At 66.1% G+C, this 112,964-nt stretch carries 102 protein-coding genes and 7 tRNA genes (1 of these 109 running past the window's edge); 70 read left to right on the top strand and 39 right to left on the bottom strand.

The window, feature by feature from the left end; all coding sequences use genetic code 11:
* Both AB4Y44_RS08335 and AB4Y44_RS08330 read right to left on the bottom strand, forming a co-directional pair.
* Positions 1-1,455, bottom strand: the 5' portion of a protein-coding gene (locus AB4Y44_RS08335) for a DUF6600 domain-containing protein (RefSeq protein WP_368699206.1). 1,119 nt of this gene lie to the left of the window's left edge; the window shows 1,455 of its 2,574 coding nt (coding positions 1-1,455); the start codon lies at positions 1,453-1,455; its stop codon lies beyond the left edge, outside the window.
* Between the two features lie 228 nt (positions 1,456-1,683).
* Complete coding sequence (locus AB4Y44_RS08330; protein ID WP_342921822.1) at positions 1,684-2,406, bottom strand: helix-turn-helix transcriptional regulator; 723 nt, start codon at positions 2,404-2,406, stop codon at positions 1,684-1,686.
* A gap of 217 nt (positions 2,407-2,623) precedes the next feature.
* Here AB4Y44_RS08330 and AB4Y44_RS08325 point away from each other — a divergent pair, with 217 nt between their 5' ends.
* The 3 genes from AB4Y44_RS08325 (at position 2,624) to AB4Y44_RS08315 (ending at position 4,543) form a co-directional block, all read left to right on the top strand.
* Positions 2,624-2,773: a hypothetical protein gene (locus AB4Y44_RS08325; RefSeq protein ID WP_342921823.1), complete on the top strand. Its 150-nt coding sequence runs from the start codon at positions 2,624-2,626 to the stop codon at positions 2,771-2,773.
* Positions 2,774-2,875: 102 nt separating this feature from the next.
* Complete coding sequence (locus AB4Y44_RS08320; RefSeq protein WP_342921824.1) at positions 2,876-3,913, top strand: helix-turn-helix domain-containing protein; 1,038 nt, start codon at positions 2,876-2,878, stop codon at positions 3,911-3,913.
* Between the two features lie 126 nt (positions 3,914-4,039).
* Positions 4,040-4,543: an acyl-CoA thioesterase gene (locus AB4Y44_RS08315; RefSeq protein WP_069262939.1), complete on the top strand. Its 504-nt coding sequence runs from the start codon at positions 4,040-4,042 to the stop codon at positions 4,541-4,543.
* A gap of 96 nt (positions 4,544-4,639) precedes the next feature.
* On the opposite strand, the gene fumC is transcribed toward AB4Y44_RS08315, so the two are convergent.
* From fumC to AB4Y44_RS08290, 5 genes are all read right to left on the bottom strand, one after another.
* Entirely contained in the window at positions 4,640-6,055 is a 1,416-nt protein-coding gene (fumC, locus tag AB4Y44_RS08310) for a class II fumarate hydratase (protein ID WP_368699205.1), read from the bottom strand.
* A gap of 239 nt (positions 6,056-6,294) precedes the next feature.
* Positions 6,295-7,908 carry a phospholipase D family protein gene (locus AB4Y44_RS08305; RefSeq protein ID WP_342921826.1) on the bottom strand — a complete coding sequence of 538 codons (1,614 nt, stop codon included), beginning with the start codon at positions 7,906-7,908 and terminating at the stop codon, positions 6,295-6,297.
* 234 nt (positions 7,909-8,142) lie between these two features.
* The gene (locus AB4Y44_RS08300; RefSeq protein WP_342921827.1) at positions 8,143-9,105 is read right to left on the bottom strand and encodes a bile acid:sodium symporter family protein; all 963 of its coding nucleotides are present in this window, start codon (positions 9,103-9,105) and stop codon (positions 8,143-8,145) included.
* Between the two features lie 216 nt (positions 9,106-9,321).
* Entirely contained in the window at positions 9,322-10,731 is a 1,410-nt protein-coding gene (locus AB4Y44_RS08295) for an MATE family efflux transporter (RefSeq protein ID WP_368699204.1), read from the bottom strand.
* 145 nt (positions 10,732-10,876) lie between these two features.
* On the bottom strand, positions 10,877-11,098 hold the full coding sequence (locus AB4Y44_RS08290; RefSeq protein ID WP_028206712.1) for an RNA-binding S4 domain-containing protein: 222 nt from the start codon (positions 11,096-11,098) through the stop codon (positions 10,877-10,879).
* Between the two features lie 296 nt (positions 11,099-11,394).
* Between AB4Y44_RS08290 and AB4Y44_RS08285 the strand changes: the two genes are divergently transcribed.
* Together AB4Y44_RS08285 and AB4Y44_RS08280 are read left to right on the top strand one after the other, a co-directional pair.
* Complete coding sequence (locus tag AB4Y44_RS08285) at positions 11,395-11,907, top strand: hypothetical protein (RefSeq protein WP_342921829.1); 513 nt, start codon at positions 11,395-11,397, stop codon at positions 11,905-11,907.
* A 167-nt stretch (positions 11,908-12,074) separates the two neighbouring features.
* Positions 12,075-14,333: an ATP-dependent helicase gene (locus AB4Y44_RS08280; protein WP_368699203.1), complete on the top strand. Its 2,259-nt coding sequence runs from the start codon at positions 12,075-12,077 to the stop codon at positions 14,331-14,333.
* A gap of 45 nt (positions 14,334-14,378) precedes the next feature.
* Here AB4Y44_RS08280 and AB4Y44_RS08275 read toward each other — a convergent pair whose 3' ends face one another.
* The 8 genes from AB4Y44_RS08275 to fdxA all read right to left on the bottom strand — a co-directional run bounded on the left by AB4Y44_RS08275 (position 14,379) and on the right by fdxA (position 18,731).
* Positions 14,379-15,140, bottom strand: a complete 762-nt coding sequence (locus AB4Y44_RS08275; RefSeq protein ID WP_342921831.1) for a DUF4088 family protein — start codon at positions 15,138-15,140, stop codon at positions 14,379-14,381.
* Between the two features lie 134 nt (positions 15,141-15,274).
* Positions 15,275-15,598 (bottom strand): AzlD domain-containing protein, encoded by a 324-nt coding sequence (locus AB4Y44_RS08270; protein ID WP_158758285.1) that lies wholly within the window; start codon positions 15,596-15,598, stop codon positions 15,275-15,277.
* Positions 15,595-16,314 carry an AzlC family ABC transporter permease gene (locus tag AB4Y44_RS08265; RefSeq protein ID WP_368699251.1) on the bottom strand — a complete coding sequence of 240 codons (720 nt, stop codon included), beginning with the start codon at positions 16,312-16,314 and terminating at the stop codon, positions 15,595-15,597. The genes AB4Y44_RS08270 and AB4Y44_RS08265 overlap by 4 nt, the downstream gene beginning before the upstream one ends.
* A 147-nt stretch (positions 16,315-16,461) precedes the next feature.
* A complete protein-coding gene (locus AB4Y44_RS08260; protein WP_368699202.1) occupies positions 16,462-17,409 on the bottom strand; it encodes an AraC family transcriptional regulator in 948 nt (315 codons plus the stop codon).
* Between the two features lie 28 nt (positions 17,410-17,437).
* The gene (locus AB4Y44_RS08255) at positions 17,438-17,929 is read right to left on the bottom strand and encodes a CreA family protein (protein ID WP_368699201.1); all 492 of its coding nucleotides are present in this window, start codon (positions 17,927-17,929) and stop codon (positions 17,438-17,440) included.
* Positions 17,930-18,037: 108 nt separating this feature from the next.
* A tRNA-Asn gene (locus AB4Y44_RS08250) sits at positions 18,038-18,113 on the bottom strand.
* A 79-nt stretch (positions 18,114-18,192) separates the two neighbouring features.
* Positions 18,193-18,268, bottom strand: a tRNA-Asn gene (locus AB4Y44_RS08245).
* A gap of 139 nt (positions 18,269-18,407) precedes the next feature.
* Positions 18,408-18,731: a ferredoxin FdxA gene (gene fdxA, locus AB4Y44_RS08240; RefSeq protein WP_028206706.1), complete on the bottom strand. Its 324-nt coding sequence runs from the start codon at positions 18,729-18,731 to the stop codon at positions 18,408-18,410.
* 326 nt (positions 18,732-19,057) lie between these two features.
* Here fdxA and pncB point away from each other — a divergent pair, with 326 nt between their 5' ends.
* From pncB to AB4Y44_RS08215, 5 genes are all read left to right on the top strand, one after another.
* Positions 19,058-20,269, top strand: coding sequence for a nicotinate phosphoribosyltransferase (gene pncB / locus AB4Y44_RS08235; protein ID WP_342921835.1), 1,212 nt, complete (start codon positions 19,058-19,060; stop codon positions 20,267-20,269).
* A gap of 85 nt (positions 20,270-20,354) precedes the next feature.
* Positions 20,355-21,017: a lactate utilization protein C gene (locus AB4Y44_RS08230; protein ID WP_368699200.1), complete on the top strand. Its 663-nt coding sequence runs from the start codon at positions 20,355-20,357 to the stop codon at positions 21,015-21,017.
* Positions 21,007-22,443: a sodium:proton antiporter gene (locus AB4Y44_RS08225; RefSeq protein ID WP_368699199.1), complete on the top strand. Its 1,437-nt coding sequence runs from the start codon at positions 21,007-21,009 to the stop codon at positions 22,441-22,443. The genes AB4Y44_RS08230 and AB4Y44_RS08225 overlap by 11 nt, the downstream gene beginning before the upstream one ends.
* Positions 22,444-22,548: 105 nt before the next feature.
* On the top strand, positions 22,549-23,538 hold the full coding sequence (locus tag AB4Y44_RS08220; RefSeq protein WP_368699198.1) for a 2-hydroxyacid dehydrogenase: 990 nt from the start codon (positions 22,549-22,551) through the stop codon (positions 23,536-23,538).
* Positions 23,535-25,073 carry a DNA recombination protein RmuC gene (locus AB4Y44_RS08215; protein WP_368699197.1) on the top strand — a complete coding sequence of 513 codons (1,539 nt, stop codon included), beginning with the start codon at positions 23,535-23,537 and terminating at the stop codon, positions 25,071-25,073. The genes AB4Y44_RS08220 and AB4Y44_RS08215 overlap by 4 nt, the downstream gene beginning before the upstream one ends.
* A 79-nt stretch (positions 25,074-25,152) precedes the next feature.
* Here AB4Y44_RS08215 and AB4Y44_RS08210 read toward each other — a convergent pair whose 3' ends face one another.
* The 6 genes from AB4Y44_RS08210 to AB4Y44_RS08185 form a co-directional block, all read right to left on the bottom strand.
* A complete protein-coding gene (locus tag AB4Y44_RS08210; protein WP_342921840.1) occupies positions 25,153-25,650 on the bottom strand; it encodes a GNAT family N-acetyltransferase in 498 nt (165 codons plus the stop codon).
* Complete coding sequence (locus AB4Y44_RS08205) at positions 25,650-25,925, bottom strand: hypothetical protein (RefSeq protein WP_028212919.1); 276 nt, start codon at positions 25,923-25,925, stop codon at positions 25,650-25,652. The genes AB4Y44_RS08210 and AB4Y44_RS08205 overlap by 1 nt, the downstream gene beginning before the upstream one ends.
* Positions 25,926-25,992: 67 nt before the next feature.
* Entirely contained in the window at positions 25,993-27,297 is a 1,305-nt protein-coding gene (glp, locus tag AB4Y44_RS08200; RefSeq protein ID WP_368699196.1) for a gephyrin-like molybdotransferase Glp, read from the bottom strand.
* Between the two features lie 107 nt (positions 27,298-27,404).
* Positions 27,405-28,028 carry a molybdenum cofactor guanylyltransferase MobA gene (gene mobA, locus AB4Y44_RS08195; protein WP_368699250.1) on the bottom strand — a complete coding sequence of 208 codons (624 nt, stop codon included), beginning with the start codon at positions 28,026-28,028 and terminating at the stop codon, positions 27,405-27,407.
* Between the two features lie 16 nt (positions 28,029-28,044).
* On the bottom strand, positions 28,045-29,166 hold the full coding sequence (gene moaA, locus AB4Y44_RS08190; RefSeq protein ID WP_368699195.1) for a GTP 3',8-cyclase MoaA: 1,122 nt from the start codon (positions 29,164-29,166) through the stop codon (positions 28,045-28,047).
* Positions 29,167-29,327: 161 nt separating this feature from the next.
* Positions 29,328-32,561 (bottom strand): Rne/Rng family ribonuclease, encoded by a 3,234-nt coding sequence (locus AB4Y44_RS08185; protein ID WP_368699194.1) that lies wholly within the window; start codon positions 32,559-32,561, stop codon positions 29,328-29,330.
* Between the two features lie 882 nt (positions 32,562-33,443).
* Between AB4Y44_RS08185 and AB4Y44_RS08180 the strand changes: the two genes are divergently transcribed.
* From AB4Y44_RS08180 to AB4Y44_RS08165, 4 genes are read left to right on the top strand one after another with little or no spacing between them, the layout of a single operon-like run.
* Positions 33,444-34,502 carry an RluA family pseudouridine synthase gene (locus AB4Y44_RS08180; RefSeq protein WP_368699193.1) on the top strand — a complete coding sequence of 353 codons (1,059 nt, stop codon included), beginning with the start codon at positions 33,444-33,446 and terminating at the stop codon, positions 34,500-34,502.
* Positions 34,503-34,535: 33 nt separating this feature from the next.
* Positions 34,536-35,195, top strand: a complete 660-nt coding sequence (locus AB4Y44_RS08175; protein ID WP_368699192.1) for an HAD-IA family hydrolase — start codon at positions 34,536-34,538, stop codon at positions 35,193-35,195.
* Positions 35,192-35,596, top strand: a complete 405-nt coding sequence (locus AB4Y44_RS08170; RefSeq protein ID WP_342921846.1) for a Rieske 2Fe-2S domain-containing protein — start codon at positions 35,192-35,194, stop codon at positions 35,594-35,596. The genes AB4Y44_RS08175 and AB4Y44_RS08170 overlap by 4 nt, the downstream gene beginning before the upstream one ends.
* A gap of 40 nt (positions 35,597-35,636) precedes the next feature.
* Positions 35,637-36,641, top strand: coding sequence for a S49 family peptidase (locus AB4Y44_RS08165; RefSeq protein WP_342921847.1), 1,005 nt, complete (start codon positions 35,637-35,639; stop codon positions 36,639-36,641).
* Between the two features lie 97 nt (positions 36,642-36,738).
* On the opposite strand, the gene AB4Y44_RS08160 is transcribed toward AB4Y44_RS08165, so the two are convergent.
* Entirely contained in the window at positions 36,739-37,461 is a 723-nt protein-coding gene (locus tag AB4Y44_RS08160) for an SAM-dependent methyltransferase (protein WP_342921848.1), read from the bottom strand.
* A complete protein-coding gene (locus tag AB4Y44_RS08155; RefSeq protein WP_368699191.1) occupies positions 37,458-38,096 on the bottom strand; it encodes a Maf-like protein in 639 nt (212 codons plus the stop codon). Before AB4Y44_RS08155 ends, AB4Y44_RS08160 begins: the two co-directional genes overlap by 4 nt.
* A gap of 418 nt (positions 38,097-38,514) precedes the next feature.
* Here AB4Y44_RS08155 and AB4Y44_RS08150 point away from each other — a divergent pair, with 418 nt between their 5' ends.
* From AB4Y44_RS08150 to nagZ, 22 genes are all read left to right on the top strand, one after another.
* Positions 38,515-39,156, top strand: coding sequence for a DUF177 domain-containing protein (locus AB4Y44_RS08150; RefSeq protein WP_342921850.1), 642 nt, complete (start codon positions 38,515-38,517; stop codon positions 39,154-39,156).
* A gap of 134 nt (positions 39,157-39,290) precedes the next feature.
* Entirely contained in the window at positions 39,291-39,470 is a 180-nt protein-coding gene (rpmF, locus tag AB4Y44_RS08145; RefSeq protein ID WP_018441573.1) for a 50S ribosomal protein L32, read from the top strand.
* A 135-nt stretch (positions 39,471-39,605) separates the two neighbouring features.
* The gene (gene plsX / locus AB4Y44_RS08140; RefSeq protein ID WP_069262574.1) at positions 39,606-40,745 is read left to right on the top strand and encodes a phosphate acyltransferase PlsX; all 1,140 of its coding nucleotides are present in this window, start codon (positions 39,606-39,608) and stop codon (positions 40,743-40,745) included.
* Positions 40,745-41,734 (top strand): beta-ketoacyl-ACP synthase III, encoded by a 990-nt coding sequence (locus AB4Y44_RS08135; protein WP_368699190.1) that lies wholly within the window; start codon positions 40,745-40,747, stop codon positions 41,732-41,734. Before plsX ends, AB4Y44_RS08135 begins: the two co-directional genes overlap by 1 nt.
* 124 nt (positions 41,735-41,858) lie before the next feature.
* Entirely contained in the window at positions 41,859-42,797 is a 939-nt protein-coding gene (gene fabD, locus AB4Y44_RS08130) for an ACP S-malonyltransferase (RefSeq protein WP_368699189.1), read from the top strand.
* Between the two features lie 34 nt (positions 42,798-42,831).
* Complete coding sequence (fabG, locus tag AB4Y44_RS08125) at positions 42,832-43,581, top strand: 3-oxoacyl-ACP reductase FabG (RefSeq protein WP_342945447.1); 750 nt, start codon at positions 42,832-42,834, stop codon at positions 43,579-43,581.
* Between the two features lie 167 nt (positions 43,582-43,748).
* Positions 43,749-43,988 (top strand): acyl carrier protein, encoded by a 240-nt coding sequence (gene acpP / locus AB4Y44_RS08120; RefSeq protein ID WP_004197638.1) that lies wholly within the window; start codon positions 43,749-43,751, stop codon positions 43,986-43,988.
* A 191-nt stretch (positions 43,989-44,179) separates the two neighbouring features.
* Entirely contained in the window at positions 44,180-45,421 is a 1,242-nt protein-coding gene (fabF, locus tag AB4Y44_RS08115; protein ID WP_368699188.1) for a beta-ketoacyl-ACP synthase II, read from the top strand.
* Positions 45,418-45,915 (top strand): protein YgfX, encoded by a 498-nt coding sequence (locus AB4Y44_RS08110; protein WP_368699187.1) that lies wholly within the window; start codon positions 45,418-45,420, stop codon positions 45,913-45,915. Before fabF ends, AB4Y44_RS08110 begins: the two co-directional genes overlap by 4 nt.
* Before the next feature lie 113 nt (positions 45,916-46,028).
* A complete protein-coding gene (gene rpoE, locus AB4Y44_RS08105; protein WP_027795258.1) occupies positions 46,029-46,628 on the top strand; it encodes an RNA polymerase sigma factor RpoE in 600 nt (199 codons plus the stop codon).
* Between the two features lie 90 nt (positions 46,629-46,718).
* Positions 46,719-47,360 carry a sigma-E factor negative regulatory protein gene (locus AB4Y44_RS08100; protein ID WP_368694582.1) on the top strand — a complete coding sequence of 214 codons (642 nt, stop codon included), beginning with the start codon at positions 46,719-46,721 and terminating at the stop codon, positions 47,358-47,360.
* Between the two features lie 5 nt (positions 47,361-47,365).
* Positions 47,366-48,427, top strand: a complete 1,062-nt coding sequence (locus tag AB4Y44_RS08095; protein WP_368699249.1) for a MucB/RseB C-terminal domain-containing protein — start codon at positions 47,366-47,368, stop codon at positions 48,425-48,427.
* 24 nt (positions 48,428-48,451) lie between these two features.
* The gene (locus AB4Y44_RS08090) at positions 48,452-49,969 is read left to right on the top strand and encodes a DegQ family serine endoprotease (RefSeq protein ID WP_342921857.1); all 1,518 of its coding nucleotides are present in this window, start codon (positions 48,452-48,454) and stop codon (positions 49,967-49,969) included.
* Positions 49,970-49,974: 5 nt separating this feature from the next.
* Positions 49,975-50,310 (top strand): glutaredoxin family protein, encoded by a 336-nt coding sequence (locus AB4Y44_RS08085; RefSeq protein ID WP_368699186.1) that lies wholly within the window; start codon positions 49,975-49,977, stop codon positions 50,308-50,310.
* 175 nt (positions 50,311-50,485) lie between these two features.
* Positions 50,486-52,279 carry a translation elongation factor 4 gene (lepA, locus tag AB4Y44_RS08080; protein ID WP_342921859.1) on the top strand — a complete coding sequence of 598 codons (1,794 nt, stop codon included), beginning with the start codon at positions 50,486-50,488 and terminating at the stop codon, positions 52,277-52,279.
* A 33-nt stretch (positions 52,280-52,312) separates the two neighbouring features.
* Positions 52,313-53,209: a signal peptidase I gene (gene lepB, locus AB4Y44_RS08075; protein WP_342921860.1), complete on the top strand. Its 897-nt coding sequence runs from the start codon at positions 52,313-52,315 to the stop codon at positions 53,207-53,209.
* 219 nt (positions 53,210-53,428) lie between these two features.
* Positions 53,429-54,598, top strand: coding sequence for a ribonuclease III (rnc, locus tag AB4Y44_RS08070; protein ID WP_368699185.1), 1,170 nt, complete (start codon positions 53,429-53,431; stop codon positions 54,596-54,598).
* A 54-nt stretch (positions 54,599-54,652) separates the two neighbouring features.
* On the top strand, positions 54,653-55,558 hold the full coding sequence (gene era / locus AB4Y44_RS08065; RefSeq protein ID WP_342921862.1) for a GTPase Era: 906 nt from the start codon (positions 54,653-54,655) through the stop codon (positions 55,556-55,558).
* Between the two features lie 18 nt (positions 55,559-55,576).
* Positions 55,577-56,587, top strand: coding sequence for a DNA repair protein RecO (gene recO / locus AB4Y44_RS08060; RefSeq protein WP_368699184.1), 1,011 nt, complete (start codon positions 55,577-55,579; stop codon positions 56,585-56,587).
* Positions 56,584-57,348 (top strand): pyridoxine 5'-phosphate synthase, encoded by a 765-nt coding sequence (gene pdxJ, locus AB4Y44_RS08055; RefSeq protein ID WP_321927033.1) that lies wholly within the window; start codon positions 56,584-56,586, stop codon positions 57,346-57,348. The genes recO and pdxJ overlap by 4 nt, the downstream gene beginning before the upstream one ends.
* A 55-nt stretch (positions 57,349-57,403) precedes the next feature.
* Positions 57,404-57,802 (top strand): holo-ACP synthase, encoded by a 399-nt coding sequence (gene acpS / locus AB4Y44_RS08050; protein WP_368699183.1) that lies wholly within the window; start codon positions 57,404-57,406, stop codon positions 57,800-57,802.
* Between the two features lie 44 nt (positions 57,803-57,846).
* Positions 57,847-58,887: a beta-N-acetylhexosaminidase gene (nagZ, locus tag AB4Y44_RS08045; RefSeq protein ID WP_368699182.1), complete on the top strand. Its 1,041-nt coding sequence runs from the start codon at positions 57,847-57,849 to the stop codon at positions 58,885-58,887.
* An 89-nt stretch (positions 58,888-58,976) separates the two neighbouring features.
* On the opposite strand, the gene AB4Y44_RS08040 is transcribed toward nagZ, so the two are convergent.
* The 4 genes from AB4Y44_RS08040 to earP all read right to left on the bottom strand — a co-directional run bounded on the left by AB4Y44_RS08040 (position 58,977) and on the right by earP (position 63,122).
* On the bottom strand, positions 58,977-60,362 hold the full coding sequence (locus AB4Y44_RS08040) for a sigma-54-dependent transcriptional regulator (RefSeq protein WP_368699181.1): 1,386 nt from the start codon (positions 60,360-60,362) through the stop codon (positions 58,977-58,979).
* Positions 60,363-60,692: 330 nt separating this feature from the next.
* Positions 60,693-60,902, bottom strand: a complete 210-nt coding sequence (locus AB4Y44_RS08035; RefSeq protein WP_028206671.1) for a CsbD family protein — start codon at positions 60,900-60,902, stop codon at positions 60,693-60,695.
* Between the two features lie 306 nt (positions 60,903-61,208).
* Complete coding sequence (efp, locus tag AB4Y44_RS08030) at positions 61,209-61,766, bottom strand: elongation factor P (RefSeq protein WP_069262560.1); 558 nt, start codon at positions 61,764-61,766, stop codon at positions 61,209-61,211.
* Positions 61,767-61,937: 171 nt separating this feature from the next.
* Positions 61,938-63,122: an elongation factor P maturation arginine rhamnosyltransferase EarP gene (earP, locus tag AB4Y44_RS08025; protein WP_368699180.1), complete on the bottom strand. Its 1,185-nt coding sequence runs from the start codon at positions 63,120-63,122 to the stop codon at positions 61,938-61,940.
* Positions 63,123-63,322: 200 nt separating this feature from the next.
* On the opposite strand from earP, the gene uvrC reads away from it, so the two are divergent.
* From uvrC to AB4Y44_RS07990, 7 genes are all read left to right on the top strand, one after another.
* Positions 63,323-65,533, top strand: coding sequence for an excinuclease ABC subunit UvrC (gene uvrC / locus AB4Y44_RS08020; protein WP_368699179.1), 2,211 nt, complete (start codon positions 63,323-63,325; stop codon positions 65,531-65,533).
* Positions 65,534-65,655: 122 nt separating this feature from the next.
* Complete coding sequence (gene pgsA, locus AB4Y44_RS08015; protein ID WP_042261239.1) at positions 65,656-66,246, top strand: CDP-diacylglycerol--glycerol-3-phosphate 3-phosphatidyltransferase; 591 nt, start codon at positions 65,656-65,658, stop codon at positions 66,244-66,246.
* A 174-nt stretch (positions 66,247-66,420) separates the two neighbouring features.
* Positions 66,421-66,496 (top strand) — tRNA-Gly (locus AB4Y44_RS08010).
* A 79-nt stretch (positions 66,497-66,575) separates the two neighbouring features.
* Positions 66,576-66,651: transfer RNA gene (locus AB4Y44_RS08005), tRNA-Gly, on the top strand.
* A 128-nt stretch (positions 66,652-66,779) separates the two neighbouring features.
* Positions 66,780-66,853 (top strand) — tRNA-Cys (locus AB4Y44_RS08000).
* Positions 66,854-66,977: 124 nt separating this feature from the next.
* Positions 66,978-67,250, top strand: a complete 273-nt coding sequence (locus tag AB4Y44_RS07995) for a DUF2164 domain-containing protein (RefSeq protein ID WP_368699178.1) — start codon at positions 66,978-66,980, stop codon at positions 67,248-67,250.
* An 86-nt stretch (positions 67,251-67,336) separates the two neighbouring features.
* On the top strand, positions 67,337-67,825 hold the full coding sequence (locus tag AB4Y44_RS07990) for a GNAT family N-acetyltransferase (protein ID WP_368699177.1): 489 nt from the start codon (positions 67,337-67,339) through the stop codon (positions 67,823-67,825).
* A gap of 39 nt (positions 67,826-67,864) precedes the next feature.
* Here the strand turns inward: AB4Y44_RS07990 and AB4Y44_RS07985 are convergent, their stop codons facing one another.
* The 3 genes from AB4Y44_RS07985 to AB4Y44_RS07975 form a co-directional block, all read right to left on the bottom strand.
* Positions 67,865-68,749, bottom strand: a complete 885-nt coding sequence (locus AB4Y44_RS07985) for a cytochrome c oxidase assembly protein (RefSeq protein WP_368699248.1) — start codon at positions 68,747-68,749, stop codon at positions 67,865-67,867.
* A 95-nt stretch (positions 68,750-68,844) separates the two neighbouring features.
* Positions 68,845-69,312, bottom strand: a complete 468-nt coding sequence (locus AB4Y44_RS07980) for a copper chaperone PCu(A)C (RefSeq protein ID WP_368699176.1) — start codon at positions 69,310-69,312, stop codon at positions 68,845-68,847.
* A 66-nt stretch (positions 69,313-69,378) separates the two neighbouring features.
* The gene (locus AB4Y44_RS07975; RefSeq protein ID WP_368699247.1) at positions 69,379-69,972 is read right to left on the bottom strand and encodes an SCO family protein; all 594 of its coding nucleotides are present in this window, start codon (positions 69,970-69,972) and stop codon (positions 69,379-69,381) included.
* Between the two features lie 360 nt (positions 69,973-70,332).
* Between AB4Y44_RS07975 and otsB the strand changes: the two genes are divergently transcribed.
* The gene (gene otsB / locus AB4Y44_RS07970; protein WP_368699175.1) at positions 70,333-71,085 is read left to right on the top strand and encodes a trehalose-phosphatase; all 753 of its coding nucleotides are present in this window, start codon (positions 70,333-70,335) and stop codon (positions 71,083-71,085) included.
* A gap of 112 nt (positions 71,086-71,197) precedes the next feature.
* Positions 71,198-72,628: an alpha,alpha-trehalose-phosphate synthase (UDP-forming) gene (gene otsA / locus AB4Y44_RS07965; RefSeq protein WP_368699174.1), complete on the top strand. Its 1,431-nt coding sequence runs from the start codon at positions 71,198-71,200 to the stop codon at positions 72,626-72,628.
* A gap of 134 nt (positions 72,629-72,762) precedes the next feature.
* On the opposite strand, the gene AB4Y44_RS07960 is transcribed toward otsA, so the two are convergent.
* The gene (locus tag AB4Y44_RS07960; RefSeq protein WP_342921872.1) at positions 72,763-74,598 is read right to left on the bottom strand and encodes an ABC transporter ATP-binding protein; all 1,836 of its coding nucleotides are present in this window, start codon (positions 74,596-74,598) and stop codon (positions 72,763-72,765) included.
* A 779-nt stretch (positions 74,599-75,377) separates the two neighbouring features.
* Here AB4Y44_RS07960 and AB4Y44_RS07955 point away from each other — a divergent pair.
* The 3 genes from AB4Y44_RS07955 (at position 75,378) to AB4Y44_RS07945 (ending at position 78,303) form a co-directional block, all read left to right on the top strand.
* Positions 75,378-76,442, top strand: coding sequence for a glycosyltransferase family 4 protein (locus tag AB4Y44_RS07955; RefSeq protein ID WP_342921873.1), 1,065 nt, complete (start codon positions 75,378-75,380; stop codon positions 76,440-76,442).
* Positions 76,443-76,775: 333 nt separating this feature from the next.
* The gene (locus AB4Y44_RS07950) at positions 76,776-77,747 is read left to right on the top strand and encodes a hypothetical protein (RefSeq protein ID WP_368699173.1); all 972 of its coding nucleotides are present in this window, start codon (positions 76,776-76,778) and stop codon (positions 77,745-77,747) included.
* A 91-nt stretch (positions 77,748-77,838) separates the two neighbouring features.
* A complete protein-coding gene (locus tag AB4Y44_RS07945; RefSeq protein WP_342921875.1) occupies positions 77,839-78,303 on the top strand; it encodes a DUF2214 family protein in 465 nt (154 codons plus the stop codon).
* A 173-nt stretch (positions 78,304-78,476) separates the two neighbouring features.
* Here AB4Y44_RS07945 and AB4Y44_RS07940 read toward each other — a convergent pair.
* The 4 genes from AB4Y44_RS07940 to AB4Y44_RS07925 all read right to left on the bottom strand — a co-directional run bounded on the left by AB4Y44_RS07940 (position 78,477) and on the right by AB4Y44_RS07925 (position 80,746).
* Positions 78,477-78,551 (bottom strand) — tRNA-Val (locus AB4Y44_RS07940).
* Positions 78,552-78,599: 48 nt separating this feature from the next.
* A complete protein-coding gene (gene dnaQ, locus AB4Y44_RS07935) occupies positions 78,600-79,346 on the bottom strand; it encodes a DNA polymerase III subunit epsilon (RefSeq protein ID WP_368699172.1) in 747 nt (248 codons plus the stop codon).
* 60 nt (positions 79,347-79,406) lie between these two features.
* Positions 79,407-79,856, bottom strand: a complete 450-nt coding sequence (rnhA, locus tag AB4Y44_RS07930) for a ribonuclease HI (RefSeq protein ID WP_069262548.1) — start codon at positions 79,854-79,856, stop codon at positions 79,407-79,409.
* Complete coding sequence (locus AB4Y44_RS07925; protein WP_342921877.1) at positions 79,853-80,746, bottom strand: class I SAM-dependent methyltransferase; 894 nt, start codon at positions 80,744-80,746, stop codon at positions 79,853-79,855. Before AB4Y44_RS07925 ends, rnhA begins: the two co-directional genes overlap by 4 nt.
* A 20-nt stretch (positions 80,747-80,766) precedes the next feature.
* On the opposite strand from AB4Y44_RS07925, the gene gloB reads away from it, so the two are divergent.
* From gloB to AB4Y44_RS07895, 6 genes are all read left to right on the top strand, one after another.
* Positions 80,767-81,603 (top strand): hydroxyacylglutathione hydrolase, encoded by an 837-nt coding sequence (gene gloB, locus AB4Y44_RS07920; protein ID WP_342921878.1) that lies wholly within the window; start codon positions 80,767-80,769, stop codon positions 81,601-81,603.
* A gap of 154 nt (positions 81,604-81,757) precedes the next feature.
* On the top strand, positions 81,758-83,401 hold the full coding sequence (locus tag AB4Y44_RS07915) for a transglycosylase SLT domain-containing protein (protein WP_324160201.1): 1,644 nt from the start codon (positions 81,758-81,760) through the stop codon (positions 83,399-83,401).
* A 616-nt stretch (positions 83,402-84,017) separates the two neighbouring features.
* Entirely contained in the window at positions 84,018-85,157 is a 1,140-nt protein-coding gene (gene carA / locus AB4Y44_RS07910) for a glutamine-hydrolyzing carbamoyl-phosphate synthase small subunit (RefSeq protein WP_368699171.1), read from the top strand.
* Positions 85,158-85,298: 141 nt separating this feature from the next.
* The gene (gene carB / locus AB4Y44_RS07905; RefSeq protein ID WP_368699170.1) at positions 85,299-88,553 is read left to right on the top strand and encodes a carbamoyl-phosphate synthase large subunit; all 3,255 of its coding nucleotides are present in this window, start codon (positions 85,299-85,301) and stop codon (positions 88,551-88,553) included.
* A gap of 218 nt (positions 88,554-88,771) precedes the next feature.
* Complete coding sequence (greA, locus tag AB4Y44_RS07900) at positions 88,772-89,248, top strand: transcription elongation factor GreA (protein ID WP_042261359.1); 477 nt, start codon at positions 88,772-88,774, stop codon at positions 89,246-89,248.
* Between the two features lie 87 nt (positions 89,249-89,335).
* Complete coding sequence (locus AB4Y44_RS07895) at positions 89,336-89,797, top strand: DUF4149 domain-containing protein (protein WP_342921962.1); 462 nt, start codon at positions 89,336-89,338, stop codon at positions 89,795-89,797.
* 57 nt (positions 89,798-89,854) lie between these two features.
* On the opposite strand, the gene AB4Y44_RS07890 is transcribed toward AB4Y44_RS07895, so the two are convergent.
* Positions 89,855-90,400, bottom strand: coding sequence for a YhbY family RNA-binding protein (locus tag AB4Y44_RS07890; protein ID WP_368699169.1), 546 nt, complete (start codon positions 90,398-90,400; stop codon positions 89,855-89,857).
* 273 nt (positions 90,401-90,673) lie between these two features.
* On the opposite strand from AB4Y44_RS07890, the gene AB4Y44_RS07885 reads away from it, so the two are divergent.
* The 11 genes from AB4Y44_RS07885 to phoR all read left to right on the top strand — a co-directional run bounded on the left by AB4Y44_RS07885 (position 90,674) and on the right by phoR (position 103,240).
* Positions 90,674-91,336: an RlmE family RNA methyltransferase gene (locus AB4Y44_RS07885; protein ID WP_342921882.1), complete on the top strand. Its 663-nt coding sequence runs from the start codon at positions 90,674-90,676 to the stop codon at positions 91,334-91,336.
* A 198-nt stretch (positions 91,337-91,534) separates the two neighbouring features.
* On the top strand, positions 91,535-93,421 hold the full coding sequence (gene ftsH / locus AB4Y44_RS07880) for an ATP-dependent zinc metalloprotease FtsH (protein WP_342921883.1): 1,887 nt from the start codon (positions 91,535-91,537) through the stop codon (positions 93,419-93,421).
* Between the two features lie 119 nt (positions 93,422-93,540).
* The gene (gene folP, locus AB4Y44_RS07875) at positions 93,541-94,446 is read left to right on the top strand and encodes a dihydropteroate synthase (RefSeq protein WP_342921963.1); all 906 of its coding nucleotides are present in this window, start codon (positions 93,541-93,543) and stop codon (positions 94,444-94,446) included.
* Between the two features lie 99 nt (positions 94,447-94,545).
* Positions 94,546-95,898, top strand: coding sequence for a phosphoglucosamine mutase (glmM, locus tag AB4Y44_RS07870; RefSeq protein WP_342921884.1), 1,353 nt, complete (start codon positions 94,546-94,548; stop codon positions 95,896-95,898).
* A 437-nt stretch (positions 95,899-96,335) separates the two neighbouring features.
* A complete protein-coding gene (gene pstS / locus AB4Y44_RS07865) occupies positions 96,336-97,367 on the top strand; it encodes a phosphate ABC transporter substrate-binding protein PstS (RefSeq protein ID WP_368699168.1) in 1,032 nt (343 codons plus the stop codon).
* A gap of 207 nt (positions 97,368-97,574) precedes the next feature.
* On the top strand, positions 97,575-98,561 hold the full coding sequence (gene pstC / locus AB4Y44_RS07860) for a phosphate ABC transporter permease PstC (RefSeq protein ID WP_342921887.1): 987 nt from the start codon (positions 97,575-97,577) through the stop codon (positions 98,559-98,561).
* Positions 98,558-99,454: a phosphate ABC transporter permease PstA gene (gene pstA / locus AB4Y44_RS07855; RefSeq protein ID WP_342921888.1), complete on the top strand. Its 897-nt coding sequence runs from the start codon at positions 98,558-98,560 to the stop codon at positions 99,452-99,454. The genes pstC and pstA overlap by 4 nt, the downstream gene beginning before the upstream one ends.
* Before the next feature lie 18 nt (positions 99,455-99,472).
* Positions 99,473-100,333: a phosphate ABC transporter ATP-binding protein PstB gene (gene pstB, locus AB4Y44_RS07850; RefSeq protein ID WP_342921889.1), complete on the top strand. Its 861-nt coding sequence runs from the start codon at positions 99,473-99,475 to the stop codon at positions 100,331-100,333.
* Positions 100,334-100,352: 19 nt separating this feature from the next.
* Positions 100,353-101,057 (top strand): phosphate signaling complex protein PhoU, encoded by a 705-nt coding sequence (gene phoU / locus AB4Y44_RS07845; protein WP_342921890.1) that lies wholly within the window; start codon positions 100,353-100,355, stop codon positions 101,055-101,057.
* A gap of 35 nt (positions 101,058-101,092) precedes the next feature.
* Positions 101,093-101,794: a phosphate regulon transcriptional regulator PhoB gene (phoB, locus tag AB4Y44_RS07840; protein WP_042261377.1), complete on the top strand. Its 702-nt coding sequence runs from the start codon at positions 101,093-101,095 to the stop codon at positions 101,792-101,794.
* Positions 101,795-101,926: 132 nt separating this feature from the next.
* The gene (gene phoR / locus AB4Y44_RS07835; RefSeq protein ID WP_342921891.1) at positions 101,927-103,240 is read left to right on the top strand and encodes a phosphate regulon sensor histidine kinase PhoR; all 1,314 of its coding nucleotides are present in this window, start codon (positions 101,927-101,929) and stop codon (positions 103,238-103,240) included.
* Between the two features lie 73 nt (positions 103,241-103,313).
* On the opposite strand, the gene ppk1 is transcribed toward phoR, so the two are convergent.
* On the bottom strand, positions 103,314-105,377 hold the full coding sequence (gene ppk1 / locus AB4Y44_RS07830) for a polyphosphate kinase 1 (RefSeq protein WP_342921892.1): 2,064 nt from the start codon (positions 105,375-105,377) through the stop codon (positions 103,314-103,316).
* A gap of 193 nt (positions 105,378-105,570) precedes the next feature.
* On the opposite strand from ppk1, the gene ppx reads away from it, so the two are divergent.
* Positions 105,571-107,190, top strand: coding sequence for an exopolyphosphatase (gene ppx / locus AB4Y44_RS07825; RefSeq protein ID WP_368699246.1), 1,620 nt, complete (start codon positions 105,571-105,573; stop codon positions 107,188-107,190).
* A gap of 135 nt (positions 107,191-107,325) precedes the next feature.
* On the opposite strand, the gene AB4Y44_RS07820 is transcribed toward ppx, so the two are convergent.
* Together AB4Y44_RS07820 and sixA are read right to left on the bottom strand one after the other, a co-directional pair.
* Positions 107,326-108,144, bottom strand: coding sequence for a GNAT family N-acyltransferase (locus AB4Y44_RS07820; protein WP_342921893.1), 819 nt, complete (start codon positions 108,142-108,144; stop codon positions 107,326-107,328).
* Positions 108,145-108,374: 230 nt separating this feature from the next.
* Positions 108,375-108,839 carry a phosphohistidine phosphatase SixA gene (gene sixA, locus AB4Y44_RS07815; protein WP_342921894.1) on the bottom strand — a complete coding sequence of 155 codons (465 nt, stop codon included), beginning with the start codon at positions 108,837-108,839 and terminating at the stop codon, positions 108,375-108,377.
* 163 nt (positions 108,840-109,002) lie between these two features.
* On the opposite strand from sixA, the gene AB4Y44_RS07810 reads away from it, so the two are divergent.
* The 4 genes from AB4Y44_RS07810 to AB4Y44_RS07795 form a co-directional block, all read left to right on the top strand.
* Positions 109,003-109,079: transfer RNA gene (locus AB4Y44_RS07810), tRNA-Pro, on the top strand.
* A 172-nt stretch (positions 109,080-109,251) separates the two neighbouring features.
* Positions 109,252-110,874, top strand: coding sequence for an NAD(P)/FAD-dependent oxidoreductase (locus AB4Y44_RS07805; protein WP_368699167.1), 1,623 nt, complete (start codon positions 109,252-109,254; stop codon positions 110,872-110,874).
* A 291-nt stretch (positions 110,875-111,165) separates the two neighbouring features.
* The gene (gene imuA, locus AB4Y44_RS07800; RefSeq protein WP_368699166.1) at positions 111,166-112,035 is read left to right on the top strand and encodes a translesion DNA synthesis-associated protein ImuA; all 870 of its coding nucleotides are present in this window, start codon (positions 111,166-111,168) and stop codon (positions 112,033-112,035) included.
* A partial coding sequence (locus AB4Y44_RS07795; RefSeq protein WP_368699165.1) for a DNA polymerase Y family protein occupies positions 111,944-112,964 on the top strand: 1,021 nt, incomplete at its 3' end. The genes imuA and AB4Y44_RS07795, both read left to right, overlap by 92 nt.

The raw sequence follows: 112,964 nt of genomic DNA, 5'->3' as shown, positions 1-112,964 counted from the left end.
GGGCGGCCGGTAATCGGCGCGGCGCATATTGGGCCCGAAGCTGCCCTTCACAGGCGCGATGCCGGGCGTGCCCGGGTCGATGCGCGCATTGCGCCATTGCCGCGGATCGACACGCTGCGCGAACCGCGAGACCGGCTGACCGTGGACGAACGCCGTGGCCGGCACCGCCGTCACTGCACCCGGCGCGCGATAGTTCACGTAGGTGTTGTGAACGTTGATATTCGTGATGTTGACGTCGCGCCGGTAGTTGTTGACGACGACGGTCTGGTTCACGCGCTCGTAGTAGTGCGGGCTCCAGCCGCCCCAGTGCGGATGCCACGGCTCGCCCGGCCCGAGCGCGAACCACGCGACGCCCGCGGCCGCGACGCCGCCTACCGCGAGGTTGACACCCCAGTCCGTGCCGCCGTCTCCGCCGCCCACGAACGCGACCAGCGCCGGCGCATAGACGGGCGGCGCGCTCTCGACGATCGGCCCCGGCACCCATGCCCACGAGTCGTCGACGTAAGCCCAGCGTCCATAGTGGTACGGCGCGAAGCCCCAGGGCGCGTCATCGACCCAGGTCCAGCCCCACGGCGCCTGCCAGACCCAGTGGCCGTCGTGATACGGCGCCCAGCCCGTGGGCACCGAGTTCGGCGTCCAGACTTCGCCGTACTGCGGATCGTTGCGCCACGTGCCGTTGTTGTCGAGGTCCTGGTAGCCCGGGACGTCGCGCGAGACGTAGCGCGCCGAGACCGAGCGGTCCTCGGCGGCGTCGCGCGCGAGCCCCCACTGGTCGAAGGCGTCCGGCGGCGGCGTCTGGTCGCTCGCCACCTGCTGCAGGTCGGTGCCGGCGAAGCGGATCTGCTGGCCGGCCGTCATCGGCGTCTGACCGTTTTCGCCGTACACGGTCACGCTCCCGTTACGCACGGTGACGGTCGTGCTGCTGCCGTCGGGTGCCACATCCACGCGATAGTCGCCGGGGCTCGTCACGCCGAGTGCGAGGTTCGGCGTGTCGATTTCATACGAACTGCCGGGCGGCACTTCGCGCACACGCGTCGAGAGCGTGCCCTGCGCGATCTTGAGCTGCGCGGTTTGATCGTCGAGATTGAGGACGTCGAGGCTCGTTTGCGCGCCGAGGCGCACCGCCGTCGAGCCGATGTGCAGTTCCGAGCGCCCATTGGCGTCGTTCCAGAGCTGGTCGCCGGTCGTGAGCGGGCGGTTCAGCTGCGCGTACGACCAGTCGCTGGCGCCGGCCGGCTCGGTGGTCACGGCGCCGGCCATGTAGTCCAGACGCGCGACGCGGCTCGGCGGATCGCCGCCCGTGGCAGCGGGAGCGGTCGCGGCGTCGGGCGGCGCCGCCTGCGCGAACACCGCGGGCGCGGCGGCGAGGTTCAGCGCCGCGAGCGCGGCGAGCGCAAACAGCGTGCGGCGCGAGGTGCGCCGAAACTGGGTGATCGTAGGTGTGCGCGTCGTCATCGTTGTTCTCCTGTCGCTGGGATTTGGCGCTTTGATACCGCAGCGTTTAGCGCTGTCCCATGCAGGGCACTGTATCCGGCGGGCTTGTTTCCATGCTCACGGATTTGTTAAGGCTTATGCACCAGATGTAACAGAACGTGTGACCGCAGGCGAAACGCGCATTTTTGCGCGCGAAATCGGCGATTTTGTCGGGTATTTGTCAGCTAATTCGACGAGCGCACGCGGTGTTCAGGCGCCGGCGATCGCGTCGAACTCGCGCTGTCCCTTGGGCGTGATGCGCAACACGCGCGGGCGGCTCGTGCGCTCGATCCAGCCCCCCTGCGTCCACGAATCGAGCAACGCCGCGCCGAGTGCGCCGCCCAGGTGCGGCCTGCGCTCGCTCCAGTCGAGGCAGGTGCAGGCGAAACGGCGCCGCCGCGTGCGCAACGCCGCCACGTCCACGCCCCAGGCCGCAAGACGCGTCGCGCCCGCGGGCGTGGCTTCGAGCGTGTCGCCGTCGCGCACCAGCAGGCCGCCGTCCACGAGGCGCTCGAAGACCTGCACGGCCACTTCGCCGGCCATGTGGTCGTAGCAGGTGCGCGCATGGCGCATCTCGAGCGGCACCGTGCGCGCGGGGCGCGGCGCCGGGCGCTGCGAGGTGACGGCGTTGGACACCTGCGCGACGTTCATGAGCGCCTCGATCGCCGCGGCGATCTCGGGGTTGGCGATGCGGTAGTAGCGATGGCGGCCGCGCACGTCGAGCGCGAGGAGCCCGCCGTCGGTCAGGCGCGCGAGGTGGCCGCTCGCCGCCGAAGGCGACAGGCCCGCGATCATCGTGAGTTCGCCCGCGGGCCGCGCGCTGCCATCCATCAGCGCCCACAGCATGGCGGCGCGGCCGGGATCGGCGAGCAGGGCGGCAACGCGTGCGAGGCCAGGGAAGTGGCTCGATTCGTCGGTGGCGGGGAGGTTCATGGCGGCTCCTTCGTGACTTGCGATGGCGGCTGATGTCGCCCACACCGGTACTTTAGCGAAGTCTCGCATTCGACGTTTCAGTCTGCGATGAAGTATCGATTGCAGGCGTTCGATGGCCCCCGCGATGGGGCCGAAGTATTGTCTGCGGCGGTGCGTACTGCGGCGCGCAGGAGCCGCGCGCTAAAATTGTCTCTTCACGCAACTGGCTCGGCCTTTTATGAAACGCTTTCTGGCTCTTTTTGCCGCCGCCGCGCTCGCCGCCTTGTGCGCCGCCTGTGCAGGCGGTTCCGCGCCGCCGTCGTCGAGCGGCGCGAGCGGCATCACGATGTACGGCACGATCGACGAGGGCATCACGTTCCACAAGTGAGCGGCCGGGCATCATCTGGCAGTATTTGATGTTACTCTGACCTGACTGCCAAACGCGCGCGTGCGATGATGCGGACACATCGTCAGCATCGAGTCCGCCGCCATGCCGTCTCAGCCCCTGTCCCCAACGCCCGCACGCCATGTCGTGTTCGCCGTCGCGCCCGAGCTCGTGCTGCTCGACGCCTGCGGCCCCGTCGAGGCGTTCTGGCGCGCCGAGCTGGCGATGCGCGCCGCGAGCGGCATAAGCGGCGGCGAGTCCTGCGCCTACCGCACGACGCTCGCCTCGGTCGCCGGCGGCGTGCTGCCCACCTTCGCGGGCATGCCCATCGTCACCGAGCGGCTCGACACGCTCGACCCCGCCACGATCGACACGCTGATCGTGCCCGGCATCCCTATCTACGACACTACGGACGACAGCACCACGCTGCAACCCGAACTCGTCGCCTGGATCGCGGCGGCCGCGCCGTACGCGCGCCGCGTCGCCTCGGTCTGCACGGGCGCGTTCTATCTCGCCGCGACGGGCCTGCTCGACGGCCGCCGCGCCGCCACGCACTGGCGCAACGCCGCCCAGCTCGCGCGCCGCTTTCCCCGCGTCGAAGTCGACCCCGAGCCGATTTTCATCCGCGACGAGCGCGACGGCCGCGCGGTGTGGACGTCGGCGGGCGTGACGGCGGGCATCGATCTCGCGCTCGCGCTGATCGAGGAGGACTGCGGCCATGCGGTCGCGATGCAGGCGGCGCGCCGCCTCGTCGTGTTCATGAAGCGGCCCGGCGGCCAGTCGCAGTTCAGCGAGGCGCTCACGGCTCAGGCCAGCGCGGGCGCGGAGTTCGACGCGCTGCACGGCTGGATGGCCGCCAATCTGCACGGCGAGCTCAGCGTCGAGCGCCTCGCCGAAGAAGCGCGCATGAGCCCGCGCACGTTCGCGCGCCGCTATGTCGATGCGGTGGGGCGCACGCCGGCGCGCACGGTCGCGGCGATGCGCGTGGAGGCCGCCGCGCACGCGCTCGTGCAGTCGCGCCGGCCGCTCAAGCGTATTGCGGCCGACTGCGGTTTCGGCACCGAGCAGAATCTGCGGCGCGCGTTCGAAAGGTCTTACGGCGTGCTGCCGCTCGATTACCGGGCGCGATTCGCGGCGAACTAAAAACATTGCAGATGGCGTTTCGCAAACGGCTGCGACCGTCTGTCTTATTGCGCTCGTATAATCGACGCCTCCTTACCCCACCATACGAGCCGCCGTACGCGGCTTTACGCCATGAGCCAAGCCGAGATGAAGACGCCTACCCAGCCGCTGGACCGTTCGGAAACGACGTTCCGGTTCCTCGCCGAGCCGACTTCGGTGAACTTCGGCGGCAAAGTGCACGGCGGTGCGCTGATGAAGTGGATCGACGAGACGGCCTATGCGTGCGCCGCGGTCTGGTCCGGCCGCTATTGCGTGACGGTGAGCGTGGGCAATATCCGCTTTCGCCGGCCGATTCTCGTCGGCAACATGGTCGAGTTGCGCGCGCGTGTGGTCGCCACGGGCCGCACATCGATGCATATTCACATCACCGTGCACGCCGGCGATCCGAAGAGCGGCCAGCTGCGCCTCACCACGGACTGCCTGATCGTGTTCGTGGCCGTCGACGAAAACGGCAACCCGATTCCCGTGCCGACCTACGTGCCGGAAACGGACGAGCAGAAGCGCCTCGCGAAGTACGCGCTCGACGTGAAGGAAGCGCTCGACGCGATCGTCGAACTCAAGCCCGAGGAAGTCGCGAAAGGCCAGGTTTAAGCGGGTTTGATACGCGGGCACGCTGTTGCGGCAGCATGAAAAAACGGGCGGCGAGGGTTGAACCACGCCGCCCGTTTTGCATTTCAGTCCTGCGAATCAAGCTTGTTGCTTCGCGTTGCCCACCATCTCGCCGGGCTTCACCCACTCGTCGAACTGCTGCTCGGTCACGTGTCCCAGCGCGAGCGCGGCGGCCTTGAGCGTGGTGCCTTCCTTGTGCGCCTTCTTGGCGATCTGCGCGGCCTTGTCGTAGCCGATGTGCGGATTGAGCGCCGTCACGAGCATGAGCGATTCGTTGAGCAGCGTGTCGATGCGCGAGCGGTTCGGCTCGATCCCCACCGCGCAGTGATCGTTGAAGCTGAGCGCGCCGTCGGCGAGCATGCGGATGGACTGCAGCACGTTGTGCGCGATCATCGGGCGGAACACGTTCAGCTCGAAGTTGCCGCTCGCGCCGCCCATGTTCACGGCGACGTCGTTGCCGAACACCTGGCAGCAGAGCATCGTCACTGCTTCGGACTGCGTAGGGTTCACCTTGCCCGGCATGATCGAGCTGCCCGGCTCGTTCTCGGGAATCGACAGTTCGCCCAGGCCGCAGCGCGGGCCGCTCGCGAGCCAGCGAATGTCGTTGGCGATCTTCATGAGGCTCGCCGCCACCGTCTTGAGCGCGCCGTGCGCGAACACGAGCGCGTCGGCGGCGGCCATTACCTCGAACTTGTTGGGCGCGGTGACGAAGGGCACGCCCGTGAGCTTCGCGATGCTCTCCGCCACCTTCTGCGCGAACCGCGGATGCGCGTTCAGGCCCGTGCCCACGGCCGTGCCGCCCTGCGCGAGTTCGTAGAGATGCGGCAATGACGATTCCACGTGCTTGATACCGTGATCGAGCTGCGCGACGTAGCCCGAAAACTCCTGGCCGAGCGTAAGCGGCGTGGCGTCCTGCAGGTGCGTGCGGCCGATCTTCACGATGTCGACGAAGGCCTTCGCCTTCGCGTCGAGCGTATCGCGCAGCGTCTTGAGCGCCGGCAGCAGATGCTTGACGATGCCGTAGGCGGCGGCCACGTGCATCGCGGTCGGGAACACGTCGTTGGACGACTGGCCGCGGTTGACGTCGTCGTTCGGATGCACCTTGCGCGCCTCGCCGCGCTCGCCGCCCAGAATCTCGCTTGCGCGGTTCGCAATCACCTCGTTGAGGTTCATGTTGGTTTGCGTGCCGGAGCCCGTTTGCCAGACCGCGAGCGGGAATTCGCCTGGATGCTTGCCCGCGATGATCTCGTCGGCGGCCTGCATGATCGCGTGCGCCCTGGTCTCGTCGAGCACGCCCAGCGAGAGATTCACTTCGGCCGCGGCGCGCTTGATCGTCGCGAGCGCGGTGATCAGTTCCGGCGACTGCTTTTCGGTGGAGATGCGGAAGTTCTGCAGCGATCGCTGCGTCTGCGCGCCCCAAAGCTGCTGGGCGGGCACGGCGATCTCGCCGAACGTGTCGCGCTCCATGCGGACGTTTTCGTTGCTTGCGGTCATTTGATACTCCGGTGATTGAGGCGGCGCCTTCGGCTCGCGCGGCTCGCGCTGCGCAGGAGGGCGCCGCTCTCGTGACGGGTTCGGATCCGCGTGGTGGCTGGGCTGCGGCGGCGCTGCGCGTCTCGCGTGACAAAGGTGACGCAAGCGGCTTCGCGGCTGGCTCGACGGCGGACGGGTACGACGTTAGTTAAGCGTTCTACGTTTTGCGCGCCCGATAGCGACGTGCGCTCAAAGCCGCTTCACAGCTGGCTATCGACCGGCAACAGCAAGAATAGCCCGGTTAGGACATTTCTGTAGAAACCCGCACCAGGGTCGAGGTTGTAGGTGCGGATCATGCCGTTCTCCTCGTCGGTCCAGACGAGCGGCGAGTTGACCGTCGTGCCTTTGAGCAGCGCCAGTTGCGCGGGCGTCGCGAGCGTCACGCGGTAGCTCACCTGCGGCGAGATCGCGCGCTTGAACAGGTCGGCGACTTCATGCGCGATCGTCGGGCTCTCGACGGTGAGCGCAAGCTCGGTGTTCAGGCGCGCCGAGCGCGGATCGAGATTGAGCGAGCCGATCACGAGCGTGCTGTCGTCGATCACGTACGCCTTGGCGTGCAGGCTCGCGTGCGAGCGCGAACCGACCACGCCGAAGCGCTGCTCGTCGTCGTGCTCGCCCTGCTGCGGCTTGAACTCGTAGAGCTCGGTGCCGGCCTCGAGCAGCGGCACGCGGTAGGGGCTGTAGCCGGCCTGCACCGCCACGGCGTCGGTGGCGGCGAGCGAATTGGTGAGGATCGCCACGCGCACGCCGTGCGAGGTGAGCGCGCGGATGGCCTGCACGCCCGTGTCGTGCGGCACGAAGTACGGCGAGAACACCAGCACGCTGCTGTGCGCCTGATGGATGCGCTCCAGCAGCGCGCGCATGGCGTCGCCCAACTCGCCTTTCTCGGTGCCCGCGATCTTGCCGGGCGAGTCGGCCACGAACGCCCATTTCGCCCAGACGAGCCCGAGCGTGTTGCCCGCGATCTGCTGCGCGAGCGGCGTGGCGTTGAGCGGCTTGGCGTTGTAGGGTTCGGCGCTCTCGCGCCAATGCTTGCGCAGGTCGTCGCGGGCGGCGTCCAGATTGTGCGCGTCGAACTTCTGATGATTGAGCACGCGCAACGGGTAGGAGATCGAGCTGTTCCAGTACTCGTCGAAGCTTGCCGAGACGCTTTGCGCGACCGGGCCTGCCGTCAGCACGTCGAGGTCGCGGAAGTCGATCGTCGGGCTCGCGTTGAAGTATTCGTCGCCGAGATTGCGGCCGCCGACGATCGCCATTTCGTTGTCGACGATCGTCGCCTTGTTGTGCATGCGGCGCGTGAACTGGTCGACGTTCGTGAAGAAGTTGCGCGTGCGCAGGTACATCGACTCGCTCGTGCTGCCGTACGGGTTGAACACGCGGATCTGGATGTTCGGATGGCTGTTGAGCGCGGCCATCAGGCGGTCGATGTCGTGAAAATTCAGGTCGTCGACCAGCATGCGCACGCGTACGCCGCGATCGGCCGCATAGAGCGCCGAGCCGAGCAGCAGCTTGCCGGTGGTGTCCTCGTTGGCGATGTAGTACTGCATGTCGAGCGTCTTCGTCGCCGCGCGCGCGAGCGCGACGCGCATCTGCAGCGAGTCGGTGCCGGTGGCGAGCAGTCGAAAGCCCGATTCGTCGGGGTGAGCCGCAACGGGGGCGGCGAGCGCGGCGCCGAGCGGCGTGGCGCTGGCTTGCTGTGCCGGCAGCGCCGCGCTCGTCTCACGCGGGTAGTCCGTGGCGGGCGGCCGCGTCGCGCAACCGGCGACCAGCGCGAGGCAAACGAGCGCGAAGAAGGCCCGGAACGGGGTTTGCAACGGCGCGCGCCGCAAGGTCAGGGGTTGCGTAACGGCTTCGGATCGGGCGGGATGCGCGGGCAAACGGATTCTCCATGGCGGCGCGCCGCATGATGGTTCGTTTTCATTGCACGGCTTCGCGAAGATTCTACGGGAAGCGGCCCACCTGGCTTGCGGCGGCGGACACGCTGCGTTTGCAATTTCCGGGCCGCAAGCATCTGAGGTTTGAGCGCGGCCGGAAATGTCCGCGGTCGATCAAACGCGCTCGGTCGACGCGTTCGCAGCGCCTTGCGCATCGCGCGTGCTGCAGCGCGCCGGCTTGCCGGCCCAGTAGCCGGCGAGCACCGAGCCCGAGAGGTTGTGCCACACCGAGAAGAGCGCGCCCGGCAGGGCGGCGAGCGGCGAGAAGTAGAGCTTGCCGAGCGTCGCGGCGAGGCCCGAGTTCTGCATGCCGACTTCGATGGCCAGCGTGCGGCACACCGATTCGTCGAAGCCGAGCAGGCGGCCGCCCCAGTAGCCGCCGAGCAGGCCGATGCCGTTGTGCAGCACCACCCCGAGCGCGACGAGCGGACCGACCGTCGCGATGCTCGCATGTGTGCCGCCCACCACGGCGGCGATGATCGCGAGGATCGACACCATGGAGACGAGTGGCAGCACCGGCTCGACGCGGCGCACGAGCGAGCCCGCGAGGCGGTTCACGACGAGGCCGATGGCGATCGGCAGGCCGACGATCTGCAGGATGCTCATGAGCATGCCGCGCACGTCGACGACGATCGAGGCATCGACGTAAAGGCGCGTCAGGAGCGGCGTCGCGAAGACGCCGACGAGGGTGGACAGCGCACTGATCGTCACCGACAGCGCGACGTCGCCGCGCGCGAGATAGATCATCACGTTCGATGCCGTGCCGCTCGCCACGCTGCCCACGAGCACCATGCCCGCGGTGAGATCGGGCGGCATGTGCAGCACTTTGGCGATCGCCCAGGCGGCCAGCGGCATGACGAGGTAGTGCAGGAAGATGCCCGCAGCGACCGGCGCGGGCCGCGTGAAGACGCGCTGGAAGTCGGCGAACGAGAGCGTGACGCCCATCGACAGCATGATGATCATCAGGAGCGTCGTGACGTGCGGCGCGATCGGCGCGACGAGGCCCGGATCGAAGTAGGCGAGCAGGGAAACGAGAACGGCCCAGAGCGGGAAGAGTCGGGTAATCGCGGCAAGCATGAAGGGGTGGTCCGTGAGTGGGTTCGTTATGCGTTGGCGCACGGCAAGCGGTGCCGGGGTGGCCGGCGGCGCTCGCGGGGCGCGGCTGTCTCCTGTGTCGTGCAGCGCACTGTTCTTGCCCTCGTGGGACGGACGCCGCTTGCGGCGCCAGGCGCGTATTTTAACCGGTCGAGCCGGTGCGGCCCGGCCGGTTAAGTAAACGCTTCAGGCTGCGCTTCAGGTCGCGCGGCTCGCCGTGGCGGCGTGAGATTGCGAGCGCCGGCTCATGCGGTGAAAGCGCCATGTCATGAGCACGGCGACGGTGGCGAGCCCGGCCGCCAGGCCCCACCAGAGTCCGAGCGCACCGAGGCCGAAGTGAAACGCGAGCGCGTAGCCGAGCGGAAAGCCGATGCCCCAGTAGCCGAGCGTGGCCGCGAGCATCGGCACGCGCGTGTCCTTGAGGCCGCGCAGGCAGCCCGAACCGACGGTCTGCGCGCCGTCGACGATCTGGAAGATGGCCGCGACGCCGAGCAGCGTGGCGGCGAGCGAAATCGTGTGCGCATTGGCCGGGTCGTCGAGATGCAGGTAGAGCCCGACGATCCAGTGCGGCGCCAGCACCATCACGAGCGCCGAGAGCGACATGAAGCCGACGCCGAGCCCGAGTGCGACGAAGCCCGCATGGCGCGCCGCGCGCGGCACGCCCGCGCCGGACCAGTAACCCACGCGCACATTGGCGGCCTGGCCGATCGCGAGCGGCACCATGAACGTGACGGACGCCACGTTCAGGGCGATCTGGTGCGCCGCGAGCGGCGTCTCGCCGAGCAGGCCCGCGAGCAGGCCGGTGGCGAGAAAGAGCGTCGCTTCGACCGCATAGGTGATCGCGACCGGCCAGCCGATCGTGAAGAGTTCGCCCATCAGCGGCGCCGTGGGCCGGCGCGCGACGACGAAACGCTGGTGCGAAGGCCGCAGGTGCAGCAGCGCCATCAGCACGAACGCGGTGAGCCACACGGTGATCGTCGTCGCCACCGCCGAGCCGAGAAAGCCGAGCCGCGGCAGGCCCCACTCACCGTGGATCAGGCCGAAGTTGAGAAAGCCGTTGATGAACACGCACGCAACCGACACCCACAGAAGGCGCCGCGCCGCGCCGATCGCGGGCAGGAACGAGCGCATGAGCCCCACGCCGATGAGGCTGGCGGGCGCGCCCCAGCGCAGCACCGCCGTGTATTCGCCGATGTGATGCGCGAGCAGCGTCGGCTCCCCGAGGGCGCGCAGGATCGGCTCGGCAAACGAGAGCAGCGCGAACGCCGGCACCGAGAGCAGCAGGGACAGCGCGAAACCGGTCCAGTAGATGTGCGGCACGTGGCTTTCGTTGTCGGCGCCGCGCGCCTGCGCGACGCTCACGCTTACCGAGGTCAGCACGCCCTGCAGCACGGTCACCACCACGAAGAACATGTTGGCGCCGAGGCCGCCCGCGGCGAGCGCGTCGGCGCCGAGCGAGCCGAGCAGCACCGTGTCGGTCACGCTCATCGCCATCTGCGAGAGCTGGGCGATCGCGAGCGGCCCGGCGAGGCGCGCGGTATCGGCGGCATGGCGGCGCAGTGTGGGCGGCGCGGCAACGGCGCGGCGGGAAAGCGTGGTTCGAGTCATGAAAAACGAGCGGCGCGAGATAAGCGCGCCGCGTGGCAGGGTTCGTCTGTCAAAACTGAAAGCTTATTGCGAGACAGCGACCTTGTCGATCCAGATGCTCAAATCTGGTGCATAGACGGCGCCTGCGGGCAAGTTCGGGCGGGACTCACTCGCTCGCCTTGATGGCAATGCGCGTGTCGCCGAGCAGCACGGCCTGGCCCGCGCGGATCTTGCACGTCTTGCGCAGCTCGACTTCGCCGTCCACCTTCACCGCGCCCGAGGCGACGATCTGCTTGGCCGAGCCACCGCTGTCGGCGAGCCCGGTGATCTTCAGGAGGTTGTGCAGTTCGACGTAGTCGCCGGTCAGCGTGAAATCGAGGTTGGGCATGGCGGATTGAAATTCGAAAGGCGTGCGGCTAGCGCGCGAAGGGTGAGCATCATAAGCGATGGCGGGCTGCCACAGCGTCTGTCACATCTCGGGGCCAGATGTTATGAATTCGTCAGTAAATGAAACGTTGAGTAACGTCGCGGGACCCCACGGCGATCTTCATACCAAAATGGTTTCACCCGGATCGACAGCGCCGCCCAGGTTTTTCCTGTGCGGCTCCATCGAGCGGGGGGGCGGATGTAGCGGGCTTGCCTGCTGCAAAAGCGCCTTCGGAACCACTGCAAAGAGGATACGCCATGACCCAGATCGCCAAGCTGCTCACTGCTACCGCCGCTTTTGCCACCGTGACCACTGCCGCCGTATTCGCGCAGGGCGCGTATGCCCAAAACGCGACCCAGGGCGCGACACAGGCCGGCGAAGCCCCAACGATGGCGCCTTCCGGCGCACCGGCCATGGCGCCGGGCGCTGCCCCGGGCCAGATGACCGGCCAGGCGCCGAGCCAGGCGCCCGCCGCTGCGGGCATCGCGCAGCCCGCGCCCGCGCCGCAGGGCATGACCGCACCGCAGTCCGCCGACCCGCTGGTGCAAAAGCGCAACGCGAACGCGGCGGCAAACGCCGAATACCGCAGCGCGAAGAAGTCGGCGAACGCCGAGTACGGCGACGCGAAGAAGCAGGCGAAGTCGCAGTACAAGGCGCAGGTGAAGGACGCGAAGATCAACCACAAGGCCGACCGTCAGGCCAACGACTCGGAAATGAAGGACCAGATGAACGGCATGTCGGCCCAGCAGCAGGGCGGCCAGTCGCAGTGACGAGTGGCTGATGCCGATGGCGCCTGCGCCCTGTGGGGCGCAGGCTGCGTCAGGGCTTGCAAGCGGCGGCGTCCGGCAACGGGCGCCGCCGTTTCGTTTGGTGACTCCCGGAGGTCGGCGGCGCCGAAACGCGCCACGGCGTTGTCGTTAAATCCCGCCAGATCGCCATGGAATCAGGCGCTTGCGGACGTGGGGTGTATGGATATACAGTATGCGTCGCTCCTTCCCGATTCGCCACATTCACCGTCCCAGCGCCCGCCGTGTCCACCGTTTCCGTTGCCGATTCCTCCGCCTCCGATGCCAGCCAGGCGCGCGCCGAAGCGGCCAATGCCGTTTCCGCGTGGCTCGCGAAACTCAACGACGCGCAGCGCGAGGCCGTCGAGCACGGCAACGAAGCGGGCTATGCGCCGGGTTCGGCGCTGCCGGGCCCGCTGCTCGTGATCGCGGGCGCCGGGTCGGGCAAGACGAATACGCTCGCCCACCGCGTCGCGCATCTGATCGCGGGCGGCGCCGACCCGCACCGCATCCTGCTGCTCACGTTCTCGCGGCGCGCCGCCCAGGAAATGACGCGGCGCGTGGCGCGCATCGCCGCCAGCGCGCCGGGCGCGGCCGCCGTGCTCGCACAGGGGCTCGGCTGGGCGGGCACCTTTCACGGCGTGGGCGTGCGGTTGCTGCGCGAGTACGCGGATCACATCGGCCTGTCGCCGGCGTTCACGGTCAACGACCGCGAGGATTCCGCGGACCTCATGAATCTGGTGCGCCACGAACTGGGTTTCTCGGCCAAAGAAAAGCGTTTCCCCTCGAAATCGACTTGCCTCGCGATCTATTCGCGCGTGGTCAATACGGGCGATTCGCTCGCCAATGTGCTCAACCGTTCGTTCTCGTGGTGCCTCGAGTGGGAGCCGCAGCTGCGCGCGCTGTTCGCGTCGTACGTGGACGCCAAGCAGAAGCAGAACGTCCTCGACTACGACGACCTGCTGCTCTACTGGGCGCACATGGCCGCGGAACCGGCCATTGCCGCCGATCTCGCGGGCCGCTTCGACCACATCCTCGTAGACGAATACCAGGACACCAACCGCCTGCAGTCCTCGATACTGCTCGCGCTCAAGCCCGATGGCCGCGGCCTCACCGTGGTCGGCGACGACGCCCAGGCGATCTATTCGTTTCGCGGCGCGACCGTGCGCAACATTCTCGATTTCCCGGCGCAGTTCGATCCGCCCGCGCGTCAGGTGACGCTCGAGCGCAACTACCGTTCGACGGCGCCGATCCTCGCGGCCTCGAACGCCGTGATCGACGCCGCCGCCGAGCGCTTCACCAAGAACCTGTGGACCGACCGCCCCTCGCAGCAGCGCCCGCGCCTCGTCACCGTGGCCGACGAGGCCACCCAGGCGCGCTACGTCGTCGAGCAGATTCTCGAGGCGCGTGAAGCGGGCATGAAGCTCAAGCAGCAAGCTGTGCTGTTTCGCGCGGCGCACCACAGCGCGACGCTCGAAATCGAACTGGCGCGGCGCAATATCCCGTTCGTCAAGTTCGGCGGACTGCGTTTTCTCGACGCCGCGCACGTGAAAGACGTGCTGGCGGTGCTGCGCTGGGCCGAGAATCCGCTCGACCGCGTGGCGGGGTTTCGCGTGACGCAGTTGCTGCCGGGCGTCGGGCCCGCCAACGCCGCGCGCCTGCTCGACCAGGTGGCCGCGTGCACGGGCGCGTATCGCGCCGCCGAGGCGCTCGCGGCATTCGCGCCGCCGCCGCGCGCGGCCGAGGACTGGCCTGCGTTTGCGTCGCTCATCGACAGCCTCTCGATGCGCTCGACGCCGTGGCCGGCCGAGTTCGAACGCGTGCGGCGCTGGTACGAGCCGCATCTCGAGCGCAATCACGAAGACGCCCAGGTGCGTCTCGCCGACTTGCTGCAGATGGAGAGCATTGCGAGCACCTACGCCTCGCGGGAGCGTTTTCTCACCGAGCTCACGCTCGATCCGCCCGACGCCACGAGCGCCGAATCCGCCGATCCGCTGCTCGACGAGGACTATCTGATCCTCTCGACGATTCATTCGGCGAAGGGGCAGGAGTGGCGCAACGTGTTCGTGCTCAACGGCGTGGACGGCTGCATTCCGTCCGATCTCGGCGCCGGCAGCGACGAGGAGCTGGAGGAGGAGCGGCGGCTGCTCTATGTGGCGATGACGCGCGCGAAGGAGGATCTGCACATCGTCGTGCCGCAGCGCTTTTATGTGCACAACCAGGTGGCGTCGGGCGACCGGCACGTATGGGCCTCGCGCACGCGCTTCATCGCCACGCCCATGCTGCCGCTGTTCGAATCGCGCGCATGGCCGCCCGCGCCGGTGGCGAGCGCGCCGAGCGCAGCGGGACTCGCCGCCGCCGCGCAGGCGAAGGTCGAGATCGCCGCGAAGCTCAGGAAGATGTGGGATTGAGGGGGAGAGCGGGGCGCGCGCCGCTTTCAGGCGGCGCGCCAGCGCTCAGCGCCGCTGCTCGCGCGCCGTGCTGCGCTGCGGCGGCATGAAGAAGTTGCGCATCCACGCGGCGAGGCGCGTGAAGACGTCGTCGGGCTCCTCGACGAAAATCTCGGGCTTGAGCAGGCGCAGGTACTCCATGATCTGTTGCGCTTCCTGCTTCTGGAACACGCCATGCGTGACGCCGAGCCTCAGCAGCCCGCGCAGTTCGCCCAGACGCTCGCGCGCCGCGCTGCCGCTAGCCTGTTCGCAGCCGATCTTCGCTTCGTACACACGCTGACGCAGCGACTCGGTGAGGCGCCACGCGGGCGTCTGCATCGACTCTTCGAGCGCCTGGATGTCCTGCACGCCCGATTTGATCTGCGCCGCCAGCGGATCGACCAGCGTGTCGTCGCCCTGGGCTTCGCTCACGATGGCCGCAGCCCAGTCGCGGCACTGCTTCGAGAGTTCGTCGGGCGTCCACTCGGGCCGCGATGCGAAGCCGAAACCGAATTCGCTCGCCTGACGCATCAGGATCGAGACGACCTCGGGGAATTCCTTGTCGAGCGTGCGCTTGGCCCACGCGTACTGGCCACCCTGCAGGAGCCGCTGCACAGCGTGCTCCGTGAGCGGCGTCATGTTGTCGAGCAGCTTCGCGCGCAGGTAGTCCTCGAACTCCGGCGTGGCGAACTGCGGGTCGAGTTTGAGCGAGACGCGCAGGAACGCGTCGAAATCCTTGCGCAGCGACGCAAGCGTTTCGTCCTTCAGGTTAAGGGTGATATGCCCCATTGTGGTTGCCCCGGTGTAATCCTTGTCGCTTCTCGCGTGCTCTCGCCGTTCGAGCAGTGGCCTGCCAGAGCAGGCCCTGACGGGTTTAACGGCGCTCCGGGGTGAAACTTGAGCGTAAGGGGCGACGCTCGCCTCTAGCGCAGGACGACGCCTTGCCAGAGGAAGAACACGCCGAGCCCGACCGCGATGGTGAGAAGCGGGCGCTTCGTGAGCGCGCTGACGACGATCGCCGCGAGCGCACCGACGAGCTGCGGGTTACGCCAGGTCAGCTCGGCGCCTTGTCCGTGGGGCGAGACCGCCATCGGCACGATGATCGCCGTGAGCACGGTGACGGGCACGAAGCCGAGCGCGGTGCGCACGAGCGGCGGAAACACCAGCCGGTCGCCGAGCACGAACACCGCGGTGCGAATGACCAGGGTGATGAGGGCCATGCCGAGAATCAGGACGACGTAGTTCATTGCCCGGCTCCTGCGGCGCGTTGGACGTTGGGGGACTTGCGGGAGGACTCGCTGCCGGCGCGCGCGCCGCGCGGGGAACCCGGGCGCGAGAGCACGACACCCACCACCACGCCCGCGAGCACGGCGCCGAGCAGCCCGAGCTTGTACGGCCAGCCCTGCCAGAAAAAGGCGAGCGCGCCCGCGGTCGCGGCGGCGGCGAGGTAGCGCACGGCCACCAGCTGCGGCACGACGATGGCGATGAAGGTCGCGACCATCGCGAAGTCGAGGCCGAGCGACTGCAGACCCGGAAACGTCGCGCCGAACAGCAGGCCGGCCGCAGTCCAGAGTTGCCAGTTCAGATACATCGAGAGCCCCGAACCGAGGAAATGCCACGGCGAGACGTCGTCCCCGGGCGGGTGGCGGCGGAAATGCGCCCACGCGACAGCGAAGACCTCGTCGGTGAGCAGGCCGCCGAGCACGAGGCGCCAGCGCAGCGGCAGGTGCGAGACATAGGGCGCGAGCGTCGCGCTGTAGAGCACGTGCCGCAGGTTCACGATGAACGTGGTGGCGAGAATCACCGCGAAGCTCGCGTGCGAGGCGATCAGCCCGAGCGCGATGAACTGCGCGGAGCCGGCGAACACGGCAAGCGACATGAACTGGCCGTGCCAGAGCGAAAGCGGGCCCGAGGTGACGAGCGTGCCAAAGATCACGCCGAACGGCGCGGCGCCGATCATCATGGGGATCGTGTCGCGCGCGCCGGCGACGCATTCGGCAAGGCGGTTGGGATGCGTGGTCAAGCTGTCCTCCTGATACATGGGGACAGCATAGCGGGCGGCCTTACGCCTGGCTTGTACGTTCTTGCGGCGGAACGCGGGCTGGCGCGTTCAGGACGACTGCCAGCGCCCCGGCGGCACACCGAACATGCGCCGAAAGTGCCGCGTGAAGTGGCTCTGGTCCGTGAAACCGCTCGCCGCGGCGACGTCGGCGACCGTGGCGCCTTCGCGCAGCGGGGCGAGGGCGCGTTGCAGGCGCAGCTGGGTGCGCCAGGCGTGCGGCGGCAGTCCGGTCGCCTGCGTGAAGAGCCGGGTGGCGTGAAACGGCGAGAGGCCGACCGCCTGGGCGAGATCGGCCACGCGCAGCGGCGTGGCGAGATCGGCGGCGAGCAGCGCCTTCATCGTTTCCACGCGCGGATCGTTCGGACCGTGCCTGAGCGCCGCCTCGCGCGTGCGGCCGTAGCGCGTGAGCAGCGTCGAGAGCGCGTCGAGCAGCGAGCTTTCCACGGCGAGGAGGTCGGCACACTGCGCCGAAGCGGGGGCGCAATGCGGTGCACCGGAAGGCGCGGGAAGCGCCGCCACGCCAGCCGGGCTGGCGTTCGCGCCGGACTCCGGCACGGCCGAGGCGCGCCGCCAGTCGGCGTCGGCTTCCAGCAGCCGGTGGGCGCGCGAGAGACGGTGCGCGAGATCGAGATCGTGGATCACCTCGGCGTCGAACCACGGCAGCGGCTGCGTGCGCCCGGCGATTTCGCCGGCGAGATCGTGCAGGAAGTCGATCGGCACGTACATCACCCGATAGCTCCAGCCTTCTTCGACGGCGCGCGAACCCGTATGCAGCTCACCCGGATTGATCACCGGCACGCTGCCCGTTGCGGCGACATGCTGCGCGCCGCGATAGCGAAAACACTCCGCGCCGCCTTCGATCACGGGGATCGTGTAGGCCTCGTGCCAGTGCGGCGCGAACGTATGTTCGTTGTATTCGGCCGTGACGAGATCCGCGCCGGGCAGAAGCGGCGTGCGCCAGTAGCGGGCGGAGTCTCGAAAACGGGAATCGGTCATGGTGAAGGATCCTGCACAGATCCCCAGTTTAGCGCAGCGGAATCGTCGTGCCCGCGGGCACCGGCACGGCCGTGACGCTGTTCTTGGCGCTGCCGCTCACCACGCGGTCGCTGTAGGTCAGATACACGAGCGCGTTGCGCTTCGCGTCGACCACGCGCACGACGTGCAAGGTCTTGAAGAGGAATGACATGCGCTCGTTGAAGACGTCGTCCTGCTGCTTGAGCGGACCTGCGAACGAGATCGGCCCGACCTGCCGGCACGCGATCGACGCCTCGGTCGGATCTTCCGCAATGCCGAGCGTGCCCTTCACGCCGCCCGTGCGGGCGCGCGAGACGTAGCAGGTCACGCCTGGCACCTGTGGATCGTCGTAGGCCTCGACGACGACCTTGTCCGAGCCGGTCACGCGAAAGTTGGTGTTCACGCTGCCGATCTGCTCGGCGTGGGCGCCGGCGCAGGCGGCGAGGCTCGCGCAGGCGAAGAGCGGGTGCGCGAGGCGGGCGGCAAGGCGGGTGGATTTCATGCGGATTCCCGAAGATGACGAAGCGACATTATCGGGGAGGGTGGCGTGCGCCACGCGCGCAGCAAAAGAAAAAGGGGTTGCGTGCAAACACGCAACCCCTCGATATTTTGGCTCCCCGACCTGGGCTCGAACCAGGGACCTACGGATTAACAGTCCGGCGCTCTACCGACTGAGCTATCGGGGAACAGCAGTACAGCTACAACGCTTTACGTCATAAAAAAGCCCGTTTTGCGTTGTGAACGCCAACGGGCTTTTGCGAATCTTGGCTCCCCGACCTGGGCTCGAACCAGGGACCTACGGATTAACAGTCCGGCGCTCTACCGACTGAGCTATCGGGGATCAACAAAAGCAGAGAACGAGATTCTATGGGGTCTGGCTGGGCCTGTCAATACCCTGTCGCGATCTGTTTAGGGCAATCCGCTGCGCGAGGGACTGTCCACATAAGCGACGGCGGCGGGGAGACACCCCGAACAAGCGATCAGCGTGCGAGCAGCGCGAGCTTGTCCTTCACGTCCTTGAATTCGTCGGCTTCCGGCAGCGGAGCCTTGGTCTTGGTGATGCTCGGCCAGCCCTTCGCGAGGTCGGCGTTCAGTTCGATGAACGATTGCTGGTCGCCAGGCACGTCTTCCTCTGCGTAGATGGCGTTCACCGGGCACTCGGCAACGCACACGGCGCAGTCGATGCACTCGTCCGGGTCGATCGCGAGGAAGTTGGGACCTTCGCGAAAGCAGTCCACCGGGCACACATCGACGCAGTCGGTATAGCGGCACTTGATGCAGCTTTCGGTCACAACGTGAGTCATTCAGGCAGCTCCTGCAAGCTTTTTGTATCGGGGGATGGCGGTTCGCCAAAAGCGCTATTGTAACTGATGAGGAATTACCCCAACCACAGGCCCGCATCGGTCCTTAGATCGTTTCGTGATTAGTTTATATGCCGGGGTGATCCGCAACGTTTTACCCCTTGTGCGCGAGGGGCCGTGCCGGCGGGCACGCGGTGCGCGCAGGCATTCGGGTAACATGGACGCACCGCTGGCGCCTGCCGCCCGGAGCCGCTGCGGGGCATCTGCCCGGCAGCGTGTCCGGTTCCCGCTTCGCGGGCGCTATCCGATTGCAGTCCGGCTGGCCCATCATGATCATTACTTCGCTGCTCGATACCGATCTCTACAAATTCACCATGATGCAGGTGGTGCTGCATCATTTCCCCGCGGCCAATGTGGAATACCGTTTCCGCTGCCGCACGCCGAACGTCGATCTCGTGCCCTACGTGGACGAGATCCGCAGCGAGATCCAGAAGCTGTGCAGGCTGCGTTTCGCCGAGACCGAGCTCGAGTACCTGCGCAAGATGCGCTTCATCAAGAGCGACTTCATCGACTTTCTCGCGCTCTTTCACCTCAACGAAAAATACATCTCGGTCACGCCGTCGCCCAAGGCCAATGGCGAGATCGACATCGCGATCAAGGGCCCGTGGCTGCACACGATCCTCTTCGAGATCCCGGTGCTCGCCATAGTCAACGAGGTGTATTTCCGCAACACGCAGCATCACCCGCAGTACGAGGAGGGGCGCGAGCGTCTGCGCCACAAGATCGAACTGCTCGGCGCGAAGCCCGAATTCGCGGACTGCAAGATCGCCGACTACGGTACGCGCCGCCGCTTCTCGAAGCGCTGGCACGAGGAGGTGATCCTCACGCTCAAGGACGATCTCGGCGAGCAGTTCACTGGCACGAGCAACGTCTACTACGCGATGAAGCACAACCTCACGCCGCTCGGCACGATGGCGCACGAGTATCTGCAGGCGTGCCAGGCGCTCGGGCCGCGTCTGCGCGACTCGCAGATCTTCGGCTTCGAGATGTGGGCGAAGGAATACCGCGGCGACCTGGGCATTGCGCTCTCGGACGTCTACGGCATGCAGGCGTTTCTGCGCGACTTCGACATGTACTTCTGCAAGCTCTTCGACGGCGCGCGGCACGACTCGGGCGATCCGTTCGAGTGGGGCGAGCGCCTGCTCAAGCACTACGAGGACAACCGCTGCGATCCGCGCACGAAGACGATGATCTTCTCGGACGCGCTCGACATTCCCAAGGTGCTGCGGCTGTACGAGCGTTTCGGCGACCGCTGCCGCCTCGCGTTCGGCGTGGGCACGAACCTCACCAACGACCTGGGTTATCAGCCGCTGCAGATCGTCATCAAGATGGTTCGCTGCAACGGCCAACCCGTCGCCAAGCTTTCCGATTCGCCGGGCAAGAACATGTGCGACGACAAGGCGTATCTCGCCTATCTGCGCCAGGTGTTCGGCATCGAGCAGCCCGTAGAGGAAGAGTGCGGGGACAACCAGGCGTCTTGAAAAACGCGCACGCTTGACACGCAGATCGCAGGCGACGCCCCGGTATAATCGGCGCGTCGCCTTTCTTCATCTGACGAGGACGTTCATGGACACGACGGCCGCCCGCCGCAGCATACTCGCGCGCATTCGCGCGGCGCAGGGACGCGAGGCCACGCCCTCGGCGGACGAGCGGGAAGCCGTGGCCGACTACCTCGCGCTACATCCCGAGGGTCCGCGCCCGCCGCTCGAAGGCGATCTCGTTGCGCGCTTCGTCGGCGAGGCGCGCAAGATGTCGAGCACCGTCGACGAAGTCCAGCAACTCGCCGACGTGCCCGCCGCCGCGCAACGCTATCTCGCCGAGCGCAGCCTGCCGATGCAGGCCGTCGCGTGGCAAACGCTCGGATCGTTCGACTGGGCCGGCGCGGGACTCGCCGTGCAATACCGCAAGCCCGAAGATCGCGATCTCGTCGGCCTCACGGGCTGCTTTTGCGCCACGGCCGAAACCGGCACACTGGTCCTGCTCTCCAGTCCCGAGACGTGGGCCTCGGGCGCGCTGCTGCCCGAAACGCACATCGCCGTCGTGCCCGCTTCGCGCATCGTCGCGGGCCACGAAGACGCCTTTGCGCTCATGCGCGCCGAACGCGGAGAGCTGCCGCGCGCGGTCAACTTCGTTTCGGGGCCTTCGCGCACCGGCGACATCGAGCAGACCATCATCCTTGGCGCACACGGACCGTACCGCGTGCATGTGATCGTCGTGCATGGCGCGTAGGCGCAACACGGCGAGCGCTTGCGCGCAAACGCTCTGCGCGGCGCTGACTCTCTTCAGCACGAACGCACACGCGGCGGCCTTCGACGGCGCATCGCTCGGCGCCGCGTGGGCGCTGCCGTTCGCCGGCATGCTGCTGTCGATCGCGTTCTTCCCGATGTTCGCGGCCGCGTTCTGGCATCACCACTTCGGCAAGATTTCGGCGGCCTGGGCGCTCGCGTTCCTGCTGCCGTTCGCGGCCACGCATGGTGTCGGCGTGACGTATCCGCTGTTCGTGCACGCCGTCGTCGACGAATATCTGCCCTTCATCGTGTTGCTCGGCGCGCTCTATACGATTGCGGGCGGCATCTGCGTGTACGGGAACCTGCGCGGATCGCCGCGCATGAACACGGCGATCCTCGCGCTCGGCACCGTGCTCGCGAGCGTGATGGGCACGACCGGCGCGGCGATGCTGCTGATCCGCCCGCTCCTGCGCGCGAACGACAACCGCCGACACAACGTGCACGTGGTCGTGTTCTTCATCTTTCTCGTTGCGAACGCGGGTGGCCTGCTCACGCCGCTCGGCGATCCGCCGCTGTTCCTCGGTTTTCTCAACGGCGTGGGATTCTTCTGGACTGCGCAGCATCTCGCGCTACCGATGCTGTTCGTGTGCGGTGTGCTGCTCGCCGTGTTCTACGCGCTCGATAGCTGGTACTTCAGCCGCGCCGGGGAAGTGCACGGCGCTGCGCTCGACCCGACGCCGGATACGGACGCGCTCTCCATCGGCGGCAAGGCGAATTTTGTGCTGCTCGCCCTGCTCGTCGCGCTCGTGCTGATGAGCGGCGTGTGGCGTCCCGGTATCGTTTTCGAGGTCGCGGGGGCGCACCTGCAGTTGCAGAACATCGTGCGCGATGCGGGACTCGTTGCGCTAGCACTCATCTCGCTCGCGTTCACGTCGAAAGCGGCGCGTGCCGACAACGGTTTCGAGTGGGCGCCGATCGTCGAGGTGGCCAAGCTGTTCGCGGGCATTTTCGTGACGATCACACCGGTCATCGCGATGCTGCGCGCGGGCGAGGCGGGCGCGTTCGCCGCGCTGATCCGGTTCGTGAACGACGCGCCAGGCCGCCCCAACGAAGCGATGTACTTCTGGGCGACGGGTCTCCTCTCGTCGTTTCTCGACAACGCGCCCACCTACCTGGTGTTCTTCAATCTCGCGGGCGGCGACGCCAACGCGCTGATGTCCGGCGGCGCGAAAACGCTCGCCGCGATCTCGGCGGGCGCGGTGTGGATGGGCGCGCTCACCTATATCGGCAACGCGCCGAACTTCATGGTGAAGGCGATCGCGCAGTCGCGCGGCGTGCGCATGCCGGGCTTCTTCGGCTATCTTGGCTGGTCGGGCGTGCTGCTCGCGCCGGTCTTTCTCGCGGCCACCTTGCTCTTCTTCGTTTAGCGGCAAGGCGCTTGCGAGCCGGTCTGCGAAACGCGCGCGAGACTTCCCTGCGCGCCCCGTCACGCGCAACAATGACGGACATCGACTGAAGTGTGGAGAGCAACGATGCAAAAGATTCTCGTGGCGCGCCCGATCTTTCCCGACGTGATCGACCGGCTCAAGCAGTATTTCGACGTGGACTGGAACAACGGCGAGGCGCTTTCGCCCGAAGCGCTGCACCAGCGACTCGCCGACAAGGACGGCGCGCTCACCGCGGGCGACCCGATCGGCGCCGCAACGCTCGCCGCCGCGCCGCGCCTGCGCGTGGTGTCGAACATGGCCGTGGGCTACAACAACTTCGACATGGCCGCCTTCAACGCGGCCAACGTGCTCGGCACCAACACGCCCGACGTGCTCAACGAAACCACGGCCGACTTCGGCTGGGCGCTGATGATGGCGGCCGCGCGCCGCGTGACGGAATCGGAGCACTTCCTGCGCGCGGGCAAGTGGGACAAGTGGTCGTTCGACGCGTTTCTCGGCTCGGACATTTTCGGCGCCACACTCGGCGTGATCGGCATGGGCCGTATCGGCCAGGCGCTCGCGCGCCGCGCGCGCGGCTTCAACATGCGCGTGGTGTATCACAACCGTTCGCGCGTCGCGCCTGAGATCGAGCGCGAGCTGAACGCCGAATATCTGTCGAAGGAAGACCTGCTCAGGCAGGCCGACCACGTCGTGCTCGTGCTGCCGTACACGGCGCAGAACCATCACACGATCGGCGCCGCGGAACTCGCGCTGATGAAACCCACGGCCACGCTCACCAACATCGCGCGCGGCGGCATCGTCGACGACGCGGCGCTCGCGCACGCGCTGCGCACGCGCCAGATCGGGGCGGCGGGCCTCGACGTGTTCGAGGGCGAGCCGCGCGTGCATCCGGCGTTGCTCGAAGTGCAGAACGTCGTGCTCACGCCGCACATCGCGAGTGCGAGCGAAGCCACGCGCCGCGCCATGGCGAACCTTGCCGCCGACAACCTCATCGCCGCGCTCGGCGAGGGGCCGCGTGCCGGGCAGCCGCCCAATCCGATCAACCCCGCCGTGCTGGGGCAAGCGCGTAAATGAGTCCGCTCGCCGTCATGTCGCTGGCGCTCGTTGCGCTGGCGATCGCATTCGTCGTGACGCTCGTGGCGTTGCTGCGCGCGCGTCAAGGCCATGGCGATGGCGACGCGGAGGCCACACTCGACGCGCTCGATCAACTGAGCGACCGCCTCGCCGCCTCGACCGACACCCAGGCGCGCGCGGCCGAGCGCATCGAGCGCGAGCTGCGCAACGAGATCGCGCGCACGGCACAGAGCTCGCGCAGCGAGTTCGGCGGCGGCTTCGCGCAGGTGCAGCAGGCGCTGGCGGCGCAGCTCGGCAGCATCGCGACCGTGCAGAACAGCCAGATCGACGGCTTCGCCCAGCAGCTCGCCAAACTCACGGCGGCCAATACGCAGCAGCTCGACGCCGTGCGCCAGAGCCTGCAACAGCAGGCCCAGCAGGCGCGCGACGAGCAGGGCGCCGCGCTGCGCCACTTCGGCTCGCTGCTCACGCAGCAGCTCGGGCAACTCACCGAAGTCAACGACCGCCGCTTTGCCGAAGTGCGCGCGACGCTCGAACAGCGCCTCAAAGACATCGAAGCGAACAACGCGGCGAAGCTCGAGGAAATGCGCCGCACGGTCGACGAGAAGCTGCACGCCACGCTCGAACAGCGGCTTGGCGAATCGTTCAAGCTCGTTTCCGACCGGCTGGAGCAGGTGCATCGCGGGCTTGGCGAGATGCAGACGCTGGCCGCGGGCGTGGGCGACCTGAAGAAGGTGCTCACCAACGTGAAGACGCGCGGCACCTGGGGCGAAGTGCAGCTCGAAGCGCTGCTCGAACAGATGCTCACGCCCGACCAGTACGCGAAGAACGTCGCCACGGTGCCGAAGAGCACGGAGCGCGTGGAATTCGCGGTTCGCCTGCCGGGACGCGGCGTGGGCGGCGCGGAGCAGGGCGAGCCGGTCTGGCTGCCGATCGACGCCAAATTCCCGCGCGAAGATTACGAGCGTCTCATCGATGCGCAGGAGCGCGCGGACGTGCTCGCGATCGAGGAGGCCGGGCGCGCGCTCGAACTGCGCATCCGCGCGGAGGCGCGCACCATCGCCGAGAAGTACGTCGCGCCGCCGCACACGACCGATTTCGCGCTGCTGTTCCTGCCGACCGAAGGCCTTTACGCCGAAATCCTGCGCCGCCCGGGGTTGACCGACGTCCTGCAGCGCGACTACCGCGTGAGCGTGGCGGGTCCGACCACGCTCACGGCGCTCCTCAACAGCCTGCAGATGGGCTTTCGCACGCTCGCGATCGAGCGCCGCTCAAGCGAGGTGTGGCAGGTGCTGGGCGCGGTGAAGACGGAGTTCGGCAAGTTCGGCGACGTGCTCGCGCGTACCAAGACGCAGCTCGAAACGGTCACGCGTTCCATCGAGGCGGCGGAGGTGCGCACGCGGGCGATGAACCGCAAGCTGCGCGACGTCGAGGCGCTGCCGGGCGAGGCCGCCGCGAATCTCCTCGGCGACGCGCTGCGCAATGGCAACGGCAACGGCGACGCGGAAAGCGAAGCGGGCTTCGCCGACGAGTGAGCGCAACTGCACACCAAAAGCAAACGGGCCGCCTGATCCAGGCGGCCCGTTTGCATTCGGGCGTGTGCGGTGCGTTGGCTTATCCGATCATCGTTTCACCGGCCGCGGCGAGCTTTTCGAGCGCATCGCCGGTCATGCGCACGACGCGCCAGTCGGGCAGCACGGTCGCGCCGAGCTTTTCATAGAAGCCGATGGCCGGCGTGTTCCAGTCGAGCACGGTCCACTCGAAACGGGCGCAGCCGCGTTCCACGGCAATCGCCGCGAGCGCGCGCAGCATCGCCGTGCCGAGGCCGGTGCCGCGCTGCGAAGGCTGCACGTAGAGGTCTTCGAGATAAAGGCCGCGGCGGCTCAGGAACGTCGAGTAGTTGTGGAAGAAGAGCGCGTAGCCGACGATGTGGCCGGCGTCTTCCGCCACCAGCGCCTCGGCGGCGGGGCGCGTGCCGAACAGGGCGTCGGCGAGGCCGTCGGCCGTGCCCGTGAACAGATGCGTGAGCTTCTCGAACTCCGCGAGCTCGTACATCAGCGCGTGCATCGCGCCGACGTCGGCGGGCGTGGCGGCGCGGATCGTCGCGGCCATCACGCTTCCTCGGGCACGTCGGACAGATGGATCTCGATGCCGCCGAAGCGCGAGGCCACCCAGTTGTAGGCGTGGCAGGCGATCCACAGCAGGATGAAGCCGACGATCGCGTTGAGCAGCAGCGCGCTGAAGATGGTCGAGAGTTCGACCGAGCCATAGCGCACGAACGCCACGAGCACGCCGAGCAGCACGATCGGCACGCTGAAGGTCAGGTACACGAGGATGAGCGCCTTGGCGGTCTGGCCCGCAGCGATGAACGAGATCTGTTTTTTCATAGTAGTCGGTCCGTTATGCAGGTGTGGACGTGTGGTTGGTTTTGACGGCCTCTCGGGCGCCGCCGCGCTAGACGAGTCCATCGAACAGCATGATGTCGACGGTGTCGCCGGCATCGAGAGCGTCGGCTTCATGGGCGAGCACGATGAAGCAGTTCGCCTCGCTCATCGTGCTGAGCGCGCCCGAGCTTTGCGAGCCGGTCGGCGCGACGCGCCACTGGCCGCTGGCGTCGCGACGCGCGAGGCCGCGCTGGAATTCGGTGCGGCCCGCGCGTTTTTTGATCGGCTGATCGCTCAGTGCCGGTACGAGCGGTACGGGCTGCGCTTGCGCGCCCGCCATCGCCATGAGCGCGGGGCGCACGATCTGGTAGAACGAGACCATCGTCGCGACCGGGTTGCCGGGCAGCCCGAACAGGAGCGCCGCGCGGCCCGCGCCCGGGCGTCCGCCCGACCAGATGCGGCCGAACGCAAGCGGACGGCCGGGGCGCATGGCGAGGCCCCAGAACGAGACGTCGCCGAGCGTTTGCAACTGGGTGCGCGTGAAATCGGCTTCGCCGACCGAGACGCCGCCGGAGGTTAGCACGACATCGGCGGTTTCGGCAGCGAGTTTCAGCGTGGCGGCCAGTGCCGCGGGGTCGTCGCGCACGACGCCCAGGTCGATCGCCTCGACGTTCAGGCGCTGCAGCATCGCGCCGAGCGCGTAACGGTTGCTGTCGTAGATGCAGCCTGGCTCGAGCGGCTCGCCCGGCGAGCGCAGTTCGTCGCCGGTCGAGAAGTAGGCCACGCGCAGGCGCTGCTTCACGTGCGCCTCGACGAGGCCGAGCGAGGCCAGCAAGCCGATGTCGGACGCGCGCAGCGCGCGGCCGGCCGCGAGCGCCACGCCGCCGCGGGCGAGGTCCTCGCCCTTGCGGCGGGCGTTCGCGCCGTGTTTGACGGCGTTGGCTTCGAAAGTGATGACGTCGCCCTGTGCAGACACATGCTCTTGCGGCACGACGGTGTCGCAGCCCGCGGGCATCGGCGCGCCGGTCATGATGCGCACGCACGCACCGGCGGCAACGTCGCCCGGGTACGCGTGACCGGCGAAGGCCTTGCCGCACACGGTGAGCGAGAGGGTGCCGCAGGCGTCGGCCAGGGCCGCGCCATCGAACGCGTAGCCGTCCATCGCGGCGTTGTCGTGCGCGGGGACGTCGATGGGCGAAATCACGTCTTCGGCCAGCACGCGCGCGAGCGCTTCACGCAGCGGCACGCGTTCGCTCGCCGCAAGCGGCGTCGCCCACTGCAGCACGATGGCCTGCGCGGCGCTGACGGGCAAAGCTTGCGGATCGTACTGGCTGATGCAGCCGGCGCTGCCGGAGGGATGGTTAAGCGTGGTCATCGAGTGAGGAAGCGTCGCATCCGCACGGCGTGTGCGGCGATCGTCCAGGCGGGCGTGCCGGCCGTGTGCCGGGGACGGCGGCTGGCCGGGCGCCGCCCGATTGCAATTCAGGCGCGTTCGAGTTCGGCCAGTTCCTGTAAGGAATTGATATTGTAAAACGCACGTTCGTCGGCAAAGGCGACTTCGGCGGCCGTGTGGCGCGCGTACCACGCACGCACCTTGCGCTCGCCGGCGGCGAGGAACGCGGCGAGGTCGTCGGCGAGCGAAGTGCGTACGAGCGCGAATACAGGATGCAGCGAGACCTCGCCTTCGGCGTTCGTCGTGGTCGCGGTCACGATGTCGGCGTGCTCCGAGAGCGCGGCGTGGCCCAGGCGCTCGCCAAGATCGGCTGGCAGCCAGGGCGAGTCGCAAGGCGCCGTGAGTAGCCATTCGGTTTGCGCCGCGCGCAGTCCGGCGAGGAGCCCCGCGAGCGGGCCCGGGAAGTCGGGCAGTGGATCGGCAAGCACGCTCGCCCGCCATGGCGCGCCGAGTGCCGCATAAGCGTCGGCGTTGCGGTTCGCGCTGATCGAGAGGGCGCCGACCTGCGGCGCGAGTCGCGCGAGCACGTGCGCGGCAAGCGGTTTGCCGTGCAGCATCTGCAGGCCCTTGTCCGCGCCGCCCATGCGCTGGCCGCGGCCGCCGGCGAGCACGAGGCCCGTGATCGATGCGGTGGAAACGGCGTTGGCGCTCATCGGCGTCATGGGCTGCTCAGCCGCCGATATAGGACATTTCGATACGGCGCTCGTCGGAGGCTGCCGGCGCCTGCGCGTTGCCCCGCAGCTGCGAATAGCGGTCGGCGCGGCCTTCCCACACCTGCGCGATGGCGCCGGCGATCGCCGTGTCGGTGGCGCCGTTGCGCAACAGCGCGCGCAGGTCGTAGCCCATCGAGGCGAACAGGCACAGGTACAGCTTGCCTTCGGTCGAAAGGCGCGCGCGCGTGCAGTCGCCGCAGAACGCGCGCGTCACGCTGGAGATCGCGCCGATCTCGCCCGCGCCATCCGCATAGCCCCAGCGTTGCGCCGTTTCAGCGGCGTTGTGGGGCTCCAGCGGCACGAGCGGCCAGTGTTCGGCAATGCGCGCGACGACCTCCGCCGACGGCAGCACTTCGGCCATGTTCCAGCCATTCGAGGTGCCCACGTCCATGTACTCGATGAAGCGCAGCGTCACATCCGTGCCGCGGAAATGCCGTGCAAGCGGCACGATCTCGCCGTCATTCGTGCCGCGCTTGACGACCATGTTGACCTTGATCGGCGCGAGACCCACGGCTTGCGCCGCCGCGATGCCGTCGAGCACGTCGGCCACCGCGAAGTCGGCGTCGTTCATCTGGCGAAAGAGGGCGTCGTCGAGGGCGTCGAGGCTCACCGTCACACGCGTGAGGCCCGCGTCGCGCAGAGCGCGCGCCTTGCGGGCCAGCAGCGAGCCATTGGTGGTGAGCGTGATGTCGAGCGGCTCGCCTTCGGGCGTGCGCAGCGCGGCAAGGCGCTCGATCAGGAATTCGATGTTCTTGCGCAGCAGCGGCTCACCACCCGTGAGGCGGATCTTGGTGACGCCATGGGCGACGAAAAGCCGCGCGAGCCGCTCAATTTCTTCGAGCGACAGCAGCGCGGAATGGGGCAAAAACGGGTAGTCCTTGTCGAACACTGCGCGCGGCATGCAGTACACGCAGCGGAAATTACAGCGGTCCGTGACCGAGATGCGAAGGTCGCGCAGGGGTCTGGCGAGCGCGTCGAAGACCGCGCCGGACGGCGCGCGCACGGTTCCCGCGGCCGGCCTGGGCAGTTCGGGCGGCAGCGATCGAACGTCGGCAACAGGGATGATGCGTCGTGTCATGGTCTCTTCGTTCTCGCGTTGCCTCAATTTTAGCCGAACCAGCACTGGCCTACAGACAAGGGAGAACGCTGATATATCAAAAAAAAGCCCGCCGGGAGAGGCGGGCTTTTCGGGGGTGCCGGGCTCGGGGCCCGGCACGCGGCCAGTTGCGCTTGCCGTGCTTACGGGTGGCGCGTGGTTTCGACCTGCTGCATCGGCGTGCTGTCGGCCGGCGGCAGCGGTTTGCGCTCGCGCGGCGTGCGCGCGGGCTTCACCAGTTGCGCAGCGGCTTGCTGCGCGGCGCGCAGCTTGTCGGCGTCGGTATTGACCCAGACGAGACCTGCCGATTCCAGCATCGGGCGCAGCGTGTCTGCGGTGGCCGCAGGCGCGGGGGCTGCCGTTGCCACCGGGACCGGACGCTCTGCGACCGGCTCGGTGATCGCGACGACCGCCGGAGCGGCGGCTGCCGCTTCCTGCGCCGGCTCCGGTTGAGCGACGGGTGCTGCTTCCGCCTGCTCCTCGGTCCGCGGCGCTTCGACGCGGTCTTCGCGCACGACAGGCCGCGTTTCGGCCTGAACCGGCTCAACCGGGGCGGTCGGTGCGACCGCTTCGTCCGCTGCGGCAGGCGCCACAGGAGCGACAGGTGCCACGGGTTCCTCGGCCTTCGGCTCGACCGCGTGTGCGGTTTCGACGCTCACCGGTGCGGCTTCGGCGGGTGCCGGAGCTTGCTCGGCCGGAGCCTGAGCTTGCTCTGCGGCGGGCGCGACGGTTTCAACCGGCGTCGTCGTCACGGCGGCGGCAGGCACGTGCCCGGCTTCGGCGACGACGGCTGCGGCCGGCAGAGCGGTCACGACGTTCTCGACGGCAGCCTCGGTGCGCGCTTCCGCGGCCGATGCTTCATGCACTTGCGCAGCAACGGCAGGCTGCTCGATCGCCGGTTGGGCGGGTGCGGCTTGCTCTTCGCCTTCCGGTGCATCCGCACCCGGCGTCAGGCCTGCTGCATCCGTCTCGCGCTCGCGGCGACCGCCACGGCGGCCGCGGCGGCGGCGGCGGCGTTCTTCGCCTTCACGCGGTGCGCCTTCTTCGTCGGCACCGGCGCTCACGCCTTCGGGCAGGTCTTCCGTCTGCGGCGCTTCGACGCCTTCGGCGTCTGCCGATGCGGCGTCAAGACGCGCTTCCTGGGCTTCAGCGGCTTCGGCTTGCTGACGGCGACGCGATTCACCGCGCTCGCCACGTTCACCACGCTCGCGGCGCTCGCCACGTTCCTGGCGCTCGCCGCGTGCGGCCCCGGCTTCCGCCGTCACATCGCTACGTTCCTGGCCGCGCTCGACGCGTTCGATGCGCTGCTCGCGCTCGGCACGTGCTTCGCGGGTTTCACGCGGCTCACGCTGCTCGCGCGGTTCGCGTTGTTCACGCGGCTCGCGGGCACCACGGCTTTCGCGTGCTTCACGCGGTTCGCGCTGTTCGCGCGGCTCGCGTTCCTCACGGCGGCCGGCCGGCTGGCCGGTACGGGCGCCGCCTGCGCTTTCGCCACGGCCTGCCGCGTCGCGGCCGCCGGAACGGCGATTGCGGTTGCGGTCCCCGCCGGTCTTCTCACCGCGCTCGGTACGCGCTTCGCGGGTCGGACGGGCGGTCTTTTCGGGTTGCGCGACCGGTGCCGGCGCGGGCGCCGCAGCCGGTGCGCCGCCGAAGAGGCGCTTGACCCAGCCAAAGAAGCCGCCGCCTGCGGGCGTGACGGCCAGTTGCGCCGCGACGGGCGCGGTTTCGGCCGGCTTGACCGGCGCGCTCGGTGCCGGACGCTCCGGCGTGATGCCCTTCACCGCGGCTTCCTGCTTGGGCTTGGCTTCGGCGGTGCGCTTGCTGTAGCCGGTTTCCGACTCGAGCTCGCGAGCCGCTTCCTCGGCCATCTTCCACGAGGCGCGCGGGTCGTCGAGGCGCGCATCGTCGTGACGCAGGCGTTCGAGCTTGTAGTGCGGCGTTTCGAGGTGCTTGTTCGGGATCAGCACGACCGCGACCTTGAAGCGCGACTCGATCTTGTTGATTTCCGAGCGCTTTTCGTTGAGCAGGAAGGCGGTCACTTCGACCGGCACCTGGCAATGAATTGCCGCGGTGTTTTCCTTCATCGCCTCTTCCTGGATGATGCGCAGGACCTGAAGCGCCGACGATTCCGTATCGCGGATATGACCCGTGCCGTTACAGCGCGGGCAGGTCACGTGGCTGCCTTCCGAGAGGGCGGGGCGCAGGCGCTGGCGCGACAGCTCCATCAGGCCGAAGCGCGAGATCTTGCCCATCTGCACGCGCGCGCGGTCGTGGCGCAGCGCGTCTTTCAGGCGCTGCTCGACTTCGCGCTGGCTCTTGGCCGACTCCATGTCGATGAAGTCGATCACGATCAGGCCGCCCAGGTCGCGCAGACGCAGCTGGCGCGCCACTTCGTCGGCGGCTTCGAGGTTGGTGCGCGCGGCGGTTTCCTCGATGTCGGCGCCCTTGGTGGCGCGCGCCGAGTTCACGTCGATGGCGACCAGCGCCTCGGTGTGGTCGATCACGATCGCGCCGCCCGAGGGCAGCGGTACCGTGCGCGAATACGCCGTCTCGATCTGGTGCTCGATCTGGAAGCGCGAGAAAAGCGGCACGTCGTCGTGATACCGCTTCACCTTATTGACATTGTCCGGCATCACGATATCCATGAAGGCGCGCGCCTGGTCATAGATCTCGGTGGTGTCGATGAGGATTTCGCCGATGTCGGGCTGGAAGTAGTCGCGGATCGCGCGAATGACGAGGCTCGATTCCAGGTAGATCAGCATGGGCTGACCGGACTGGCCGGCCTGCGACGCGGCTTCGATGGCGCGCCACAGTTGTAGCAGGTAGTTCAGGTCCCACTGGAGCTCTTCGGCGGAGCGGCCGATGCCGGCCGTGCGCGCGATGATGCTCATGCCGTCCGGCAGTTGCAGCTGCGCCATGGTTTCGCGCAGTTCCTGACGGTCGTCGCCCTCGATGCGGCGCGAGACGCCGCCGCCGCGCGGGTTGTTCGGCATGAGGACGAGGTAGCGGCCGGCGAGCGAGATGAAGGTGGTGAGGGCGGCGCCCTTGTTGCCGCGTTCTTCCTTCTCGACCTGGACGATCAGCTCCTGGCCTTCCTTGAGGGCGTCCTGAATGCGCGCGCCGCGCATGTCGATGCCTTCGCGGAAGTACTGGCGGGCGACTTCCTTGAACGGCAGGAAGCCGTGGCGGTCTTCGCCGTAGTTGACGAAACACGCCTCGAGCGAAGGCTCGATACGGGTGACGATCCCCTTGTAGATGTTGCCTTTGCGCTGTTCGCGCCCGGCGGTTTCGATGTCGATGTCGATGAGCTTCTGTCCATCGACGATGGCGACACGCAGTTCTTCCTGCTGTGTCGCGTTGAACAGCATTCGTTTCATTGAACGACTCCAGTGCGTTCGCGCGCGAGCCGCACGGTGCGCGGCGACGACGCCAGGCAGCACGGTGCGGGCAGCGGCGAGCCGCGCCTTATTGTGTTGTCACAAGCACGCTGGAGCGGGAACGATGGCGGGGAGAATTGCCTTTTATGGGCGCCGGTCCGGCGTTGCGTTGCCGTGGACGGGGCCGCGTGGGCACATGCGAAATACGTCTTCAAGAAGCGAAGAGACATGCCGCGGGTTCGCGACGGCAGCGTTTTCCTGCGCTTCCAATCCACCTGGCTGCCCTGACCATGAGCGTGCCAATGGGTGTGCCCATCGCACTGGCCGTGACAGACGCCGGCCGCAGCGGCGAACCGCGCGCGCTTGCGACTGGATCAGGTTCGCGGCCTCTCGATTCAATCAGGGCCGCGCACGGGAAGCTTTTCAGGAACGCCCGTCTTCCCCCTCGGGGTGTCTCGCCACTTTTGACGTCGCCGTGTCCCGCACATTGCCGGGACGCTTCGGGCGCTCGCCGTATTTTCGCCACCAGCGCCTCCTGCGGCGGTCACTTCGACCGCGCGGCGGGACGCGCCGGATAAATTCTTTATACCAATGTTCCGTTACCGTCGGAGCCGCGCCTGACCGAACGTGCCTGTGGGCGCCGTCCCTGCCGGAGTGGTGATCCGTGCGTGCAACTCGTTGCTTCTCATCAAGCGGGGTGAGCAACCAGCCCCGGGCGCAAGTAAAATAACCGTTTATCGCTTGCAGCCTGCGCTCGCCGCGTGGTCCAAGTCCAGGATAACCCCCTTGGGGTGTCCGTTGGGTGGTTCGCAGAACATTTGGCCGTTTGGCCTGGGCCATTCGGCCTACCGTTGCGTCGGCGCTGGGCAAATTATATTCAGAATGAAAGGGTTAGGCAAAACATCCCACAATCAGGTCGCAAGCGACCAGGTTTCGTTCGTCGAAATCGACGAGGGCGCGGCCGGTCAGCGCATCGACAATTTTCTCGTGCGCGTCTGCAAGGGCGTGCCGAAAAGCCACATCTATCGCATTTTGCGCAGCGGGGAAGTGCGCGTAAATAAGGGGCGGGTCGACGCGCAATATCGGCTCGCGGAAGGCGACGTCGTGCGCGTTCCGCCCATCCGCACGTCGCAATCGAGCGCGCCGGCCGGCGCCGCGCCCGTGCCGGCGGCCCAGTTTCCCGTCATCTACGAGGACGACGCGCTGCTCGTCATCGACAAGCCCGCCGGCGTGGCCGTGCACGGCGGCAGCGGTGTGGCGTTCGGTGTGATCGAGCAGTTGCGCGAGGCGCGCCCGCAGGGCAAGTTTCTCGAGCTGGTCCACCGGCTCGACCGCGAGACGTCGGGCGTGCTGATGCTCGCCAAGAAGCGCGCGGCGCTCGTGGGCCTGCATGCGCAGATGCGCGACAACCAGACCGACAAGCGCTATTACGCCTGCGTCCACGGCGAATGGGCGAGCGACTGGGGGCGTCGGCGCGCCGTGAAGGAGCCGCTTCACAAATATCTGACCCCGGACGGCGAGCGCCGCGTGCGCGTGCAGCCGGACGGCTTGCCCTCGCACACGGTGTTTAATCTCGTCGAGCGCTGGCCGGGCTACGCGCTGCTCGAAGCCGAGCTGAAGACGGGCCGCACGCACCAGATCCGCGTGCACCTCGCCCACCTCGGCTTGCCGATCGTCGGCGACGCCAAGTACGGCGACTTCGCACTGAACAAGGACCTCGCGCGCACGGGCGCGCGGCCTGGCATCAAGCGCATGTTTCTGCATGCGCACCGGTTGAAGCTTGCTCACCCGATCACGGGCGTCCCGTTGCAGTTCGAGGCGCCGCTGCCGGCGGATTGCCGCGGCTTCGTCGACGCGCTGCGCGCGCAGCGCGAGGCAGGCGCGGCAACCGACGCGGCGCGACCTGGCGCGGCCCGGCCTGGCGAGGCCCGACCCGAATGACACCGAATCTGACAGCGTTTGGAGAAGTCCTGCATGGCTCGAGAGTTATTTGACCTGATTGTGTTCGACTGGGACGGCACCCTGATGGACTCGACCGCCCATATCACGCGCAGCATCCAGGCGGCGTGCCGCGACCTAGGCCTGCCCGTGCCCGGCGACGCGGCGGCGAGCTATGTGATCGGCCTCGGCCTGCGCGAGGCGCTGCAGATCGCCGCGCCCACGCTCGATCCGGCCGACTACCCGCGGCTCGTCGAGCGCTATCGCATCCATTATTTGCTTAAGGACCAGCAGACCGAGCTGTTCGCAGGCGTGCGCGAGATGCTCACGGAACTGCGCGACACCGGCTACCTGCTCGCCGTGGCGACGGGCAAGAGCCGCGTGGGGCTGAACCGCGCGCTCGCGGATGCGCGCCTCACGAGCCTCTTCGACGGCACCCGCTGCGCCGATGAAACCTTCTCGAAGCCGCATCCGGCCATGCTCCAGGAGCTCACGCGCGAACTGGGGCAGGATCTGGGCCGTACGGTGATGATCGGCGACACGACCCACGATCTGCAGATGGCGATCAACGCGGGCGCGGCTGCCATTGGCGTGGCGTATGGCGCGCATGCGTCCGGCGCACTCGAAAAGCTCGAGCCGCGCTTCGTCGCGCCCGACGTAGCTGCGCTCGCGGGCTGGCTGCGGGAGCACGCATGAGCGCGGCGCCCGAGACAGCGCCGCTCGAGCCGGTGCGCGTATGTGCGTCCGATGAACTCGCCGAGGGCGGCGAGGGTCGGCGCATGACTGCAACTTACGCGGGTGGCGACGCGGTGGTGTTCTTCGTGCGCTACGGTGGCGAAGTGTACGGCTACCTGAACCGCTGCGCGCACGTGCCGATGGAACTCGACTGGGTCGAGGGCCAGTTCTTCGAGTCGTCGGGGCTCTATCTGATGTGCGCCACGCACGGCGCGATCTACCAGCCCGACACGGGCAAGTGCGTGGGCGGCCCGTGCCGCGGCGGGCGTTTGCGCCCCGTGCAAGTCGAGGAACGCGACACGCCAGAGGGGCGTGCGGTATTCTGGCTGCCGGACGACGCTTTGCGTCCGACCCCAACCTGATTCCCGACTTTCGACCCCTTTCGACCCGTTACCCGCTCGCATGTCCGATAATCCGACCCCTGATTCGAACGAAGCGCCCCGCGCGGCTTCGTCAGGCCGCGGCGCGCCCGCGCCAGGCTGGGAGCGCGAGGCGCTCGAACGCATCGCGCTCGCGGCCATCACCGAGCAGCGCGCGGCGCGGCGCTGGCGCATCTTCTTTCGCTTCGCGTTTCTCGCGGTGTTCGTGGTGATCGCGTGGGCGATCCTCGATCTTTCGGGCGCGCGCGTGGCGAGTGAGGGGCGCCATACGGCACTCGTTTCGCTCGACGGCGAAATCGGCTCCGACGCCCCAGCGAACGCCGAGGACATCATCAGCGCGCTCGACAGCGCCTTCGACGACGACGGCACCGCGGGCGTGATCCTGCATATCGACAGCCCCGGCGGCAGCCCGGTGCAAGCCGGCATCATCAACGACGAGATCCACCGTCTGCGCACCAAGTACCCGGCCATCCCGCTGTACGTCGTGGTCGGCGACATGTGTGCTTCGGGCGGCTATTACGTCGCGGCCGCGGCTGACAAGATCTACGTCAACAAGGCGAGCATCGTGGGCTCGATCGGCGTGCTGATGGACGGATTCGGCTTCACAGGCCTGATGGACAAGCTCGGCGTCCAGCGGCGCCTGCGTACGTCCGGCGAAAACAAGGGCTTCTTCGACCCGTTCTCGCCCGACACGCCGAAAATGGACGCGCACGCCCAGGAGATGCTCGATCAGATCCACCAGCAGTTCATCGACGCCGTGAAGGCCGGCCGCGGCAAGCGCCTGAAGGACTCGCCGGATATCTTCTCGGGCCTGTTCTGGACCGGGCAGAAGAGCGTGGAGCTCGGTCTCGCGGACGGCTACGGCGACACCGATTACGTGGCGCGCGAGGTCATCAAGGCGCCGGACGTCGTCGACTATACGGTCAAGCAGAGCCTCACCGATCGCGTGGCGAAACGCGTGGGCGCGAACATCGGCTCGGCGGCCGTGCATTCGCTGCTGATGGGCGGCAAGGTATCGGTGCACTGAGCGACGGCGACGCTTTCGTTTCCCGTCGTCCTCGAGAAAATCGGCCGCTGCGCGATGGTTGCGCAGTGGCCGATTTGTTTTTTGCGCGCCGCAGCGTTCAGTGCGCGAGCAGCAGGAAGATCGCCGGCCGCTTGTGCAATTCGGGCGCGGGCTTCTTTTTCCAGTCGGACACGGCGCGGCTCACGATCGTCTCGGTAGGCAGCGTGAGATCGGCGGCGACGCACACGAGCGTGGAGGGCGCGCAGGTCGCGAGCAGCGCGTCGAGCAGCGTGCGGTTGCGGTAGGGCGTCTCGATGAAGATCTGCGTCTGCTTGCTCTTGCGCGAGATCTGCTCGAGATCGCGCAACTTTTTCACGCGCTCGTTGGCGTCGACGGGCAGGTAGCCGTGAAACGCGAAGCTCTGGCCGTTCAGGCCCGACGCCATCAGCGCGAGCAGGATCGAACTCGGGCCCACGAGCGGCACGACCTTGATGCCGCGCTCGTGTGCGCGCCGCACGAGCAGCGCGCCCGGGTCGGCGACCGCGGGCACGCCCGCCTCGGAAACGAGCCCCGTGTCGATGCCCGCGAGCAGCGGGGCGAGCAGCTTGTCGACTTCGCCTGCGGGCGTGTTGACATTGAGTTCGCGGATCTCGATTTCCTGGATCGGCCGTGTGGTGCCCACGCGCTTGAGGAAGGCGCGCGTGGTCTTGGCGTTTTCGCCGATATAGCTGGCGAGCGCGCCCGCGCGTTCGCGCACGGGCGTCGGCAGGACGGCGTTGAGCGCGGCATCGTCGCCTTCGCCCAGCGTGTTGGGAATCAGATAGAGGGTGCCGAGGCTCATGCTTGCGTCTCCAGCAACGGATAGCCCGCGGCAAGCAGCATGCGCGTGAGCGCGATGAGCGGCAGGCCGATCAGGGCGGTGGGGTCGTCCGATTCGATCGCCTCGAGCAGCGCGATGCCGAGCCCCTCCGATTTCGCGCTGCCCGCACAGTCGTACGGCGTTTCGGCGCGCAGATAGGCGTCGAGCGCGGCGTCGGGCAGGTCGCGAAAGCGCACCTTCGTCACGACATCGACGGTATCCGTTTGGCCAGTAGCGGTGTCGAGCACGCTCAGGGCACTATGGAACAACACTTCGCGGCCGCGCATGGCCTGCAGTTGCTCGAGCGCGCGTTCGTGCGTGCCGGGCTTGCCAATCTGGCGGCCATCGAAGGTGGCGACCTGGTCGGAGCCGATCACGAGCGTGCGCGTAGCGCCGGCGGGCAGGGCGGCGGCCACGGCGCGGGCCTTCGCGGCAGCGAGGCGCAGCGCCGTCGCTTCGGGCATTTCGCCGGGCTGCGGCGTTTCGTCGACGGCGGGCACGGCCGTGTCGAAGGGAATGCGCAGACGCTCGAGCAACTCGCGCCGGTAGCGCGAGCTGGAGGCGAGGATGAGGGCGGGGCGGCCCGTGCGCGGGGCCTGCGAGGGAGAATCCTGCATGTTCGATCGGAGTATCGGAGTATGAAAAAGCGGCTGTGGCTTGGCAATATTCGGGTGGAATTCGTCTCGAAAACGGGGGCGGATTTCCCGCAAAACGTCGTCAGAGGCTCCCGAAAACCGCGTCCGCACAAGCACTTGCGTACGCGAGCTTAAGTGTTTGACTCACAAAGATAAAGGCGATATGATTTTGGGCTTTTCATCGGTATGCTCTCGTCGCACGTCTTGTGCGGGCGCCTGAATTTGCGGCGTCACGGCTCAAAAGACCTTGCCGGCAGCGGCGTGTCGATGGATGGCGAATGTAGGCAAACGCAGGTCGATAGAGACCCGCGGGCCGGCACAAGCTGGATTGCTGCGAGCCGCTGGTGGCTTCCGCGCATCGCTTGCCGGTCGCCCCAAGCCTTGAGGCAGGAGAGCGCACATGACCGAACACACTGGCAAGCCTGCTGGCGCTGAACTGAATCCTCGCGACTTCGATATCTTCGAATTCGCGCGCAGCGAGCGCGAAGCGGCAGGCGTCGTGCGCGTTTCGCAACTGCCGCGCATGTTAAACGAAGTCCCGGCCGATGCGCCAGATCGCGACACCGCGTTCACCTGGCAGGCTGCGGGCTTCATCCAGCAGGAATTGCAGGACAACGGCACCGAAGGGCCGCAGCCATACCTGCGGCTTGCAGTTCACGGTGGCGCGTGGCTCACGTGCCAGCGGTGCCTCGCTCCCTACGAGCAGGCATTCAATGCGGATGCGACCTTCCGTATCGTCCAGACGGAAGAAGAGGCGGACGAGTTTCCGCTCGACGACGATGAAGTCGAAGTGATCGTGGGCTCGCGCCATTTCGATCTCGTCGACTTGATCGAAGAGGAGCTGTTGCTCTCGCTGCCGCTGGTGCCGAAGCACGAAGTCTGTCCGGAAATTCACGAAAGCCTCGCCTCGGGTCCCGACGGCGCGGAGGGCGTGGATTCCGTGGACGACGTGCCGGAGCAGGAAATCGAGCCGGAAGAGCGCGTCAATCCGTTTGCGGCGCTCGAATCGCTCAAGAAGGACGGTCCTGGCAGCAAGCACTAAGGCAAGCCTTGGGCGGCTGTGTGGGGCAGGCAGTACCAGACGCGTGGGCCTGAGCCCGGAGTCCGGCCATCCCCCAAGGGTGGCGGCGGCCGGATCGGGCTGTGTTAGAATTCGGAAAATTTTCAGGAGTTATCATGGCAGTTCAACAAAACAAGAAGTCGCCGTCGAAGCGCGGTATGCACCGCTCGCACGATTTCCTCACGGGCGCGCCGCTGGCCGTCGAGCCGAGCACGGGTGAAGTGCATCTGCGTCACCACATCAGCCCGAACGGCTACTACCGCGGCAAGAAAGTCGTCAAGACCAAGAACGACTAATCGTTTCAGCGTGCGGCGCGGTGTTTGACACCTTGCGCCGCATCTGACGATTCCGTTCGCTTGACCATATTTCGGCTCGGCAAAAAAGGCGGCATTCAACTGCCGCTTTTTTATGCCTGAAATCCGTCGCATTCCATGACTGTTACGCTCACGATAGATTGCATGGGAGGCGACCACGGCCCGTCCGTGACGGTGCCTGCCGCAGTCCATTTCGTCCGCTCGCACCCAGACGCGCATCTCATGCTCGTGGGCGTCGAGTCGGCAGTTCGCGCCCAGTTGAAGAAGCTGAAGGCGTCGGACCATCCCGCGCTGACCGTCGTGCCCGCCACCGAGGTCGTCGAAATGGACGATCCGGTCGAAGTCGCCCTGCGCAAGAAAAAAGATTCGTCGATGCGCGTCGCGCTCAATCGCGTGAAAGAGGGCGAGGCGCAAGCCTGCATCTCGGCCGGCAACACCGGCGCGCTGATGGCCGTGTCGCGCTATGTGCTCAAGACGTTGCCCGGCATCGAACGCCCGGCTATCGCCTTCGCGCTGCCGAACCCGCGCGGCTACACGACGATGCTCGACCTCGGCGCGAACGTCGACTGCGAACCGCAGCACCTGCTGCAGTTCGCGGAGATGGGCCACGCGCTCGTCGCGGCGCTCGAGGGCAAGGATCGCCCAACCATCGGGCTCCTGAATATCGGCGAAGAAGTCATCAAGGGCAACGACACCATCAAGCGCGCGGGCGAGCTCCTGCGCGCGAGCACGCTGAACTTCCGCGGCAACGTCGAAGGCAACGACATTTACAAGGGCACCGTCGACGTCATCGTCTGTGACGGTTTCGTTGGGAATGTCGCGCTCAAGACGTCGGAGGGCCTCGCGCAGATGCTCAACGACATGATCAAGGAAGAGTTCGGGCGCTCGTGGCTCACCAAGCTCATGGCGATTGCCGCACTGCCCGTGCTCATGCGCTTCAAGAAGCGTGTCGACCATCGCCAGTACAACGGCGCGGCGCTGCTCGGCTTGAAGAGCCTCGTTATCAAGAGCCACGGCTCGGCCGATGCCTACGCGTTTGAGTGTGCGATCAATCGCGGGTATGATGCCGTCAAAAATGGCGTGCTGGAGCGCCTCGCGCACGCCATGGAAGAAAACGCCGGTTCGCTCGAACAGGCGGCAGACGAGCCCGGCGGCGCCCAGAACGTGCAAGCCGCGCAGGCGGGGCAGGCTACCAGTGCGCCCAGCCAGGCAGCGGGCGAGGTACCGCCCGGCGCCGCATCATCCTCGAAGGCATAATGGCTCAATCGACTCTCTATTCCCGCGTGATCGGCACGGGCAGCTATCTTCCGCCTGATCGCGTCACCAACCAGGAACTGGCCGAACGGCTCGCCGCAAAAGGCGTCGAGACGAGCGACGAGTGGATCGTGGCCCGCACGGGCATTCACGCACGCCACTTCGCCGCGCCCGACGTCACGACGAGCGATCTCGCGCTTGCGGCGTCGCAGCGTGCGATCGCGGCCGCCGACGTCGATCCGCAGTCGATCGACCTCATCATCGTCGCTACTTCCACGCCCGATTTCGTCTTTCCGAGCACGGCCTGCCTCTTGCAGAACAAGCTCGGCATCCGCAATCACGGCGCGGCGTTCGACGTGCAGGCCGTGTGCTCGGGCTTCGCCTACGCCGTTTCGGTGGCCGACAGCCTGATCCGCAGCGGCCAGCATCGCACGGCGCTCGTGGTCGGCGCGGAAACCTTCTCGCGTATTCTCGATTTCAACGATCGCACCACCTGTGTGCTGTTCGGCGACGGCGCAGGCGCGATCATCCTGCAGGCGTCGAGCGAACCGGGCGTGCTTTCGAGCGCGCTGCACGCCGACGGCAGCTACGCGCACATCCTGTGCACGCCGGGCAACGTGCATGGCGGCGCGATCGCGGGCAACGCGTTCCTGCACATGGACGGCCAGGCCGTGTTCAAGCTGGCCGTGAACGTGCTCGAAAAGGTCGCGATCGAGGCGCTCGACAAGGCGCAGCTCACCGCCGACCAGGTCGACTGGCTGATCCCGCATCAGGCCAATATCCGCATCATGCAGGGCACCTGCCGCAAGCTCGGCCTGCCCGCCGAGCGCATGGTGGTGACGGTGGGCGAGCATGGCAACACCTCGGCAGCCTCGATTCCGCTCGCCTTCGACGTCGCGGTGCGCGACGGCCGCATCAAGCGCGGTCACAACGTGCTGATCGAAGGCGTCGGCGGGGGCTTCACCTGGGGCGCCTCCGTCATCCGCTTCTAAGCATCCTGAGCGGGCTCTCGCGCTCCCGCAGCCGGTCCTGGCGCACGACGTGCATGTTGCGCGCGGCCGGCGGCGGTTCATCCGAGCGCATTGCCCACCCATATTGAACGAATTTGGGGACGTTATGAAATTCGCGTTCGTTTTTCCCGGACAAGGCTCGCAGGCCGTCGGCATGCTCGACGCCTTCGCCGATAACACCGTCGTGCGCGAGACGCTGCAAGAAGCGTCCGACGCGCTGGGGCAGGACCTCGGCAAGCTGATCGCCGAAGGCCCCGCCGAAGAACTCAATCTCACCACCAACACGCAGCCGGTCATGCTCACCGCCGCCTACGCCGTCTATCGCGCGTGGCAGCAGGCGGGCGGTCCCCTGCCTGCCATCGTCGCGGGCCACAGCCTCGGCGAATACACGGCGCTGGTCGCCGCCGGCGTGCTCGCATTCCGCGACGCCGTGCCGCTCGTGCGCTTTCGTGCGCAGGCGATGCAAAGCGCGGTGCCGGTGGGCGAGGGCGGCATGGCCGCCGTGCTCGGTCTCGACGACGACACCGTGCGCGCAGTCTGCGCGGAAGCCGCGGCTGCGAGCGGCGGCGTGGTCGAAGCCGTGAACTTCAACGCGCCGGCGCAAGTCGTGATCGCGGGCCACAAGGGCGCGGTCGAGAAGGCCTGCGAAATCGCCAAGGCGAAGGGCGCCAAGCGCGCGCTGCCGCTGCCGGTTTCGGCGCCGTTCCACTCGTCGCTGCTCAAGCCCGCCTCGGATCAACTGCGCGACTACCTCGCGAACGTCGCGCTGAGCGCGCCGCAGATTCCCGTGGTGAACAACGTCGACGTGGCTTTCGAAACCGACCCCGCGAAGATCCGCGACGCGCTCGTGCGCCAGGCCGCGGGCGCCGTGCGCTGGGTCGAGTGCGTGCAGGCCATTGCGGCCCAAGGCGCGACACACGTGGTCGAATGCGGTCCGGGCAAGGTGCTTGCGGGCCTCACCAGACGTATCGACGGCAACCTGGTCGGCGCTTCGGTGCTCGATCCGAAGTCGCTCGACGAAGCGCTCGCGCTTCTGAAGGCTTAAGCGCCTACGCCACCACCGCTAACGGATTCAAACGATGGAAAAGACTCTCGACAATCAAGCCGCGATCGTGACCGGCGCGACCCGCGGCATCGGCCGCGCGATTGCGCTGGAACTGGCGCGCCAGGGCGCGACGGTGATCGGTACGGCAACGAGCGAAGCCGGCGCGCAGGCCATCTCGGCCGCTTTCGAAGCAGCGGGCCTGAAGGGCCGCGGCGCGGTGCTCGACGTGAACGACGCCGCCGCGGCGGAAGCGCTGATCGACGCGACGGTCAAGGAATTCGGCGGTCTAGCGATCCTCGTCAATAATGCGGGCATCACGCAGGACAACCTGGCGATGCGCATGAAGGACGACGAGTGGGACTCGGTCATCGACACCAACCTGAAGTCGGTGTTCCGCCTCTCTCGCGCCGTGCTGCGCCCGATGATGAAGGCGAAGGGCGGCCGCATCATCAACATCACCTCGGTGGTGGGCTCGTCGGGCAACCCGGGCCAGGCCAACTACGCCGCCGCCAAGGCCGGCGTGGCGGGCATGACGCGCGCGCTCGCACGCGAGATCGGCAGCCGCGGCATCACCGTGAACTGCGTCGCGCCCGGTTTCATCGACACCGACATGACGAAGGACCTGCCGGCGGAGCAGCAGGCCGCCCTCAAACAGCAGATTCCGCTGGGCCGCCTCGGCAGTCCGGACGACATCGCGCATGCGGTCGCGTTCCTCGCGTCGCCGCAGGCGGCCTACATCACGGGCACGACGTTGCACGTGAACGGCGGCATGTATATGTCTTAACCGGATTCAGGTACTATCCGCGCCTTGATGCGCTTGATGCAAAACATCGCGCAAGCGCCGTCGCGGATAGCCTTCCGGAACCTTGAGCGCCGCTTTTCAGCCAGGTCAAACCTGATAAAATGCGCGCACTCGCATTCATGAGCTAACTTTTTTCCCTTGGAGGGGTAATGGACAACATCGAACAGCGCGTCAAGAAGATCGTCGCCGAGCAACTGGGCGTCGCCGAAGCTGAAATCAAGAACGAAGCTTCGTTCGTGAACGATCTGGGCGCCGACTCGCTCGACACCGTCGAACTGGTCATGGCTCTCGAAGACGAGTTCGGCATGGAAATCCCGGACGAGGAAGCCGAGAAGATCACGACGGTTCAGCAAGCGATCGACTACGCTCGCGCGAACGTCAAGGCCTAAGCGCCAGATTCCCGCCTGGGCCGCGCAACGCAGCGCGCTGGCGGCCCGCGAGGACGCTTGCCCGTGAAACCGCAAACGCCTGCCGCACTCGCTGCGGGGCATCTGCCGGTCAACTAGCCACAGGGCTCACAGGAGCATTTCCTGTGGCCTCTGTGGCTTTTGTTTTTGTCATCTATGGATAAGGGGTTACCGTGAGCCGTCGTCGAGTTGTTGTTACAGGCCTGGGGCTGATTTCGCCTGTTGGCAATAATGTTGCCGACGGCTGGGCCAATCTGGTCGCCGGGAAGTCCGGCATCGCCAACATCACGAAGTTCGACGCTACGAACTTCTCGACCCGCTTTGCCGGCGAGGTGAAGGGCTTCAACGTCGAAGACTACATGCCGGCGAAAGAAGCGCGCCACATGGATACGTTCATCCATTACGGCATCGCGGCGGGCATGCAGGCGATCCAGGACAGCGGTCTCGAAGTCACCGAAGCGAACGCGGAGCGGATCGGCGTGAACGTCGGCTCGGGTATCGGCGGTCTGCCGATGATCGAAGTCACACAAACCGAGCTGCTCAACCGCGGCCCGCGCCGCATCTCGCCGTTCTTCGTGCCGGCCTCGATCATCAACATGATCTCGGGCCATCTGTCGATCAAGTACGGCCTCAAGGGCCCGAATCTGGCGATGGTCACGGCTTGCACGACCGGCCTGCACTGCATCGGCGAAGCGTCGCGTCTGATCGAATACGGCGACTGCGACGTGATGATCGCGGGCGGCGCGGAATCGACCGTCTCGCCGCTCGGCATCGGCGGCTTCGCTGCGGCGCGCGCGTTGTCGCAGCGCAACGACGATCCGGCGACGGCCAGCCGTCCGTGGGACAGGGACCGTGACGGCTTCGTGCTCGGCGAAGGCGCGGGCGTGATGGTGCTCGAAGAGTACGAACACGCGAAGGCGCGCGGCGCGAAGATCTACGCGGAAATCGGCGGCTACGGCATGAGCGGCGATGCGTATCACATGACCGCGCCGCTGGAAGACGGCGACGGTGCGCGCCGCTGCATGATCGCCGCGATGAAGAACGCGGGCATCAACACCAGCGAAGTGAACTGGCTGAGCGCGCACGGCACCTCGACGCCGCTCGGCGACCTCGCGGAAACCACGGCGATCAAGCGCGCCTTCGGCGATCATGCGAAGGACATCGTCGTGAACTCGACCAAGTCGATGACGGGCCACCTGCTGGGTGGCGCGGGCGGCCTCGAGTCGGTGTTCACGGTGCTCGCCGTGCACAACCAGGTGTCGCCGCCGACGATCAACATCTTCAACCAGGATCCTGCATGCGACCTGGACTACTGCGCGAACACCGCGCGGGACATGAAGATCGACGTCGCGCTGAAGAACTCGTTCGGGTTCGGCGGCACCAACGGCACGCTCGTCTTCAAGCGCCACGCTTGATCCCGTACGACGAGACAGCGGCCGCGCCGAGTGCTTCGGCCGGCCGCGTTCCTCCTGCTTTCCCCTCGCGGCGCGCGGGCGCGCCGCTGCTTTCTCTGCGTCCCTCACTTGCGCTGCAACTGCTCGTTGCCGCGGGTCTCGGCGTGGCCGCGGCCGCCATCTACACAACGCTCGCACCCTGGTTCGGCGTCTGGCAAGCGTTGCCCGCCACGCTGGCGTTCCTCGCGACCGGCGGCCTCGCGGCTGCGGCGTGGCGACACAAGCAACCGGCCTTCCTCGAAATCGGGTCAGATTTACTCGCGGCGTATTCGCGCGATGGCGCGTGCCTGGCAGCCGGGCGGCTTGCCGGCGCGTCGCAATGGGGCGCGTGGCTGCTCGCGCTCGTCGTGGAGCAGGGCGCACGCCGCACGACGATTCTCGTTGCCGCCGACGCCGTTCCGGCGGAAGTCTTCCGCACACTCGCCGTGCGCGCGCGCAGCGCGGCCGGTCGCTGAGCCTCCCTTCGCTGTAAAGCTTGTAACCGCTGTTACTCGCGTAACGTGAGACCGTGGCGAGGACGCTACAATGGTGCCCCCACGTCTACTTCATGTGCTAACGGATTTCTCAGGTGAGCGAAAAAGAAATTGATCAGGTTCTGGTCGAGCGCGTGCAAAAAGGCGACAAGGCCGCGTTCGAGCTCCTGGTCTCGAAATACCACCGCAAGATCATCCGGCTGATCTCGCGCCTCGTGCGGGACCCCGCCGAGGTCGAGGACGTGGCCCAGGACGCCTTTATCAAGGCTTACCGCGCACTACCGCAGTTTCGTGGCGAATCGGCTTTCTATACGTGGTTGTACCGGATTGCTGTCAATACGGCGAAGAACTACCTTGCGACCCAGGGAAGACGCGCGCCGACTTCTACCGAGGCGGATGCTGAAGAAGCGGAAACTTTCTCGGACGCCGATCAACTAAGGGATATCAATACGCCCGAGTCGATGTTGATGAGCAAGCAGATCGCACAGACGGTCAATGCTGCGATGGCGGTTTTACCGGAAGAGCTGCGCACCGCCATTACGCTTCGGGAGATAGAAGGCCTAAGCTACGAAGAAATCGCTGAGATGATGGGGTGCCCGATCGGCACCGTCAGATCGAGAATTTTCCGCGCTCGGGAAGCCATTGCGGCAAAATTGCGTCCGCTGCTGGACACTCCGGAAGGCAAGCGCTGGTAAGAAGAAGAACCAGCTTCGCCCCGGGCGGCGACGCGATTCACCAGAATGAGTTGGTGTCACAGGGACGTCTGTTAGGGAATGGGGAGCATCATGGGTTCGGTCTCGATGCAATCGGTATCAAGCTCGCGCGGCGAGCGTCTGTCCGCCTTCGTCGACGGTGAAGCGTCGGCGCAGGAGCATCTGAACGGAAATTTTCTGGAACTCGACGGCGAAGGGCGCGCAGCCTGGTCGGAGTACCACCTGATCGGCGACGTGCTGCGTTCCGACGATCTGGCCCTCAGTCAGGCCGCGAGCCGTGCCTTCATGACGGGTTTCGCGGCGCGCTTCGAAGCGGAGCCGCATCTGCTCGCACCCGCTGCGCTGCCGCAGGCGCAGGCCGGCCGCAATGAGCGCGTGGGCCGCATTCTGGCGCTGCGCCGCCGCGTGATGCCGTCGCTGGCCGTGGCCGCGGCTGCTGCCACACTCACGTGGATCGTCATGCCGCAAATGCGCGGCGTGGGCATGGCCGGCGCGCCGCAAATCGCCGCCGTGCAGTCGCAGGGCGACGGCGTGCAGCGCGTGGCGATGAACACCACGCCGGCGCCTGTCGCGGGTGGCCAGGACGGCAACATCATCCGCGACGCGCGCCTCGACGAATATCTCCAGGCGCACCAGCAGTTCGCGCAGCAGCCGGTCATTTCGGATTCCATGCCGTACATCCGTTCAGCCGCTCTTACCACGCAAGGCCAATAAGTTTGATGCAGACATTGCGGTTGAATAAAAAGACAATCTGGGGGCGGTTGCCGGCATTCCTGTGCTGCGCAGCCGTGATGTTCACCGCTCTGTCTGTTGCCCCGCGTGCCCACGCGCAAGGCGCGTCCGCGGCCGATGCCGCCACGCGCCAGAGCGCGGCGCAGTTGCTCGACCGCATCCAGCAGGCCGCCCAGCAGCAAAGCTACGAAGGCACCTTCGTCTACCAGCGCGGCGAGTTCGTGCAGTCGTCGCGCATCACGCACTACGCCTCGAAGCAGGACGGCGAGTTCGAAAAGCTCGAAAGCCTCGACGGCAAGCCGCGCACGATGCTGCGCCACAACGACGATCTGTTTACCTTCGTACCCGAGCGCAAGCTGCTCGTCGTCGAAAAGCGCCAGAACAAGGATGCTTTCCCGGCGTTGCTTTCCACGAGCGGCGCCCAGGTGCTGGGCGTCTACGAGCCGAAGATGCTGGCCAACGACCGGGTGGCCGGCCTCGACAGCCAGGTGATCCAGCTCGACCCGAAGGACAATTTCCGCTTCGCCTACAAGCTGTGGGCGGACGCGAAAACCGGTCTGCTGCTGCGCTCGCAGATGCTCGATCCGACGAACGGCCAGGTGCTCCAGCAACTCGCGTTCACGCAGGTGCGCATCGGCGGTCCCGTCGACAAGACGCCTATCGTCAACGGCATGCGCAATATCGAAGGCTGGAACGTGGTGCGCCCGCCGCTTCAGCCGGTCGACATCGAGGCGCAGGGCTGGTCGTTTGGCCAGGCCGCGCCGGGATTCCAGAAGATTCGCGAAGTGCGCCGGCCGATGGCGGCGCGCGACGCGAGCGATCCGCCCATTCCGGTCGATCAGGCCGTATTCTCTGACGGACTGTCCACGCTTTCCGTCTTTATCGAACCGGTCAAGAACAACAGTCGCAAGGAAGGCTCGGGCAGCAGTGGCGCGACCCACGTGCTCGTGAAGCGCAACGGCGATTACTTCATCACGTTGCTTGGCGAAGTGCCCCAGACCACGTTGCAGCAGTTTGCGTCTGCCATAGAATACAAGGCTCCCAGGTAACTCCTTCCTTCGGCTGACTTCGATATGACGATTCTCCCGCTGCGCAAATTCTTCGCGGCCGCGGTCGTGGCGGCGTGCCTGCCGTTCGCACCGCACGTGGCATCGGCGGCGCCGGCTGCCAACCTGCCCGACTTCGCCGACCTCGTGGACAAAGTGGGGCCGTCGGTCGTCAATATCCGCACCACGACGCGTGTCTCCTCGGCTCAGCGCGGCCTGCCGCCGGGCATGGATCAGGGCGACATGTCGGAATTCTTCCGCCGCTTCTTCGGCATCCCGCTCCCGCAAGGGCCGCAGGGTGGGCAGGGCGGTGGTCAGGGTGGCAGCCAGGGCGGAAGCCCGGGCGGCGGTTCGGACTCCGGCCCGGACAACGGCAACGACGCCGAACAGAACAGCGGCGTCGGCTCGGGTTTCATCCTCTCGAGCGACGGCTACGTGATGACCAACGCACACGTCGTGGACGACGCGGACAGCATCTACGTGACGCTCACCGACAAGCGCGAATTCAAGGCGAAGCTGATCGGCGTGGACGACCGCACGGACGTCGCCGTGGTGAAGATCCAGGCTGCCAATCTGCCGGCCGTGACGATGGGCGACTCGAACAAGGTGCGCGTGGGCGAGTGGGTCGTGGCGATCGGTTCGCCGTTCGGCCTCGAGAACACCGTGACGGCGGGCATCGTGAGCGCGAAGGGGCGCGACACGGGCGACTATTTGCCGTTCATCCAGACCGATGTGGCCGTGAATCCCGGCAACTCGGGCGGTCCGCTCATCAACATGCAGGGCGAGGTGATCGGCATCAACTCGCAGATCTATAGCCGCACGGGCGGCTTCATGGGCATCTCGTTCGCGATTCCGATCGACGAGGCGATGCGCGTGGCGGATCAGCTCAAGTCCACGGGCAAGGTCACGCGTGGCCGCATTGCCGTGGCCATCGGCGAGGTGACGAAGGACGTGGCCGACTCGCTCGGTTTGCCCAAGGCGCAAGGCGCGCTGGTTTCCAGCGTCGAGCCGGGCGGCCCGGCCGACAAGGCGGGCATCCAGCCGGGCGACATCATCCTGAAGTTCAACGGTTCGAGCGTCGACGCCGCGACCGACCTGCCGCGCATGGTCGGCGACACGAAGCCGGGCACCAAGGCGACCGTGACGGTCTGGCGCAAGGGCGCAACGCGCGATCTGCCGATCACGATCGCCGAGATGCAGACCGACAAGAGCGCGAAGGCCGACCAGAAAAAGGCGCCCGAGCCCAAGCCGCGCGCGATGAACGCGCTCGGTATCGCGGTGGTCGACATCCCCGCCGACCAGCTCGCGCAGCTCAAGGTCAAGGGCGGCGCGATGGTGGACTCGGTCGATGGCCCGGCACAGCGCGCCGGCCTGCAGAAGGGCGACATCATCCTGCGCGTGGGCGACACCGATATCACCAGCGCGAAGCAGTTCCAGGAGGTGACCGCGCATCTCGACCCGCAGAAGATGGTCGCGGTGCTCGTGCGTCGCGGCGACAACACGCAGTTCGTGCCGTTGCGCCCGCGCGCGCCGGGGCAGAAGTAACGTCGATGCGCACGCCCATGCGGTCTTCGTCGGCGGCGCCGGGCGCGCTCGAACGGGCGAGCGCGCACCTCGTGCTCTACGGGCGCGCGTGGTGTCATCTGTGCGAGCAGATGCGCGTGGCGCTCGAGCCGCTCGCCGCCGCGGCGGGCGCGCGGCTCAACGTCGTCGATGTCGATTCCGACCCCGCACTTCAGGCGCGTTACGACGAACTCGTGCCGGTGCTCCTTTGCGACGGCATCGAGCTGTGTCACTACCACCTCGACGAAGCACGCGTGCGCGCTACGCTGGGCCTGGGCGCCGACGCACCGGGCGTGCCACCGGCGCCGCCGGGCGATGCGTGAAACGCGCGCGCAGGGGCGCAGCAAGACGAGCCCCCGCGCCATGACACATCCGTTACATCACCGGATGGTTCGCCCGTGGGACCCCTTTTCGGCTAAAATAGTCCGGTTTTTCATCTGTTTACGAGGCGTGTCCAGCTATCGTTGGGGCGCGCCTTTTTCGCTTGATCGGCACTGAATGGATCATATTCGTAACTTCTCGATCATTGCGCACATCGACCATGGCAAGTCGACGCTCGCCGATCGCATCATCCAGCTGTGCGGCGGCTTGTCCGACCGCGAAATGGAATCGCAGGTGCTCGACTCGATGGATCTCGAGCGCGAGCGCGGCATCACCATCAAGGCGCAGACGGCTGCGCTCACGTACAAGGCGCGTGACGGCAAGGTCTACAACCTGAACCTGATCGACACGCCCGGGCACGTCGACTTCTCCTACGAGGTGAGCCGCTCGCTCTCCGCATGTGAGGGCGCGTTGCTCGTGGTGGACGCGAGCCAGGGCGTCGAGGCGCAGACGGTGGCGAACTGCTACACCGCGATCGAACTCGGCGTGGAAGTCGTGCCGGTGCTCAACAAGATCGACCTGCCCGCGGCCAACCCCGAGAACGCGATCGAAGAGATCGAGGACGTGATCGGCATCGACGCCACCGACGCCACGCGCTGCAGCGCGAAGACCGGCCTCGGCGTGGAAGACGTGCTCGAAGCGCTCATCGCCAAGGTGCCGCCGCCCAAGGGCGATCCGGAAGCGCCGCTGCAGGCGCTCATCATCGACTCGTGGTTCGACAACTACGTGGGCGTGGTGATGCTCGTGCGTATCGTCAACGGTACGCTGCGTCCGAAGGACAAGATCAAGCTGATGGCCACCGGCGCGCAGTATCCGGTCGAGCACGTCGGCGTGTTCTCGCCGAAGTCGCGCAACCTCGAGCAGCTTTCGGCGGGGCAGGTGGGCTTCATCATCGCCGGCATCAAGGAACTCGCCGCGACCAAGGTGGGCGACACCGTCACGCTCGCGACGAAGCCCGCGGCCGAGCCGCTGCCGGGTTTCAAGGAAGTGAAGCCGCAGGTGTTCGCGGGCCTCTATCCGGTCGAGGCGAACCAGTACGACGCGCTGCGCGAATCGCTCGAAAAGCTGAAGCTCAACGACGCCTCGCTGCAATACGAGCCGGAAGTTTCGCAGGCGCTGGGCTTCGGCTTCCGCTGCGGCTTCCTCGGCCTCCTGCACATGGAAATCGTGCAGGAGCGTCTCGAGCGCGAGTTCGACATGGACCTCATCACTACGGCGCCGACCGTGGTGTACGAAGTCGTGCAGGCGGACGGCAGCACGATCAAGGTCGAGAACCCGGCGAAGATGCCTGAGCCCTCGAAGATTGCCGAGGTCCGCGAGCCGATCGTGACGGTGAACCTGTACATGCCGCAAGAGTACGTGGGTTCGGTCATCACGCTCTGTACGCAAAAGCGCGGCAACCAGATCAACATGCAGTACCACGGCCGCCAGGTGCAGCTCACGTACGAAATTCCGATGGCGGAAATCGTGCTCGACTTCTTCGACCGTCTGAAGTCGGTGTCGCGCGGTTATGCGTCGATGGACTACGAGTTCAAGGAATACCGCACTTCGGACGTCGTGAAGGTCGACATGCTGATCAACGGCGACAAGGTCGATGCGCTGTCCATCATCGTCCACCGTTCGCAGTCGCAGTATCGCGGCCGCGAAGTCGCGGCGAAGATGCGCGAGATCATTCCGCGCCAGATGTACGACGTGGCCATTCAGGCCGCGATCGGCGCGCACATCATCGCGCGCGAGAACATCAAGGCGCTGCGCAAGAACGTGCTGGCCAAGTGCTACGGCGGCGACATCACGCGTAAGAAGAAGCTGCTCGAAAAGCAGAAGGAAGGCAAAAAGCGGATGAAGCAGGTCGGCTCGGTCGAGATTCCGCAAGAGGCTTTCCTCGCCATCCTTCGTGTCGAAGATAAATAAGTAACGCAAATAAGCCGGACAACGGATCTCTACATGAATTTTGCGCTGATACTCTTTGTGCTCGTCATCTTGACGGGCGTTGCGTGGGTTGCAGACAAACTGGTGTTCATGCCGCGCCGGCGCCTCGCCGCCGATGCGGCGGTCGCGGAGTTCGACCGTCAGCAGGAACGCGTGGGCGAGCGCTTCGCCGATGAAAACGCGCCTGTCACGCGTCAGAACCTGCGCAACGACAAGCTGCGCCAGCCGTGGTGGCTCGAGTACACGGCGAGCTTCTTCCCCGTCATCCTGATCGTGTTCCTCGTACGCTCGTTCGTCGTGGAGCCGTTCAAGATTCCGTCGGGTTCGATGGTGCCCACGCTGCTCGTGGGCGACTTCATCCTCGTGAACAAGTTCGACTACGGCATCCGCCTGCCGATCACGAACACGAAGATCACGCGGGGCCGACCGCTCGAGCGCGGCGATGTGGTCGTGTTCCGCTATCCGAAGGATGAGTCGGTCGACTACATCAAGCGCGTGATCGGGCTGCCGGGCGACGTGGTTTCCTATCAGGACAAGCAGCTCACGATCAACGGCAAGCCGGTGCCGGAAGTGCCGCAGGGCGACTTCTTCGACGAAGAGCGCATCGGCTATGCGAAGCAGTTCACGGAAGATCTCGGCAGCGGCCGCAAGAACAACATCCTCAACAACCCCGCGGTGCCGCCGTTCATCGTGGGCGCGGAGGATTATCCGTATCGCGACAACTGCCAGTACAACGCGCGCGGCGTGATCTGCAAGGTGCCGGCGGGCCATTACTTCATGATGGGCGATAACCGCGACAACAGCGCGGACAGCCGCTACTGGGGTTTCGTGCCCGACGCGAACATCGTGGGCCGCGCGTTCTTCATCTGGATGAACTTCAGCAACCTGCGTCGCATCGGTTCGTTCGAGTAATTCGTGTTGGCATCGACGTGCGATGCACGTCGAGCACGCGCGCGAAAAGCATTAGAAGCAGCAACGAAAAGCGTATGCGCGAACCCGAGGCTCACTCGCATCACGCGCATTGCATCTTCGCGCGCTACTTGAAGAATCCCCGGTAACGTCGCATCGTCACGGTTTTTCGCCCGCCGCCCCTGTTTTCGCCGGGGGCGGCGGGCGCGTTATACTCTCCCCATGCCCCAATCTCCGTTGGAAAGCCGTTTGCGCTACGAATTTCGCAATGCGGAATTGCTGCGCCAGGCTTTAACTCACCGCAGTCACAGTGCCACGCATAACGAACGCCTCGAATTCCTCGGTGATTCGGTTCTGAATTGCGCGGTGGCTGCCCTATTGTTCCAACGTTTTGGCAAGCTGGACGAAGGTGACCTCTCGCGCGTGCGCGCGAACCTGGTCAAGCAGCAGTCGCTTTACGAGATCGCTCAGGCCCTCAATATTGCCGACGGCCTGCGCCTCGGCGAAGGCGAGTTGCGCAGCGGCGGCTTCCGCCGCCCGTCGATCCTCGCCGACGCGCTGGAGGCGATCTTCGGGGCGATCTTCCTCGACAGCGGCTTCGATGCCGCCCAAACGGTCATCAAGCGTCTCTACGTGCCGATCCTCGATCACATCGATCCGCGCACGCTCGGCAAGGATTCCAAGACGCTGCTGCAGGAATATCTGCAGGGTCACAAGATCGCGTTGCCGACCTACACGGTCGTCGCGACGCATGGTGCGGCGCACAATCAGCAGTTCGAAGTCGAATGCACGGTGCCGAAGCTCGACGTGAAGGTGTCGGGTTCGGGCGCGAGCCGTCGCGCGGCGGAGCAGGCCGCGGCGAAGAAGGCACTCGACGAGGTCATGGCCGCGGCGCCCGCGCTGGTTGCGAAGCCGCGCCGCTCGAAGGGCGCGCGTGCTCCCAAACCGGAGCCCGAGGTCGTCCCCGGCGTGACCGGCGTGCAGGGCGCGCTCGATCTGCGCTCGCCGGAGCGCCGCGAGCGCGCCTCGGCGCGTAGCGAGCGTGCGGCGCAAACCGGGGCAGCCGAAGGCGCGCCGCTCGCGGTGATACGCGCGGCGCACGTCCAGGAGCGTCCGGCGGAGAAGGACAAACCGGCTGAAAAGCCTGCGGAGAAGGCCGAACGCGGTGCGGACAAGGCCAGCGACAAGCCCGCCGACAAGCCCACGGGCTTCGACGCCGTACCGAGCGCCGGCTCCATCGGCCACCGGTCGGCCGCGGTGAAAGCCGAAGCGGCGTTGCGCACCGTCGAGCGCGTGCAAACCGCAACGACCGGCGGCGCGAGCACCGATGCCCAGACGCATGCCGAAGCCACGACGGCCATTCCCGTGCGCGCGGCCGATGCCGGCCACTGATTCCATCGAGGCGCGCCGCGGGCGCGCCTCCCGTTTTTCTATTCCGGTCCGATCATGAACGCTCCCACCTCCACTCCTGCCGGTTTTCGTTGCGGCATGGTCGCGATCGTCGGCCGTCCGAACGTCGGCAAATCGACGCTGATGAACGCGCTGGTCGGCCAGAAGATCAGCATCACGTCGCGCAAGGCGCAGACCACGCGCCATCGCATCACCGGCATCAACACGATCGACGACGCGCAGTACATCTTCGTCGACACGCCCGGCTTCCAGACACGCCACAGCACGGCGCTCAACCGCTCGCTGAACCGCGCGGTGACCTCCACGCTCAGCTCGGTCGATGCCGTGCTGTTCGTGATCGAGGCCGGCAAGTTCGGTCCCGACGACCAGAAAGTGCTCGACCTGATTCCCCCGAACGCGCCCACGATCCTGATCGCCAACAAGATCGACCGCGTGAATGACAAGGACACGCTGTATCCGTTCATCCAGCAGGTGCAGGCTCTGCGCGAGTTCCGCGAGATCGTGCCGCTGTCGGCCAGGAACCCGGACGACATCAAGCGCCTGCTCGCGACGCTCAAGCCGTATCTGCCCGAAGGCGAGCCGATCTACGGCGAAGACGACCTCACCGATCGCAGCGAGCGCTTCCTCGCTGCCGAAATCCTGCGCGAGAAAGTGTTCCGCTGGACCGGCGACGAACTCCCGTACACGAGCACGGTGCTGATCGACAAGTTCGAGCAGGAAGGACGGCTGCGCCGCGTCTTCGCGACGATTCTCGTCGAGCGCGACACGCAGAAGGCGATGGTGATCGGCCAGAAGGGCGCAAAGCTCAAGCAGATCAGCACCGAGGCGCGACTCGACATGGAGAAGCTGTTCGACGGTCCCGTGTACCTCGAAACCTTCGTGAAGGTGAAGAGCGGCTGGGCCGACAACGAAGCCGGGCTGCGCGCCTACGGTTACGAGTAAGCACGACGGGCACCGCGTATGAGTGACGGCGCAGCCGGAACCCTGCACGACGACTGGCCCGCGCACGATGACGCGCAGGCCGACGAGGCAATCGCTGGGGACGAAGCGTCCGGTTCCCGCGGCGCGCGGCGCTCGCCCGCGAAAGGCCAGGGCACGACGGGCACGCGCAGCACGAAGGTGACGAAAGTCGCCGCCACGCGCAACGCGATGACCGAAGGTGCCGACGCCACGCTCGAAGGCCGCGCCGAACCGCGCAGCGGCCGCAAGACCACCGCGCGCTCGCAATTGCCGCGCGCGTCACGCAGCACGACCCCCGATTACCGCATCGCCGAGCAGCCGGCTTTCGTGCTGCACAGCTATCCGTATCGCGAGACGAGCCTCATCATCGATGTGCTCTCGCGCGATCACGGCCGCGTGGCGCTCGTCGCGAAGGGCGCGAAGCGTCCCCATTCGGCGTTGCGCGGCGTGCTGCAGACCTTCCAGCCGCTCGCGCTCTCGTGGACCGGCAAGGGCGAGGTGCGCACGCTCACCGGCGCCGAGTGGGTCGGCGGCATGTTGCCGCTGACCGGCGACGCGCTCCTGTGCGGCTTCTACGTCAACGAGCTGCTCGTGAAGTTCATCGCGCGCGAAGACCCGCACCCCGAACTCTTTCGCCACTACGTCGTGACGCTCACGCGCCTCGCGCACGACGAGCCGCCCGTGCAGGTGCTGCGCTCGTTCGAGCGCGTGCTGCTGCGCGAGGCGGGCTACGCGCTCGCGCTCAACCGCACCGCGAACCGCAAGACCGTCGCGGCCGACGGGCGTTACGTGTTCGATCCGGAACGCGGCGTGCGCGAAGCGTCGGACGAATGGCCTTCTCAATGGCCCCGGCTTTCGGGCCAGACGTTGCTCGACATGGAAGAGGACGATTACCATCGACCCCAGACGGTTGCGCAGAGCAAGGCGCTCATGCGCTTCCTGCTGAACACGTACCTTGGCGGCACGCCGCTCGCGACGCGCCAGATTCTGATCGACTTGCAGAACCTATGAGCTTCTTTCTCACTTCGCCCAACGTGATCGACCTCGGTGTGAACATCGACCACGTCGCCACGCTGCGCAATGCGCGCGGCACCGCTTATCCCGATCCGATCCGTGCGGCGCTCCTCGCCGAAGAGGCGGGCGCCGACGCGATCACGCTGCATCTGCGCGAGGATCGCCGCCACATCGTCGACGCCGACGTGCGCGCGCTGCGTCCGCAACTGAAGACGCGCATGAACCTCGAATGCGCGGTGACGGCCGAGATGCTCGATATTGCGTGCGAGATCAAACCGCACGACGTTTGCCTCGTGCCCGAAAAGCGCGCGGAGCTGACGACCGAGGGCGGCCTCGACGTCGCGGGCCACTTCGACGCCGTTGCCGCCGCCTGCCGTCAGCTTGCCGATGCGGGCTGCCGCGTCTCGCTTTTCATCGACCCGGACGAAACGCAGATCCGCGCGGCGCACGAAACGGGCGCACCCGTGATCGAGCTGCACACAGGCCGCTACGCCGAGGCGCACGACGCCGGCGAGCAGGAGCGCGAATACGAGCGCGTGGTCACCGGCGTGAGCTGCGGCAACAGCCTCGGGTTGAAGGTGAACGCCGGCCACGGTCTGCACTACACGAACGTGCAGCAGATCGCGGCCATCGACGGCATCGTCGAGCTGAACATCGGCCACGCGATCGTGGCGCACGCAATCTTCGCGGGCTGGGAGAACGCGGTGCGCGAAATGAAGGCGATCATGGTGGCGGCGCGCCTCGGCACGCGCGGCTGACCGCTACCCCGCGCCATCGCGCCGCGCGCAATCGACAGACATCGACGGGAGTCTCATGGCGATCTACGGTATCGGCACCGACATCATTCAGGTGAGCCGCGTGGCGGCGGTCATGGAGCGCACCAACGGACGTTTCGCGCCGCGCGTGCTCGGCCCGGACGAGCTCGCCGTCTATGAGGCGCGCAAGGTGCGCTCGGCGGCGCGGGGCCTCGCGTATCTGTGCACGCGGTTCTCCGCGAAAGAGGCGTTCTCGAAAGCGATCGGCCTCGGCATGCGCATGCCGATGACCTGGCGCGCCATGCAGACCCTCAACGAGCCGGGCGGCCGTCCGGTGATCGTCGCTTCGGGCGAACTCGCGCGGTGGCTCGACGAACGCGGGATCACGGCGCGCGTGAGCATCACCGACGAGCATGACTACGCGGTGTCGTTCGTGGTAGCGGAAATCAACGGCTGATCTCTTTCGCCGTGCGTTGCGCGGCATCTACGCAAAACTCATCGATGAAGAATAATCCCGGGCCAGTAATGCTCGACGTGGTCGGCACCACGCTGAACGACGACGACGTGCGCCGTCTCGCGCACCCGATGACCGGTGGCGTGATCCTGTTCGCGCGCCACTACGAGAACCGTGCGCAGCTCGTCGCGCTGACCGACGCCATCCGCTCGGTGCGCGAGGACCTGCTGATCGCCGTCGACCATGAAGGCGGCCGCGTGCAGCGCTTTCGCACCGACGGCTTCACCGTGCTGCCCGCCATGGGACGCCTCGGCGCGCTGTGGGACAAGGACGTGCTGCTCGCCACCAAGCTCGCGACGGCAGTGGGCTATATCCTCGCGAGCGAACTGCGCGCGTGCGGTATCGATCTGTCTTTCACCCCGGTGCTCGATCTCGGCTACGGCCAGTCGAAGGTGGTGGGCGATCGCGCGTTTCATCGCGATCCGCGCGTCGTCACGTTGCTCGCCAAGAGTCTCAATCACGGACTATCGCTCGCGGGCATGGCCAATTGCGGCAAGCATTTTCCGGGTCACGGCTTTGCGACGGCGGACTCGCACGTCGCGGTGCCCGTCGACGAGCGTCCGCTCGAAGCGATCCTCGGCGAAGACGCGCAGCCTTACGACTGGCTCGGTCTGTCGCTCACGGCCGTGATGCCGGGGCACGTGATTTATCCGAAGGTCGACTCGAAGCCAGCGGGCTTTTCGCGCATCTGGGTCGAGGAAGTGTTGCGCAAGCGGCTGCGCTTCACGGGCGCGATCTTCAGCGACGACCTTTCGATGGAGGCGGCGCGCCAGGGCGGTACGCTCACCGAGGGCGCGCGCGCCGCGCTCGAGGCGGGCTGTGACATGGTGCTGATCTGCAACCAGCCGCACGAGGCCGAAAAGGTGCTCGACGCGTTGCGCACCACGGAGCCGCGCCGCGCCGCCAAGGCTTCGGGCCTGCGCATCAGGCGCATGCGCGCGCGCGGCAAGGCGCAGCGCTGGGACAGGATGGTGGCGGACCCGGGGTACATCGAGGCGCAGGCATTGCTGCGCAGCGTATTGCCCTGACGCCCTGACTGCCGCATCGGCGCAATGAAAAAAGGCTGTCCTTCGGAAACGAAGGGCAGCCTTTTTACAACGTGCGTCGTTTTGCCGGCTCAGTTCAGCCGCATGCGCTGGAGCTTGTTGTAGAGCGTCTTGGGGCTGATGCCGAGCAGCGACGCGGCGCGGTGCCGCGTGCCGCCCACGGCGTCGAGCGTCGCGCGGATCAGCATTTCCTCCACGTCGGCGAGCGGCGTGCCCACGGTGACCTGCACGCGGCCGCCGTTCATCTCGCGCGGGCCCGCGCCGCTGCTTTCCTCGGCCTGCAGCGTTTCCAGCACCTCGCCCGAGGCGTGCCACGCGCGCCTCACGCGTTCGTGCAGTTCGCGCACGTTGCCGGGCCAGTCATACGCGAGGCATTCGCGGATGAACGAGGGCGCGACGAGCCGCGTCGCGCCGGCCAGACCGTGCGTCTGGGCCTCCTGATTGAGTTCGTCGATGCACGCGAGCGCGAGCAGGGCGGCGTCGTCGTCGCGCTCGCGCAGCGGTGGCAGCTGGATCGCCGCGGCATCGAGGCGCAGCCACAGATCGTCGTGCAGCACGCCCTGCTGGACGGCTTCGCGTGGGTTCGCGCGGGTTGCCGCGATCAGGCGGAAATCGGTACCGACCTCGCTGTTGCCGCCCACGCGCATGAAGGTCTGGGAATCGAGCGCGCGCAGCAGCGTTTCCTGCTGCTCGCGCGGCAGGTCGGTCAGCTCGTCGATGAAGAGCGTGCCGCCGCTCGCCTGATCGACGAGACCCGGCTCGCGCTGTTCCGCGCCGCTGAACGCGCCGCGCTCGTGGCCGAACAGCACGCTCGCCAGCGGCCGGCCCGCGGCCGCTTCGGCCACGAGCGAGCGCGCGTCGCACACGATGAACGGCCCCTTGCGGCGGCGGCTCAGCTGGTGCAGCGTGCGCGCTGCGACTTCCTTGCCCGTGCCGGCTTCGCCGTGCACGAGCAGCGCCGCTTCGGTGGGCGCGAGCTGTTCGAGCGTGTCGTAGACATGCTGGATCGCGCTGCTGCGCCCGAGCATCGGCCCGAAGTGGCCCATCTTGCGCAGCGTGGCGCGCAGCGCGCGGACTTCCTCGGTTAGCTCGTAAGGACGCGGAATGCGCGCGAGCAGGCTGCGCAGGCGCGGAATGTTGACCGGCTTGAGCAGATAGTCCCAGATGCCGTGGCGCAGGCCTTCGATCGCGCTTTCGACGGTGGCGTTGCCGGTCATCACGATCACGGGCAGCGCGCCGCCTGGCGGCTGCGCGGGCAAATGCGGCAGCAACTCGAGGCCGCCGCCATCGGGCAGGTTCAGGTCGACGAGTACGACATCGGGGATGAAGCGCGCAAGGGCGGCGCGCGCTTCGGCGAGGGTGGCAGCGGTGTCGACGGAGAACCCGTCGGCCGACAGGATCGCAGAGAGACCTGACAGGCTATTGGGATCGTCTTCGACAATCAGGGCGTGTGGCATGGCGGTAGCGGCTTACGGATGAGCGCAGTCGCGCCGGCGCTGCGCGTGCGGGGTCGCGCACGCGCCCCGGCAGGCAGCCGCGCGGCGCGCCGGAGCGCGGCACGATGCGAAAGATTTCACCGAGATCACGGAGATGTCTCGTTGCAGGGCGTTCAGTTCCGGTCCTCCCAGTTGTGCTGCGCCAGAGTGGGGGCGCGACGGCGCTGCCCGGCAGCGAGGCGGCCGGGCAAGCAACGCAAGCCCGAAGCGCCAGGCGCTTTGGCATGCGTGCAACCCCCTGTTTGCCTGCAAGTGGGCGACCACCGTACCGGCCATGCCGTGGACGGTGCGTCAGTCGCGCGGCCGGTGCGCGTCGAACCAGCGGCGCACTTCCAGTTCTGCCTCGTCACGCGTCTTGCCGTAACGTTCCTGGATAAGCCCGGCGAGCCGATCCGCACGGCCTTCGGCTTTTGCGAGTTCGTCGTCCGTCAACTCGCCCCATGCCGCTTTGGCCTTGCCGATCAACTGCTTCCACTTGCCTTCGGCAATGTCGTTGTTCATTGTGTTTCTCCTGATAAGGGGAAAGAGCGTGGTACGCATGCTCTCTCACTCCACAGCAGAAACCGTGCCGCGGGAGTCACTTTGACCGGTGCGCGCCGCGCTTGCTTCGCCGCTTGTCCGCTGAAGGCGGCAAACACGCAATCCATCGCGCATAACCGGTAAGGTTTTCCGCAGCACTCTCAAACATACACGTTCGGCAAAAAAAGAAAAAGCGCCCGAGGGGGCGCTTTCATCGCGGTGTCCGCCTTTTGCCGCCGGGGCGGCGGGCGGGCGCCTTTTCGGCCTGCGGCTCCTTTCAGCCCACCTTTAGGCGCGGCTGCGGTACTCGTTCGTACGCGTGTCGATTTCGATCTTGTCGCCGATGTTGCAGAAGAGCGGCACTTGCAGCTCGAAACCGGTGTTCAGCTTGGCAGTCTTCAGGACCTTGCCCGACGACGTGTCGCCCTTGACGGCCGGTTCCGTGTAGATGATCTCGCGCACCAGCACGGTCGGCAGTTCGACCGAGATGGCCTTCTCGTTGTAGAACACGACTTCGCAAGCCATGCCGTCTTCGAGGTAGTTCAGGGCGTCGCCCATCATCTCGCCTTCGACTTCGAACTGGTTGTAGTCGGCGTCCATGAACACGTACATCGGGTCGGCGAAGTACGAGTACGTCACTTCCTTGCGATCCAGCACGACGACGTCGAACTTGTCGTCCGCCTTGTACACGGTTTCCATGCCCGCGCCGGTCAGCAGGTTCTTGAACTTCATCTTCACGACGGCGGCGTTGCGGCCCGACTTGTTGTATTCGGCCTTCTGCACGACCATCGCGTCGTTACCGATCATCACGACGTTGCCGACGCGGAGTTCCTGTGCGGTCTTCATAGTAAAAAACTGTCCTGTCCAGATTAAGTAGCTTCGAGTGTGCTCGACGGCAAACGTCGCAAGCGGATTCGGTTGGTGTTGCTGGTGTAGTTGCTGCGACCCTCTTTCATGCATGGACGATGAGAGGCGCGAAACTCGAAACGCTTGAGACGGCTGCCGTCGGATAACCGCTTATTTTAACTGACTTTTTGCGAATTTGGCGAGATTTCCGGCGAGATCGCCAACCTGTCCGAGTTCGGCCGCCCAGGCATTGGCGCGCGCCGCGTAGACGGGCAGATGCTGCGCAAAATCGGCCCAGTCGGGTGTGCCACGGCCATTCCACGCATGCCAGAAGCGTTCGAGCGCGGCGCGCGGGGCCTTCGGCAGCGCGCGGCCGTAGTGCGCGAGCGCCGCGTCGAGCTTCGGCAGATGGGCGTCGTCGGCTTGCGGATAGATGTGCCACACGAACGGTCGTGCCGCCCATTGCGCGCGCACGAACGAGTCCTCGCCGCGCACGAAGTTGAGGTCGCTCGCCCAGAGCAGAGGGTCGTAACCGCGCTGCTCGGTGAACGCCAGCGCGTGCGCGCGCAGCGCGCCGCGCGTGGCCTGCGAGCCTGTGTCGAACGCCGGCTTCCCGAAAAAGCGCGCGAGCGCGCCAGAGATGCGGCCCTCCGGCACGAGCAGGACCACCGGCTTCGCGCCGTCGCGCCATTGCTCGAGCAGCGCGTCGACGGCGGGGTTCTCATAGGCGAAGAGCGAGATCACGGTGGTGTCCGGCCCGGGGGGCGGGCCGCCCGTGGCGCGCTGCCACCATGCGGCGCGCTCGTCCGGCGAGCGCTCGAAGCCCGCGCGCGCGGCATCGAGCGTGCGCTCCTTGAGCACGCCCCCCGTGCCGGGGCCGAGGCCGGGAAAGAAGAAGTGCTTGGCGAGCGCGTAGCGCGGGTGTGGCGAGGGCCGCAGATGAAAGTCGGCGACCCAGTCTTCGGCGCTCAGATATTCGAGATTGAGCCAGACCGGCTTGCGCGCGCGCCCGGCCATCGCCGCGACATAGACGCCCGGCAGCTCACACGCGAACGCCTCGATCACGACATCGGCAATCTGCAGCGTGTCGCCCGCATGCTCAGGCTCGTGCCAGTGCTCGACGAGCACGTCTTCGACCGCTTGCGTGGCGCGGCCCGGGTCGAGCGCGGGGCAGAGCTTCTGGAACGCGTGCAGGTCGTCGACGAACAGGCGCACCTGCCAGCCGTGCTCGTGCGCGAGCTGGCGCGCGAGCCGCCAGCACACGCCGATGTCGCCGAAATTGTCGATGACGGCGCAAAAGAGGTCGCAGGCAATGGCGCTAGCGCTGGCGGTGGTGGGGGTGGGGGCTTCTGTCATGGGTAGCGGGCGACGCGGAGAATCAGGGGCGCCATGCTGCAAGCGGGTGCAGAACGCCCGGCCGGCAAGTTCGGCGCAGGTTCCGTGCAGCATGGAATGATCTAAACTTGCGATTCTAGGACACAGCCATGAATGCGTCGCGACGGCGGCGCTGGGCCAGATCTCACCTCTCTCGACGCACCGCCCGTCCCCGAAACTGGATGACCGACACCGACGTTTTCGACCCGAAAAAGGCGCTCGCGCAGTTGCCGCATCTGCCGGGTGTGTACCGCTACTACGACGCGCAAGGCGCGGTCCTCTACGTCGGCAAGGCGCGCGACCTGAAAAAGCGCGTGTCGAGCTACTTCACCAAGACGCAGCTTTCGCCGCGCATCGCGATGATGATCACGCGTATCGCGCGCATCGAAACCACGGTCACGCGTTCCGAGGCCGAGGCGCTGCTGCTCGAGAACAACCTCATCAAGGCGCTCACGCCGCGCTACAACATCCTTTTTCGCGACGACAAGTCGTATCCGTTCCTCAAGATTACCGGGCACAAGTTCCCGCGCATGGCGTACTACCGCGGCGCGGTGGATCGCAACAACCAGTACTTCGGGCCGTTTCCGAGCGCCTCGGCGGTGCGCGAGAGCATCCAGATCCTGCAGCGCGTATTCCAGTTGCGCACCTGCGAGGACTCGGTGTTCAACAACCGTACGCGGCCTTGCCTGCTGCATCAGATCGGGCGCTGCACGGCGCCTTGCGTGGGAGCCGTCAGCGAAGAGGATTACGCGCGCGACGTGAACAACGCATCGCGCTTTTTGCTGGGCCGCCAGAACGAGGTGATGAAGGAACTGGAGACGAAGATGCACGCGTTCGCCTCCGAGCTGAAATTCGAGCAGGCGGCGTCCGTGCGTAACCAGATGAGTTCGCTGTCGACAGTGCTGCATCAACAGGCCATCGAAACGGGCGGCGAGAGCGACGTCGATATTCTCGCCGTGGTGGCGCTGGGCGGGCGCGTTTGCGTGAATCTCGCGATGGTGCGCGGCGGCCGGCATCTGGGCGACAAGGCGTATTTCCCCGCGCACGTGGAGCGCGCGCTGACCGACGAGGAGGGCGGCGTCGCCGAGGAAATCGACAACGAGACCGTGGTCGCGGCGAGCGCGCTGAAGTCGCTGCCTTCGCTCGCGCGCAAGACGGTGGAGGACTACGTCGAGGAAGCGCAGGCGGACGACGCACACGACGATGCGGCGCTCGAAGCGGATCCGCTCGCCATCGCGGCGGATCTTGCCGGCGACGACGACGCGGCAAGCGATGCCGAATCCGCCACGGCCGCACTCGAGCCGCAGGCGGATGCGCGCAGGACGCGCGAGATCGGCGTCGAACCGGAAGTGCTCGACGCCTTCATCGCGCAGCATTACTTCGGCAACCGCGTGCCGCCCGTGCTGGTGGTGAGCCATCCGCCTGCGAATCGCGAACTCGTGGACGTGCTGAGCGAGCAGGCCGGGCACAAGGTCACGGTGCTGCGTCAGCCGCAAGGTCAGAAGCGCGCATGGCTAGCGATGGCCGAACAAAACGCGCGCCTCGCGCTCGCGCGTCTGCTCTCCGAGCAGGGTTCGCAGCAGGCCCGCACGCGTACGCTCGCGCAACTGCTCGGGCTCGAACTGGACGATCTCGCGCATCTGCGCATCGAGTGCTTCGACATCAGCCACACGATGGGCGAGGCGACGCAGGCCTCATGCGTGGTCTATCACCATCACAAGATGCAGTCGGCCGAGTACCGGCGCTACAACATCACCGGCATCACGCCCGGCGACGACTACGCCGCCATGCGCCAGGTGCTCACGCGGCGCTACGAGAAGATGGTCGCGCAAGCGGCGCGCGCCGAAGCCGACGAGACGGCGCCGGTGCCCGATCCCGCCGACCCGGATGCTGAGTCGCAAGCCGTCGAGGCCGGCGAGACAGTCGAAGCCCCGCCGCCCGGCGGCACGCTGCCCAACATCGTACTGATCGACGGCGGCAAGGGGCAGGTCGAGATCGCGCGCCAGGTGTTCACCGAACTGGGTCTCGATCCGGCGATGCTGGTGGGCGTGGCGAAGGGCGAGGGCCGCAAGGTCGGCCTCGAAACGCTCGTATTTGCCGATGGCCGCGCGCCGCTCGAACTCGGCAAGGAGAGCGCCGCACTCATGCTCGTCGCGCAGATCCGCGACGAGGCGCACCGCTTCGCCATCACGGGCATGCGCGCGAAGCGCGGCAAAACGCGTCAGACTTCGCGTCTCGAAGAGCTGGAGGGCGTGGGGGCGAAGCGTCGCCAGCGCCTGCTCGCCCGCTTTGGCGGCCTGCGCGGCGTGATGTCGGCGAGCGTCGAGGATCTGGCGAGCGTGGAGGGCATCTCGCGCTCGCTCGCCGAGCAGATCTACCAGCAACTGCACTGATGCGGCGTCGTCGTTGGCCAGCTCCGGCCTGGCCATTCCTTACGGTTGCTTGTGGCACGTGCGGCGACGCGGCACAATTGCATCTCCCATAATTGCATCTCCCCGACAGATAGCGCCAGCCGATGCCGTTCAATATTCCGATTCTCCTGACCTGGCTGCGGATCCTGGCGATTCCGCTCGTGGTTGGCGTGTTCTATCTGCCGCAGACGATGCTTTCCCCGATGCAGCAGAACGTGCTGGCGATGCTGCTCTTCGTGCTGGCGGCGCTCACTGACTGGTTCGACGGTTTTCTCGCGCGCAAGTGGAATCAGACCTCCTCGTTCGGCGCCTTTCTCGATCCCGTCGCGGACAAGCTCATGGTGACCGCGGCACTGCTCGTGCTCGTGCATCTGCAGCGGCTCGACGCCGTGATCGCGCTCGTGATCGTCGGACGCGAAATCGCGATCTCGGCGCTGCGCGAGTGGATGGCGCAGATCGGCGCGTCGAAGAGCGTGGCCGTGAATTCGCTCGGCAAATTCAAGACCGCGTGCCAGATGGTCGCGATTCCCATGCTGCTGTTCTACGCGCCGCTCACGCTCGGCGGGGTGACGCTGTTCGACTCGCGCGTGTGGGGTGCGTGGCTCATCTACGTGGCAGCGTTCCTCACGATCTGGTCGATGCTCTACTACATGAAGCTCGCGTGGCCCCAGATCCGCGAACGGGGGAGCTTGTGAATCCCTCATGTCTTTTTCCAAAAAGATCATGCGAAGGGGTTGACACGATTCTGCGGGTTATACATAATCTCACTTCTCCGCTGCACGACGCAGTAGCAAGCAAGCAGATGCGGTAGAGATGGCAGAAGATAAGCCGAAGTTAGTTGAAAATTCGGCGAAGTCTGAGGCAAATATGCGGGAGTAGCTCAGTTGGTAGAGCGCAACCTTGCCAAGGTTGAGGTCGCGAGTTCGAGACTCGTCTCCCGCTCCAGAATTTTAGGTGCGGCGTTTTTGCAGTGGCGAAAAACGAGGTGCCGAAGCAGTAAAAGTCGCAGTAAAGCAGGACATTTGCGGGAGTAGCTCAGTTGGTAGAGCGCAACCTTGCCAAGGTTGAGGTCGCGAGTTCGAGACTCGTCTCCCGCTCCAAATGCCAAGGGGAAGCAGCGCTTCCCTTTTTGTTTGGCAGGTTTTGGTCAGCGTATCAAGCCATCAAACAAATCTGTCCGGTCGTTGCGAGCGCAAGCAGTTTTCCGCACCCCGGTCAGTCCGCTTCTGGCGCGATAGCAAAGCGGTTATGCAGCGGCCTGCAAAGCCGTGTAGGCCGGTTCGACTCCGGCTCGCGCCTCCAGATGCAAAACAAAAGCCACCTTCGGGTGGCTTTTGTTTTTTGCGCCCGCCTTACCGCGTTTTTCGTCATGCGCCAATGCACCTGGCGCAAAATAACCGCAACCCTTCCTCTGCGGTTTGCCGACATGTCCATCGAACTCCCCGAAGACGCGCGCGCCGAAGCGATCGCCTCCATCCAGCGCTATTTCGACGCCAACATGGAAGAGCCGATCGGCAACGTCGCGGCGGGCGCGCTGCTGGGCTTCTTTCTCGAAGAGATCGCGCCGGCGGTCTACAACAAGGCGATTGCCGACGCGCAGGAGAGCATGCAGGCGCGCATCGTCGATCTCGACATCGATCTGCACGAGGAGCCATTCCAGTACTGGCGCAAATACGAGCAGCCGCGCCGGCGCAAGTGAGCGCGGCCCGAGTCGCGGGTTTGTGGCGCGCGCGGCGCGCGGCATAATCGTGGTCATTGACGACGCCTTGATAGAAATCACCGACCATGACCGTGCAGTCCACCGCCTTGCCGCTGCCCCAATTCGACTGGCAATGGAAAGCCTTTGACGCGCTCGACGCGCGCGAAGTCTACGCCATGCTCAAACTGCGCTCCGACGCGTTCGTCGTCGAGCAGAACTGCGTGTATGGCGATATCGACGGTCTCGACTTCGGTGCGTGGCATCTGTTCGCATGGAGCGAGCAGGGCGGCGTGCGCGAGCTTGCGGGCTATTTGCGCGTGCTGTTGCCCGACGCACAGGACGCCGACGTGCGCATCGGCCGCGTGGTGACGTCGCAAAACCACCGCGGCATCAAGCTCGGCAATGCGCTGCTCGAACGCGCCATCGCGCAGATCGAGCGGCAATGGCCCGACTTCGCGATGCGTCTGCATGCCCAGGCGCATCTGCAGAAGTTCTACGGTGCGTTCGGCTTCTCACCCGTTGGTGAGATTCACGACGAGGATGGCATTCCACACGTGTGGATGCGCTCCGCCTGATTCGACGTTCATCGCACCTTGCGCCGGCACCCTCGTGCTTTACGTGCGCAGGGTGCGCCCTTCCTTCTGGCGCTCGCCGTCCACCGGACGCATGCCGGGGCGCCGGTCCCGCTGCAAACGTCCGCGTGCGGATAGCCGCATCCAGTGGCGCAGCGCAACCAGCGTGCCGACCACGCTCATCATCGACCCCGGAATCCACAGCAGCAGACCGCCGATCTGCTGATCGCGCATCGGCGAGAGCCAGGTGAACGCGCGGCCGCAGATCGAATAAACCGGATAAAGCTCGCGCGACGTGAAGAAGATGAACGCGCCGAGCACGATCTGCGGCGGAATCGCCGCGATCACGACGAGCACGCGCTTGCCCGGCGAGAGGCGCGCGGGCGGCGCGGGGCGCGAGTCGAGCACGAGCCACCAGAACAACAGCCCGTCGATCACCATGCTCCAGTTCATGACGCGGTAGAGACGCCAGTCGAGCATCGCGATGAAGTGGATCGGCGAAAAGAGCCAGAAGTAGATGAGCCCGACAAAGAGCCCGACGGCAACGACGGGATGCATGACGATGTCGAGCGCCACGCGCACGGGCCGTGCGGCGAGCGCGGGGCGCACGAAGCGCTGCCGCCACTTGAACGGAATGCCCGCGCGCAGCGCCGCGCCCGGGTAGGCGAGAGCGATGAAGAACGGCCCCAGATGGTGCAGCACCAGGTGCTGCGCGCGATGCATGAAGAACTCGTGCTCGAAGTAGTAGTCGAGACGCGTATGCAGCACGACATAGAGCGCGCCAAGCCCGAACCAGAACGAGATCTGGCGTGCGAGCGACACCCGCGCGTGCCGCTTGCCGCGCACGAACAGCACCGCGGCGAGCAGCGTGCAGATCATCACGGTCGGCGAGGGCTCCCAGGGCTGGAGCCAGTAGAGCAGGGTCATCGCGAGCATGGCGGCGGCTTCATCGCGGATTCAACATGCTTGCGCGCGCAACCAATGGCAATGCGGTGTATGCGCGCGGTGGTATTGCTGCGGCGTCACTGCCCCGCCGGCGGCTTGACCGCGAACGGCGTGTCGAGCGTTTCGCCGTCCGAGAACTGCAGCTTCACGTTCACCGTGTCGCCCGGCGCGACCTTGTGCTTCGCCTTCTCCAGCATCAGGTGATAGCCGCCCGGTGCGATGGCGAGCGTGCCGTGCGCAGGCACCGTCGCCTTGTGCACCATGATCATCTTCTGCGTCGAACCAGTCGAGACCGTCTGATGCAGCATGACCATGCCGTAAGCGTCGCTCGATACCCCCACGAGGTCGACCGGCTGGTCGCCATCGTTCTTGAGCGTCACGTAGCCCGCGGCCGGGAGGTCGTTGGGCAGCCAGCGCACCCATGCGTCCTGCGCGCTCAGCGTGCCGGCGGCGGCGTGCGCGGCGGGCGCGAAGGCGGCGAGCGCACCGAAGGTGCTCAGCGCGCAGCCGAGCGAGACGGTGAGTGACTTGAGGTTCTTCGTCATAACGTTTCCTGTTGCGATTGCTGTTGCGTCAAAACCCGATGATTGGACCGGCGAGGCGGCATGCGTTCACGCCGTGTCGTTTATGACGCGGCGCAGGTCATGCGCGAGCGCGTCCGGAGAGTCGTGGTCGGTGGCGAGCAGGCGCGCATGCCCTTGCGCGTCGAACACATACACGGCCGAACTGTGCGTGACCTCGTAGCTGCCGTCGGGGTCGCGCTTTTCCATCTGGTAGGCCACGCGGTAGCGCCGCGCGAGCGACTCGATCTGGGCGTCGGTGCCGGTCAGGCCGCGCGCATGCCGTGCGTCGAACGCGCCGACGTAGGCGTGCAATGCCTGCGGCGTGTCGCGCGCCGGATCGACGCTGATGAAGAGTATCCGCACCTTGTCCGCATCGGGGCCGAGCTTCGCTATAACCTGCATCAGGCGCGCCATGGTTTCCGGACAGACGTCCGGGCAATGCGTGTAGCCGAAGTAGACAAGCGTCGTGTCCCCGTGAAAACTGGCGCCGGTCACGTTTTGGCCGTTGTCGGCCGTGAGCGCGAAGTCGAGGTCGGGGAGATGGCCGCTCACGTTCGTGAGCTGCCAGGGTTCGCCCGGGTGCGAGCACGCCGCGAGCAGCGCCACGCCGGCCACCACCGCCGCGTGCCGCGGGTTGCGCATGCTGCCGCGGGGGTGGCCGCTCAGGCGGGTGCGGAACGTGCGCAGCGTGGGCTCGAAGGTGGGGAACAAAGGCAATCTCGTCGACTCGATTGGATTACGTTGGCCGCGGTCGCCTGGACGACCGGGCGCGGCTTGTCGCTGCGACTGTAGCAAAATTGGGTCCGCGCGGTCGCGAGCGCCCCGGTCGTGCCGATTGCTCGCGTCGATATGCCGCATCTTCGAGTCCGAGGATGCCTGCACAGGCGGTCAGCCCCTTACTTTCTCGATAATCGATCCAAGGCGCGGTAAGATTCGCACACTTTCCCTGGGCGCAGCCCGGGGCCATACCCGGCCAGCAGGCCGATGGGTGAAAAGAACGCAATGCAAGCACTTCCGGCAGTCCTGCCGCCTGAACAGACGGCATTTTTCTTCGATTTCGACGGCACGCTCGTCGATCTCGCGCCCACGCCCGATGGCGTGCTCGTCCGTCCCGACATGCTCGCGCTGCTGCGCGAGTTGCGCCGCGCGACGCACGGCGCGGTGGCGATCGTCTCCGGGCGCGGCATCGAGAGCATCGACGGTTTTCTCGGCATGCCCGATCTGCCCGTGGCCGGCCTGCACGGCGCCGAGCGGCGCGACGCCAACGGCGACACGCAGCGTGTCGGCTTCAACGACCAGCGCTTGCTGCACATGGAGCAGGTGCTCGCGGAAGTGGTGCGCACGCATGCGGGCATGCTGCTCGAGATCAAGGGCGCGTCGCTCGCGCTGCACTACCGCAACGCGCCCGAGCGAGAAGCCGAAGCGCGCGCCGCGACCGAGCGCCTCGCCGCCGATTACGCCGACGCCTACGTGCTGCAGCCCGGCAAGATGGTCTACGAAATCAAGCCGAAGGACGTCGACAAGGGCCGCGCGCTGCGCGCGTTCCTCGACGAGCCGCCGTTCGCGGGCCGCAGCCCGGTATTCGCTGGCGACGACCTGACCGACGAGAAGGGCTTCGCCGTCGTCAATGCGCTGGGCGGGCTGTCGATCAAGGTCGGCGGCGGCGACACCATCGCGCGGACGCGCGTCGCCTCGGTCGACCCCCTGTACGGCTGGCTCGCATCGCTCGTTGCGGCCATGCCGGGCGCCCGGTAATCGCGCACATGCCTCGCTTCATCTCCTACGTAGCTTGCCTGACCTGGCTGAGGCGAGGCCTCGCCTCGCACGCGCCACGCCTTCCCGATTTCCTGCACGGACCCCGCCCCTCATGAGCCGATTGATCATCGTGTCGAACCGCGTCGCGCCGATTTCCGAAGGCGGTCCGGCCGCGGGCGGCCTCGCCGTGGGCGTGTACGACGCACTCAAGGAAACCGGCGGCATGTGGTTCGGCTGGAGCGGGGACGTGCTCACCTCCGGCCAGCCGCAGATCGCGCTCGAAGAGCGCGGGGCCGTCACCTTCGCCACCATCGGCCTGTTGCGGCGCGACTACGACCAGTACTACCGCGGGTTCTCGAACGCGACGCTCTGGCCCGCGTTCCACTACCGCGCCGATCTCGTCCAGTACGACCGCCACGAGTACGAGGGCTATAGCCGCGTGAACGCGTGGCTCGCGCAGCAGCTCGTGCCGCTGCTGCGCGAAGACGACGTGATCTGGGTCCACGACTATCACCTCATTCCGTTCGCCCAGGCGTTGCGCGCGGCGGGCGTGAAGAACCGCGTCGGCTTCTTCCTGCACATTCCGTTTCCGGCCTCGCAGGTGCTGCTGGCGGTGCCGCCGCATCGCGAGCTGGTGCAGGCGCTGTGCGCGTTCGACCTGCTCGGCTTCCAGACGAGGCCCGATCTACGCGCGTTCTGCGACTACATCGTGAACGAGGCGGGGGGCACGACGGCGCTGCAGCCGGACGGCCTCACGCGTATCGAGGCGTTCGGGCAGACGCTCTGCGCGGGCGATTACCCGATCGGCGTCTATCCCGACGAGATCGCGGAACTCGCCAAGGCCGGTGAGCGCGGCAAACCGGTGCGCACGCTCAAGTCCACGCTGCACGGACGCAAGGTGATCATGAGCGTGGACCGGCTCGACTACTCGAAGGGGCTCGTGGAGCGTTTTCGCGCCTTCGAACGCCTGCTCGACCACGCGCCGGCGCAGCGCAACAAGGTCTCGTTCGTGCAGATCGCGCCTCCCACGCGTGCCGACCTGCATGCCTATCAGGACATCCGGCTGCGCCTCGAGGCGGAGTCGGGGCGCATTAACGGCCGTTACGCGGAACTCGACTGGACGCCGATCTGGTACATCCACCGCCAGTACGAACGGGCGGTGCTGGCCGCGCTGTTCCGGGCGTCGAATGTCGGCTACGTCACGCCGCTGCGCGATGGCATGAACCTCGTCGCCAAGGAATACGTGTCGGCGCAGGATCCCGGGGATCCGGGCGTGCTCGTGCTCTCGCGCTTTGCCGGCGCGGCGCAGGAGCTGTCGGGCGCGCTCATCGTCAATCCGCTCGATATCGACGGCATGGCCGATGCGCTCGGCACCGCGCTTGCCATGCCGCTTGCCGAGCGTCTCGCGCGCTATCACGACATGATGGCCCAGCTGCGCGAGAACAATGTTTCGGTCTGGCGCGACCGCTTCATGCGCGATCTCGGCCGGGTCAGCGTGCGGCAAGGGGTGAGCGTGCCGCCGCTCGAGCGCGCGCAGGGCTGAAGCACCCGCGCCTCGCGCACCCGTCGGAGAGCGAAAAAAAGCCGCTTCAGTCGATGCACTGAAGCGGCTTTTTTGCGTCCGGGCGTCCGGGGCGAGACGCAGCGGGCAAGGCGCCCGCCTGCGCGGTGGTGGTGTCAGGCCACGTGCTTTTCGTCGGCCTTCTTGCTGCCCAGATGCAGCGTGGACTGCTTGCCGTACTGCTTGGCGAGGAGGTCGCGGTAGAGGCCCGGACGGTTGCGCAGTTCTTCCGGACTGCCGTCGTCGATCACCTTGCCCGCACTCATCACGATGATGCGGTCGAAGTTGTTGAGCGTGGAGAGGCGGTGCGCGATCGCGATCACCGTGCGGCCCACCATCAGCCGGTCGAGCGCCTGCTGGATGGCCTCTTCGGACGCGCTGTCGAGCGCCGAGGTGGCCTCGTCGAGCAGCAGGATCGGGGAATTCTTGAGAATGGCGCGCGCGATCGCGATGCGCTGGCGCTGGCCGCCCGACAGCTTCACGCCGCGGTCGCCGACGATCGTGTCGTAGCCCTCGGGCATCGCTTCGATGAATTCCGCGCAGCGCGCCTCGCGGGCCGCGGCGAACACTTCCTCGCGGCTCGCCTCGGGGCGGCCGTAGGCGATGTTTTCGTAGATCGAGCGGTGCAACAGCGAAATGTCCTGCGGCACGAGCGCGATGGCGTGGCGCAGGGTGTCCTGGGTGACGTGCGCGATGTCCTGGCCGTCGATCTTGATGGCGCCGCCCTGGGTGTCGTAGAAGTGCTGCAGCAGCGCGAGCACCGTGGTCTTGCCCGCGCCCGATTTGCCGATCAGGCCCACGCGCTGGCCGGCCTCGATGCGCAGGTCGAAATGGTCGAGGATCGGCTTGCGGTGCGGATACGCGAAGGTCACGCCTTCGAAATCGACGCGGCCGCCCTGGGCCACGAGCTCCTTGGCGTCGTCGCGGTCGGGCATGCCGTGCGGCTCCAGCAGCGTCTGCACCGCCTCGGCGAGGCGTGCCACGTGCTGGGTGACGTCCACGAGCGCCACGGCCAGATCGCGCGTGCCGTGCAGGATCGTGAAGCCGAGCGAGCTGACCAGCACGATGTCGCCCGACGTCGCCTTGCCCTGATCCCAGAGCCACAGCGCCCAGCCGAGCAGGCCGGCGGACAGCATGGCCGTGATCACGGCGTGCAGCAGACGCAGCTTTTCGAGGTAGAGCAGGCTCGAGCGGCGCGCGTCGAGTTCGGCCTTGACGGTCGAACCGAAGCGCTTCTGCTCGCGGAACGTCATGCCGAAGGCGCGCACGAGCGCCATGTTGCCGATCACGTCGACCAGCTCGCCATCCACCGCGGCCGCTTTCGAGGCGAAGGTGTGGTGGCGCGACGAGCCGCGCCCGGCCAGCTTGAAGAGGATCACCGAAAGGATCGCCGAGCAGAGCAGGAGGCCCGCCGCCATCAGCGGGTTCACGGCGATGATCATGACGATCGCGCCGGCCACGGCGATACAGGGCGGCAGTACGTTCCAGGCAGTGGTGTTCTCGGCCGTGTAGACGGCGTTCGACGTCGCCGTGATGCGGCTGGCGAGCGTGCCGGGCTGTTTTTCGGCGTAGTAGGTGGGCGAGTGTCCGCTCAAATACTGAAAGAGGTCGCGCCGCAGGTCGCCCGTCACGGCGACGAAGGTGTGCGCCGCGAACCAGCCGCCGACCCGCCAGAGCAGGTTGTCGGCGGCGATCAGGCCGACGAGGATGGCGAACGCGGTCCACAGCGGGCCCGGATGATGGCGTCCCGCTCCGAGCACGTCGATCAGATGCTTGATGGCGTACTGCGACGCAAGCGCGCAGCCGACTGCCGCGAACACGCTGGCGAGCACGACAGTGTGGGCGAACGGATGGCGCTTGATGTAGCGAAAAAGGAACGCGAGCGGGTGCCGCGCATAGCTCGCAAGCTTTGCGTTGTGGGCGTTACGCTGAGCGATGGTCAGATGTTCCAATTGATCGGGTGGTCGGTCTGACGGAATTTCGTCCGTGCAAGTTCAAGGAAGATGGCGGGCGCTGAGGCGACGAACGGCTTCGAGCGCACGGCAACGAAGGCGGACTTACCGCATTGTAAACACCCCATGGGCTTGGCGCACCGCCTGTGCCCGGCGGACGCGCATCATATCGCGACACGATAGCGCGGGATACAGATTGGGGACACGTTGTTGCAGTGGAGGTTCAACAGGAATCGTGGACCGTTTTAGAGATAGGTGTTTTAGAGATAGAATTACGGATTGCATTCGGAAAAGCGCTGTGCTTGCTCGCAACACGCTGTCCGCTGGTTGCGAACCAGGAAACAAGCAGGATCGATTCATGCGCACAAGAGCCGCGACAATCGCGCGCAGTTGCTTCCCGCAGCGCAGCACCCAATCTAGAACTCTCTTGGAAAACAATGGGTTGCGGAGTGTTTCCGGTTTGTAACAACGTAAAGACTTTGAAATGATCTAGCCGGTATTTACCCTGGACCGGGATAATGCCGACTCGGACAGCGTAGGGAATTTGACAGCTTCTGTGTCAACGGCCGCGAACCCTGCGCGTTTACCGCCTGAACCGCCGCGTGTGCGCTCTCTTGCCGCTTCACAACTGCGTCGGGTCTGTGTCCGGATTTCCGGCGCGGTTAGCGGTATGGAACGCCTGTAAGGCGCGTGGCGACAAGGAAGCCGCAGCCTGCATAGGTCGATTGTCAAATTTGCAGTCTATTGCCCGATTTATTACGAGGAAGGAGTTCACCACTATGCGAATCGCTCAAATCGCTCCGTTGCACGAGGCGGTTCCTCCCAAGCTGTACGGCGGCACGGAACGGGTGGTCTCCTACCTGACCGAAGCGCTGGTCGAACAGGGCCACGACGTCACGCTGTTCGCCAGCGGCGATTCGATCACCTCGGCAAAGCTCGAAGCGTTCTGGCCGCAGGCACTGCGCCTCGACCCCACGATTCGCGACGTGATGGCTCCGCACATGCTGCTGCTCGAAGAAGTTCGCCGCCGCGCGGACGAGTTCGACGTGCTGCACTTCCATATCGACTACTACCCATTCTCGCTGTTCCAGCGCCAGCCGGTGCCGTTCGTCACGACCATGCACGGCCGTCTGGACCTGCCGGAACTGCAGCCGGTGTTCAATGCGTTCAACGACGTGCCGGTGGTGTCGATCTCGGACAACCAGCGCATTCCGCTGCAGCAGGCCAACTGGCAGCAGACCGTGTACCACGGCCTGCCGGAAGACGTGCTCACGCCGATTCCTAACGTCGAGCCCGGCTACCTCGCATTCCTCGGCCGCGTCTCGCCGGAGAAGGGTCTTGACCGCGCGATCCGCATCGCCGACCAGGCGGGCATGAAGCTCAAGGTCGCCGCCAAGATCGACAAGGCCGACCGCGCCTACTACGAAGAAGTCATCAAGCCGCTGATGGCGTTGCCGCATGTCGAGTACATCGGCGAAATCGGCGAGCACGAAAAGCGCGAGTTCCTCGGCAACGCGCATGCCCTGGTGTTCCCGATCGACTGGCCGGAGCCCTTCGGCCTCGTCATGATCGAAGCCATGGCCTGCGGTACGCCGGTCATCGCGTTCAAGCGCGGCTCGGTGCCGGAAGTCATCGAGAACGGCGTGTCGGGCTTCGTCGTGGAAGACGAAATCAGCGCAGTCGCGGCGGTCAAGCGTCTGTCGACGCTGTCGCGCGAGAAGGTGCGCGCCGCGTTCGAAGCGCGCTTCTCGTCGAAGGTGATGGCACGCAACTACGTGGCCGTGTACGAAGAACTGCTGCGCCAGAAGCATCGCACCGTGCTGCGCGAAGTCAACGCCGGCTAAGGTACGACCGAAACTGGACGCGCTGCGGCGCGCCCGGTTTTCCCGCTTTTCCAACGCCCCGGTGCCCATGCGCCGGGGCGTTGTCGCATTCGCGGCGGCGGCAGGTGAGGCGCACGCTCAATGTCCCTATAATGGCCGTGCCGTAAAATCCGCGGCGCCCACGAAAGCGTGCTTTGCATGGGACCGGAGTGACGTGCCAAAGCGCGAACTCCGGTCGACAGCTTTGCATGGGACCAGAATAAGACGCTAAAGCGTCAACTCTGGTCGACAGCTATGCATGGGACCAGAGTAAGACGCTAAAGCGTCAACTCTGGTCGACAGAGGAGAATACCCTTGGCCAGAACCCGACCGACGCCCACGGCCACCGTACCCGGTGCCGGGACGCTTTTCGCGCTGCGCGCGATCGGGCTCGTGATTCTCGCGCGCTGGCTGCACTCCATGGCGCAAATGAACTTCGTCGCCGCGCTCGAAGGCATGGCGTCGTCGCCGGCTGCAAGTCTGAATCTCGTCTTCCTGTTTTTGCTGATCGTGCTGCCGGGCGCCAGGGCACGCGTCGAGCGGCCGTTTCACCCGCTGCCCCAGTGGCTGCGTCAGGCGCTGCGCTTTTTCGGCGTGCTCGGCTTTTTGTTCGCGATCGGCTCGATCGGCGTGTTCGTCTGGACCGCCGGCTGGCGCCGCACCTTCCACGCCGTGGCCGACACCAACGGCTGGCTCGTGGCCGCGCCCGCGCTCTATGCCGCCGTGGTCTGGATCTGCCGGCCGCGCGCGCTCTGGCGCAGCAACTTCGCGGCGCGGCGCTTCGCGATCGGCCGCTTCGCCGTGTCGATCGATGCCACGACGCGCACGACGGTCGTCTGGCAGGAGAGCCGCAAGGTTGGCCAGTACGATGCCCGCGAACTGTCGGTGCGCTGGCTCTCCGGTGCGCCGCAGGACGGGGCCGTTGCGTCCGGACCCGCGCTCTTGCCCGCGCCGCCGCAGACCGACGATCCAGCGCCCGCGGGTGGCGTCGCCGAACCGGTTGCCGCTGTGGGGTTCGCGGATGCTGCGGATTCCACCGCAGCGCAGGGGGCAGGCCAGTCTGCGTCTACGCCTGAGCCGGGCGCGCCCGCTGCGCAGCGGCCCGCATCGGCATCCTCTGCCGCGGTGCCTGCGGGCAAGCCCGCGCGCCACGCAAAGATCGAATTGCTCTGGGATTCGCCCGCTGCGGCGGGCCATAACCGTCAGACTGTGTTTCGCGTGGGCCTCGCCTCCGAAGGCGACCGCACGGCTGCACGCGCTCTCGACGCCACGCTCAGGCAGGTCTGACGACCCGCGGTCCGGCCGCTTTGCGCGACGTCCGCGCTCGAGCCGCTTTACCATTGCTTGCCGTTCCTGTCGCCCACCGGAAGGAGTTGCAATGCTGATACGCTGGTTGCTCGCCGCGACTCATCTGCTCGCCTTCGGCTTTGCGCTCGCTTCGATCCTGCGGCGCACGCGCGGCCTGCGCCGCTGCACGTCCACCGAAGACCTGCCGGTGATCTTCAGCGCCGACAGCGGCTGGGGCGGCTCCGCGGTCGTCCTGATCGTCACTGGCGCCATGCGTGCGTTCGGTGGTTTCGAGAAGGGCGCTGATTACTACCTCCACGAACCGCTCTTTCTCGTGAAGATGGCTGCGCTCGTGCTGATCCTTCTGCTCGAAATCGTCCCCATGATGGCGCTGCTGCGCTGGCGCGTCGCCGTGCGGCGCGGCGACGTGCCGGATCTCACCGGCGCGCCGAAATACGCACTTATCGGCAGATGGCAGACGCTCTTGCTCGTCGCGATGGTGTTCGCGGCCACGGGCATGGCGCGCGGCATCGGTCTCGATGCCGGCGGCGAGTAGGACGCACTCAGGTCGTCAATCCCGTCGCGAAACAGAAAACCCGTTCTATTGGTTGATTCGGATTGCTGACAGTGAAACGCGCCGAAAGCCGAAGCCCAAAGCAAAAGGCCTCGTTGCTTTCGCAACGAGGCCTTTTATTCTTCGGTGTTTGTCGTTACCAACACCAGGAATTCTGGTGGGTAGTACTGGGATCGAACCAGTGACCCCTGCCGTGTGAAGGCAGTGCTCTACCGCTGAGCTAACCACCCGAAGAGATTGAGATTATGCAGGGTGTTTTCGCTCTTGTAAAGCCTTTTTTAAGCATTTTGCGCATCGGCCGCATTGGCATCGGCGGGAGCCGGCTCGGTGCGCCAAACCGACGTCCCCTTGATCGCCTTGTCGAGACCGTCGAGCACGGCGTTGTGTTCGGCGATTTCTTCGTCGCTCGCCATGATCACCGGCAGATCGATCGACCCGAGCTGGATGCGCGGCGCGGCGGCCGCACCGGGCGCAGCGTGCTCGCCCAGCATGTCGATGACGAGGCTTTCCTGGCCGCGCGTCATCGCGAGGTACACCTCGGCGAGCAGCTCCGAGTCGAGCAGCGCGCCGTGCAGCGTGCGGTGCGCGTTGCTGATGCCGAAGCGGTCGCACAGGGCGTCGAGCGAGTTGCGCTTGCCGGGGAAAATCTGCTTGGCCTGCACGAGCGTGTCGATCACCTCGCCGCAGTGCTCCTTGAATCCCGGCTTGCCGAGCAGCGCGAGTTCGGCGTCGAGAAAGCCGATGTCGAACGGCGCGTTGTGGATGATGATGTCCGCGTCGCGAATGAAGTCGAGGATCTCGTCCGCGACTTCGGCGAACTTCGGCTTGTCGGAGAGAAACTCGGTCGTGAGGCCGTGGACGGCGAGTGCGCCCGGGTCGCTGTCACGCTCCGGGTTCACGTAGAAGTGCAGGTTGTTGCCCGTGAGCCGGCGGTTCACCAGCTCGACGCAGCCGATTTCGATGATGCGGTCGCCCGTGCGGGCGTTCAGGCCGGTGGTTTCAGTATCGAGAATGATCTGGCGCATGTCTTGTAAGGCGTGAAAGCGTGAGGCAGCCGCGAGAAGCGGTCCTGGAAAGCCGCGGTCTCAGAGTTCGGCGAGCGTGGCGACGCCGCGGTTCGCGAGCGCGTCGGCGCGCTCGTTCTCCGGGTGGCCGGCGTGACCCTTCACCCAGCGCCACTCGATCTCGTGCTGGGCGACGAGCGAGTCCAGGCGCTTCCAGAGGTCGTCGTTCTTGACCGGCGTTTTGGCGGCCGTCATCCAGTTCTTTTTCTTCCAGCCGTGAATCCACTCGCTGATGCCTTTTTGCACGTACTGCGAGTCGGTATGCACGATCACCTTGCATGGGCGCTTGAGCGCGTCGAGTGCGGCGATCACCGCCATCAGTTCCATGCGGTTGTTGGTCGTGCCGGCCTCGCCGCCGAACAGTTCTTTTTCCTGCGCGCCGAAGCGCAGCAGCGCGCCCCAGCCGCCGGGGCCGGGGTTGCCCTTGCAGGCGCCGTCCGTGAAGATTTCGACGAAGTCGGGTGTGCTCATGAGTCCTTGTTGCGTGTTGGGGAAGGCGTGGTCGCCGCGGGCTTCAGGCTCGCGGCCAGCACCGGCTTCTTGACCTTCAGTGGGCCGACGAGGCGCATGCCGCGCACGCGCTTGATCGCCGTCACCATATAGATAGCGCCGAAAATAGGCCACCAGCGGTCGCCGGCGGCTTCCATGAAGCCGTAGCGGCCGAGCCACTGGTCTGTCGCGAGCGGCGGACGATAGCAGCCGAAGCGCCCGCGTTCAAGCTCGAAGCCAAGCAGCTTGATCCAGTCTTTCAGGCGCGTGAAGGCGATCAGGTCCTGGCGCGCGGGCAGGAACGGATGGCCGGTCAGCTTGCCGACCGACTGGCGCGCACCCCACAGCGAAAGCGAGTTGAAGCCGACGATCAGCAGTTGCCCTTCGGGCATCAGCACACGTTCGGCTTCGCGCAGCAGACGGTGCGGGTCGCTCGTGAATTCGAGCGTGTGCGGCATCACGATGAGGTCGACGCTCTGCGCCTCGAACGGCAGATCGAGAAAGTCGCACCAGACGGTGCTGCGGCCCGCGGGCGCGTGAAGCAACGTGCTGCCGCCCGCAGCCGGAGTGCGGTCTGGGGTTGCGCCGCCCGCGTCGGGCGACGGTTGCCCGCCGTTCGGGTGCGCATGGGCCGACGTGCCGGGTACGGAGTAGGGCGCGCTCGCGGCACTGGCGGCGTCGAGCACGAGGCCGCGGCACGACATGCGGTTCTCGCGCAGGGCGTCGAGCTGCGGCAGGCCGAGCTGCAGCGCATGGTAGCCGAATATGTTCGACACCACGCGGTCGAGCTGCTCCTGCTCCCAGCCGAGCACATACCTGCCAGCGGGTGAGGCGGTCCAGGCGGGCCAGTCTATAATCAATCGGTCAGACATGTCGAAGAATACGTCGCCCCATGAAGATTCCGCTTGAGTACGCGCGTTCGAGCGATGCGTGCGCCTACGAGTACGTGCCGGTTCCGGCGTTTGAAGACAATTACATCTGGGTCGTTTCGGACGGCCGGAATGCCGTTGCCGTCGATCCGGGCGACGCTGCTCCGGTTCGCGCGTACCTCGCGAAGCGCGGCTGGCGGCTCGTCGCTATTTTACTCACCCATCACCACAACGACCATGTCGGCGGTGTGGCGGACCTGCTCGCCGACGCCCGCGTGCCCGTATATGGCCCGGCCGGCGAGGCGCTCGGCCCGCTCGATGCGTTCGTCACGCGCGTGAGGGGCGGCGACGCCGTCCATCTGGATGCCCCGGCGCTCGAACTGACGGTGATCGACGTGCCTGGCCATACGCGTGGCCACATTGCTTATTTCCAGGCAGCGGATGCCGCCGGCACGCCTCACGTGTTCTGCGGCGACACGCTCTTTGCCTGCGGCTGCGGCCGCCTCTTCGAGGGGACCCCCGCGCAGATGCTCGACTCGCTCGACGCGCTCGCGGCGCTGCCCGGCAATACCCATGTGCATTGCGCACACGAATACACGTTGTCGAACATTCGCTTCGCGCTCGCCTGCGATCCGGAGAACGCCGATCTGCGCGACTGGAGCCGCGAGGCGGCGGCGCTGCGCGAGCGCGGCGTGCCGACGCTGCCCACGACGATCGCGCACGAGCGCGCCGTCAATCCTTTCCTGCGCGCGGGCGATGCGGCGGTGCAAGCCGCGCTCACCGAGGCGCTGCACGAATCGGTGCCGGACCGGCTGGCGGCTTTCGCAATGATGCGTGAATGGAAGAATCGGTTCCGCTGACCCAGCCGGGTCCGGGGGCATGCTCAACCCAATCGTATGGAATCACGCCCAAGCTGCGGATTTCATGGCTTTTTTTCCAATAATTCCGATTGACGGAAACGGACGCGTTCCGTACTATCGGCTGCAAATTCCAGCCATGCGGATGTAGATTTTCATGCGATTCATAATCAGTGCGCTGCTGGTCCTCATGCTCGCCGCCTGTGCGAGCGGGGGACCGTCTGCGACTTCTCTAGCACCAGCCAACGCCCAGGCCAACGCCGACCTCATTCGTAAGACCTCCGCTGCGAAAGAAACCATTAACGTCGATCAAGGCTCCGTCGATCAGCTGACGAGTCCCGACGCCGACCTCTGGGCCCGCATTCGCCGCGGCTTCCAGATGCCCGACCTGCAGAGCGACCTCGTCGACATGAACGCCAACTGGTACGCCCAGCGGCCCGACTACGTCGCGCGCATGACCGAGCGTTCACAGAAGTACCTCTATCACATCGTCGAAGAGCTCGAGGCGCGTCACATGCCTACCGAGCTCGCGCTGCTGCCGTTCATCGAATCCGCCTACAACCCGCAGGCGCTGTCGGTCGCGAAGGCCGCCGGCATGTGGCAGTTCGTGCCGGGCACGGGCCGCACCTACAACCTCAAGCAGAACATGTGGCAGGACGAGCGCCGCGACGTGCTGGCCTCCACCAGCGCCGCGCTCGACTATCTCTCGCGCCTGCACGACATGTTCGGCGACTGGTATCTCGCGCTGGCCGCCTACAACTGGGGCGAGGGCAACGTGCAGCGCGCCATCGCGCGCAACGAGGCGGCGGGCCTGCCGACCGACTACCAGAGCCTGCGCATGCCCAGCGAAACACGTAACTACGTGCCGAAGCTGCAGGCGGTCAAGAACATCGTGATGAACCCGCAGCAGTACGGGCTCACGCTGCCGTCCATTCCGAACCACCCGTATTTCGTGACGGTCACGACCTCGCACGACATCGACGTGGACGTCGCCGCCAAGCTCGCGAACATGACGACCGACGAGTTCCGCTCGCTCAACCCGTCGTTCAAGAAGCCCGTGATTCTCGGCGCGACTGACCCGCAGATCCTGCTGCCGTTCGACAACGCGAGCGCGTTCGAGCGCAACCTGAAGGCCTATTCCGGCCAGCTTTCGTCGTGGACCGTCTACACGACCGACTCGCGCGCCACGCCGGCGGCGATCGCGCAGAAGATCGGCGTGGACGCCGACACGCTGATGTCGGTGAACAAGATTCCGGCGGGCATGCGCCTGAAGGCGGGCTCGACGCTCGTGGTGCCGCGCACCGACGACGGCGACGACGAGGACATCAGCGCCGACGTGGCGGAAAGCGCCGTGCTGGCCATGGAGCCGGACGTGCCCGACACGCGCAAGATGCTGATCCGCGTGCGCCGCAAGCAGTCGATGGAAGCGGTGGCGAGCCGCTATGGCGTGTCGCTCGGCCAGTTGAAGGCATGGAACAAGACCCGCCGCGACTACGTTGCGCCGGGCCAGGTGCTGGTGTTGCACGTGCCGGTCAACAAGGCGATGCCGAGCGAACCTGGGCCGGAGCGTCTGGCAACGAACGTTTCTGGTGGTGGTGTGCAGCGAATTGGCACCCGCGTTGCAGACACCGGGTCGAAGTCGCGATACGATAAGAAGCACGGTCGCGCGCGCACCGAGGTTGTCAAGGTTTCCGAACCTGTCAAGGCAAAGACGGTCAGCGCTGCGCCCAGCAAGGCGTCGAAGGGTGCGGCGAGCCGCCCGAAGGCCGAAACCCACACGCAGAAACACCATACAAAATAGCGGCTGGCGAAGGGTGCTCAAACATGCGTTGCGGGGGCAGCGCATGGTATTTCGCTCCGATCACTTTTCCGTTTTTGTTGTGTTTGACGCCGTCACCCTGCCAGGTGGCGGCGTTTTCATTGGTGGGTGTGAACGGCGACATGGGTCACAGGTGTGCGGGAACATGGGTAACACTTCGGGCGGCGCCGAACGGGCGACGCTTGCCGCCGCGCTCCCGCCCGCTATAGTGGAAAGGGCCGCGCACCGGGCTGCGAGCACGCTCCCCGTCGCCAGCGTCATCCTGAAATTTGAAGGAAAGGTGACTTTCGCGCTATAATTTCAAGGTTTGAGCTTATCAACCCGCACCCTAGCGCCTACCTCCTCCCATCCGTTCATCCGCCGCCCGCGCTTCATCGTCAACTGGCCGGCTGCCGCCCGATCCTGCGTCACAAACGCGCGCTCGTGGCCCGGCGCCACAACGGTCGACCACACGAAGAGGTCGCGCAAGCGAGCGAGCCGCGCGCGCATCCTGATCCTCACGGAAAGGGGGGGCCGACGCCGCAGCCGCTCCCACAGGTCGCAAGATCGCAACGTCGGATAACAGGTCGGCACAGGGTGCTCCCCCAAGGAGTCTCCCGTGTTGCCGTCATTCTCTCCCGCTCTGCTCGCGCTCGCCGACGGCACGGTCTTTCGTGGTTACTCGATCGGCGCGCCGGGTCATACGATCGGTGAAGTCGTGTTCAACACGGCCATCACCGGTTATCAGGAAATCCTGACCGACCCGAGCTACGCTCGCCAGATCGTCACCCTCACGTATCCGCATATCGGCAACGTCGGCGTCAACGCCGAAGATGTCGAAGCCACGAAAGTCCATGCCGCCGGTCTGATCATCCGCGACCTGCCCGTGCTCGCCTCGAACTTCCGCATGGAGCGCACGCTCGGCCAGTATCTGAAGGACGAAGGCGTGGTCGCCATCGCCGGCATCGATACGCGCAAGCTTACGCGTATCCTGCGCGACAAGGGCGCGCAGAACGGCGCAATCCTCGCAGGTTCCGACGACGAAGCGAAGGCCATCGAACTCGCGCGCTCGTTCCCGGGCCTCGCGGGCATGGACCTCGCCAAGGTCGTGTCGACCGGCAAGCCGTACCAGTGGAACACCACGGAATGGCGTCTGGGCGAAGGCTACCGCACGCAATCGGCGCCGAAGTACAAGGTCGTGGCGTTCGACTACGGCGTGAAGCAGAACATCCTGCGCATGCTGGCCGAGCGCGGCTGCGACGTCACGGTGCTGCCGGCGCAAGCCACGGCTGAAGACGCCTTCGCACTGAACCCGGACGGCGTGTTCCTCTCGAACGGCCCCGGCGATCCGGAGCCGTGCGACTACGCGATCAAGGCGACGCAAGCCTTCATCGAGCGCGGCATCCCGACCTTCGGCATCTGCCTCGGCCACCAGATCATGGGCCTCGCCGTGGGCGCGAAGACCATGAAGATGAAGACGGGCCACCATGGCGCGAACCATCCGGTGAAGGATCTCGCCGACGGCCGCGTCGTCATCACGTCGCAGAACCACGGCTTCGCAGTGGACGCCGCGACGCTGCCCGCGAACACGCGCGTCACGCACGTTTCGCTGTTCGACGGCACGCTGCAAGGCTTCGAGCTGACCGACAAGCCCGCGTTCTGCTTCCAGGGCCACCCGGAGGCATCGCCGGGTCCGCAGGACATCGGCTATCTGTTCGACCGCTTCACGGCGCTGATGGACAAGGCCAAGGCGGCGTAAGCGCCGCATCGAGCACAAGAGCAGAGCAGGGTGCGCAGCGAGCCGGTTCGAAGAACGGCCCACGCGCGCGCCCGGGCGGCAAGCTGAGTCACCCGCGAGCCGCCAGACGTACAAGACACAGGAATATTTAGCGAGAGCGTTATGCCCAAGCGGACAGACATCAAGAGCATTCTCATCATCGGCGCGGGTCCGATCATCATCGGCCAGGCGTGCGAGTTCGACTATTCGGGCGCGCAGGCATGCAAGGCGCTGCGTGAAGAAGGCTACAAGGTCATCCTCGTCAACAGCAATCCGGCGACGATCATGACCGACCCGAACACGGCCGACGTCACCTACATCGAGCCGATCACGTGGGAAGTGGTGGAGCGCATCATCGAGAAGGAGCGCCCCGACGCGATCCTGCCGACGATGGGCGGCCAGACCGCGCTGAACTGCGCGCTCGACCTGCACCACCACGGCGTGCTGAAGAAGTACAACGTCGAGCTGATCGGCGCTTCGCCGGAAGCCATCGACAAGGCCGAAGACCGCCAGAAGTTCAAGGACGCGATGACGAAGATCGGTCTCGGTTCGGCGAAGTCGGGCGTCGCGCACTCGATGGAAGAGGCGCTCAAGGTGCAAGGCGAGATCGCCGAAGCCACCGGCACGGGCGGCTACCCGGTCGTGATCCGTCCGTCGTTCACGCTCGGCGGCTCGGGCGGCGGCATTGCCTACAACCGTGAAGAATTCGAAGAGATCTGCAAGCGCGGTCTCGACCTCTCGCCCACGCGCGAACTGCTGATCGAGGAATCGCTGCTCGGCTGGAAGGAATACGAGATGGAAGTGGTCCGCGACAAGGCGGATAACTGCATCATCGTCTGCTCGATCGAAAACCTCGACCCGATGGGTATCCACACCGGCGACTCGATCACGGTCGCGCCGGCGCAGACGCTCACCGACAAGGAATACCAGATCCTGCGCGACGCCTCGCTGGCGGTGCTGCGCGAGATCGGCGTGGATACGGGCGGCTCGAACGTGCAGTTCTCGATCGACCCGCGCACGGGCCGCATGATCGTGATCGAAATGAACCCGCGCGTGTCGCGTTCGTCGGCGCTGGCTTCGAAGGCCACGGGCTTCCCGATCGCCAAGGTTGCCGCGAAGCTGGCCGTGGGCTACACGCTCGACGAGCTCAAGAACGAAATCACGGGCGGCCAGACGCCGGCTTCGTTCGAGCCGACCATCGACTACGTCGTCACGAAGATTCCGCGTTTCGCGTTCGAGAAGTTCCGCGAAGCCGACCCGCGCCTCACCACGCAGATGAAGTCGGTGGGCGAAGTCATGGCGATCGGCCGCACGTTCCAGGAGTCGTTCCAGAAGGCGCTGCGCGGCCTCGAAGTCGGCGTGGATGGTCTGGACGAAAAGACCACGAGCCGCGACGAGATCATCCGCGAGATCGGCGAAGCCGGTCCGGACCGCATCTGGTACGTGGGCGACGCGTTCCGCGTGGGCATGACGCGCGAAGAGATCTTCGAAGAAACCGCGATCGACCCATGGTTCCTCGCGCAGATCGAAGAAATTATCAAGAAGGAAGAGGCCGTCAAGGGCCGCACGCTCGCCAGCCTCTCGAAGGACGAACTGCGTTTCCTGAAGCAAAGCGGTTTCTCGGATCGCCGTCTCGCGAAGCTGCTCGGCAGCAACGCCACGGACGTGCGCAAGCGTCGTATTGAACTGAACGTGCGCCCGGTCTACAAGCGCGTGGACACCTGCGCGGCCGAGTTCGCCACGAAGACCGCCTACATGTACTCGACCTATGAGGAAGAGTGCGAGGCGAACCCGACGACCAACAAGAAGATCATGGTGCTGGGCGGCGGCCCGAACCGGATCGGTCAGGGCATCGAGTTCGACTACTGCTGCGTGCACGCCGCGCTCGCCATGCGCGAAGACGGCTACGAAACGATCATGGTCAACTGCAACCCCGAGACCGTTTCGACCGACTACGACACCTCCGACCGCCTGTACTTCGAGCCGCTCACGCTCGAAGACGTGCTCGAAGTCGTAGACCTGGAAAAGCCGCTTGGCGTGATCGTGCAGTACGGCGGCCAGACGCCGCTGAAGCTCGCGCTCGACCTAGAGGCGAACGGCGTGCCCATCGTCGGCACGTCGCCGGACATGATCGACGCCGCAGAAGACCGCGAGCGCTTCCAGAAGCTGCTGCAGGACCTGAACCTGCGCCAGCCGCCGAACCGCACGGCACGCGCCGAAGACGAAGCGCTCAAGCTCGCCGACGAAATCGGCTACCCGCTCGTCGTGCGTCCGTCGTACGTGCTGGGCGGTCGCGCCATGGAAATCGTCCACGAGCCGCGCGACCTCGAGCGCTATATGCGCGAGGCCGTGAAGGTGTCGAACGACTCGCCGGTGCTGCTCGACCGCTTCCTGAACGACGCGATCGAATGCGACGTGGACTGCATCTCCGATGGCACGGACGTGTTCATCGGCGGCGTGATGGAGCACATCGAGCAGGCAGGCGTGCACTCGGGCGACTCGGCCTGCTCGCTGCCGCCGTACTCGCTCTCGCAGGAAACGGTTGCCGAACTCAAGCGTCAAACGGCCGCGATGGCCAAGGCGCTGAACGTGGTCGGCCTGATGAACGTGCAGTTCGCGATCCAGCAGGTGCCGCAGGACGATGGGTCGAAGAAGGACATCATCTACGTGCTGGAAGTGAACCCGCGCGCTTCGCGTACCGTGCCGTACGTCTCGAAGGCGACCAGCCTGCCGCTCGCGAAGATCGCGGCGCGCGCGATGGTCGGCCAGAAGCTGGCGCAGCAGGGCGTGACGAAGGAAGTCGTGCCGCCGTACTTCAGCGTGAAGGAAGCGGTGTTCCCGTTCATCAAGTTCCCGACCGTCGACCCGGTGCTCGGACCGGAAATGCGTTCCACGGGCGAAGTGATGGGCGTGGGCAAGACCTTCGGTGAAGCGCTCTTCAAGTCGCAGCTCGCAGCGGGCTCGCGCCTGCCGGAGTCGGGCACCGTCTTCATCACGGTGATGGACGCCGACAAGCCCAAGGCCGTGGACGTCGCGCGCATGCTGCACGGACTCGGCTATCCGATCGTCGCCACGCGCGGCACGGCTGCCGCGATCGAGGCGGCCGGCGTGCCGGTGAAGGTCGTGAACAAGGTGAAGGACGGCCGTCCGCACATCGTCGACATGATCAAGAACGGCGAGATTTCGCTCGTCTTCACGACCGTCGACGAAACCCGCTCGGCGATCGCCGATTCGCGTTCGATCCGCATGAGCGCGCAGGCCAACAAGGTCACCTACTACACGACGATGTCGGGCGCACGCGCGGCCGTCGAGGGTCTGCGCTACCTGAAGAACCTGGAAGTCTATGATTTACAAGGCCTCCATGCTCGCCTAAACTAAGGCTTCAATTGTCTGTCTAACGCTCGACGAGGCAGGCTACAAAAGCTGAATGTGCCGCGGTTAAGCGGCGTCCCAACAGGGTTTTCAGGCTGCGCCAGACCGCGCAGCCGCCCTCGCGGGATGCACTTAACCGCGGAATTTTTTTATGGCCGCAACGCGTGCGACAAGCGTGCGTGGCGCGGCCTTCTTTAGGCCCTCGTGGGCCGTACGAGTTGTTTATGAGCACGATTCCCTTGACCAAGCGCGGTGCAGACCAACTCCGCGGAGAGTTGCAGCGCCTGAAATCCGTCGAGCGTCCGGCGGTCATCAATTCGATCGCGGAAGCGCGCGCGCAGGGCGATCTGTCGGAAAACGCGGAATACGACGCCGCAAAGGAAAAGCAGGGCTTCATCGAAGGCCGCATCGCCGAGATCGAGTCGAAGCTGGCGGCCGCGCAGATCATCGACCCGGCCACGCTCGAAGCGGACGGCCGCGTGGTGTTCGGCTCGACCGTGGATCTCGAAGACCTCGACTCGGGCAAGACGGTGACCTACCAGATCGTCGGCGACGACGAAGCCGATCTCGAGCACGGCCTGATCTCGGTCAGCTCGCCCATCGCGCGCGCGCTGATCGGCAAGTCCGAAGGCGATGTCGCCGAAGTGCAGGCCCCCGGCGGCGTGCGCGAGTACGAAGTCATCGAGGTTCGCTACGTCTGAGGGCGCGTCGACGTGAGTACTGCAAGCCACGTGGGTTCCGCCACTCCCGTTTCGCTCGTTCCGCACAGGCTCTTCGGGCTGCTGGCCATGCTGTGGGTCGGCAGCCAGCTGACCATCGGCTATGCGGTCGCGCCCGTGCTGTTCGCGTCGCTCGAAAGGCCGGTGGCCGGCGAACTCGCCGCGCAGCTGTTTCGCCTCGAAGGCCTGATCGGCGTGGTGTGCGGCGTGCTGCTGCTCGGGCTCTCGAGCATGCTCGTGCGCCGCGGCGCGTTGGGCTATCGCCGGCTGCGCTGGATTCTAGCCGCCATGCTGCTGTGCGTGCTGATCGGCTATTTCGCGCTGCAGCCGTTCATGAATGCGCTGCGCGTTCAGGCGATGAGTGCGGGCATGGACGTGGCCAGTTCGCCGTATGCGAGCCGCTTCGGCTTGCTGCACGGCGTGTCGAGCCTGTTCTATCTCGTGCAGAGCCTGCTGGGTGCGTGGCTCGTCTGGCTGTTGCCTTCTGCGCGCGGCACGCTGCCGCAGCGCATGGAAACCGCTGCGCGCTGAACGCGGCCTGAAGCCGGTTCAGGCGAAAAAAAGCGCGGCTCGAAGGCCGCGCTTTTTTTACTTCGAACCCTGGTGGGCCCGCTTGGAGCTGGTTTGGCGCTTCTTGGCGCGCTTGATGTTGCCGCCTTGCGTGACGCGCTCGTTGCCCTTGACCGTCACCTTTTGCGCCTTCGGCTTGCGCATGGGGTTGTCGCTGGCCTTGACGACCTTGACGGTGCGCGGCGCGGCGCCACGCTTGCCCGCTTCGCGCGCGCTCGGCACGTCGGCGGCCGGGCGCGACACGGTGCCGCGGGCGCCGGCGCGCGCGGTCGTGGCCTTCGCCCTGGCTTCCTCGGGCTTGTAGATGACGAGCAGCTTGCCGATGTGCTGGATCGGGGCAGCGCTCAGGCGGTCGCAGATCTCTTCATAGATCGCGAGGCGCTCTTCGCGCTCGTCGCCGAACACGCGCACCTTGATGAGCTGGTGCGCGGCAAGGTGAACCTTGATTTCCTTGAGGACAGCGTCGGTCAGTCCCTCGGCGCCGATGAGCACGACCGGTTTGAGCGCGTGAGCCTGGGAGCGCAGCTCGGAGCGCTGCTCGGCGGAAAGAGTGAGGGCGGGCATGGGATGTGGCAGACTCGACTAAAATGACGGCGCCGCGCGGGTCGACAGGCATGAATTGACAACCTGGGCAGACGTGGATGCGGACCGCGAAAAGCGGGCCGCCAGCGGGCAAAGCGCGTCGGAACAACGGAAAACCGTGGGGAACGGCAGGGCGCGGGCCAAAAACGCCGGCGGAGCAACGAACATCCGGCCAGGCGGGCCGCGACGGCCGCACGAATAAAACGCGTATTATCCGCTAAAAGCGCGGAATCACGCAGCAAGAGTTCATCTTTAATGGCAAAAAATCGCTTCAACCAGTCGTGGCTGCACGACCATATCAACGATCCGTACGTGAAAATGGCGCAGCGGGAGGGCTATCGTGCCCGCGCTGCCTACAAGCTCAAGGAAATCGACGAGCAGGACAAGCTGATCCGCCCCGGCATGGTGATCGTGGACCTGGGCGCGGCGCCCGGCAGCTGGAGCCAGTACGCCCGCAACAAGCTCGCGCAGGGTACGAAGCGCGACGACCAGCGGCAGGGCGGCATCGACGGCACGATCATCGCGCTCGATCTCCTGCCGATGGAACCCATCTCCGACGTGCAGTTCCTGCAGGGCGACTTCCGCGAGGACGACGTGCTCGCGCAACTGGAAGAATTGGTGGGCGGCCGCCCCGTCGACCTTGTAATTTCGGACATGGCGCCCAATCTCTCGGGGGTCGCGTCGGCCGACGCGGCGCGTATCGAGCACGTGTGCGACCTCGCGCTCGAGTTCTCGCAGAATCATCTGAAACCCGATGGAGCCCTTTTAGTCAAATGCTTCCACGGCAGCGGTTACAGTCAGATCGTCGAGAAGTTCAAGCAGCAGTTCAAGGTCGTGGCGGCGCGCAAACCGAAGGCTTCGCGTGATAAATCGTCCGAAACGTTTATATTGGGTAAACATCTGAAGCGTCCCTGTTAAACGGGGCATGATTGCCGTGCAAATGGCGCAATCTGGTCGCAAAACGACCCCGAGAGGCGGTCCGGACAAGGCGCTCGGGCTATTCCTGCGGTAGCGAAACGTTATGGCAGGGGTCCGTGTACTGGATTAGAATGCTTTGGTGGTGTCGCAGTCGCAAGGCAAATGTAGGCGCCCATCTATGAGTGAAGGAGTGGTGCTTTGAACAACAACATGTTTTCGAAGGCAGCAGTGTGGCTGGTAATCGCACTGGTGCTGTTTACGGTGTTCAAGCAGTTCGACAAGCCCCGTGTCCAGGAAGGCGTTTCCTATTCGCAGTTCATGGACGACGCGAAGAACGGCAAGGTCAAGAGCGTCGTGGTGCAGGGGCGGAACCTCACGGTCACTCCGGCTGATGGCCAGAAATACCAGATCGTCTCCCCAGGCGACATCTGGATGGTCGGCGACCTGATGAAATATGGCGTGCAGGTGAGCGGCAAGGCCGATGAAGAGCCGAACGCGCTCGTTTCCGCGCTGTACTACCTCGGGCCGACCATACTCATCATCGTGTTCTGGTTCTACATGATGAGACAGATGCAGGGGGGCGGCAAAGGCGGGGCATTCTCCTTTGGTAAATCGCGCGCCCGCCTGATCGACGAGAACAACAACGCGGTCAACTTCTCCGACGTCGCCGGCTGCGACGAAGCGAAGGAAGAAGTATCCGAGCTCGTCGACTTCCTGCGCGATCCGCAAAAATTCCAGAAGCTGGGTGGACGCATTCCGCGCGGCGTGCTGCTCGTCGGCCCTCCGGGTACGGGTAAGACGCTGCTGGCACGCGCCATTGCCGGCGAAGCGAAGGTGCCGTTCTTCAGCATCTCGGGTTCGGACTTCGTCGAAATGTTCGTCGGCGTGGGCGCGGCCCGTGTGCGCGACATGTTCGAGCAGGCCAAGAAGCATGCGCCGTGTATCGTGTTCATCGACGAAATCGACGCGGTCGGCCGCCATCGTGGCGCCGGCATGGGCGGCGGCAACGACGAGCGCGAGCAGACGCTGAACCAGATGCTGGTCGAGATGGACGGCTTCGAGGCGAACTCGGGCGTCATCGTGATCGCGGCGACCAACCGTTCGGACGTGCTGGACAAGGCGCTGCTGCGTCCGGGCCGTTTCGACCGCCAGGTCTATGTGGGCCTGCCGGACATCCGCGGCCGCGAGCAGATCATGAAGGTGCACCTGCGCAAGGTGCCGATCGCCAACGACGTGGATGCAGCAGTGATCGCACGCGGCACGCCGGGCTTCTCGGGCGCCGACCTCGCGAACCTCGTGAACGAAGCCGCGCTGTTCGCGGCGCGCCGCGGCAAGCGCATCGTCGAGATGCAGGACTTCGAAGACGCGAAGGACAAGATCTTCATGGGTCCGGAGCGCAAGTCGGCGGTGATCCGCGAAGAAGCGAAGCGCGCCACGGCGTACCACGAGTCGGGTCACGCGGTGATCGCGAAGCTGCTGCCGAAGGCGGACCCGGTGCACAAGGTCACGATCATCCCGCGCGGTCGCGCGCTGGGCGTGACGTGGCAACTGCCCGAGCACGACAACGAAACGTACTCGAAGGACTATCTGCTGGATCGTCTGGCCATCCTGTTCGGCGGCCGTGTGGCGGAAGAGCTGTTCATGAACCTGATCAGCACGGGCGCCTCGGACGACTTCAACAAGGCGACGCAAACGGCCCGCGCCATGGTCACGCGCTTCGGCATGACCGACGCGCTCGGTCCGATGGTCTACGCCGACGACGACAGCGACGGCGGCCCGTTCGGCAAGGGCTTCACGCGCGCGATCTCGGAAGCGACGCAGCAGAAGGTCGACGCGGAAATCCGCCGCGTGCTCGACGAGCAGTACAACCTCGCGAAGCGCCTGCTCGACGAGAACCGCGACAAGGTCGAAGCCATGACCGCGGCCCTCATGGAGTGGGAAACGATCGACGCCGACCAGATCAACGACATCATGGCCGGCCGTCCGCCGCGCTCGCCGAAGAGCACGCCGTCGCCGGGCGACGCGTCGTCGGGCGGCAGCACGGGCACCGAGGTCAAGCCCGGTAGCGCCACCGCGCCGGCGTGATCCTTATCGAGTAAAGTTGCGGGCCGGTGTGATGTTCACATCGGCCCGTTTTGCATTTCTGGCGTGCCGCTGTGCCGCCGCATCTCGTTACACATCTGACGTTTTCTGACGTGCCCAACATCTCCTCGCAAGGTAGTCTCCCACCTGAACCGCTCGCATGCGGCCGTTTCACGCTGACGTTCGAGCGTCCGCTCGTCATGGGCATCCTCAACGCCACACCCGACTCGTTTTCCGACGGCGGTCGCTATATCGCGTTCGGCGACGCCTTGCGCCGCGCCGAGCAGATGATGCTCGACGGCGTCGATATCATCGACATCGGCGGTGAATCGACGCGCCCTGGCGCGCCGCCCGTGCCGCTCGACGAGGAACTCGAACGGGTGATTCCGCTGGTGGAAAAGCTCAAGGGTGCGAACGTGCCGCTGTCGATCGACACGTACAAGCCCGAAGTCATGCGCGCGGCGCTCGCGGCCGGCGCCGACATGATCAACGACATCTGGGGCTTCCGGATGCCCGGCGCAATCGAGGCCGTGCGCGAGAGCAACTGCGGGCTGTGCGTGATGCACATGCTCGGCGAGCCGCAGACGATGCAACTGGGCGAGCCCGATTACGCGGACGTCGTGCGCGAGGTGCGCGAGTTTCTCGCCCGGCGTTGCGCCGAACTCGAAGCGGCGGGCGTGGCGAAGGCGCGTATCAGCGTGGATCCGGGCTTCGGCTTCGGCAAGGCGGTGGTCGAGCACAATTACGCGCTGCTCGCGCACCTGCCCGCGACGGCGCCCGAGGTTGCGGCAGGTGTCGCGCCGTATCCGATCCTGGCCGGCATGTCGCGCAAGTCGATGCTCGGCGCGCTCGTGAACCGGCCCGCGCCCGAGCGCGTGGCGGCGAGCCTCGGGGCGGCCGTGTGCGCGGCGGAGCGCGGTGCGGCGATCATTCGCGTGCACGACGTGGCGCCCACCGTGGACGCACTCAAGGTCTGGGCGGCGATGCGCGACGCGATGTCCGCCGCTACGTCGGCTACACAAGACTGAGCCATCGCCCGGCAGAACGCCGGCGGGCGCGAAGTGCGCCGGAGCGGCTCCGGGCGCGACAATACAGGACAAAGCAGGACCAAACCGAGGGGTAGAAAGATGGGACGTCGTTATTTCGGAACTGATGGAGTGCGTGGCAAGGTCGGCGAGGCGCCGATCACGCCCGATTTCGTGCTTCGGCTAGGCTATGCCGCGGGCAAGGTGCTCGCGGGGGCGGCAGCGGCATCCGGGCCGCGCCCGTCCGTGCTGATCGGCAAGGACACGCGTATTTCGGGCTATATGCTCGAAGCCTCCCTGGAAGCGGGGCTGTCGGCTGCGGGCATCGACGTGATGCTGGCCGGTCCGATGACGACGCCCGGCATCGCCTATCTCACGCGCGCGCTGCGGCTCGCCGCTGGCGTCGTGATCAGCGCGTCGCACAATCCCTACTACGACAACGGCATCAAGTTCTTCTCCGCCGACGGCAACAAGCTTCCCGACGAGGTGGAGACGCTGATCGAGGAGCAGCTCGAGCAGCCGCTCGCCTGCGCACCGTCCGAGCAGCTTGGCCGTGCACGCCGCCTGCACGACGCGGGCGGCCGCTACATCGAGTTCTGCAAGAGCACGTTCCCGCAGGCGTTCAATCTGCGCGGCCTGAAGCTCGTGATCGATTGCGCCAACGGTGCGGCTTATGACATCGCGCCGCACGTGTTCCATGAGCTGGGCGCCGACGTGATTCCGATCGGTGTATCGCCGAACGGCTTCAACATCAACGACGGCGTGGGCGCGACCGCGCCTGACGCGCTCGTGCGCGCCGTGCGCGCGAATCACGCGGACCTCGGTATCGCGCTCGACGGCGACGCCGACCGTCTCCAGATCGTCGATGCACAGGGCCGCCTCTACAACGGCGACGAACTGCTCTACGTGCTCGTGAAGGACCGCATCGCGACCGACGGCAAGGTGGAAGGGGCGGTTGGCACGCTCATGACCAATCTCGCGGTGGAGCAGGCGCTCGAAGGCCTCGGCGTACAGCTGGTGCGCGCGAACGTAGGCGACCGCTACGTGCTCGAGCAACTGCGCGAGCGCGGCTGGCAGCTCGGCGCGGAAGGCTCGGGCCACATCCTGTCGCTCGACCGTCACACGACCGGCGACGGCATCGTCTCGGCGCTGCTCGTGCTCGCGGCGATGAAGCGCAGCGGCAAGACGATCGCGCAACTGCTCGACGGCGTGAAACTATTTCCGCAGAAGCTCATCAACGTGCGCATCGCGCAGGGCGCTGACTGGAAGGGCAACGCCGAGATCCAGCAGTCGATCGCTTCCGCCGAGGCGGAATTGAAGGGCAAGGGTCGTGTGCTGATCCGCGCTTCGGGGACGGAGCCGGTGCTGCGCGTGATGGTCGAGGCCCGCGAGGAGCGCGACACGCTGCATTACGCCGAGGCGATCGCCAGCGTGGTGAAGCGTTCGATCGCGTGAACGCCGGCGATTATTAAGTCGCGCAAATCGCGCGACTGGGTCGCGCCAGCACCAAACCGATGAGCACGACGCGGCAACTGGCCGTCGTGCTCATCTTTTATTGCGATTTGTTCGGCGTCGCAACGCAAGCAGGCAAACGTTTAAAACAATCGATTACGGTTTGCAAACGAATTTCGAGGAAATCTTCGAATTTTTTCATCAGACCCCTGGACGGCCTCCAAACGGCCTCCAAACGGCCGCCAGGCGGGCTTTTCGGTCGCCAAAGTGCCTGCAGGCCATGCCGAAACGAGGCCCGCAAAAGCGCTCAAAACGCATATCCACGCGCCTTTCAGGCAGTAATCGAACTGTCACGTTCGCTTCATGAATCGTCACAGTACTGTCACAGAGACCCCCTAAGCTTCGCGGTGTCGTTCATCCGCTCACACACTGGAGGTCTCATGAAATTGATGCAAACCGCGCTCGCTGGCGTTGCTGGCGCGCTCTTCGCGATCGCAGCGCAGGCTGCTGACATCACCGGCGCGGGCAGCACCTTCGCAGCACCGATCTATACGAAATGGGCGGATGCCTATCAAAAGTCGGGCGGCGGCAAGGTGAATTACCAGGGCATCGGCTCGTCGGGCGGCATCAAGCAGATTCAGGCCAAGACGGTTGACTTCGCAGGCTCGGACGCTCCGCTGAAGGACGAGGATCTCGCCAAGGAAGGCCTGTTCCAGTTCCCGACGGTGGTCGGCGGCGTCGTGCCGGCGATCAACGTGCCTGGCGTGAAGCCGGGCGAGATCACCCTGTCGGGCCCGGTGCTCGGCGACATCTACCTCGGCAAGATCAAGAAGTGGAACGATCCGGCCATCGTCGCACTGAACCCGAAGGTCAAGCTGCCTGATCTCGACATCGCCGTGGTCCGCCGCGCCGACGGTTCGGGCACCAGCTTCATCTGGACGAACTACCTCTCGAAGGTCAACCCCGACTGGAAGAGCAAGGTCGGCGAAGGCACGACCGTGAACTGGCCGACGGGTACGGGCGGCAAGGGCAACGACGGCGTCGCAGCCTTCGTGCAGCGTCTGCCGGGCGCGATCGGCTACGTCGAGTGGGCGTACGCCAAGCAAAATCACATGGTCTACACTGCCATGAAGAACGAGTCGGGCGCTGTGGTTCAGCCGGACACCGAAACGTTCAAGGCAGCGGCCGCTGGCGCGGACTGGAAGAAGTCGTTCTACCAGATCCTCACGAACGAGCCGGGCAAGGACGCATGGCCGGTCGTCGGCGCGACCTTCGTGCTGCTGCACACGGCACAGGACAAGCCTGAGCAGGGCAAGGAAACGCTCAAGTTCTTCGACTGGGCCTTCAAGAACGGCACGCCGGCTGCTGACAGCCTCGACTACATCTCGCTGCCGCAGTCGGTCGTGAGCGAAATCAAGTCGCAGTGGAAGGAGAAGGTCAAGGACGCGAGCGGCAAGCCCGTCGCTGAGTAAGCAAGGCGTCAGGCAAGCGTAAAAAAAGGCCGCCGCGTGACGCGCGCGGCCTGTTCGCTTGTGGCTTGCCTGAATCCGCGCTGTCCAAGATGTGCCGTCCGCCTTCCGGTTGTCAGTATTAACGGCCGGGAGGCGGACGATCTGCAGTCCCACGGCTGCATCAACGTCGTGAGCCCCGCGCTCGCGGCAACTGGAACCCAGGTCACCATGTCCGACGTCCCGCTCGTGTCGAACCCGCCCGGCAACGCCGCGCAGCAAAAAGCGCCCAGCCCGGCAGGGGACATCATTTTTGGCGGCCTCGCACGCCTCGCCGCCATCGTCACGCTGCTGCTGCTCGGCGGCATCATCGTGTCGCTGATCATCGCCTCGTTGCCGACGATCCAGAAATTCGGTTTCGCATTCCTCTGGACTGCCGATTGGGATCCACCCAGCGAGCAGTTCGGCGCGCTCGTGCCCATCTACGGCACGATCGCCACCTCGATCATCGCGCTCATCATCGCCGTGCCCGTGAGCTTCGGCATCGCGCTGTTCCTCACCGAGCTTTCGCCCGCGTGGCTGCGCCGCCCGCTCGGCATCGCCATCGAACTGCTCGCCGCGATCCCGTCGATCGTCTACGGTATGTGGGGTCTGCTCGTGTTTGCGCCGATTTTCGCGCAGTGGTTCGAAAAGCCGCTCGGCTCGCTGCTGGGCGGCATGCCGATCGTCGGCGCGCTGTTCCAGGGCGCGCCCATCGGCATCGGCATTCTGTGCGCCGGTGTGATTCTCGCGATCATGATCATTCCGTATATCGCCTCGGTCATGCGCGACGTGTTCGAAGTCACGCCCGTGCTGCTCAAGGAGTCGGCCTACGGCATCGGCTGCACGACCTGGGAAGTGATGTGGAAGATCGTGCTGCCGTTCACCAAGACCGGCGTGATCGGCGGCGTGATGCTGGGTCTCGGCCGCGCGCTCGGCGAGACGATGGCCGTCACGTTCGTGATCGGCAATACGAACCTGCTCGACAACGTGTCGCTCTTTTCGCCGGGCAACAGCATCACCTCGGCGCTCGCCAACGAGTTCGCGGAAGCGAGCCCGGGCCTGCACACCGCCGCGCTGATGGAACTCGGCCTGATCCTTTTCGTGATCACCTTCATCGTGCTGTCGATCTCGAAGCTCATGTTGCTGCGCCTTGAAAAAGCGGAGGGTGCGCGATGAGCGAACCGATGATGAAAATTCCGGGTGCGATTTACGGCCCCGAACTGGAGCGCATGCGCGACAAGCTGCAGCGCCGCCGTCGCGTGACCAATGCGATCGCGCTCACGTGCTCGCTCGCTGCGATGGCGTTCGGCATTATCTGGCTCGTGTGGATTCTCTATACGACGCTCTCGCTTGGCATCGGCGGCCTTTCGGTGGAACTGTTCACGCAGTCCACGCCGCCGCCGAACACCGACGGCGGCGGTCTCGCCAACGCCATCGTCGGCAGCTTGATGCTCGTTGCGATCGCAACGTTCGTCGGCACGCCGATCGGCATTCTCGCGGGCATCTATCTCGCGGAATACGGCCAGAAGAGCTGGCTCGCGAGCGTCACGCGCTTCATCAACGACATTCTGCTGTCGGCGCCTTCGATCGTCGTGGGCCTGTTCGTGTACGCGCTCGTCGTGGCGAAGATGGGGCACTTCAGCGGCTGGGCCGGCGCGATCGCGCTGGCGCTCCTGCAGGTTCCGATCGTGATTCGCACGACCGAGAACATGCTCAAGCTCGTGCCGAACAACCTGCGTGAAGCCGCATTCGCGCTCGGCACGCCGAAGTGGAAGATGGTGATGTCGATCACGCTGAAGGCGTCGGTCGCCGGTATCGTGACGGGCGTGCTGCTGGCGGTTGCACGTATCGCCGGCGAAACCGCGCCGCTGCTCTTCACCGCGCTGTCGAACCAGTTCTTCACCGCGAACATGAATCAACCGATCGCGAACCTGCCGGTCACGATCTTCAAGTTTGCGATGAGCCCGTTTGCGCAGTGGCAGTCGCTTGCGTGGGCCGGCGTTTTCCTGATCACGCTGGGCGTGCTGGGTCTGAATATCCTCGCGCGCACGATCTTTTCGAACAAGTAAGCAAGGGCGGAGTTCCCGATGAACATGGCTGAGAGTCACCTCAACACCGCTGCGCACGGCAATGCGCCCTCCGCTGGCTTTGAACCTGCGGATCCCGCCCAGAACGCACGCCTGCCGGCGCTGGGCAAGCCGAAGATCGAAGTGAAGGACCTGAACTTCTTCTACGGCAAGTATCACGCACTGAAGAACATCAACCTGCAGATTCCAGATGGCAAGGTGACGGCGTTCATCGGCCCGTCGGGCTGCGGCAAGTCCACGCTCCTGCGCACCTTCAACAAGATGTTCGCGCTCTATCCGGAGCAGCGCGCCGAAGGCGAGATCGTGATGGACGGCGAGAATCTGCTGACGACCAGGCGCGATATCTCGCTCTTGCGCGCGCGTATCGGCATGGTGTTCCAGAAACCGACCCCGTTCCCGATGTCGATTTACGACAACATCGCGTTCGGTGTGAAGATGTTCGAGAAGCTCTCGCGCCCGGAAATGGATGACCGCGTGGAATGGGCGCTGACCAAGGCCGCGCTCTGGAACGAAGTGAAGGACAAGCTCGGCCAGAGCGGCTACGGCCTCTCGGGCGGCCAGCAGCAGCGCCTGTGCATTGCGCGCGGCATTGCGATCCGCCCCGAAGTGCTGCTGCTCGACGAGCCGTGCTCGGCACTCGACCCGATTTCCACGGGCCGCATCGAAGAGCTGATCGCGGAACTCAAGAGCGACTACACGGTGGTGATCGTCACCCATAACATGCAGCAGGCCGCGCGTTGCTCGGACTACACTGCTTACATGTACCTTGGTGAGCTGATCGAATTCGGTGACACCGAAAAGATCTTCATCAAGCCGGTCCGCAAGGAAACGGAAGACTACATCACCGGCCGCTTCGGCTAATCGGAGCAGGGAGCAAATCATGTCCGACAAACACTTGTCCAGCCAGTTCGACGCCGATTTGAACCTCATTTCGTCGAAGGTGCTCGAAATGGGCGGCCTCGTCGAATCGCAGATCATCACGGCAATGCAGGCGCTCAACGACTTCGACAGCGAGGCCGCCGCACGCGTGATCGCTGCCGAGGACCGCCTCAACACGATGGAAGTCGAGATCGACGAGGAGTGCAGCAATATCATCGCGCGCCGCCAGCCGGCCGCGCGCGACTTGCGCCTCGTGCTCGCCATTTCGAAGACCATCACGAATCTCGAGCGCGCCGGCGACGAAGCCGAGAAGATCGCCAAGCGCACCAGGCGCCTGATGGAAGACGGCGCTTCGCGCACCGTCAACATCGCCGAGATCAAGGTCTCGGGCGAAATGGCCGTGTCGATCCTGCGCCGCGCGCTCGACGCGTTCGCGCGCCTCGACACCGTGGCGGCCGCGCAGATCGTGCGCGACGACAAGGCGATCGACGAGGAATTCCGCGCGTTCGTGCGCAAGCTCGTGAGCTACATGATGGAAGATCCGCGCACGATCTCGGTGGGCCTCGACTATCTGTTCATCGCCAAGGCGATCGAGCGGATCGGCGACCACGCGAAGAACATCGCGGAATTCATCATCTACATCGTGAAGGGCACCGACGTGCGCCACAAGTCGCGCGACGCCCTCGAACGCGAAGCGCTCAGCTAATCCGATTTAACAGGTAACAAGGTCAAGAGGTGCCGATGCCTAGCAGCATTCTCGTCATCGAAGATGAGCCCGCCATTTCCGAGCTGATTTCCGTGAACCTGCAGCACGCAGGCCACTGCCCGATCCGCGCCTACAACGCGGAGCAGGCGCAGAACCTGATCAGCGACGTGCTGCCCGATCTCATCCTGCTGGACTGGATGTTGCCGGGCAAGTCGGGCGTGAACTTCGCGCGCGATCTGCGCAACAACGAGCGCACGAAGCATATCCCGATCATCATGCTGACGGCGCGTGGCGACGAGCAGGACAAGGTGCTCGGCCTCGAAATCGGCGCTGACGACTACGTAACGAAGCCGTTCTCGCCCAAGGAGCTGATGGCGCGCATCAAGGCGGTGCTGCGCCGCCGCGCGCCGCAGCTCACGGAAGACGTGGTGGCGATCAACGGTCTGAAGCTCGATCCGGCCACGCACCGCGTCGCGGCCGCCGCCGAAGGCTCGGAAATCAAGCTCGATCTCGGCCCGACCGAGTTCCGCCTGCTGCACTTCTTCATGACGCATCCCGAGCGCGTGCACAGCCGCACGCAGCTGCTCGACCAGGTATGGGGCGATCACGTGTTCGTGGAAGAGCGCACGGTGGACGTGCATATCAAGCGTCTGCGCGCCGCGCTCAAGCCGGCTGGGTGCGATGCTATGATCGAAACGGTGCGCGGCAGCGGCTACCGTCTCGCCAAGAGCGCCTGAGCTGGGCCCATGGCCGCGCCGCAGGGTGATTCACCGGGCGGCGCGACCGTTTCACTGCCGCCGGTACTCGCGCGGTAGTCACTCGATGTCGCGTGCCCGCATCCGACCGTATTTATCTTCGATCGCAGGAACATGAACATCATCTGGGCGCGCTCCCTCGTATCGATCGTATTGCTCGCGCTCATTTGCGCGGGTATCGGCGCGATTTTTGGCGTCAAGCTCGCGCTGAGCATCGCCGTGCTGGCGCTGCTCGCGCAAATGCTCTTCAGCACGTTTCACAAGCAGCGTCTGTGGCGCCTGCTCGACGCGCCGGTCTACGGCGAAGTGCCGAGCGCTCCCGGCATCTGGGGCGAAATCTACTACCGTCTGCATAAGCTCGCGAAGCGCTGGCACGCTCAGGTGCGCCAGGTGGAGCAGCAGCATTCGCGCTTCATCCAGGCGATCCAGGCTTCGCCCAACGGCGTCGCCATGCTCGACGACCACGACCAGATCGAGTGGTGCAACGCGATCTCGGAAGTCCACTTCGGCCTCGACGCCAAGCGCGACCTGCGCCAGCACATCACGCATCTCGTGCGTCAGCCCGACTTCGTGCGCTACCTCAATTCGCACGATTACAAGGACATGCTGATCATGCGCGGCATGGGCGCGAAGCGTCAGAACGTGATCTCGGTGCAGGTGTTTCCGTACGGCGAGAACCGCAAGCTCATCCTGTCGCAGGACATCACCGAACTCGAGCGCACCGACGCCATGCGGCGCGACTTCGTGGCCAACGTCTCGCACGAGCTGAAAACGCCGATCACGGTGCTCTCCGGCTTCCTCGAGACGATGCGCGAGCTGCCGCTTGGCGAAGCCGAGCGCAACCGCTACCTGGAGCTGATGGAGCAGCAGGCCTCGCGCATGCGCCACATCGTCACCGACCTGCTCGTGCTCGCCAAGCTCGAAGGCGAGGGGCGTCAGCCCGGCGACCATATGGTCGATATGCGCGCGGTGCTCGGGCACGTGCGCGAGGACGCCGAAAGCCTCTCGGGCGGGCGTCACCGCATCACGGCCGACTTCGACGATGGATTGAGCGTCACCGGTTCCGAAACCGAGATCATGAGCGCGCTCGGCAATCTGGCGACCAACGCGGTGCGCTACACGCCGGACGGCGGCACGGTGCATCTGTCGTGGCGCGCGGAACACGGCAGCGCGGTCTTTGCGGTCACCGACAGCGGCCTCGGCATTCCGGCCGCCGATATTCCGCGCCTGACCGAGCGCTTTTATCGCGTGGATCGCAGCCGCTCGCGCGACACGGGCGGCACGGGACTCGGTCTCGCGATCGTCAAGCACGTGCTGCAGCGTCATGACGCGGCGCTCGAAGTGAAGAGCGAGGAAGGGCGGGGCAGCACGTTCACGGTGCGCTTCCCGGCCGCGCGCACGACGAGACGGCAGCCGGCGCCGGTGTAACGAAGCGCCGGCGCAATTGAAAAAGCCGCTTCAGCGGCTTTTTTGCGTCCAGCGTGATCGACCCGTCAAGGCGTCACGGACAGAACTTCGCCAGCAAGCTCAGCTGCGCATTGCGCACGGCCTTGCCCGCGCGGCGGCGGCGATAGTGGCCGTCGCTTTGCATGAGCCACGCCGATTGATTGTCGCCGAGGAAGGTGGAGAGCCCTTCGGCGATCACGCGGCGCTTGAGCCGGCGGTCGTGAATCGGGAACGCCACTTCGACGCGGCGGAACAGGTTGCGATCCATCCAGTCCGCGCTCGACAGGTAGACGTCTTCCTTGCCGCCCGCATAGAAGTAGTAGATGCGGTGGTGCTCGAGGAAACGCCCGACGATCGAGCGCACCGTGATGTTCTCGGACAGCCCCGGCACGCCCGGCTGCAACGAGCACACGCCACGGATGATCAGATCGATCTTCACGCCGGCCTGCGATGCTTCGTACAACTCGTCGATCACGGTCGGTTCGAGCAGCGCGTTCATCTTCGCGACGATGCGCGCCTTCTTGCCCGCGCGCGCGGCGTCGGCTTCGTTGCGGATCGCCTCGATCATCTTCGGATGCAGCGTGAACGGCGACTGCCACAGATCATGCAGCTGCAGCTCGCCGCCGATGCCCGTGAGCTGCTGGAAGACGTGGTGCACGTCCTCGCACATCTTCGGCTCCGAGGTCATGAGGCCGAAGTCGGTATAGAGGCGCGCGGTGCGCGGATGGTAGTTGCCCGTGCCCAGGTGCACGTAGCGGCGCAGCACCATGCGCCCGTTCACGGGCACGCGGCGCACGATCAGCATCATCTTGGCGTGGCACTTGTGGCCCACCACGCCGTACACCACGTGCGCGCCCACGGCTTCGAGCTGCGCGGCCCAGTTGATGTTGGTCTCTTCGTCGAAGCGCGCGAGCAGCTCCACCACCACCGTCACTTCCTTGCCGTTGCGCGCGGCCTGCATGAGCGCGTCCATGAGCGGCGAGTCGGTGCCGGTGCGGTAGATCGTCTGCTTGATCGCGACTACGTTCGGATCGTTCGCGGCCTGCAACAGCAGTTCGAGCACGGGCTGGAAGCTCTCGTACGGATGATGCAGGAGCACGTCGCCCTGATCGATCACGTCGAACATGTTGCTGTTCGCGGCGATGCGCCGCGGAATGGCCGGCACGTGCGGCACGAACTTGAGGTCGGGGCGATCGACCATTTCGGGCAGCTGCATGAGCCGCACGAGATTCACGGGGCCATCGACGAAATAGCAGTCCTTTTCGTCGAGGCCGCTTTCGTCGAGCAGGCGCTTCACGAGATGCGGGGGCGTTTCCGCCGACACTTCGAGACGCACCGCGTTGCCGAGGTGCCGCGCGGGCAGTTCGCCCTGCAGCGCCACGCGCAGGTTGGTGATTTCGTCTTCGTCGACGAAGAGTTCACTGTTGCGCGTGATGCGGAACTGGTTGCAGCTGCGCACGACGAGGCTCGGGAACAGCTCGCCCACGAAGCGCTGCAGGAGCGAGCCGAGCAACACGAAGCCGTGCTGGAAGCCCGAAAGCTCCTGCGGCATGCGCACGAGGCGCGGCAGCGCGCGCGGCGCTTGCACGATGCCCATGACGGCCTGGCGCCCGAAGGCGTCCTTTCCTTCGAGTTCGACCACGAAGTTCAGGCTCTTGTTGAGCACGCGCGGGAACGGGTGCGCGGGATCGAGCCCGATGGGCGTCAGAACCGGCAGAAGTTCGTCGAAGAAGTATTTGCGCGCCCATGCGGTTTGCGCTTCGTTCCAGGCGTCGGTGCCGTGGAAGTAGATGCCTTCCTGTTCGAGCGCGGGCAGCACGGTGTCGTGCAGCATGCGGTACTGGCGATGCACGAGACGCTGCGCGCGCTCGACCACGAGGTCGTACACGTGCTGCAGCGACATGCCGTCGGGCGAGAGCGCGCCCGGGTTGTCGCGCATCTGCTCCTGAAGCCCGGCCATACGGACTTCGAAGAATTCGTCGAGGTTGCTGCTGGTGATACAGATAAAGCGCAAGCGCTCCAGCAAAGGAACAGCGGGATCGGACGCCTGTGCGAGCACGCGCTCATTGAATCCCAGAATGCCCAGTTCGCGATTGAGTAGGGGATAGCGGATGGACATCGGCAATGAAAACGGAATGTCAGGAATGGATTCGAACGGACGCTCGGAAATTCTCACAGTAATATGACTTTATTGTGACATTCGTAGTGTCATAAATTTTACGCCGCATTTTCACGAAATCGACAAGTCGCGTTGCGAACATGCACGCTGGGTAAAAGTACCCATGGTCATGACCAATGCGAGGAGCGACATGGTGAAGTCGGCTACGCTTAAAATGACGCATTTGGACAGCGCGGCGGCGTTGCAACAAGCCCGCATGGCTGCGCGTTCGTCTCTGTATGCACGCATGGAGCCTGCCCCTTCGATGGTCACCAATCCCCAACTGCTTGCCGCCGTCGATCTCGGTTCGAACAGCTTTCGTCTGATCGTAGGCCGCGTCGAGGAAACCGATGCCGGCAGCCAGATCTACCCGGTGGACGCGCTGCGCGAACCGGTGCGCCTCGCGGCCGGCCTCTCGAGGGACAAACTGCTAGACCGCGCCTCGCAGGTGCGCGGCTGGGACGCGCTCAAGCGCTTCGGCGAGCGCCTGCGCGACTTCCATCCCGACCAGGTGCGCGCGGTGGCGACCAATACGCTGCGTGTCGCCAAGAACGCGCGCGAGTTCCTCACCGAGGCGGAAGCGGCGCTCGGCTTCCCGATCGAAGTGATCGCGGGACGCGAAGAAGCGCGTCTCATCTATGCGGGCGCCGCGCACTCGGTGCCGGCGAGCGCGGGCAAGCGCTTCGTGGTGGACATCGGTGGCGGCTCGACCGAGTTCATCATCGGCGCGCACTACACGCCGATCCGCATGGAAAGCCTCTATATCGGCTGCGTGAGCCATAGCCGCCAGTTCTTCCCCTCGGGCAACGTCGACGAATACACCATGCGCCAGGCCGAACTCGCGGCCACGCGCGAAATCCAGATTATTTCCGGCGACTACCGCAAGACCGGCTGGGACCAGGCGATCGGTTCGTCGGGCACCGCGCGCGCGCTGGCGGAACTCGTCGAGGCGAACGGCTTCAACGATCCCGGCATCACGCACGGCATTTCGCGCGGCGGCCTCGAGCGCCTGAAGCGCGCGCTCATCAAGGCCGAGAACGTCAACCGGCTCAAGCTCGTCGCGCTCAAGCCCGACCGCACCCCAGTGCTGGCGGGCGGTCTCTCGATCATGATCGCGGTGTTCGAGGAACTCGGCATCGACTATGTCGATACCACGGACGGCGCGCTGCGCCTGGGCGTGCTCTACGACCTGCTGGGCCGCTCGCAGCACGAGGACATGCGTACGGTCACGGTGGAGGGCTTCATGCGCCGCTACGGCGTCGATCGCGCGCAGGCGGGGCGCATTGGCGAACTGGCCGTGAAGTTCTACGACCAGTTCGAGGAGCCCGACGAGGAGCGCCGCGAAGAGAACCGCATGTTCCTCACGTGGGCGGCGTCGCTGCACGAAATCGGGCTTTCCATCTCGCACAGCGCGTACCACAAGCACTCGGCCTACATCGCCAGCAACGCCGACATGCCGGGCTTCTCGCGCACCGACCAGGCGCGCCTCGCCGCGCTCGTGCTCGGCCACGTGGGCAAGCTCGGCAAGCTCTCGCAAACGCGCGATGTGGAATGGACGCTGCTGTTCTGTCTGCGCCTCGCCGCGCTGCTGACGCGCCGCCGCGCCGATGTCGGCCTGCCGCACATCAAGGTGGAGGAGGGCAACGGCTACGAAGTGCTGCTGCCCAATGCCTGGGTCCAGAACAATCCGCTCACCGATTACAACCTCGTTCAGGAAGCGGCGGAATGGGGCAAGATCGGCATTCCGTATCGCGTGGTCTATACGGAGGAGTGAGCGTAGCGCGCTGCGCCTCGTCTTGCTGCGCCGATAAAAAAGCCCGGCTCGTTGGTGAGCCGGGCTTTTTTTGTCCGCTGGTTTCGCCCGCGGAGTTTGCCCACTGATTTTGCCCGATGAAGGGCGGATGAGGCCTTAACGCGTGATGGCTTCGCCGAGGAAGTGGCGCGCGTAACGTTCGTTGATCTCCGAGAGGCGGAAGAGCGTGAGGAAGTCCGCGGTGTTGAAGTCGGGGTCCCAGGCGGGCGCACCGCAGATCTTCGCGCCAAGGCGCAGGTAGCCCTTGATGAGCGGCGGCGGCACGGCGGGCGTGCCGGTGCGCAGTTCCTCGACGGGCAGCGGCGTGTGCGGGAACGCGCGGTATTCGGGCGCGGTCAGCGCGTCGGCGCCGAGCGCGCAGTACAGGTTCGCCGCATAGTGGCCGCCGTCGGCCATGGCCACGCTCGCGCAGCCGAGCATCGTCTCGTAGCCGTTGTGCTGCATGTAGCCGCCCAGACCGCCCCACAGCGACATGATGACCGAGCCGCTGCGGTAGTCGGGATGCACGCACGAGCGGCCCACCTCGACCATTTTCGGGCGCAGATGCGCGAGGCGCGAGACGTCGAATTCGCTTTCGGCATAGAGGCGGCCGACGCGCGCGGCCTGGTGCGGCGGCAGTACGCGGTAGGTGCCGACGACCTTGAGCGTGTCGAGGTCGCGCACGAGCAGGTGGTCGCAGTAGGCGTCGAAGGCGTCGACGTCGAGGCCGGCGGGGCCGGTCAGGCGTGCGCCCATCTCTTCGGCGAAAACGCGGTAGCGCAGGCGCTGGGCTTCGCGCAGCTCCTCGTCGGTGCGAGCCCAGGCCACCTGCAGCCGATGCTGCGCGGTGACCGTTTCTTCGGCACGCGGCAAGCGTCGGTTCGACTCGAACAGCGTCGAGGCGAACGGCAGGGTGGGCGTCGGCAGATCTCGCATGGGGCGTCCTGGTCGGAAGTAAGAGAACTTTTCCGGCAATGTAGTAATACGCGGTTACGTTTCCATGAAAACGCAATGACGATTCGATGACGTGGCGTAAGGCAGACGGACGCGGCGGCCGAAAGGCCGGGGGCGGCGGGGCGCGTTCGAAGTGCGCTTGAAGCGCGCTTGAATCGTTGCAGGGGCCGCGCACAGGCGGCCCGGTGGGCAGGCGCAGGCGGGTTGGAGGGCTAGACGAGGTCAGGCGTGATGGCCGCGTGCAGGACGGCCTGGTCGCCGCCGCTGCGCTCGCGGCTCGCGAGCCAGAGCACGCCGGCCTTCTTCACGGCCCAGCTGCGCGAATCGGCGCCGCCCGAGAGCAGCCGCGCCGCGACCTCGCCGAGCGTGGGCTGATGGCCGACCACGACGACCGTGGATGCGAGGCCCTCGGGCCAGCCGACGGCGGTGAGCACCTGCTCGACGCTCGCATCGGGTGCGAGTTCGCGCACGACGCGATATTGATCGGTGAGTGCCTCGGCAGTCTGGATGGTGCGTGCGGCGGGGCTCGCGAGGATCACGGCGTCGTCGGGCAGGCGCGCGCGCAGCCAGCGCGCGACGTTCTGCGCCTGCTTGCGCCCGCGCGTGGTGAGCTGGCGGGAGAGGTCGCTGGCGGCGATGTCTTCGGCTTCGGCGTGGCGCCAGAGGATGAGGTGCATGGCGTCTCCTTTTTTGGCGGTATGGGGTGCACGTGCGGCGTGTCCTGTCATGGTGCACGCCAGGCCGGTGTGCGGCAAGCGCGTGATGTGGATCGCTTTTCGTCGCTATGGATCGCGAAGATTTGACGGCGTGCCATCAGTGCCGATACAATCGCTGATTCATCGGAGCGTAGCGCAGCCTGGTAGCGCATCTGATTTGGGATCAGAGGGTCGTAGGTTCGAATCCTATCGCTCCGACCAGCATTACCGAGGGGTTACACGCCATTGGCCTGTAGCCCCTTTTTCTTTTTGTCCCATGTTGGGTCAAACGCGCTCGCGTTTCGTCGTACGGCTTGCGTTCCCTTTGAAAAGCCGCCGAGCTTATAAAATACGGATCGGCCACAACTCCCGTGGCGATCGCACCCTGGCAGCCATGTTACGTTTATCCGAAGTCAAACTCCCCCTCGACCACGCCGAAAGCGAACTTGAAGCCGCGATTCGGGGACGCCTCGCGGATCTCGGCGTAGGGGCGGATGCGCTCGTGCGTTACACCGTATTCCGCCGTGCGCACGACGCACGCAAGCGCTCGGATATCAAGCTGACCTACATCGTCGACGTCGAAGTCAAGGACGAAGCGGCCGCGCTCAAGCGGATCGTCGGCAAGCCGCATTGCGGGGTGACGCCGGACATGACCTACCGCTTTGTGGCGAAGGCGCCCGAGCACTCGACGCGTCCGCGTCCGGTGGTGATCGGCATGGGGCCGTGCGGCCTGTTCGCGGGGCTGATCCTCGCGCAGATGGGTTTTCGTCCCATCATCCTCGAACGCGGCAAGGCCGTGCGCGAGCGCACCAAGGACACCTTCGGGCTGTGGCGCAAGTCCGTGCTCAACCCCGAATCCAACGTCCAGTTCGGCGAAGGCGGGGCCGGGACGTTTTCCGACGGCAAGCTGTACAGCCAGATCAAGGACCCGCACCACTACGGCCGCAAGGTGCTCGAGGAATTCGTCAAGGCGGGCGCGCCGGAAGACATCCTGTATCTGAGCCGGCCGCACATCGGCACGTTCCGTCTCGTCAGCATGGTGGAGAAAATGCGCGCCACCATCCACGAGCTGGGCGGTGAAGTGCGCTTCGAAACCCGCGTCGAAGACATCGAAATCGAGCAGGGCAAGGTGCGCGCGCTCAAGCTTTCGAACGGCGAGACGCTGCCGTGCGACCACGTCGTGCTGGCCGTGGGCCACAGCGCCCGCGACACCTTCCAGATGCTGCACGATCGCGGCGTGTTCATGGAAGCCAAGCCGTTTTCGCTGGGCTTCCGGATCGAGCATCCGCAGGGGGTGATCGATCGCAGCCGTTTCGGCAAGTTTGCGGGCCACAAGCAACTCGGCGCGGCCGACTACAAGGTGGTGCATCACGCCAACAATGGACGGGCGGTCTATAGCTTCTGCATGTGTCCCGGCGGCACGGTGGTCGCGGCGACCTCCGAACCCGGCCGCGTGGTCACCAACGGCATGAGCCAGTATTCGCGGGCCGAGCGCAACGCGAACGCGGGCATCGTCGTCGGCATCACGCCGGAGGACTATCCGGGCGGTCCGCTCGCGGGCATCGCCTTCCAGCGCAAGTGGGAAGAGCGCGCGTTCGAACTCGGCGGCGGCAATTACCAGGCGCCGGGCCAGCTGGTCGGCGACTTTATCGCCGGCCGGCCGTCGACGTCGCTGGGCTCCGTGGTGCCGTCTTACAAGCCGGGTGTGCACCCGACCGATCTCAGCACCGCGCTGCCCGACTACGTGATCGAAGCCATCCGCGAAGCCCTGCCTCAGATCGACAGGAAGATCGCAGGCTTCGCGATGCACGACGCCGTGCTCACTGGCGTGGAGACGCGCACGTCGTCGCCGCTGCGCATTCGTCGCAAGGACAATTACCAGAGCATGAACGTCGTAGGTCTGTATCCGGCCGGCGAAGGCGCCGGGTATGCCGGTGGTATCTACTCGGCGGCCATCGACGGCATCGAAGTGGCGCAAGCCGTGGCGCTCGATATGACGTCGGCGCAGGCGTCCTGATCAACAAACCCCGCGCCGTTTATCGCAGCCGCCCGCATCGGGCTGGCGGCAAGCATTAAGCGGCGTTTGCCCCGGACGTCAGCGCGACGTCCGGCGGCCGATCCATCCGCGCAAGCGCCTGGATCAGCATTTTGCAATGGATCGCAAAATGACCCTCCCCCAATTTCCGCCTCCTCCAATCTCTCAAAATACTGTATAAATATACAGGTGGAGGCGCGCCGCCTCCTTCCTGCCGATGCCCCATTTCTTGCCGGGCAGGGCGGAGCGTTCCCATCAATCAGGCCACGAACCATGGCAGCAGCAGCCCAGATCACTGCGCAGACTACCGTGCAGACTACAGCGCAACTTGCCGCGCACTTGCCCCCCCGGCTGCAAAGCCGCGTGTGGCAAGGCGATCAGCTCGCGCGCGCCAGCGAGCGCACGGTGCCGAGCGGCCACGCGACGCTCGACGCCCAGCTCCCTGGCGCCGGCTGGCCCTCGGGCAGCCTGACCGAGCTGCTCGTCGAGCAGGGCGGCGTGGGCGAGATGCGGCTCGTCGCGCCGGCGTTGCGCGCGCTCACCGCGCAGGCGGGCCGGCACGTGCTGCTCGTCGCGCCGCCGTGGCGCCCCTACGCCTGCGCGCTCAAGGCATGGGGGGTCGCGCTCGAGCGCGTGATCTGGGTGCGCGCGGCCGAAGACGAGGCCGCCTGGGTGGCCGAGCAGGCGCTCAAGCAGGAAGGCATGGGCGCCGTGCTGCTCTGGCAGACGAAGGCGCGCGCCGACGCCGTGCGCCGTCTGCAGGTCGCCGCCCAGGATTCGCAGGCGCTCGCGTTTCTCGTGCGGCCGCTCGCCGCGCGCAACCAGTCGTCGCCGGCGCCGCTGCGCATGACCTGCTCGCCGGTGCCGCCACCCGACGCCGCGAGCCTGAACCGCCGGCAATGGATGCAGCTCGCCGCGCTCTCCGTCGATATTTTCAAGCGCCGCGGGCCGCCGCCCGCCCAGCCACTCGTCATTACATTGCCGCTGCAGGATGCGGTGCTGCCCCAGTCGGACGCAGCTTCCGTCGTCATGCCGTGGCCCGGGGTCAATCATGCTGTGGATCGCCGTCACCTTGCCGTTGTTGCCGCTGGAGGCCGTCAGACCTCTGATGCCGCCGGCGCCGTCAACGCCGCTCCTGCCTGAAAGCGTCGATGCCGATGCCGAGGTCGCCAGCGCGCCGCGCTGCTACGCGCTCGCCGACCACACGCGCATCCTGATCGCCGATCTCGACGCGCTGCGCGCCGGCGTCGAGCCCGGCAACACGCGCTCGCATGCGCTCGCGCTCGCGCCAGGGCTCGTGCTGCTCGAAGCCGATCCGGCGCGCGAGACCCGCGCGTTCGAGGCGCTCGCGCTCGCGTTGCTCGCCTATACGCCCAAGGTGTCGTTCGCGCAGTCGCACACGCTGCTGCTCGAAGTCGGCTCGGGCCTGCGTCTGTTCGGCGGCGTGCGTGCGCTGCTCGCCAGGGTCGCGGCGACGGTGGCCGGCTGCGGGCACACCGCGCGCATGGCGTGCGCGCCCACGGCGTGGGGGGCATGGACGCTCGCGCAGGCACACGTCACGCGTTCGTCGCGCCGCTGGCATGTGCTCAAGGAAACGACGCTCGCGCGCGTGCTCGATTCGCTGCCGGTCACGCTTGCGCCGTTCGCCGCGCAGCACGACCACGCGCTCACGCAGATCGGCTGCGCGACGCTCGGCGACTTGCGGCGGCTGCCGCGCGACGGCATCGTGCGGCGTTTCGGCGACGGCGTGCTCGGCTGGCTCGCGCAGGCGCGGGGCGAGGCGCCCGATCCGCGCGTCTGGTTTGCCGCGCCGCCGTCGTTTCACGCGTCGCTCGAATTGCAGGCGCGCGTGGAGAGCGCCGAAGCGCTGCTCTTTGCCGCGCGCCGGCTCGTGATGCAGCTGGCCGGCTGGCTGGCGGCGCAGCACGCGGCGTTGAGCGGCTTCGAGCTGCGTCTGGAGCACGAGCTGGCTTCGCGTCACGCGCCGCGCACATCTAGCCTCACGATCGCCTGGGCGTCGCCTTCGCGCGACGCCGAGCATCTGCTGTGGCTGCTTCGCGAGCGCCTGAATC

It is taken from the genome of Paraburkholderia sp. BR10937, assembly GCF_040965695.1.
Classification (GTDB): Bacteria; Pseudomonadota; Gammaproteobacteria; order Burkholderiales; family Burkholderiaceae; genus Paraburkholderia.
This window is presented reverse-complemented; position numbering and strand designations above follow the sequence as displayed.

Bases quoted from the DNA above. Each gene is read 5' to 3' on its own strand.
- glmM (WP_342921884.1), top strand. From the start codon at position 94,546: ATGGGACGTCGTTATTTCGGAACTGATGGAGTGCGTGGCAAGGTCGGC.
- AB4Y44_RS08215 (WP_368699197.1), top strand. From the start codon at position 23,535: ATGAGTCCGCTCGCCGTCATGTCGCTGGCGCTCGTTGCGCTGGCGATC.
- glp (WP_368699196.1), bottom strand. From the start codon at position 27,297: ATGACCACGCTTAACCATCCCTCCGGCAGCGCCGGCTGCATCAGCCAG.
- AB4Y44_RS08330 (WP_342921822.1), bottom strand. From the start codon at position 2,406: ATGAACCTCCCCGCCACCGACGAATCGAGCCACTTCCCTGGCCTCGCA.
- pstS (WP_368699168.1), top strand. From the start codon at position 96,336: ATGAAATTGATGCAAACCGCGCTCGCTGGCGTTGCTGGCGCGCTCTTC.
- AB4Y44_RS08255 (WP_368699201.1), bottom strand. From the start codon at position 17,929: ATGAAATCCACCCGCCTTGCCGCCCGCCTCGCGCACCCGCTCTTCGCC.
- AB4Y44_RS08040 (WP_368699181.1), bottom strand. From the start codon at position 60,362: ATGCCACACGCCCTGATTGTCGAAGACGATCCCAATAGCCTGTCAGGT.
- sixA (WP_342921894.1), bottom strand. From the start codon at position 108,839: ATGCACCTCATCCTCTGGCGCCACGCCGAAGCCGAAGACATCGCCGCC.
- AB4Y44_RS08090 (WP_342921857.1), top strand. From the start codon at position 48,452: ATGACGATTCTCCCGCTGCGCAAATTCTTCGCGGCCGCGGTCGTGGCG.
- phoR (WP_342921891.1), top strand. From the start codon at position 101,927: ATGAACATCATCTGGGCGCGCTCCCTCGTATCGATCGTATTGCTCGCG.
- AB4Y44_RS08085 (WP_368699186.1), top strand. From the start codon at position 49,975: ATGCGCACGCCCATGCGGTCTTCGTCGGCGGCGCCGGGCGCGCTCGAA.
- AB4Y44_RS08285 (WP_342921829.1), top strand. From the start codon at position 11,395: ATGACCCAGATCGCCAAGCTGCTCACTGCTACCGCCGCTTTTGCCACC.
- AB4Y44_RS08155 (WP_368699191.1), bottom strand. From the start codon at position 38,096: ATGCAGGATTCTCCCTCGCAGGCCCCGCGCACGGGCCGCCCCGCCCTC.
- pncB (WP_342921835.1), top strand. From the start codon at position 19,058: ATGATCATTACTTCGCTGCTCGATACCGATCTCTACAAATTCACCATG.
- AB4Y44_RS08280 (WP_368699203.1), top strand. From the start codon at position 12,075: ATGGAATCAGGCGCTTGCGGACGTGGGGTGTATGGATATACAGTATGC.
- rpmF (WP_018441573.1), top strand. From the start codon at position 39,291: ATGGCAGTTCAACAAAACAAGAAGTCGCCGTCGAAGCGCGGTATGCAC.
- ppk1 (WP_342921892.1), bottom strand. From the start codon at position 105,377: ATGTCCATCCGCTATCCCCTACTCAATCGCGAACTGGGCATTCTGGGA.
- AB4Y44_RS08325 (WP_342921823.1), top strand. From the start codon at position 2,624: ATGAAACGCTTTCTGGCTCTTTTTGCCGCCGCCGCGCTCGCCGCCTTG.
- efp (WP_069262560.1), bottom strand. From the start codon at position 61,766: ATGAAGACCGCACAGGAACTCCGCGTCGGCAACGTCGTGATGATCGGT.
- plsX (WP_069262574.1), top strand. From the start codon at position 39,606: ATGACTGTTACGCTCACGATAGATTGCATGGGAGGCGACCACGGCCCG.
- AB4Y44_RS07805 (WP_368699167.1), top strand. From the start codon at position 109,252: ATGTTACGTTTATCCGAAGTCAAACTCCCCCTCGACCACGCCGAAAGC.
- AB4Y44_RS07925 (WP_342921877.1), bottom strand. From the start codon at position 80,746: ATGTCTGACCGATTGATTATAGACTGGCCCGCCTGGACCGCCTCACCC.
- AB4Y44_RS08295 (WP_368699204.1), bottom strand. From the start codon at position 10,731: ATGACTCGAACCACGCTTTCCCGCCGCGCCGTTGCCGCGCCGCCCACA.
- AB4Y44_RS08220 (WP_368699198.1), top strand. From the start codon at position 22,549: ATGCAAAAGATTCTCGTGGCGCGCCCGATCTTTCCCGACGTGATCGAC.
- AB4Y44_RS08260 (WP_368699202.1), bottom strand. From the start codon at position 17,409: ATGACCGATTCCCGTTTTCGAGACTCCGCCCGCTACTGGCGCACGCCG.
- pgsA (WP_042261239.1), top strand. From the start codon at position 65,656: ATGCCGTTCAATATTCCGATTCTCCTGACCTGGCTGCGGATCCTGGCG.
- AB4Y44_RS07820 (WP_342921893.1), bottom strand. From the start codon at position 108,144: ATGCGAGATCTGCCGACGCCCACCCTGCCGTTCGCCTCGACGCTGTTC.
- AB4Y44_RS08270 (WP_158758285.1), bottom strand. From the start codon at position 15,598: ATGAACTACGTCGTCCTGATTCTCGGCATGGCCCTCATCACCCTGGTC.
- carB (WP_368699170.1), top strand. From the start codon at position 85,299: ATGCCCAAGCGGACAGACATCAAGAGCATTCTCATCATCGGCGCGGGT.
- AB4Y44_RS07985 (WP_368699248.1), bottom strand. From the start codon at position 68,749: ATGACCCTGCTCTACTGGCTCCAGCCCTGGGAGCCCTCGCCGACCGTG.
- AB4Y44_RS08170 (WP_342921846.1), top strand. From the start codon at position 35,192: ATGAGCGCGGCGCCCGAGACAGCGCCGCTCGAGCCGGTGCGCGTATGT.
- AB4Y44_RS08180 (WP_368699193.1), top strand. From the start codon at position 33,444: ATGAAAGGGTTAGGCAAAACATCCCACAATCAGGTCGCAAGCGACCAG.
- AB4Y44_RS07890 (WP_368699169.1), bottom strand. From the start codon at position 90,400: ATGCCCGCCCTCACTCTTTCCGCCGAGCAGCGCTCCGAGCTGCGCTCC.
- AB4Y44_RS07990 (WP_368699177.1), top strand. From the start codon at position 67,337: ATGACCGTGCAGTCCACCGCCTTGCCGCTGCCCCAATTCGACTGGCAA.
- era (WP_342921862.1), top strand. From the start codon at position 54,653: ATGAACGCTCCCACCTCCACTCCTGCCGGTTTTCGTTGCGGCATGGTC.
- AB4Y44_RS07980 (WP_368699176.1), bottom strand. From the start codon at position 69,312: ATGACGAAGAACCTCAAGTCACTCACCGTCTCGCTCGGCTGCGCGCTG.
- AB4Y44_RS08035 (WP_028206671.1), bottom strand. From the start codon at position 60,902: ATGAACAACGACATTGCCGAAGGCAAGTGGAAGCAGTTGATCGGCAAG.
- pstB (WP_342921889.1), top strand. From the start codon at position 99,473: ATGAACATGGCTGAGAGTCACCTCAACACCGCTGCGCACGGCAATGCG.
- lepB (WP_342921860.1), top strand. From the start codon at position 52,313: ATGAATTTTGCGCTGATACTCTTTGTGCTCGTCATCTTGACGGGCGTT.
- pstA (WP_342921888.1), top strand. From the start codon at position 98,558: ATGAGCGAACCGATGATGAAAATTCCGGGTGCGATTTACGGCCCCGAA.
- earP (WP_368699180.1), bottom strand. From the start codon at position 63,122: ATGACAGAAGCCCCCACCCCCACCACCGCCAGCGCTAGCGCCATTGCC.
- mobA (WP_368699250.1), bottom strand. From the start codon at position 28,028: ATGAGCGCCAACGCCGTTTCCACCGCATCGATCACGGGCCTCGTGCTC.
- AB4Y44_RS07945 (WP_342921875.1), top strand. From the start codon at position 77,839: ATGCTGATACGCTGGTTGCTCGCCGCGACTCATCTGCTCGCCTTCGGC.
- AB4Y44_RS08320 (WP_342921824.1), top strand. From the start codon at position 2,876: ATGCCGTCTCAGCCCCTGTCCCCAACGCCCGCACGCCATGTCGTGTTC.
- fabD (WP_368699189.1), top strand. From the start codon at position 41,859: ATGAAATTCGCGTTCGTTTTTCCCGGACAAGGCTCGCAGGCCGTCGGC.
- AB4Y44_RS08225 (WP_368699199.1), top strand. From the start codon at position 21,007: ATGGCGCGTAGGCGCAACACGGCGAGCGCTTGCGCGCAAACGCTCTGC.
- AB4Y44_RS08300 (WP_342921827.1), bottom strand. From the start codon at position 9,105: ATGCTTGCCGCGATTACCCGACTCTTCCCGCTCTGGGCCGTTCTCGTT.
- uvrC (WP_368699179.1), top strand. From the start codon at position 63,323: ATGACCGACACCGACGTTTTCGACCCGAAAAAGGCGCTCGCGCAGTTG.
- AB4Y44_RS07995 (WP_368699178.1), top strand. From the start codon at position 66,978: ATGTCCATCGAACTCCCCGAAGACGCGCGCGCCGAAGCGATCGCCTCC.
- AB4Y44_RS07885 (WP_342921882.1), top strand. From the start codon at position 90,674: ATGGCAAAAAATCGCTTCAACCAGTCGTGGCTGCACGACCATATCAAC.
- AB4Y44_RS07955 (WP_342921873.1), top strand. From the start codon at position 75,378: ATGCGAATCGCTCAAATCGCTCCGTTGCACGAGGCGGTTCCTCCCAAG.
- AB4Y44_RS07915 (WP_324160201.1), top strand. From the start codon at position 81,758: ATGCGATTCATAATCAGTGCGCTGCTGGTCCTCATGCTCGCCGCCTGT.
- AB4Y44_RS08210 (WP_342921840.1), bottom strand. From the start codon at position 25,650: ATGGCCGCGACGATCCGCGCCGCCACGCCCGCCGACGTCGGCGCGATG.
- AB4Y44_RS08165 (WP_342921847.1), top strand. From the start codon at position 35,637: ATGTCCGATAATCCGACCCCTGATTCGAACGAAGCGCCCCGCGCGGCT.
- AB4Y44_RS07895 (WP_342921962.1), top strand. From the start codon at position 89,336: ATGCTGTGGGTCGGCAGCCAGCTGACCATCGGCTATGCGGTCGCGCCC.
- pdxJ (WP_321927033.1), top strand. From the start codon at position 56,584: ATGAGCTTCTTTCTCACTTCGCCCAACGTGATCGACCTCGGTGTGAAC.
- gloB (WP_342921878.1), top strand. From the start codon at position 80,767: ATGAAGATTCCGCTTGAGTACGCGCGTTCGAGCGATGCGTGCGCCTAC.
- greA (WP_042261359.1), top strand. From the start codon at position 88,772: ATGAGCACGATTCCCTTGACCAAGCGCGGTGCAGACCAACTCCGCGGA.
- AB4Y44_RS08230 (WP_368699200.1), top strand. From the start codon at position 20,355: ATGGACACGACGGCCGCCCGCCGCAGCATACTCGCGCGCATTCGCGCG.
- rnhA (WP_069262548.1), bottom strand. From the start codon at position 79,856: ATGAGCACACCCGACTTCGTCGAAATCTTCACGGACGGCGCCTGCAAG.
- rnc (WP_368699185.1), top strand. From the start codon at position 53,429: ATGCCCCAATCTCCGTTGGAAAGCCGTTTGCGCTACGAATTTCGCAAT.
- AB4Y44_RS08150 (WP_342921850.1), top strand. From the start codon at position 38,515: ATGACCGAACACACTGGCAAGCCTGCTGGCGCTGAACTGAATCCTCGC.
- AB4Y44_RS08100 (WP_368694582.1), top strand. From the start codon at position 46,719: ATGGGTTCGGTCTCGATGCAATCGGTATCAAGCTCGCGCGGCGAGCGT.
- imuA (WP_368699166.1), top strand. From the start codon at position 111,166: ATGGCAGCAGCAGCCCAGATCACTGCGCAGACTACCGTGCAGACTACA.
- fumC (WP_368699205.1), bottom strand. From the start codon at position 6,055: ATGACCGCAAGCAACGAAAACGTCCGCATGGAGCGCGACACGTTCGGC.
- acpS (WP_368699183.1), top strand. From the start codon at position 57,404: ATGGCGATCTACGGTATCGGCACCGACATCATTCAGGTGAGCCGCGTG.
- AB4Y44_RS08290 (WP_028206712.1), bottom strand. From the start codon at position 11,098: ATGCCCAACCTCGATTTCACGCTGACCGGCGACTACGTCGAACTGCAC.
- AB4Y44_RS08265 (WP_368699251.1), bottom strand. From the start codon at position 16,314: ATGATGATCGGCGCCGCGCCGTTCGGCGTGATCTTTGGCACGCTCGTC.
- AB4Y44_RS07975 (WP_368699247.1), bottom strand. From the start codon at position 69,972: ATGCGCAACCCGCGGCACGCGGCGGTGGTGGCCGGCGTGGCGCTGCTC.
- phoB (WP_042261377.1), top strand. From the start codon at position 101,093: ATGCCTAGCAGCATTCTCGTCATCGAAGATGAGCCCGCCATTTCCGAG.
- pstC (WP_342921887.1), top strand. From the start codon at position 97,575: ATGTCCGACGTCCCGCTCGTGTCGAACCCGCCCGGCAACGCCGCGCAG.
- AB4Y44_RS08275 (WP_342921831.1), bottom strand. From the start codon at position 15,140: ATGGGGCATATCACCCTTAACCTGAAGGACGAAACGCTTGCGTCGCTG.
- AB4Y44_RS08135 (WP_368699190.1), top strand. From the start codon at position 40,745: ATGGCTCAATCGACTCTCTATTCCCGCGTGATCGGCACGGGCAGCTAT.
- AB4Y44_RS08315 (WP_069262939.1), top strand. From the start codon at position 4,040: ATGAAGACGCCTACCCAGCCGCTGGACCGTTCGGAAACGACGTTCCGG.
- fdxA (WP_028206706.1), bottom strand. From the start codon at position 18,731: ATGACTCACGTTGTGACCGAAAGCTGCATCAAGTGCCGCTATACCGAC.
- AB4Y44_RS08185 (WP_368699194.1), bottom strand. From the start codon at position 32,561: ATGAAACGAATGCTGTTCAACGCGACACAGCAGGAAGAACTGCGTGTC.
- phoU (WP_342921890.1), top strand. From the start codon at position 100,353: ATGTCCGACAAACACTTGTCCAGCCAGTTCGACGCCGATTTGAACCTC.
- acpP (WP_004197638.1), top strand. From the start codon at position 43,749: ATGGACAACATCGAACAGCGCGTCAAGAAGATCGTCGCCGAGCAACTG.
- nagZ (WP_368699182.1), top strand. From the start codon at position 57,847: ATGAAGAATAATCCCGGGCCAGTAATGCTCGACGTGGTCGGCACCACG.
- otsB (WP_368699175.1), top strand. From the start codon at position 70,333: ATGCAAGCACTTCCGGCAGTCCTGCCGCCTGAACAGACGGCATTTTTC.
- AB4Y44_RS08160 (WP_342921848.1), bottom strand. From the start codon at position 37,461: ATGAGCCTCGGCACCCTCTATCTGATTCCCAACACGCTGGGCGAAGGC.
- AB4Y44_RS08175 (WP_368699192.1), top strand. From the start codon at position 34,536: ATGGCTCGAGAGTTATTTGACCTGATTGTGTTCGACTGGGACGGCACC.
- AB4Y44_RS08205 (WP_028212919.1), bottom strand. From the start codon at position 25,925: ATGAAAAAACAGATCTCGTTCATCGCTGCGGGCCAGACCGCCAAGGCG.
- fabG (WP_342945447.1), top strand. From the start codon at position 42,832: ATGGAAAAGACTCTCGACAATCAAGCCGCGATCGTGACCGGCGCGACC.
- lepA (WP_342921859.1), top strand. From the start codon at position 50,486: ATGGATCATATTCGTAACTTCTCGATCATTGCGCACATCGACCATGGC.
- AB4Y44_RS08095 (WP_368699249.1), top strand. From the start codon at position 47,366: ATGCAGACATTGCGGTTGAATAAAAAGACAATCTGGGGGCGGTTGCCG.
- moaA (WP_368699195.1), bottom strand. From the start codon at position 29,166: ATGACACGACGCATCATCCCTGTTGCCGACGTTCGATCGCTGCCGCCC.
- dnaQ (WP_368699172.1), bottom strand. From the start codon at position 79,346: ATGCGCCAGATCATTCTCGATACTGAAACCACCGGCCTGAACGCCCGC.
- otsA (WP_368699174.1), top strand. From the start codon at position 71,198: ATGAGCCGATTGATCATCGTGTCGAACCGCGTCGCGCCGATTTCCGAA.
- recO (WP_368699184.1), top strand. From the start codon at position 55,577: ATGAGTGACGGCGCAGCCGGAACCCTGCACGACGACTGGCCCGCGCAC.